Origin of the sequence: Paenibacillus sp. BT-177 (assembly GCF_025846815.2) — a bacterium.
Taxonomy (GTDB): Bacteria; Bacillota; Bacilli; order Paenibacillales; family Paenibacillaceae; genus Paenibacillus; species Paenibacillus polymyxa_C.
Genome location: NZ_JAOYTP010000001.1, coordinates 631,166 through 746,508, shown reverse-complemented (window position 1 = coordinate 746,508; position 115,343 = coordinate 631,166). Strand labels below are relative to the sequence as shown.

The window sequence follows — 115,343 nt, the reverse complement described above, 5'->3', positions numbered from 1 at the left end:
GGAACAGATGATCTGGGGCGTGATATGTTTGTACGTACTTGGATGGGCGCACGGATTTCATTGATTATTGGTTTGGCTGCTGCAATGATTGACTTGATGATTGGTGTAATTTATGGTGGAATTATGGGTTACTTTGGTGGCCGCGTTGATGAAATCATGAATAAATTTTCTGAAATCTTGTATTCCATTCCTTACTTGCTTGTTACAATTCTGTTGCTGGTTGTACTGGAGCCAAGTATCACCACAATTATTATTGCGCTCTGTGTAACAGGGTGGATTAACATGTCGTGGATTGTACGTGGTGAAATGCTGCAACTTAAAAACCGAGAATTCGTACTTGCTTCCCGTTCAATGGGTGCTGGTGCAGGTCGTTTGTTGTTCCGTCACTTGTTGCCTAATGCGGTAGGACCAATCATTGTCACATTGACCTTGACGGTTCCAAGTGCTATTTTCTCCGAGGCATTCCTGAGCTTCCTTGGATTAGGGGTACAGGCTCCTCAGGCGTCGCTGGGTTCAATGATTGAATCAGCTCTGACAGGGTGGATGTATTATCCGTGGCGGATGCTTTTCCCAGCAGGTTTGATCAGTTTGATTATGCTTGCGTTCAACCTTTTTGGCGACGGCTTGCGTGATGCGCTTGATCCGAAGTTGAAGAAATAGGAGGTGAGATCATGGTGAGTAGCAACAATTTAATTGAGGTTGAAGGTCTTAAAAAGTATTTTAATGTTGGCAAAAACCGTGTGCTCAAAGCGGTGGACAACCTGAATTTCTATATTCGTGAGGGTGAAACGCTGGGTATGGTTGGCGAATCCGGTTGTGGTAAATCTACAGCGGGACGTACTATTTTGCGCTTGTATGAACCTACAGCAGGTAGCGTACGTTTTAACGGCACAGATATTTACAAATTATCACCGGGTAAAATGAAAGCAATGCGTCGTGATATGCAGATGATCTTTCAAGATCCGTATGCATCATTGAACCCGCGTTTTACTGTGTCTGATATTATTGGTGAGGCACTGGATATTCACAATATGGCAGGTAGCCGTGCAGAACGTAAAAAACGGATTGAGGAGTTACTTGATCTGGTTGGTTTGAACCCTGACCATGCAACACGCTATCCGCATGAGTTTTCTGGTGGCCAACGTCAACGGATCGGTATTGCCCGTGCATTGGCTGTTAATCCTAAGTTCATCATTTGTGATGAGCCGATTTCAGCGCTTGACGTATCCATTCAGGCTCAAGTTGTCAACCTGTTAAAAGAGCTTCAAGAACGTCTGGGCCTGACGTACCTGTTCATTGCGCATGATCTGTCGATGGTCAAGCACATTAGTGATCGGGTAGCTGTAATGTATAGAGGCAGAATGGTGGAGCTTGCTGAAAGCTCTGAATTATATGCCAATCCGATTCATCCATATACGAAAATGCTTTTGTCGGCGATTCCACTTCCTGACCCGGAAGTCGAAGCCAACAAAAAACGAATTATTATGCCTGACGATCAAGGCGGACCGATTCATAACGCGTCCGATAATAAGGCAGGGGCTTATAACCTGGAAAATGCCACGCTTATCGAAGTGTCTAAAGGACATTTTGTAGCTGAACCTTACGCTTAATCTTGTTCTATATACCAACCGCCGAGTTATTCGGCGGTTTTTTTTATAGGAAGCTTTGACGTGGACATGGGCTTTCGGTACAATCAAGCAGTAAGGTTTTGGTGGAGACAGGAGGCAGACCCATGAAAATAGTTCCGGAAACGCTTCGCGGAGGGTCGGCTTTGGCAGAAGACTACATACAGGGTACAGGACGCGCAAGCGATTTGTATGAATATGATATTCTGCACGCCGATGCTTATGCCCAACGGGCGAAGTGGCTGGATAAGACGGAGCATCTGCGATTAAACCGTAAGGATGTCGTAGCATGTCTTCGTATATACAATGAGCAACACAACTCGCATGAGGCGGTTCATGCTTCATTGGACCGTTTGGAAAGTCCAGATGCTTTAGTAGTCGTTGGCGGACAGCAAAGTGGACTATTCACAGGTCCGATGCTGGTCATTTACAAAGCTGCTACGCTTATTAAAGCAGCTAGAGAAGCTGAGGAACGGCTTGGACGTCCGGTTATTCCGATTTTCTGGATTGCTGGTGAAGATCATGACTGGGACGAGGTCAATCATACATACGTAATGGCAAAAGACCCGCAAGCAGTTAAAATCAAGCTGAATAAGCAGCCTGAACGCCGTTCTTCAGTTAGTGGCATTAAAGTCGATACGGTTGAGTGGAAACAAGCGATGGCGGATATAGAGCAAAGCTTGCCAGATTCAGAACATAAGACCGATATTATGCGCATGATTGAGCAGGGTGTGACAGAATCATATGGATTAAGTGAGGCCTTTGCCAGGCTGATGGGCCGTATGTTTGGTGCCTATGGATTGGTGCTCATGGATTCTGCAGATCCTTTACTGCGCAAGCTGGAGGCATCCGTTTTTAGACAGTTGGTTCAGCACAATGATGAGTTGGAGACAGCGTATAAGACAACCGCTACGCGGATCGTGGACTATGGTTATCATTTACAAGCGGATGTGCATGAAGGTGGTGCGAACCTTTTTTACATTCATGAAGAGGAACGCCTGCTACTTTTCAAAAAAGCTGGTTTATTCACAGATCGACGCGGTTTGGTGGCATTTACAGCGGATGAACTGCTTGAAGAAATAGATAGACACCCCGAACGTTTTAGTAACAATGTACTAACCCGTCCGCTCATGCAGGATTCACTGTTCCCGGTACTGGGATCTGTGCTGGGTCTAGGAGAAATTGCCTACTGGGCAATTACACGAGATGCTTTCGGAGTGCTCGGGATGCAGATGCCGATACTGCTGCCCCGTATGTCTTTTACATTACTGGAGCCGGGCGTCGAAAAGCATATGCTTAAGTACGAACTAACTTTTGGTCAAGTTAGAGACGGGCTTGAGGAACGGAAAAAGCAATGGATTGCCACTCAAGATCAGCTTGGAATGCAGGATCAGTTTTCCGAGGCTAAGGATGCTTTTATCCGTATGTATAAACCGCTTATACAGCAGACAGGAATGATAGAGAAAGGTTTGCTACAGCTCGGAGAAACCAACTGCGAGAAAATTCTGGGGCAGATTGACTATCTGGAGGCAAAGGTGCAGGAAGCGCTGCTTCGGCAAAATGGAACAGCACTTCGCCATTGGGATCATATCGAATGGTCGCTTTTCCCATTTGGACAGCCGCAGGAGCGCGCGTATACCATCTATCATTTTCTGAACCGTTACGGTCTCGACCTGATGGATATGATTATGAACGTACCTTTGGATTTGTCGGGGACGCATCGTGTGATTTATGTATAATGATCATAAACGAATTTAACTAATATTTAGGAGGAAATAACGTATGACTTCCCATTCTCTGCAAAATAGCATTATTCACGATCTTAAATTGGCCCCTGAAGGTCATTTGAAAATTGATTGGGTAGAAGCCCATATGCCGGTATTGAACCGTATACGTCAACAATTCGAGCAAGAACAGCCTTTTGCCGGTCTGAAGGTAACGATTTGTTTACATCTGGAGGCCAAAACGGCTTATCTGGCTAAAGTGGTACAAGCAGGTGGGGCACAGGTCACCATTACGGGTAGTAACCCTTTGTCGACACAAGATGATGTTTGCGCCGCATTAGTTGAAGATGGCGTTACGGTATTGGCTAAATACAATCCAGATCCAGAGGAATTCAAGAATTTGCAAATCAAGGCACTGGAAACTAAGCCAGATCTCATTATAGATGACGGTGGCGACCTGGTTACTCTGTTGCAATCTGAACGGCCTGATCTGATTTCAACGATTCGTGGAGGAGCAGAGGAGACCACTACAGGGATTATTCGTTTGAAGGCTTTGGAAAAAGAAGGGCAGCTTCACTTTCCGATGGTGGCTGTAAATGATGCTTACTGTAAATATTTGTTCGACAACCGCTATGGTACGGGTCAGTCAGCTTTCGATGGTATTATTCGTACGACTAATCTGGTTGTGGCAGGAAGTACAGTGGTTGTGGTGGGTTATGGATGGTGTGGCAAAGGGGTTGCAATGCGTGCAAAAGGGCTGGGAGCCAACGTTGTTGTAACTGAAGTTGATCCAATCAAGGCTGTAGAAGCCCATATGGATGGTTTTCATGTATTGCCAATGGTGGAAGCTGCCAAACTGGGTGACTTCTTCATTACAGTAACTGGAAATAAAGCTGTAATTACAGGGGAGCACTTTGATGTTATGAAGGATGGAGCTGTGCTGTGTAACGCAGGGCATTTTGATGTGGAGGTTAGTAAGCCTGAGCTTGCCAAACGCTCCGAATCCATTCGCACGGTGCGTCGCAATATCGAGGAATACCGCTTTAAAGATGGACGTAAAATGTATTTGCTCGCAGAAGGGCGCCTTGTGAATCTGGCTGCCGCTGATGGTCATCCTGCAGAAATTATGGATACCACATTTGCGCTTCAGGCACTCGGCTTGAAATATGTGAATGATCGTTACAACGAGCTGGGCAAAGCCGTGATTAATGTACCTTATGAAATTGATGAGCAAGTGGCTCGATTCAAGCTTGATAGTCTGGGAATCAAGATTGACACATTAACAGAAGACCAAAAGGTCTATCTGGACAGCTGGAACGCGTAATCTATTTTTGGTCACGGTGTCTACTGCAGAAGCGGTACATTTTTAATGCAAGTGCTTGTATAGGTTGACACAATGGATAGAGAATAAGCCCTTTATTCCGTGTTGTTTCGAAACCTGATGCATATTGTCGGGGGTTCGACTTCATGGGATAAGGGGCTTTTTGGCATCTTATGACGCAGGGCTACAATAACAGACATCGTGCCATGTATCTAGAAATTATCACTTTTTCGTCATGAAAAAGAGGTCTTTGATTTTTTAAAGCGAATCTATTATGCTTAGGTGGTGGAAAGTGGGCCAAAGTGGGAGAATGGGGTAAGGGGTGACGAAACCAATGTTTATGGGGGAGTTCCAACATAGCATTGATGATAAGGGACGGCTTACTGTCCCGGCCAAGTTTCGTGAACTTCTTGGTGCCTCGTTCGTGGTTACCCGCGGGCTGGATCAATGCCTCTTCGTGTATCCCATGGATGAGTGGGCTGTTATGGAGAAAAAACTTAAAGCACTGCCTTTGATGAAGGCTGATGCGCGGGCGTTTACCCGTTTTTTTTTCTCGGGGGCGACTGAATGCGAATTGGACAAACAGGGCAGGGTAAATTTACCGGGGAATTTGTGCGAATACGCCAAGCTTACAAAAGAGTGCGTCGTATTGGGAGTGTCCACCCGGGTAGAGATTTGGAGCAAGCACACTTGGGAGCAATATTTCAACCAATCAGAAGAAGCATTTAACGACATTGCTGAGAAATTGGTTGATTTCAACTTTGAATTGTAATTTAGGAGGTCAGCCGTTTGTTTCACCACATTACCGTACTCAAGGAAGAAGCAACACAGGCACTAAACATCAGGCAGGACGGGATTTATGTGGACTGCACGTTGGGAGGGGCAGGACACAGTTCCGTCATTGCGTCACAGCTTGGCCCTGAAGGGAGGCTCATTGCCTTTGATCAGGACGACTGGGCATTGAACAATGCACGAGAGAAGCTGTCAGCCTATGAAGGAAAGATTTCATTAGTGAAATCCAACTTCCGCCACTTGCAGGACAAGCTGGCCGAACTGGGATTGCCCGAAAAAGACGGCGTTCCGCAGGTCCAGGGTATTTTGTTCGACCTGGGTGTATCCTCGCCCCAGTTCGATGAGGGGGAGCGGGGATTCAGTTACAATCATGATGCGCCGCTTGATATGCGGATGGATCAGAGCAGTTCGCTTACGGCATACGAAATTGTTAATGAATGGCCGGAAGCGGAGATTGCGCGGATCCTGTTTCAATATGGAGAAGAGAAGTTCTCCAGGCGGATCGCAAAGATCATGGTTGAACGTAGAATGAACAAGCCTATTCACACAACGGGGGAACTTGTCGATATTATCAAAGAAGGAATTCCGGCTGCGGCACGCAGAACCGGGGGACACCCGGCTAAACGCAGTTTTCAGGCTTTACGGATTGCTGTGAATGATGAGCTGGGTGCACTGGAAGATACTTTGCATCAGGCAGTAAGATGTCTGGCTCCAGGGGGCAGAATTTCGGTTATTACGTTTCATTCCTTGGAGGATCGGATATGCAAGCATATTTTCAAGGAGTATTTGGCGAAAAGCATCTATCCATCTGATTTGCCGATTCTGGATGACAAAATGGTAGGCGATCTAAAGCTGGTGAATCGTAAGCCGATTGTGGCATCAGAACAGGAATTGGAGCTTAATCCACGATCCCGGTCAGCCAAGCTGAGAGTTGCCGAAAAATTGTAAATTTAATGGAGAAGGAGAGGCGACATGGCTTATACACGCGGTAATTTGGCTGTAAAAGAAAGAGCCCGTCAGGAACAGGTTCAGCAACAACGGTATCGTGAGACCACCAAAGTCGTTACACGCCGCAGAGAGCTGCCGATTCGAGAAAAGCTGCTGTATCTATTGACACTTGTAGCATGCATTGTCATTGCGGGGACGTTGATTGGCAGATATGCTCACATTTATCAAATTAATTATGCGATTAATACAGCCAGCAAGGACATTTCCAAATTACAGACCAATATCGCCCAATTGAAGATTCAGAAGGAACGATTGGAGAATCAGATTGTGCCGACTGCGAAGGAACAGGGATATATCGAACCAACAAGAGAGCCCATTCGTGTGGAAAAGCAGGCTGCCAAATAGTTAAGAGCATAGCATCAAGCTATGCTCTGACGTATATTTTTTTGCAGAGAGGTTTGAGCTATGGTCAAAAGAATAAAGCTTCGCACACTGCTGATAGGGGGATGTATTACCCTCTTTTTTCTTGTTCTGCTACTTAAGGTATTTTGGATTCAAGTCGTGAGTGGGGAATACTGGCATAATCAGGTTGTTACACAGATAGAAAGAGACCAGGTGATTCAGCCCAAGCGTGGAACCATAATGGACCGTAAAGGGAATGTACTAGCTACGGATGCACCGGCTTACACTGTGGTTGTCAACCCTAGCATCATTCAGGAGTATGATCTGGAGAATGAGGTTGTAGCCAAGCTGCATCAGCTACTTAAAACGCCCGAGGATGAGCTGAGAAGACATCTATCTGCAAAGGATAAAGAAGGTAACTATTTAAAAAATCGTGAGATTCGTAATGGAGGCTGGAAGGTAGACCCAGAGGTGAAAACACAGGTCGATACGTTCAAAGAGTATTTGAAGGATAAGTATGAGGTAGTTGGAGCTGTGGACACTGTTCAGGAATCCAAACGCTATTATCCGGAAAATAAGCTGGCTTCTCATATCCTTGGCTATCAACGAAAAGATGGTACTGCAGGTATGGGGTTGGAAGCTTATTACAATAAAGAGCTCTCTGGCACGGCTGGAAAGCTTCTGTATCAGCGGGATCGAAAGGGAGTTCCTCTTCAGGGATCGGAAAGTGTCTACGAGCCGGCACAAAATGGTAAAAATTTAAAGCTGACGGTTGACGATACGATTCAGTATTATATAGAGGATGCCATGCAAGAAGCTATTGCAAAATATAATCCCAAAACGATGACTGTGGTAGCGGCCGATCCTAAAACAATGGATGTTCTCGGGATGGCGACTTATCCGAATTTTAATCCCAATACATATGGGAGTACGCCTTTGGAAAATTTCCGTAATAATGCTACTCAGTCTATCTACGAACCGGGCTCCACGTTTAAGATAGTAACCTTGGCTGCTGCGGTTCAAGAAAAGGTGTTTAACCCGAATGAGACCTACCAATCTGGTATGATTCGCGTCGGAGGCTGGGATATTCGTGACGTAAGCCGTAACTGGGGAACGTTAACCTATCTGCAAGGGGTCAAGCGTTCAAGTAACGTCGGTTTCGTCCATTTGGGACTTAATAAGTTGGGTGGCGAGAGGCTGAAGAAATATATCAATAACTTTGGATTCGGTATGAAAACAGGCATCGATCTTCCAAGTGAGTCTACCGGAGCTATTACATTCCATACCCAGTACAAATCCGAAGTCGCGACGGCTGCATATGGACACGGACGTGTTCAGGTAACGCCAATTCAGCAGGTGGCAGCGATCTCGGCAATTGCTAACGGTGGGAAGTTGATGCAGCCTCATCTGGTGAAGGAAATTATAAACCCAGATACAGGCGAAGTGCAGACGATTCAACCGAAGGAAGTCCGCCAAGTGATTACTCAGGAATCTGCAGCTCAGACAAGCAGCTATCTGGAGCAGGTCGTGTCTGACCAAGAAATTGGTACGGGACGTCTTGCTTATATCGACGGGTACCGTGTTGCTGGTAAAACAGGGACGGCGACGAAAGTCGTCGGAAAAGTTTACGATCATTCGAAGGATGTAGTGTCTTTTATTGGTTTTGCACCAGTAAATGATCCGAAAATAGCTGTCTTGGTTGTTATGGATGAACCTAACAAATCGGTAGGCGGCGGTACAGCAGCAGCACCTGTGTTTAAAAAAATCGTGTCCCAATCGCTGCAATATATGGGGGTTCCAAAAACAGGAACCAAAACGAATAAATCAGGTGAATCTGCAGTAAAAACGGTGAATTTGCCAACGATACCACAATTAACAGGCCAAGTGAAGAAGGATGCGCAAAATGCATTGCTCAAACAGGGGATTGCTTACGAAACGGTAGGTAAAGGCTCCAAAATTGTTCGTCAGTATCCTGAAGCAGGCGTCAAAATGAAACCGGGACAGCGCATTTATTTGCTGACTGAGGATAGTGCTAACATGACGATTCCCGATTTTACAGGTGTCTCGTTGCGTGACACACTTCAAGTTCTGACGCTTATGAAGGTTGGTGTTCAGGTAAGCGGTGAAGGGTATGTTGTCTCTCAAAAGGCACAAATGGTAAATGGCAAGCGGGTCGTCAGTGTTACGCTTCAGCCGGCCAAAGAAACAGTGACCGGAGTGAAGCCGGAGGAAACACAGGATTCGACCACTGGAGTTGCAGCTAACGAGACAGGCAATGCAACGAAAACGGAGGCCGATACTAAAACCAAAACCGATACTACTGCGGGTACTGAAACAAATGCGGGAACTCCTAAGGGAGGGATATCTGCTGTAGCAGATGAGAAAAGTGCTGCCGCGATTAAAGGCGAAGATAACTGATAGCTTGTTCTAATGTCCGTTCTTTTGAATATTCATGAGGTAAGACATGTCATGAGTATTTGAGGAACGGAGGGGGCGCGTTTGAAAAAGTCTAACGTGACCATGCGGCGTAGGCTGGTATGGGGGCTACTGGGATTGTTCGTACTGTTTGCGGCCTTGTCGATCCGGCTCGCCTATGTTCAATTGGGTAAAGGAGGCGAGCTCTCAGCCAAGGCTGAGGATTCGTGGCGCCGCAATATTCCTTTTGCCGCCAAGCGTGGCGAAATTTTGGATCGGCAGGGTACTGCGCTGACCTATAATGTCAGTTCACCGACTGTCATGGCGATACCAGTACAGATTAAGGAGCCGGAAGAAACGGCACGCAGGCTGGCGCCCTTGCTAGATATGAGTGAGGATAAAGTGCTCAAGCTGATTACCAAACGAACAGCAAGCCAAAAACTTCAGCCCGGCGGACGAAAAATTACGATGGAGAAAGCCCAGAAAATTCGTGATTTGAAGCTGCCGGGTATCGTTGTTGCTGAAGACAACAAACGTTATTATCCTTATGGTGATCTAGCGGCTCATATTCTTGGATTTACCGGAATTGATAATCAAGGGCTGACAGGTGTAGAGAAGCAGCAAAACAGCAAGCTTCGAGGAATCGATGGAAGCATCGCGTATTTATCAGACGCAGGTGGCCGCCTGATGCCTGGTTCTTCTGAAAAGTACATTGAACCGAAGGATGGACTGAATTTACAATTAACCATTGATAAATCGGTGCAATCCATTATGGAACGGGAGCTTGACCAAGCCATGGTCAAATTTCAGGCGAAGTCCGCGCTGTCTATTGCGATGAACCCCAAGACGGGTGAAATATTAGGCATGGCTGGACGACCAAGCTATGAGCCAGCGCTTTACAAGCAATATGCGCCTGAAATTTATAATCGAAATCTGCCAATTTGGATGACATATGAACCTGGTTCTACTTTTAAAATTATTACACTGGCCGCTGCCTTGGAAGAAAAGAAGGTTAATCTTAAAAATGACCGTTTCTTTGATCCGGGATATATTGAAGTCGGTGGAGCACGCCTGCGTTGTTGGAAAAAAGGTGGGCATGGCAGCCAGACCTTTCTTCAAGTGGTAGAAAATTCATGCAATCCGGGTTTTGTAACGTTGGGACAACGTCTGGGCAAAGAAACACTGTTCAAGTACATTCGCAATTTCGGCTTCGGCAGCAAAACAGGAATTGACATGATCGGTGAGGGCAATGGCATTTTGTTCAAGCTACCTCAGGTCGGACCTGTAGAGCTGGCTACTACGGCCTTTGGTCAAGGGGTATCTGTCACTCCGATTCAGCAGGTTACGGCTGTGTCGGCAGCAATCAATGGTGGCAATCTTTATAAGCCTCACATCACAAAAGGCTGGATTCAGCCCGAAACCGGAAAGGTTCTAGAAAAAGTGGAGCCGGAACTGGTGCGTAGAGTTGTTTCAGAGGATACCTCTCGACAGGTAAGGGAAGCGCTGGAAAGTGTTGTAGCTAAAGGTACAGGTCGTCCTGCCTTTATTGAGGGTTACCGGGTTGGAGGTAAAACGGGTACAGCACAAAAGGTGATTAACGGACGTTATTCTTCCTCGGAGCATATTGTATCCTTTATTGGTTTTGCTCCGGCGGATGATCCGCAAATCGTCGTCTATACTGCTGTCGATAACCCGAAAGGGATTCAATTCGGCGGTGTGGTTGCTGCGCCAATCGTGCAAAATATTTTAAAGGATGCACTGATTGCCTTGAAAATACCACCTCGTACCAATCAAATTGCCAAAGAGTACAAGTATGGGGAAAAACCGATCGAAACGGTACCTGATCTGGTAGGTGCCACTGCAGCTGATTTATACGAAGATATGAATATGAACTTTATGCTCGTGAAATCTGGGTCAGGCAAGACGGTCATAAGTCAGGCACCGAAGCCAGGCTCTCGATTGGAACGAGGATCAACGATCCGTATATATATGGGGGATTGATAGGTTCTTTTTATACCATACTATGAATAACGAGAGAGCAATGGAGGAATGTAAGATGCAGCTTCAACAATTGGCTTCACTGCTGGCCGTCTCCCGAGTGGTGGGTGACGGTACAGTGGATTGCCGAGGAATCGGGGCGGATTCACGTCGTGTACAACCGGGAGACTTATTTCTGTGCTTACCCGGTTTTACAGTAGATGGACATGACTATGCTGGGCAGGCCGTTGCGTCCGGAGCGGCGGCTTTGGTCGTAGAGAGAGAACTGGATGTGCCTGTTCCGCAGCTTGTTGTTAAGGATGCGCGACATGCCATGGCGGTTTTGGCGGATTATATGTTTGATTCACCAAGCCGCCGTATGCGCATGATCGGCATAACCGGAACGAACGGGAAAACAACGATAACGTACCTGATTGAAAAAATTATGCAGGACGCCGGGGTGAACACCGGGCTGATTGGTACCATTCAAATGCGTTACAACGGCCAGTCTTATCCGATGTCCGGCACTACGCCTGAAGCAGTAGAACTGCAACGTTATCTCGGGAATATGGCAGAGCAAGGGGTTCAATGCTGTGTCATGGAGGTATCCTCACATGCTTTGGAGCAGGGCCGTGTCAAAGGAACAGATTTTCGTACCGCTATATTTACAAACCTGACGCAGGACCATCTAGACTATCACAACACGATGGAGGAGTACCGCGCTGCCAAGGGACTTTTGTTCTCCAGACTGGGAAATGCCTTCTCGCGTGATACATCCTATAGTAAATATGCTGTTCTGAATGCAGACGATCCAGCCTCTTCCTATTTGCAGGCTCAAACTGCGGCTCAAGTGATTACCTACGGCGTGGAAAAGGATTCGGATGTACAAGCGTCTCGTATCACTATAAGTGCCAAGGGAACCTCCTTCCATGTATCCACTTTTAAAGGAGAAACTGACATTGAGCTTCGAATGGTAGGCAAGTTTAATGTGTACAACGCACTAGCAGCCATTTCAGCTGCTTTGCTGGAAGGTATCTCACTGGTAGATATCAAGCGGAGCCTGGAATCTATCGCAGGCGTGGATGGGCGCGTAGAGCCTGTTGATGCGGGTCAACCCTTTGCTGTAATTGTTGATTATGCCCATACGCCAGACGGATTGGAAAATGTCCTTCGCACCGTAAAGGAATTTGCGACTGGTAAAGTATGGTGTGTGTTTGGTTGCGGCGGAGATCGAGATCGTACAAAACGTCCGTTGATGGGAAAAATTGCTGCACGATACAGCGATCATTCGTTTATTACTTCCGACAATCCGCGAACAGAAGACCCCATAGTGATTTTGAAAGACATCGAACAAGGGTTGATTGATGAAGGTGTACCTGCCGAACGTTATGAACTGATCGTGGATCGCAGAACTGCAATTCATAAAGCTGTTGAAATGGCAAGCCCTGACGATGTAGTATTGATTGCGGGAAAAGGTCATGAGACTTACCAGTTGATTGGAAAAACGGTGCATGAATTCGATGATCGCATCGTAGCCAAAGAAGCGATAAGGGGTTTATCCAAGTGATGAAAAGAACAATCGGTCAGATTGCATCCATGTGTGGAGGAACACTTCACGCAGAGGCGGACGCCGAACGGATGGTTGAGGGCGTTTTTACAGACTCACGCAGGCCGCAGAGTCTGGGACTGTTCGTTCCACTCGTGGGTGAACGATTTGATGGACATCATTATGTTCAGCAGATCGTAAGCGAGAGAGGGGCAACAGCATATTTATGGCAAAAGGATCATGGAGCACCTCCGACTGTCAATGCTATTGAGGTCGAGGATACATTAGAAGCCCTTCAGCATCTAGCAGCTGTATACTTGCGCGAAACTGGCGTTTCTGTCGTTGGAATCACGGGAAGCAACGGCAAGACGACGACGAAAGATATTGTAAATGCTCTACTCGGCACGACTTTTAAAGTACACAAAACGGAAGGGAATTATAACAATCATATCGGGTTGCCTTTAACAGTACTGTCCATGCCGCAGGATACAGATATCCTGATTCTGGAGATGGGCATGAGTGGAAGAGGGGAAATCCGTCTGCTGGCTAATATTGCCCAACCAGATGTAGCTGTCATAACTAACATTGGCGAATCGCATTTACTTCAGCTTGGTTCTCGCACTGAAATTGCTCGTGCAAAGCTGGAAATCGCAAGTGGGATTAAACCCGGTGGATTGCTTATCTATAATGGGGATGAACCACTACTTCCACAAGTGTTGGCGGAGCCTGAAACGGTCAAGCCTGAAGGATTAAAATTATTCACGTTCGGGTTAGCTGCGGACAATGATGATTATCCGACTGAAATCACTTCGGATGGAGAAGGTAGCTTATTCATAACAGCCCAATCCGGCCAAGAGGCTTTCCGGCTTCCCTTGCTCGGACAGCACAATGTTGTAAACGGATTGGCAGCGCTGGCGGTAGCACGTCATTTCAATGTGGATGCAGACCATATACGTGAAGGGTTGTCGTCTTTAAAGCTGACGGGCATGCGCATTGAGGTCGTGAAGTGTTCGGATGGACTTACCGTGCTAAATGACGCTTACAATGCCAGTCCTGCTTCAATGAAGGCTGCAATTCAGACGTTGTCTGCATATAAAACGGGTGGACGTAAAATTGCCGTGCTTGGTGACATGCTGGAGCTGGGCGCTGAGGAAAAGCAATTTCATGAAGAAATTGGGCGTTTTGCTGCAAAGCATAACATAGAGGCACTGTTTACCTATGGTGCATTAGGCGCTTCGATTGCGCAGGGTGCGCAAGGGACAATGCCAACTGCTAACGTACATGCTTATACAGATAAGCAAAAGCTGATCCAGCATTTGCGATCTTATCTCCATGCCGATGATATTGTGCTGGTTAAGGCATCCAGAGGGATGCGATTAGAAGAAATTGTGGATGCGCTGAAAAACGGTCCGCTACAGAACTGATGTTGACGAGAGGGAGACTCCCATGGATATTCAATTATTACTGCTGACGATCGTCGTATCGTTTATACTGGCGGTCATTGCCGCTCCACTGCTCATTCCGCTGCTGCGGCGAATGAAATTCGGCCAGCAGGTCCGGGATGACGGGCCACAAAGCCATCTTAAAAAGATAGGTACGCCTACAATGGGCGGTATCGTAATCTTGCTGGCTTTTACGCTGACCTTTCTAAAGTTTTCAGCTATTAAAAATACGGACTTTTACGTTCTGCTGGTTGCTACGCTCGGTTTTGGGCTGATCGGCTTTTTGGACGACTATATTAAAATTGTATTCAAACGCTCGCTCGGTCTGACTGCGCGTCAAAAGCTGTTCGGGCAGTTATTGTTTGGCGCGATTATGTGCTGGCTTCTGATTAGCAATGATCACAGCACGGCAATTGGCATCCCGGGCACCTCATGGTCATTTGATTGGGGCGGTTGGTTCTATTATCCGTTCATTATTATCATGATGCTGGCGATCAGCAACGCTGTCAATTTTACAGATGGGCTGGACGGGCTGCTGTCTGGTACAAGTGCGATTGCATTTGCTGCTTATGCCATTGTGGCGATTCAAGCAACCTCGCTTCCAGCTGCAGTTTGCGCAGCGGCCATGATTGGCGCTGTACTTGGTTTTCTCGTATATAATGCTCATCCTGCCAAGGTATTTATGGGTGACACAGGCTCGCTGGGCATCGGCGGAGCCATTGGTGCCATTGCCATCGTTACAAAAAGCGAAATTTTGTTCCTCATCATCGGTGGTGTATTCGTGATTGAAATGCTGTCCGTGGTCTTGCAGGTAGCTTCCTTTAAAACCCGTGGCAAGCGTATTTTCAAAATGAGCCCGATTCATCATCATTTCGAGCTGTCCGGCTGGTCCGAATGGCGCGTAGTTATTACATTCTGGGCTGTAGGACTGCTGTTGGCAGGACTTGGACTTTATCTCAACAAGGGGTTGTAGACAAATGAATCATCCAGACGCATACCGAGATCAGGAAGTTGTCATTATCGGTCTGGCCAAAAGCGGCGTACAAGTTGCCAAGGTGCTACATCAGGCCGGGGCCAAGCTCACAGTCAATGATAAAAAAGATAGGGAACAATGTCCCGAAGCTTCTGAATTAGAGGCTTTGGGAATTTCCGTTTTATGCGGGGGTCACCCGGAAGGGCTGATTCATCCTGGAGTGAAGCTGGTTGTCAAAAATCCAGGAATTCCTTACACGGCCCCTCCCGTACAGAAAGCTGTCGAGCTCGGCATTGAGGTCGTGACCGAGGTTGAGGTCGCCTACCATCTATGCAAAGCTCCGATTATCGGAATTACTGGCTCCAACGGCAAGACGACCACGACCACTTGGGTGGGCAAGTTGTTGGAGGCATCCGGCATGAATCCGATCGTGGCTGGTAATATCGGTACGCCATTATGCGAGGCGGCTGTGGACGCCAAGTCGGACGAGTGGATGGTTGTGGAGCTGAGCAGCTTTCAGTTAAAAGGAACAAAGGATTTCAAGCCCGCAGTAGCCTGCTTGCTCAATGTAGCTGAGACCCATTTGGATTACCACGGAGGCATGGAGGACTACGTTGCATCGAAGGCACGTCTATTTGCCAATCAAACAGCGTCGGATACCGCGGTGGTGAACTGGGATGATCCCGTCTGCCGGGAGCTTGTGCCCTATATTCAAGCGAAGCTGCTTCCTTTCTCAATGACGGAACGTTTGCAGGAAGGGGTGTTTGCTGACCCGCCATACATACCGGATGTGACGGATGATATTGAAAGAAACATCGTATACCGTGATGGAAATGGGGTACTGCATCCCATTATAGGCGTGACCGATATTGGGCTTCCGGGTCGTTTTAACGTAGAAAATGCTCTAGCTGCTTGTGCAATCGCCATTGCCGCAGGAGCAGAACCAGCAAAATTAGCGAAACCATTAAGCGCTTTTCGCGGTGTAGAACATCGGCTTGAATATGTTTTAGAACACGGTGGAGTAGCTTATTACAACAATTCCAAAGCAACCAATTCGAAAGCGACAATGATGGCCTTATCTTCCTTTAAGCAACCCATCGTACTCATTGCCGGAGGATTGGATCGTGGCTCTGATTATGCGGAGCTTGTACCGTCCTTGCAGGAAGGTGTGAAAGCCGTTGTGCTCTTGGGGGAGACACGGCATAAGCTGGCAGATCGGGCTCGTCAGGCTGGAATAGAGCATGTCAAGGTCGTCGATAATGGGGAGGATGCCGCCGCTACGCTCGTGGAGGCTGTAAACAAGGCAGCTGAATTTGCTGAGACGGGAGATGTGGTATTACTCTCACCCGCTTGTGCAAGTTGGGATATGTTCCAATCCTATGAAGAGCGTGGACGTATTTTTAAAGAGGCGGCGCATAAATTGTAAGTAGGGGGGTTGGATAAGCCCCTACTTTTATGCAAGGGGTGGCCTCCTGATGAAACAATCTCGTCCGGCGCCAGATATATGGCTTTTCGTCTGTATTGTAAGCTTGTTAGCCATCGGCATGGTTATGGTATACAGCGCGGGCGCCGTCCTCGCTTTTCACGAGTACGGGGACTCCTACTATTTTGTTAAACGACAATTGCTGTTTGCGGGGCTCGGCCTTGTAGCCATGTACTTTACTGCCCGAACGGACTATCGGATTTGGCAGAAATATGCCAAGGTCGTATTGTTGATCTGTCTGGCTCTACTGGTTGCCGTTTTAATCCCTGGCATTGGTGTAGTAAGAGGCGGAGCACGAAGCTGGCTCGGTATTAGCTCTTTTGGCATTCAGCCTTCCGAGTTTATGAAGCTGGGTATGATTCTTTTTCTCTCTCAATGGCTCAGTCGTCCTGACTATGATATTAGCTCTTTTACGCGCGGGCTGTTGCCTCCGCTTGGGCTCATGGGACTGGCCTTTGGGCTCATCATGCTCCAGCCTGATTTGGGCACAGGCACGGTAATGATGGGAGCATCCATGCTGATCGTATTTACGGCAGGCGCGCGTATGAAGCATCTTGGTCTACTGGCCTTGTCGGGGGCAGCGGGGTTTGCTGCACTGATTGCAGCTGCCCCTTATCGACTCCAGCGTATTACCGCATTTCTGGACCCTTGGTCTGATCCACTTGGCGCGGGTTATCAAATTATTCAATCGCTATATGCTATTGGTCCTGGCGGATTGGCAGGCTTGGGGCTCGGCATGAGTCGGCAAAAATATAGCTACGTTCCTGAGCCACAGACGGACTTTATCTTTTCCATACTGGCGGAGGAGCTTGGTTTTATCGGTGGAATGACGGTGCTGGGGCTTTTTTTGGTCCTTGTTTGGAGAGGGATGCGTGTGGCTATTACCATCCCGGACACCTATGGCAGTTTGCTTGCGGTAGGTATTGTCGGAATGGTGGCGGTACAGGTCGTTATTAATATTGGTGTTGTTATCGGTCTAATGCCGGTGACAGGAATAACACTGCCCTTAATCAGCTATGGAGGTTCTTCATTGACCTTAATGCTAACTGCTCTGGGCATTTTATTAAATTTATCACGTTATGCGAGGTGAACGTTTATGCGCGTCGTGTTGAGCGGCGGCGGTACTGGAGGGCATATTTATCCAGCGCTGGCCGTAGCCAGACAGTGCGAAGAAATAGATCCGGACGCTGAATTTTTATACATTGGCGGTCAACGAGGACTCGAAAGTAAATTAGTTCCTCAGGAAAAAATTCCATTTGAGGCTATTGATATCACAGGATTTCGTCGCAGCTTGTCTGTAGAAAATATAAAAACAATCATGCGCTTTTTCAAAGGAGTTCGCAGGTCCAAAGCATTATTAAAGAAATTTAAGCCAGATATCGTTATTGGCACCGGGGGATATGTATGCGGCCCTGTCGTTTATGCAGCTTCCAAGTTGGGAATACCCAGCATTATTCATGAACAAAATGCGATTCCTGGGTTGACCAATGCATTTCTGAGTCGCTATGTGGATACAGTGGCTGTTAGCTTTGAAGGCTCGGAAGGAGCTTTTCCTAAAGCTAAAAATGTACTTTACACTGGGAACCCGCGTGCTACAACAGTTCGTTTGGCTAACCGGGATCGAGGATTTGCTACGATAGGGGTTCCGATGAACAGCTCGGTGGTCCTGGTGGTTGGCGGCAGCAGAGGGGCGAAGGCCATTAATGATGCCATGATTGCAATGGTTCCGCAACTTTCGCAACTGAAAGACGTCCATTTTGTATATGTGACCGGCGAATCTTACTATGAGCAAACGCTGGACAGCATACGAAATCAGATCGGCTCATTGCCCAATCATCTACACGTGCTTCCCTATATTCACAATATGCCTGAGGTACTGGCTTGTACCTCTTTGATTGTTAATCGCGCAGGTGCGTCCTTCTTGGCAGAGATTACATCGCTCGGCATTCCGTCCATTCTGATTCCATCACCCAATGTGACGAATAACCACCAGGAGGCTAATGCTCGTACACTTGAAAAGGCAGGGGCTTCTGTCATGATCACAGAAAAGGAATTGAGTGGCCCGGCTCTGTTTCAATCTATAGCGGAAATTATGAAGGATGAGGCAAGGCGGAGCCGGATGGCGGAGTTGGCATCTGCGCTTGGTAAGCCTGACTCAGCAGATATTTTAGTAAAAGAAATGGAGCGTCTTGCCCATAAAAGGTAGTACGCAGCGCAGATTTGGGCGGTTGTCACACACCGGACGGTATTTACATAGGATACCCTATAGATTGTGACCATCACCCAGGCTGCCGGTTGTTAGGTGAGAGCCTTATAACGATGCGGGGCAAGCAACAAGGAGGTTTCAGTACAATGCAGCAATGGATGCCATTATTAGCGGAGCATGATATCGGAAAAGTGCTGGAGCATGAACCGCTGTCCAAGTATACGACCTGGAAGATCGGAGGCCCTGCGGATGCTCTTGTGATCCCGGATACCAAAGAGCAATTGGCAAAGATTTTGAAGCTGGCTAGCGAGCACGGAATTCCCTGGATGCAGTTGGGGCGGGGCTCCAACATGCTCGTCTCTGACAAAGGGATTCGGGGACTGGTGATCAAGCTGGGACCAGGATTTGATTATGTTCGTTTTGAGGATGAACAGATCGTTGCTGGTGGAGGCGTTTCACTGGTCAAACTATGTGTTATGGCTAGCAAGCAGGGTCTGTCAGGCCTTGAGTTTGCTGGTGGTATTCCAGGATCGGTCGGTGGGGCTGTCTACATGAACGCCGGTGCCCACGGGTCTGATGTGTCACAAATATTCCAGTCCGCTGAGATTGTGCTGGATACAGGGGAATTGGCTGTGTACAATGCCGAGGATATGCATTTTAGCTATCGTCACTCCGTGCTGCATGAGCAACGTGGAATGGTGACAGAGGCAGTGTTCCAGATGAAGCGGGGGGACCGAGAGGAAATCTCAGCAGCGCTTGCGGCTTTTAAAGACCGCCGTAGGCTGACCCAGCCGCTACAGTTAGCTTGTGCAGGAAGCGTGTTCCGTAATCCACCAGGAGACTATGCTGCCCGGCTTATTGAAAGCGCAGGTCTTAAAGGTTTGAAGGCGGGAGGCGCTGAGGTATCTGTACAGCATGCTAATTTCATTGTAAATACCGGTCAAGCGACAGCAGAGGACGTGCTTACCCTAATGAAGCATATTCAAAGTACAATATCATCTCAAACCGGCATCAAGCTAGTTCCGGAGGTTTTCGTAGTGGGTGAGCGGTAAACTCGGAGGTGATACATTGGACAAATTGGTGATTGAGGGAGGCCGTCCCCTGTCAGGCACCATACGTATCCATGGGGCGAAAAATGCGGCACTACCTATTCTTGCAGCAAGCTTGCTTGCACAAGGTAAGGTGGAAATTCGGAATGTCCCCCATCTTTTAGACATTAAGGTCATGCTGCATATCCTAGAAAGACTTGGTTGCACATGCCGACATGAAGAGGAAACGGTATATGTGGATACATCGTCCGTCCGAACGTTCCAAATTCCTGAGGATTTGATGAAGCAAATGCGGTCATCTATCTTTCTAATGGGGCCGCTGCTCGCCAGATACGGAGAAGTTTCCATTTACCAGCCCGGAGGCTGCGCCATAGGCGAGCGCAAAATAGATCTTCACCTGGAGGGCTTAAAAGCCCTTGGCGCAGAGATCGAGGAGAAAGACGAGCAAATTACGTTTCGAGCCCACAAGCTGATCGGCTCGGACATCCACATGGATTTTCCGAGCGTAGGGGCAACAGAAAATATTATGATGGCTGCCGCGCTGGCCGAAGGACGAACAACGATTACCAATGCAGCGAGGGAACCAGAGATTCAGGATCTTCAAAACTTTCTGAATGCCATGGGAGCCCATATTATTGGTGCAGGAACAGACACAATTACAATTACGGGGGTCAGTCAACTCAATCCTTGTACGTATGAGGTCATTCCTGACCGCATAGTAGCTGGAACGGTTATGATTGCAGCGGCAGCTACACGAGGTAGTGTGTCATTGACACACTGCAATCCTTCCCACTTGTCTGCTCTGATTCACGTCCTTAGGCGGGCTGGTGTTCAAATCGGCATCTTGAATGATATAATGACCGTAAGTTGTATGAGCCGTCCCAAAGCAGTGGAGAGGATCGTTACCTCACCTTATCCGTCATTTCCGACGGATTTGCAATCTCAGGTCATGGTGTTGCTTTCTTTGGCGGACGGCTTCAGTGTCATGAAAGAGACTGTCTTTGAAAGCCGATTTAAGCATGTAGATGAACTGAATGTAATGGGTGCTGATATTACGGTCGATGCGAATGCTGCTTTTATAAGAGGGGTTTCTCGTTTGTACGGGGCTACAGTAGAGGCTACCGATCTGCGGGCAGGGGCTGCACTGGTTATAGCCGGTCTAGCCGCTCAAGGACGTACCATTGTCGAGCAGGTTCACCACATTGACAGAGGGTATGACCGGATCGAACGTCTTTTCCAGGGATTGGGTGCCCGAATGAGCCGTCAGTCTCCGGTGCCCGAGCAACTGGATTTCGTAAATTAATGCCTGTAATGTCCCTCCGTTAACGGGGGGACAAAAGGCTTTTGTGGAGAGAAGCTATGCCAAATGCTCAAATACCTGTTCTTAAAAAGAACAGAACGAAAAAAAGAACAAGCCGGAAGATTGCTATTCTTCTCATTTTGTTGTTTATTGTACTGCTCGCTGTTCTCTTTTTCCGTTCTTCGTTGAGTCAGGTTTCTGAAATTCGTTTTGATGGTAATGTATTTTCGACCCGGGAGCAACTTCTCAATCGAAGTGGTCTCGCTGTCGGAGATCAATATTTCGGAGTCAGTTCATCCGACGTCTCTGAGAAGCTGCGGGAAATTCAGTCAATTCAGCAAGTCACAGTGGACAAGCAGTTTCCGGGTATCATTACGATTCACATTAAAGAGTTTGCTACGGTAGCTTACGAGTTGCAAAGCGACGGTAGCCTGCGTGCTATTCTAGCAAATGGGACAAGCGTGGGCGTAGGAAGCAGTGGAATAGCGGTTGAAAAGCCTATTTTGACTAAATGGAAATCAGATGATCCCTACAAAGCGAAGCTGTGTGATGCTTTATCACGCATTCCGGGAGAATGGACAGCTGATATTTCGGAAATCATTCCCGCACCGATTCCTTCTTTTCCAGACCGTATAAAAATGTACACGCGTTCCCAATTTGAGGTTATTACAACCGTTTCATTGTTGAACTCTAAAATCAGCTATTTGAACCAGGTGCTAGAAACAGAAGATCCTGGTGTGATCACAATGCTGGAGGCGGATTCCTACGTTCCATTCAAACCCGATACGAGCGAAGAGGGCCAAGAAAAAGATACTACTCAGTGATGTGAAAAAATGCTAGAATTGATTTTATGGGTAATAGACTTGCCTCCTTCTTTTTTCTTCAAATTTTTATGTGACTGCAACCATAAATTGGCTTCTAAAAAATTTGTAGAAAAAAGAGGGAAAGCATGGAGTATGTTGAATATGTACAGAGTGTGTTTAAAGAACGAAATTCATTTTGGAGTCAGGAGGTGCCACAGACTTGAGCAACAATGACATCATTGTTAGTTTGGACATCGGTACATCCAAAGTTCGGGCTATTATTGGGGAAATGAATAATGGAACCTTTAATATTATTGGAGTTGGATCTGCCGACTCGGAAGGGATTCGCAAAGGTGCAATTGTAGACATTGATCAAACCGTGCAATCAATCCGTAACGCCGTGGATCACGCAGAACGCATGGTTGGTATTCAAATAACAGAAGTGTATGTGGGGATTTCAGGCAACCATATTGGTCTGCAAAATAGTCATGGCGTAGTAGCCGTGTCCAACGAGGACCGTGAAATCGGCGAGGAGGACATTGAACGTGTACTGAAGGCAGCAGAAGTAATTGCCGTACCACCGGAGAGAGAAATTATTGACGTGGTAGCCAAGCAGTATGTCGTAGATGGCCTTGAAGGAATTCAGGACCCTCGTGGTATGATCGGTGTTCGTCTCGAAGTAGAGGCTACGATTGTTACTGGAGGCAAGACCCCAATACATAATCTGTTGCGCTGCGTTGAGAAAGCCGGCCTGAGGATTAAAGATCTCGTCTTGTTGCCTCTTGGAGCTGGACAGTTGTCTCTTTCGAAGGATGAAAAGGTGATGGGTTCCGTGCTGGTGGATATTGGTGCAGGTTCTACGAATGTGGCCATTTTCCAGGAAGGAACGATTGTTGCTACATCAACACTCCCCATCGGCGGAGAATTTGTAACCAATGATATTGCCTACGGACTGAGAACCCTTACCGATCAAGCTGAAAAAGTAAAACTCAAATACGGCTGCGCTTGGTATGATGATGCAGCAGCCGATGTCGTCTTTAAAGTGACCCGTATCGGCAGTAATGTAGATAAGGAGTTCAACCAACAGGATTTGGCTGCTATTATTGAGCCGAGAGTACAGGAAATTTTTCAACTCATTCAGGCGGAAGTTAAGCGCTTGGGTTACACAGAGCTTCCGGGGGGTTATATACTTACCGGAGGCACCGTCTCCATGCCTGGTGTACTTCAGGTGGCACAAAGCGAACTGGCCGCTTCCGTAAGGATCGCTGTACCTGATTTTATCGGTGTAAGGGATCCGGGATATACGAGCGGAGTTGGTATCTTGCATAATGCTATCCGTTACTATCGCGGGAGATCGACTAGTGTTAGCAACAGTGGCGGTAGTACCAAGAAGCCGACTAGCCGAACCAAGAGCAGCAGTCCCGTTGCGGAAGGCGAGCAAAAGCAGGGGTTGATTGAACGCTTAAAAAATATGTTCAGTGAATTTATATAACGTTCATTGCTAATTATGCCAATCATGGACGGGCCATCCATGCACATTGAGGGGGAGATGGAATAGTATGTTGGAATTTGATTTTGAAATGGAGAGCTTGGCTCAAATTAAAGTGATCGGCGTCGGAGGCGGCGGCAGCAATGCAGTTAACCGAATGATCGAAAATGGAGTTCAGGGTGTAGAGTTCATTACAGTCAATACAGATGCCCAGGCGCTTCACTTGGCGAAGTCTGAGCACAAGCTTCAAATTGGCGATAAGCTCACTCGCGGTCTGGGTGCCGGGGCTAACCCTGATGTGGGTAAAAAAGCGGCTGAAGAGTCGCGTGAGCTTATTATGAATACGCTCAAAGGCGCGGATATGGTATTCGTAACTGCGGGAATGGGTGGCGGTACAGGAACCGGAGCGGCCCCTGTCATTGCTGAAATTGCTAAGGAATGCGGTGCGCTGACTGTAGGCGTGGTAACCCGACCATTCACATTTGAAGGGCGTAAACGCTCCAATCAAGCTGAACTTGGCATTGAGGGATTGAAAGAAAAAGTAGACACCTTGATTGTAATCCCGAATGATCGCTTGCTTGAAATTGTGGACAAGAAAACTCCAATGCTGGAAGCATTCCGTGAAGCGGATAATGTTCTACGTCAGGCCGTACAAGGTATTTCGGATTTGATCGCTGTACCGGGTCTGATCAACCTTGACTTCGCTGACGTAAAAACGATCATGACGGAGCGTGGCTCCGCGTTGATGGGGATTGGCGAAGCTACAGGTGAAAATCGTGCGGCTGAAGCAGCGCGTAAGGCTATCATGAGTCCGTTGCTGGAGACATCCATAGAAGGTGCGCGTGGTGTCATTATGAACATCACTGGCGGCACCAATTTGTCTCTATACGAGGTCAATGAGGCGGCTGAAATTGTAACATCAGCTTCCGATCCGGAAGTGAACATGATTTTCGGTGCTATCATTGATGAAGACTTGAAAGAAGAGATTAAGGTTACCGTGATCGCCACTGGTTTTGAAGGTAAGCCGAGCCAGCCAGCACCGGGACGTAGACCGGCAGCTAACCCAGCGGCTTCCGAAGCAACGGAAAAGTCCTCTCCTAACTTGCGTCCATTCGGTAACACTCAAAGCAGTGACCAATTGGATATTCCGACATTCTTACGTAACCGTTCACGCAATAATAATAACGATAACTAGTTTGAATTTAGAAAGCCCGCATTCTCCTTGGAGATGCGGGCTTCTTTCTGTTTTCTCCCGCATTCCACACGGCCAGTGCTTCTCCTCTTTCCGACAAAATTAGTCGGACACCGTCCCCACCGTTAGACAGACTTTGAACCGTATGACTACTATACTTAAGCCTATCCTGCAAAATGCTGGGCGGGTGAATCCTTGGTTGTTTATATCGATTTGATTTTCTTGGCCAATTTGTTCATTGATGCTGTGTTGCTAATCGTCACCGCCTGGATGAGAAAGATCCGACCCGTGTGGTGGCGATTGATGACTTCAGCTGGAATTGGCGCAATGTACGTGGTCATGATGTTTGTGCCGGAGCTGTCATTTTTGTTTACGTTTCTAATCAAGCTGGTCTTATCGGTCATTATGCTGCTAGTGGCCTTTGGCTTTGGCAGCATGCAAAAGTATCTTCGTACAATGGGTGCCTTTTACATGATCAATTTTGTAGCAGCAGGTGGCATTTTGGGGATGCATTATTTTCTCCAGAATACGGGAGAATTGTTTAATGGTATCTGGTATACCGCTTCAGGTGGAATGTCTTTTGAATTAAAAATCGCATTCTGGTTTATTTTATGCGCATTTGGCGGAGTGATGCTCTTCTTTCGTATTGTGCAGTCCTCAAAGCAGCGTACAGAAAGGATGAGTGGCTTTTTGGGGCAAGTACAGGTGTGGATTGGGCAGGATCATATTGAGTGTACAGGCTTGTTGGATACAGGTAACCAACTGCATGATCCATTGACCCGAACCCCAGTAATGGTGATGGAGGCGGCTTTGTGGGAATCGTATTTACCCGCCTCTTGGCTCCAAAAATGTTCTGAGGGTAATGCTGATCAACTAGTGATGGATCTGGGGGAGGAACCGTTCAGCTGGCAGGATCGTGTTCGTCTCGTTCCCTATCGTGGAATTAACAAAAGTCATTCCTTTATGCTCGCACTCAAACCAGATCGAGTAGAGGTGGTGATGAATGGGGTTCATTTTGTACATCATCGAGTGCTGATTGGCTTAGACGGGGGGAAGTTGTCGGCAGAGGGCAAATATCGTGCCATCATCCACCCAGATGTGACGGCACACGAAGAGGGGGAGGCTGATACAAACCTAAAACGAAAAGCATATGCTAGAGACCATTTTACAGAATCAGGATAATGAAGAAGAGCGTAGGACAAGGTTTAAAGACGAGGAGAAACATTCAATGCTGGAATGGACGGAGCTCAGTAACACTTAACTTGTACTATTTTCAAAAGGGGGAGAATGATATGAGGGAGCAAATGAATTTAAAAATGAAATTTAGGCTAGCATGGCAACTGCAATATTATCGTATTTTATTTTTATTCGGGCTGAAAAGTGAAGAAATTTATTATATTGGCGGTAGCGAGGCGCTCCCCCCTCCATTGACAAGAGACGAGGAAGAGTATTTGCTTGGAAAGCTTTCTTCTGGAGATGCAGCAGTACGGTCGATGCTAATCGAGAGAAATTTGCGGTTAGTTGTGTATATTGCCCGTAAATTTGAGAATACGGGCATCAACATTGAGGATCTCGTATCCATCGGTGCTATCGGGCTGATCAAAGCGGTGAACACTTTTGATCCGGAGAAGAAAATCAAACTTGCCACCTATGCATCCCGATGCATTGAGAATGAGATTTTAATGTATTTGCGTCGCAATAGCAAAACGAGAACGGAGGTTTCTTTTGATGAGCCTCTGAATATCGATTGGGATGGTAATGAGTTGTTGCTTTCCGATGTGATGGGAACGGAAAATGATACCATTTATCGTAATATTGAGGAGCAAGTAGACCGTAAATTATTGCATAAGGCACTGGATAAGCTGACGGATCGAGAGCGTTTGATTATGGAACTTCGCTTCGGTTTACAAGACGGAGAAGAGAAGACACAGAAGGATGTTGCTGACCTGTTGGGTATATCGCAATCGTATATTTCGCGTCTGGAAAAACGAATTATAAAGCGCTTACGAAAGGAATTTAATAAAATGGTATAATGCTTGGAGATATCCGGAAGCGATGGAAACGGCGAATAAAAAAATGCCCTCAGGAGATAATGTACATTAATGTTGCTCCTTGGGAGGTAAGACACGATGACCCGAAACAAAGTGGAAATTTGCGGTGTGGATACTGCTAAACTGCCGGTATTAACCAATGCAGAAATGCGCGAGCTGTTCACATCACTTCAGCAAAATAATGAACGATCAGCCAGAGAAAAATTGGTCAACGGCAATCTCCGGCTCGTCCTGAGTGTAATTCAGCGTTTTAACAATCGGGGGGAGTTTGTGGACGATTTGTTCCAGGTAGGATGCATCGGCCTGATGAAGGCGATTGATAATTTTGACCTTTCGCAAAACGTAAAGTTCTCCACTTATGCGGTGCCGATGATCATCGGAGAGATCCGCCGTTATTTGCGGGATAACAATCCGATCCGTGTGTCCCGTTCGTTGCGGGATATTGCATATAAGGCGCTTCAGGTGCGGGACAGTCTGACAAATCTGAACTCGCGGGAACCAACGATTTTTGAAATATCAGAAGTGCTAAATGTGCCTAAAGAAGATGTTGTGTTCGCATTGGATGCGATTCAGGATCCAGTTTCGCTGTTCGAGCCGATATATCACGACGGGGGCGACCCAATCTATGTGATGGATCAGATCAGTGATGACAGAAATAAAGACGTCTCATGGATTGAGGAAATCGCTCTCCGGGAAGCGATGCATCGCCTGGGCCAGCGTGAAAAGATGATATTGTCTATGCGTTTTTATGAAGGAAAGACGCAAATGGAGGTTGCCGACGAAATCGGTATCTCTCAAGCCCAGGTTTCGAGATTAGAGAAGTCGGCTATACAGCAAATGCAAAAACATGTAAAGTCCTAATGAAATGAACAAAATGTTTGAATGATTCAGTGACAAAAACGATCCCGTGCGGATCGTTTTTGCGTTTGTAGGACATTTTTTGGGCTCTTCCACTCATATAGTGAAATAAAGGATGTGATGCGTGTGAATGCACCGGAAACGTCAGTAAGAGCCATGAAAATTTCCGAGTTTCAAACCAAGGATGTCATTAACATTGTAGATGGACGACGTCTGGGACAAATCAGTGATCTGGAGATTGACGTACGACAAGGGAAAATTGAAGCTATTGTGGTTCCGGGCAGCAGTCGATTCATGGGCTGGTTTGGAGGGGGAAGCGAATTGGTTATTCCGTGGCGCAACATTGTGAAAATTGGTTCGGATGTTGTGCTTGTTCGACTGGAGGGATTGCATGAGCCACCGGATGAAAGGGAGGAAAAGCTGTATATCGAACGTCAGGAGCGGAATGACCGACGGGTCTTTTGAACAGGAGGGACACGTAATTTAGTATGTTGTGAAGACACAGCGGCGGCTTTTTGGTACACTGGGCAGTAGAGGTGAGAACAAAATGGAACCGTTTATAGTGAATACCGAGGCTAAAGGGACTACGCCCATGCAAGATGGCAGACGTCCCGTGCCGGAGTTGTTATATATTCAATCTTGGGAGCGGCAGGTTCAGGGATTAACAGCGGGGTTTACAGGGCGTCATGGCGGTGTCAGTGAAGCGCCATACGATAGTCTGAACTGTGCGTTTCATGTAGGGGATGACCCCGAGAAAGTCATTCGCAACCGCCGATTAATTGCTGAGCAGCTTGGTTTTGCTGCTGAAGCGTGGACGTGCGGCGAGCAGGTCCACGGTAATCATGTTGCTGTTGTCCAGGCTGCTGATCGTGGGCGAGGCTTTATGGATCGTGCATCAGCTTTTCAGGACACAGATGGACTTTTGACGAATATACCAGGCATTTTGCTGACGTCCTTTTATGCGGACTGTGTCCCCCTATATTTTTGTGATCCCGTGCATCGTGTGATTGGGTTGGCGCATGCAGGCTGGAAGGGAACAGTGGCGAAGATTGCGTTGAAAATGGTACAGACCATGCAAATTGAATATGGATCTCAGCCGTCCGATATACTAGCAGCTATTGGTCCTTCCATTAGTCCTGAATCCTATGAGGTAGATGAACATGTGATGAGCCAAATTCGGGTTTTAGAGCATGATTGCCCGGGTAATGATAAATGGGAAGGTTCTGTTTATTTCCCTTTAACGGGCGGAAAAACCCTACTCGACTTGAAACAATGCAATCGACACATTATGATGAAAGCAGGAATATTGCCGAGCCATATCGAATGTACTACCTTGTGCACGAGTAGCCGTAGCGATTTGTTTTTTTCATATCGCAAGGAAGGCGGCGTTACAGGAAGAATGGCGAGTTGGATTGGTCTGGAAGAGAGGTGAGTCCTCCCGTGTCTTTGGAGGAACGAATTAAAGAAGTCAACGCCCGTATCGAAGCGGCATGTGCCCGTAGCGGACGTTCGCGTGATGAAGTAAATGTGATCGCTGTCACGAAATATGTTTCGGCGGCGGCAATGGCATCCGTATTGGATAACGACTTGGAGCATGTGGGCGAAAATCGCTGGCAGGATGCTGCGGATAAATGGAGCAAGTTGGGTGATCGGGGAACGTGGCATTTTATTGGTCATCTCCAAACGAATAAGGTTAAAGATGTAATTGGAAAATTTAAATTTATACATTCGCTTGATCGCTTATCGCTCGCTCAGGAATTGGATAAGAAGGCAGCCGCTTTGGGACTGCGAGTCAAAGCTTTTGTGCAAGTCAATATTTCTGGGGAAATTTCAAAATACGGCTTATCCCCCGAGGCGGTCGCCCCTTTCTTGGAACAAATTCGCGAGTTGGAACATGTGGACGTAATCGGCTTGATGACCATGGCTCCTCATGAGGAAGACCCAGAACATACTCGACCTGTGTTTCGAGGATTGCGTGAACTGCGTGATCGGTTAAATGGACAAGCCTTGACTAGAGAACCTATCGTTCACTTGTCTATGGGGATGTCCAATGATTTTGAAGTGGCGGTTGAAGAAGGAGCGACTTGGTTGCGGCTTGGTTCCGTACTGGTCGGACGAGAGGAGGATTTTCAGTGGGCGTAATGAATAAGTTCATGAACTTTCTGGGCCTTCAGGAAGAAGAGGAAGTTATAGAGCGAGAGGTTATGAATACGCCGGAAGATCAAGAAATTGAAACCCCAAGCTTTGATAAACGTAAGAACCAGAAGGGCACGAATGTTGTCAGCATCCATTCACAAAAAAATGTGAAAGTTGTTCTGTATGAGCCGCGTTCTTACGATGAAGCACAGGAAATCGCCGACCATATCCGTTCCCACCGCACCGTCGTGGTTAACTTGCAACGAATTCGCAAGGATCAGGCGCTACGCATCATTGATTTTTTGAGTGGCACTGTGTATGCACTGAGTGGCGGCATTTCGAAGGTCGGTAACAATATTTTTCTGTGCACACCGGATACGGTTGAAATTCAAGGCTCCATTACGGAGATACTGGCTGACACTGAACAAGAACTTAACAGAATGAGGTGAGCTTTTCTTGATCGAGGTAATTTACTGGCTATTTCAGATTTATTCGTACATGATCATTGCATATGTCCTGCTGTCATGGCTTCCTAATGCCAGAGAGAGTGTGATCGGTGATTTACTTGCCAGGTTTGTGGAGCCATATTTGTCTCCTTTCCGCAGGTTTATACCGCCAATCTTCGGGATGATTGATATTTCACCTATCGTAGCGCTGATTGCTCTGCGTTTCGCATCGTACGGTTTGATTTCTTTAATCGGCAATTTCGTCTAGGAGGATTTATGCGGACTGAGATTTATGAGCATTTTCACCCGGATGAACGGGATTATGTGGATCGTGCTTCCGAATGGATCAGTCATGCGGGAGCTTATCATGAGCAGAAGCTGACTGATTTTTTGGATCCGCGGCAACAGTACATATTGGAGACACTTGCTTCGAAGGAAGACAAGGTCACGATTAGGGTAGATGGCGGATACATGGCTTCGGAACGAAAGCGGGCGCTGATTGCGCCCGATTATTCGTATTTGGATGATGAGGAAATGGGAATTCAGGTCCTTTCCATCTCTTCTGATGATCATAAAATCAATACCCTTGAGCACGGCGATTATCTAGGTGCCATTTTGGGGCTTGGAATCAAGCGTGGAAAAATCGGGGACATTCACGTGCTGGACGATGGGTGTCATGTGTTGGTGGCATCAGAGATCGGAGATTTTATAACCATGCATTTGCAGCAGGTACATCGTATTCATGTTTGGACAGAACTGTTGCCAGTAGCAAGTCTCCGAACGAAGGAAGTTGCATTAGAGGCGATGGATCTGACGGTCGCTTCTTTGCGTCTGGACGGGATTGCCAGTGACGTCTACAAATTGAGTCGCAGTAAAATATTAACACCGATTCGAGCGGGACGATGTCGGGTAAACTGGAAGGTGGAGGAGAATCCATCTACTTCACTTAAGGTTGGGGACGTTATTTCCATGCAGGGATTTGGGCGTTTCAAAGTGCTTGAAACAGACGGGATGACAAAAAAGGGTAGATTCCGTGTCAAAATTGGTAAGTTTGTATAGCTGTAGGCAGGATTCATGAGCTTTCTGTCGAAAGAATTAACCTATAGCGAAGAACTGGAACGATTTTGCTCTGTACAGTATTCACAAAACGGGGTATGATGACCGATAGATGATAATGAGCGTCGTGACGCGGAAAATGAATTTTTTGTCAATCTTATAGGAGGTGGACGGCATGCCATTAACGCCATTGGATATACATAATAAGGAATTTGCCCGCCGGCTTCGCGGTTATGATGAGGATCAGGTTAATGAATTTTTGGATCAGGTGATCAAGGATTACGAGGGCGTTATTCGTGAAAATAAAGAACTGAGCACCCAGTTGCTGAACGTACAGGAGAAGCTCGATCATTTTGCGACGATTGAGGATACACTGAGTAAGACAATTATTGTCGCGCAGGAAGCAGCTGATGAAGTTCGCAACAACGCCAAGAAAGAATCTCAACTGATCGTGAAGGAAGCGGAAAAAAATGCGGATCGTATTGTGAACGAAGCATTGTCCAAATCCCGCAAAATCGCGTTGGAGGTTGAAGAACTGAAGAAACAGGCTTCAATTTACCGAGCACGGTTTCGTACATTGGTGGAAGCACAGCTTGACTTGTTAAGCCAAGATGGCTGGGAAGCACTTGAAAACCGGGAACGCGAAGTGCTGGAGCGCGAGCGTGAAATGAAAGAAATTTACTGATTTTGATTTCTGACAAGCTTTTCATTAGGTCTTGTTAGGGTTGACTTTTATCTTTAAACAGGCTATAACTGTAAATACTATACTGAATTCAACGATTATCCGTCTATTGGTTGATGGTTGTTATTCAAAGGCAACGATGTTGCTGGTTTAATATTCGATGAATTTAACATGTTTAATTCGTTGATGGGAACGAGTACGTCATGATTTGTCCCTCAGAGAGTTGGCCTTCCGGTGCAAGCCAACGTTCAGAACATGACTGAAGATCCTCCCGGAGAAGTGAGCTGAAGCGCTTAAATTTATGGCGTGTGTAAGCAATCACCGTTTGCCATGCGTTATAATGGCGCCCTGCTGAAGTTGAGTAGGGCTCAGAGAGTCGTGACAAGATCGTCTTCTTTAGACTGGTCTAATTACGGAATCAGGGTGGTAACGCGAGCACAGTCTCGTCCCTTTTACAGGGATGGGGCTTTTTTTGTTGCTTTTTTTAAGTGCGCTAGAACAATTAATGATGAGCAGAGAGGAAGTATGACGTTATGAACAGAGTGGATGTTAAAGAAAAAGCACGGTCACGTGACCTACGCATCCTGAGCAAATGGAAACAGGAGGACACGTTCCGTAAATCCATTACCAATCGTGAAGGAAAGCCTAATTTTGTGTTTTATGAGGGCCCACCAACAGCTAACGGCAAACCACACATCGGTCATGTGCTGGGTCGCGTAATTAAGGATTTCGTCGGCCGCTATCAGACCATGAAGGGATATCGTGTTGTACGTAAGGCGGGTTGGGATACGCATGGCCTGCCGGTAGAACTGGGTGTGCAAAAGCAACTGGGGATCTCTCACAAGCCTGAAATTGAAGAATACGGTGTTGAGAAATTTATTAAAAAATGTAAAGCGAGCGTGTTTGAATACGAGCAGCAGTGGCGCGATTTAACCGAAGCGATCGGATACTGGACAGACCTCGATCACCCATACATTACCTTGGACAATAACTATATCGAGAGTGTATGGAACATTTTGGCGACGATTCATGAGAAAGATCTGCTGTATCGTGGTCATCGTGTGAGTCCGTACTGCCCGGATTGTCAGACAACACTAAGTTCCCATGAAGTAGCACAGGGCTACAAAGATGTAAAGGATCTGAGTGCCACGGCCAAATTCAAGCTGCATAGCAGTGGTGAATATGTATTGGCCTGGACGACAACACCTTGGACCTTGCCGAGTCACGTGGCGCTCGCCGTCAACCCTGAGCTGGAATACGTACGTGTGAAGCAGGAAGATGGGGTATACATCGTTGCTAAAAATCTTGTTGAGACCGTAATTAAAGGTGATCATGAAGTGATTGGCACGCTATCGGGTTCAGAACTGGTAGGCCAAACCTATACCCCGCCATTTACTTATTTTCAGGTAGAGAAAGGTAACCAAATTCTGGGTGCCAAGTTCGTAACAGATTCCAGCGGTACAGGTATCGTTCATATGGCCCCGGCACATGGTGAGGATGACTATCGCGTATGTCGTGAAAATGGCGTTGGGTTTATCAACGTAGTGGATCTCCAAGGTAACTATGTAGCTGAAATCACTGATTTTGCAGGCCGTTTTGTGAAAGATTGCGATGTAGATATTGTGAAAATGCTGTCCGAAAAAGGGTTGCTGTACAGCAAGGAAAAATACGAGCATAGCTATCCGTTCTGCTGGCGCTGCGATACTCCCTTATTGTACTATGCGATGGACAGCTGGTTTATCAAAACAACTGCGATCAAGGATCAACTGATTGCCAACAACAGCGAAGTTGAATGGTACCCGGGCCATGTACGCGAAGGACGCTTCGGTAAGTTTTTGGAGGAACTGGTAGATTGGAACATCAGTCGCGATCGCTATTGGGGTACACCGCTCAATATCTGGGTTTGTGAGGAAACTGGAGAACAGTTCGCACCCCATAGTATTGCTGAATTGAGAGAACGTGCAATTGGGGATGTACCAGCGGATATCGAGCTACACAAACCTTATGTAGATGATATCAAGGTTCGTAGCCAATGCGGTAAATACGAAATGACTCGCACACCGGAAGTCATCGATGTATGGTTCGATAGCGGCTCTATGCCGTTTGCGCAGCATCACTATCCTTTTGAGAATAATGAAACGTTTGAGCAGCAATTTCCGGCAGATATGATCTGTGAAGGGATTGACCAGACTCGTGGCTGGTTCTATAGCTTGCTTGCGGTTTCGACGATGTTGACTGGCAAAGCTCCTTACAAAGCTGTCATGGCAACAGGCCATGTACTGGATGAGCAGGGGCAGAAAATGTCCAAATCGAAGGGTAATGTTATTGATCCGTGGGAAGTGATTGATGAGTACGGAACAGATGCTTTCCGCTGGGCATTACTGTCCGATAGTGCACCATGGAATAGCAAACGTTTTTCCAAAGGCATTGTAGGCGAGGCTAAATCGAAACTGGTAGATACGCTTGTCAATACACACGCATTTCTGACTCTGTATGCGGATATTGACGGATTTGATCCGGCACAGTATCCATTCAAGCCATCGGCACACAAGTTGGATCGCTGGATTTTATCCCGTCTAAGCAGCCTAATCTTGGTTGTGGATAAAGCATTGTCTGTAAATGACTTCCTGAACTCATCCAAAGCGATTGAGTCGTTTGTGGATGAGCTGAGTAACTGGTATATCCGTCGTTCACGTGATCGTTTCTGGGGTAACGGGCTTACAGAAGATAAGCTGGATGCGTATCGAACATTGACTGAGGTGTTGTTAACGACGGCGAAGCTGCTGGCACCGTTCACACCGCTGCTTGCTGAGGATATTTACCTCAACCTGAGCAATGGGGAAAGTGTTCATTTGGATGACTATCCGTCTGCCAATGAATCCTTAATTGATCTGGAACTGGAACGAGATATGGAAACAGCACGTCGCGTCGTTGAATTAGCACGTAATGTCCGTAACGAAACGGGTTTGAAAACACGTCAACCGTTGTCTGAATTGATTCTGTCTATGGATCAGGATTTTGACCTGAGCGGCTATGAAGAAATCATCAAAGACGAGATCAATGTAAAGCATATTCATGTTGAGACGGATGATAGCGGATTTGTTGATTTTACATTGAAGCTGAATTTGAAAGTAGCAGGCAAGAAATACGGCAAAAATGTCGGATTCCTACAAAACCTTTTCAAAGGAATGTCTGCTGAGGATACTCGTTCTGTTGTAGAAAAAGGAGTGCTGAACGTGGCTTCTCCAGAAGGCGAAGAGTTGCAAGTTACAGCCGAAGAATTGCTGGTGGAGAAAAAAGCAAAAGAAGGCTTCGCTTCTGCTTCTGGCTATGGCTTAACGGTAGCGCTGAACACAGATATTACACCGGAGCTTGAGCAAGAGGGCTGGGTACGTGAAGTGGTTCGCGCGGTACAAGACTACCGCAAAAAGCTGGATCTGCCGATTGAAAAGTATGTAGCATTGACGTTGGATGTAGACAGCGACTTGCGTCAGGCGATCGAAAGCTTCGACTCTGTGTTGCGTGAGAACGTATTGGTAACCACGGTGACATTTGGTCAAGCTGAACCAGCGGAACATGTAGAAGTGAACGGCAAAACCATCGGCGTTCATATTGGGGAATAATTACAAGCCCCCTGTCCCATAATACAATAACAGGCAGCATATAAAAACGAGCCTAAGCATCGGAAACGGGTTTCCTCCGTTACGTGCTTCGGCTCGTTTGCTGCTTTCGGGGCAGCTATGGGAAAAGGGGGATTGTGCATATGACAGCACGGTCAAGGCGCAGACAGGGAAGGAGTCTCCGAGGGGTGAACGGAGAAGGGGCCGCCATAGCCTCAGAAAAGGGAATAGCAGGTGAACAGGCAGAGAAACTAAGTCGTGTGGAAAAGCTGGTGCAAGCTGTGTCAGAGCAGATGGAACGAACACGTATTGCAGATTACGCTTTGCTGCTGAATAAACCTTGGCGATTGCTTTGGCTAAACCTAATATCAGGTGTTTCCCGAGGGATCGGCATTGCGCTAGGGTTTACTTTTTTTGCTGCTACTATTATTTATGTGCTTCAAGTGCTCGGAGCGTTGAATTTGCCGATTATCGGTGATTATATCGCTGATATTGTACGGATCGTACAGCGACAATTAGAGCTTACTACCTACTAGGCGTTTTACTTTAAAGCCTACGATTCATCCTCGTGCAAATCTGGCTCCAGCAGACCTTCACCCTCGCCATCTTCTATATAACGCTGATAAATAGAACTACGGACAATGGATACATTTCTGCCATAAATGTCAGTAGCGACAAAGCTTTCATATGGCTCTACGAAGCCCATATTATCATCGCCGGCTTCGATTTCCATATCATCATAGCGATGGATTTCTCCACTTTCCGCCATGGCCGGAGTGTTAGAGGTCCCCCAATTTTCAACGATCTGCCAAGCATCTTCACCGTCAAAGCCGTTTTGTTCTTCACGCTCATCCAGGCTTGTTCTACCGAACGCGGGAGCGAGAAATTCTTCCTCCACCGGACGGTTGTTGGATACTTCTGTTTCAGGACTGTATTCTTTGCAATAAATGGTATAGGGAACAGCCAGCAGGCGTTCATAGGGAATGGGCTTACCGCTGGCGGCGCAAATGCCATAGGTCCCCTTGTCCATAGCCATCAAGGCTGATTTGATACGTTCCAATTGAAACTCGTCATGCTCCAGCAAGGAAATATCTTTAGCTCGCTCATAGGTTTCGGTAGCCAGATCGCCTGGATGGTTATCAATGGGAGAAAGCTCACCGGTTTGATCACGTTGAGAATCGCCGAGTCCATAATGGTCGTTGCTTTGCAACCGATGCTCAATTTCCTTTTTGCGTTCCAGCAGTTCATTACGCAAGCCTTGTAATTGTTGCTCCGTCAATGGGGACATGGAATCCTCTCCTTGTTCTAGATTTACGTGCATGCGTTGTGTCAGGTATGCTCCTTGTAGTGTGCACCGGGAAGACCTCTTTTACATAGGAAATTCTAATCAAATGTGATCGAGTTCATTCCATTCAAGGACTGTGCTCGAAAGCCTGCAGGACTCGTGGACGATCTGAGAAGGCTTATGCTACAATAAATGGGTTCGACAACGGATATAAGCGGATCGGAGTGACGAAGGACTGTGATTTATTTTGGTATTGCGCTAATTATTTTTTTGATTGATCAGGGAGTCAAATATTTGGTGGCTACGCGGATGGAATTGTACGAGCAAATACCAGTCATCGGCAATTTCTTTTTAATTACCTCCCATCGTAATCGCGGAGCCGCTTTTGGGATTTTGGAAGGGCAACGCTGGCTTTTTATCGTGATCACAATTGTAGTAGTGATCGGTATCGTATGGTACCTAAGAAAAACAGTCAGAGCTGGGCAAAAACTACTTCCTGTTGCGCTAAGTTTGGTGCTTGGGGGAGCGGTTGGTAATTTTTTGGATCGGGCTATTTCTGGAGAAGTGGTTGATTTTGCACAGTTCAATTTTGGAAGCTACACATTCCCGATTTTTAATGTGGCAGATTCGGCAATTGTCATCGGTGTTGCACTGATTATTTTGGATACATTGTTGGAATCGCGTCGCGAAAAAGGGAATGGCAATGATAGCGTTGAAGGGAAGTCATAGCATGAACGAAGTGAATGAAAACGGCGAAGCCATAGGTCTGTCTTATGAGGACGAACTGGAGGGTGAATCTCTGGAATGGACGGCGGATTCAGGGAATGTCAAAACACGTATAGACAAATACATCGCCGAAGAAATGAAGGAAGTATCTCGTTCTCAAATTCAGCTGTGGATCGGGAATGGTCGCGTACTGGTGAACGGTACGGCGGTCAAAGCGAACTACAAGCTGGCTGAAGGAGATCATATTGTATTATTGGTACCTGAGCCAGAAAGTGTAGATATTATGCCGGAAAATATTCCGCTAGATGTCGTATACGAGGATTCGGACGTGATTGTCATTAACAAGCAACGTGGTCTAGTGGTGCATCCTGCACCAGGACATTCCTCGGGAACACTGGTCAACGCACTGATGTACCACTGCCATGATCTTTCCGGTATTAACGGGGAATTACGTCCCGGTATTGTTCACCGTATTGATAAGGATACATCAGGACTGCTGATGGCGGCTAAAAATGATCAGGCCCACGCATCACTTGCAGCACAGCTTAAGGATCATAGCGTGACTCGGAAATATATTGCATTGGTCCACGGTCATTTGAGCCACGATCAGGGAACCGTAGATGCTCCGATCGGTCGTGATTCAGGTGATCGTAAAATGTTCACGGTGACGGAACGCAACAGCAAGCATGCAGTTACCCATTTTCTCGTTATTGAACGGTTGGGGGATTATACCTTGCTTGAACTTCAATTGGAGACAGGACGCACACACCAAATTCGTGTTCACATGAAATTCATTGGGCATCCATTGGTTGGCGATCCTATGTATGGACGCAGTAAAGGGGTTCGTATGGAGGGCCAAGCCCTGCATGCAGCGGTATTGGGATTTAAGCATCCAACCACGGGAGAATACTTGGAATTTAGCAGACCGATCCCTCCTGATATGGAGGACGTATTAACGTCCTTGCGTAGTCGCTAAAACAACGATGAACTGCTTTTCTATTCAAAAACTTGAATAAATCATTAATTTAGACCGCCTAAATGGCGGTTTTTTTATTGTGAGACAAGGAATGGGTAAAAACAACTATGGATAATTATACAGATATGATGTATATTTATTAAAGTGCTTCCGGTGGTTCCGGTTGAACGGGTGTTGACACGAGATTTTCAATCTGTCATACTTCTTGTAGTTGCGATGAACTTTGTCCAAGAGATGGTTAGCCATCTCACACTATAAGAAGCAGGACAAAGGAAATCCTGAATAGCACCTTTAAATCAGTCCCGTGAGGCTGGCAAGGTAACGTGAATGGATCACTGATCAGTGCATCCGCTGCGGCGGTATGTATTCAGTGTGTCCGACAGATCGGAGAACAGTGGAAGACTGTTCATACGAGACTCCTTGCCAAACTTGGGCAAGGAGTCTTTTTTGTATCCGACACGGGACCAGGTCTGAAGGGAATATCACCTGAGGAGGCTGGAAGCATGAGTAATGAAACACATGTACTGATGGATGAAATTGCGATTCGTCGGGCATTGACACGGATTGCACATGAAATTTTGGAGAAAAACAAGGGTATCGACGATTGCGTGCTAGTAGGTATTCGAACACGCGGAGTTCATCTGGCGCAGCGCTTGGCTGAAAAAATTGCTGAGATTGAAGGCGCACCGATTCCATGGGGAGAGCTGGATGTTACAGCCTACCGGGATGACCGGAGCAGCGTTGCCGAGGCTAAAGGAAATGGAAAAGAGCTTTTGATGAATCCTGCTGACGTATCGGTTCATGATAAGAAAGTCATTCTCTTTGACGATGTGCTGTACACAGGCCGCACCATTCGAGCGGCGATGGATGCATTGATGGACTGCGGACGACCGCAAATGATCCAGCTGGCTGTGCTAGCAGATCGCGGACACCGTGAGCTTCCGATTCGTCCGGATTACATCGGCAAGAACATCCCGACCTCCAAATCTGAGGAAATCGTAGTTGCACTTCAGGAGACGGACGGTAAGGACGAAGTGACGATCATTCAGAACCGGGGGGAATAGGTATGATCACAACAGCCAGTCAACTTAGAGAACGTAGCCTGCTCGGATTAAAAGAACTTAGCCGAAATGAAATTGAGTCGATTCTGGATCGTGCTCATTATTGGGAATCACAGCCGCAAAAGCTGATTCCAGTCCTACAGTCACGCTTCGCGGCCAACATGTTTTTTGAAAATAGTACACGCACACGCTTTTCTTTTGAAATGGCGGAGAAGCGGCTCGGCGCTCAGGTTTTGAACTTTTCCGCTGCGGCTTCCAGTGTGGAAAAAGGGGAGTCCATTTACGATACTGTACGTACGCTCGAATCCATGGGCATTGATGCTGGAGTCATCCGGTTAAAGCCAGCCGGAGTGCTGCAAGAGCTTGCTGAGAAGGTTAGTGTTCCGCTGGTTAATGCGGGAGATGGTAACAATGAGCATCCAACGCAGGCTTTGCTGGACCTCTACACCATGCGCAAAACTTTCGGTGAGCTTAAAGGCTTGAGAGTATCCATCATAGGAGACATTTTGCACAGCCGTGTAGCTCGCTCGAATCTGTGGGCCTTGCAAAAATTCGGAGCCAAGGTTAGCTTCTGTGCACCGGACAATATGCAGGCACCTGAGCTTGCAACGTACGCGCCTTATGTGCCGATGCAAGAAGCTTTGCAGGCAGACGTGGTCATGATGCTGCGAGTCCAGCTTGAACGGCATGCTGAAGGGATGTTGCGCTCAGCGGATGAGTACCGAGAGCAGTACGGTCTGACAGAAGAAAGAGCAGCGAGCCTTAAGTCCGGAACAATTATCATGCACCCGGCTCCAGTGAATCGGAATGTGGAGATCGATAGTGCAGTTGTGGAAAGCGAGCAATCGCGAATTTTTCCGCAAATGGCCAACGGGGTTCCAATCCGCATGGCGGTTATGGAACGGGCAATGAAGCTGTAGCAGCTGTCAGCAGGATCGTAGGAAAAAGCTGCAAAAAACCTGAGCGGAGGAATATTTCAGATGAAACAATTAATTATGAATGCAAGCGTATTGAACGAGCAGGGCGAGACGGAATTAAAATCCATTCTAATCGCTGACGGAAAAATTTTGGCTATCGCAAATGCGGAAGCCGGAGTTAGCCTCATTATGGAAGAAGGGGCATCTGGACAAGAGCTCGAAGTCGAAAAAATCGACGCCCAGGGAAAGCTGGTCATCCCCGGTCTAATCGACATGCATGTGCATCTGAGAGAACCTGGCTTTGAATATAAAGAAACAATTGAAACAGGCAGCCGCGCTGCGGTGAAAGGTGGATTTACCACGATTGCCTGCATGCCAAACACACGTCCAGTGACAGACAATGTAGACACGGTTCAGCTAGTGCTGAAAAAGGGTCAGGAAGCTGGGCTGGCCAAGGTACTTCCTTACGCAGCCATCACGAAAAACGAACTGGGACGTGAGCTGACAGATTTTGAAGCGCTCAAAGCAGCAGGTGCCATCGGATTTACTGATGACGGAGTCGGAGTGCAGAGTGCACAAATGATGAAGGATGCCATGTCACGAGCTAAAGCGCTGGATATGCCAGTCATTGCACACTGTGAAGATAACACACTTGTTGTAGGAGCAGCGGTGACGGACGGTGAATTTGCCAAGCGTCACGGACTCAAAGGTATCCCCAATGAATCCGAGGCGATTCATGTTGGACGTGATATTCTGCTATCCGAGGCAACCGGGGCACATTATCATGTATGCCATGTCAGCACAGAGCAATCGGTGCGATTGATTCGCCATGCCAAATCTTTTGGCATCAAGGTTACTGCAGAGGTATGCCCGCATCACTTGGTATTGTCCGATGAGGACATTCCTGGGCTGGATGCCAACTGGAAAATGAATCCTCCACTACGCTCCCCGCGTGATGTACAGGCATGCATCGAGGGGCTGGAGGACGGAACGATTGATATCATCGTAACGGACCATGCAGCACACAGCGAGGAAGAGAAGGCAAAAGGGATGGAGCTGGCGCCATTTGGAATCGTTGGATTTGAAACAGCCTTTCCGCTGCTGTACACCAAATTCGTAGCTACCGGGCAATGGACGCTGGACTTTCTGGTGCGCCGTATGACGGCTGACCCAGCGCGTGTCTTCCGCCTTGATACGGGACGTCTGGAAGAGGGAGCACCCGCTGACCTGACCATGATTGATCTGGAGCAGGAGCAGGCAGTTGATCCACAAACGTTTGCCAGCAAAGGACGCAACACTCCTTTTACAGGCTGGAAGCTCAAAGGCTGGCCGGTGAAAACTTGGGTAGACGGCAAACTGGTATGGTCTGCTGACGAAGGCAAAATAATACACAACTAATTAAAAAAATAGAACCTTATAGCAGGAAACAAAATAGAGGAGTGAGACGGGATGCAGGCAAGATTGTTACTTCAGGACGGCACGCTGTTTACAGGCACATCATTTGGTGCGGAAGGTGAAAAAACAGGCGAAGTCGTTTTCAACACAGGGATTACAGGCTATCAAGAGGTGCTGACGGATCCCTCTTATTGCGGACAAATCGTAACCATGACTTACCCGCTAATTGGAAATTACGGAATTACTCGTGATGATTTTGAATCAGTACGGCCTTATGTACACGGCTTTGCTGTTCGACATTACGAGCCGGCGCCAAGTAACTGGCGTGCTCAATACAGCGTGGGCGATTTGCTGAAGGAATATGGCATCATTGGTATTAGCGACATCGACACCCGCATGCTCACCCGGATTATTCGCCATCACGGCACAATGAAGGGCATTTTGACGACTGGTTCCCAGCCGTTGGAAGAACTAAAAGAAATGATGTCCGACATGACCATAGAAGAACTGCGTAATCAGGTTCCTTTGACTTCTACTCCTCATCCGTACAGCAGCCCTGGCAACGGAGAACGGATTGTATTGATTGACTATGGTGCTAAAAGCGGCATCCTGCGCGAACTGAATAAACGAGACTGTGATGTGGTTGTCGTTCCACATGATACGACGGCCGAGGAAATTCGCCGCTTGGATCCGGACGGTATTCAGCTGTCCAACGGTCCTGGAGATCCAAAAGACGTACCGCATGCTGTACGTACGGTGGCTGAATTGCTAGGGGAATACCCGATTTTCGGAATTTGCTTGGGACACCAGTTGTTCGCCTTGGCTTCGGGAGCAGATACGGAAAAGCTGAAATTCGGACATCGCGGTGGTAACCACCCGGTGAAAGAACTGGAGAGCGGACGCTGCTTCATCACATCACAAAATCATGGCTACACAGTGAATGAGGAATCGATCCAAGGAACAGAACTTGAAGTGACGCATATTAACAACAACGATAAAACGATTGAGGGTCTTAAACATACTAAGTATCCCGCGTTTTCGGTGCAATACCATCCAGAGGCTGCGCCTGGTCCTTACGATAATGGCTACCTGTTTGACCGCTTCCTGGAAATGATCCGTGAACACAAAAGAAATCAACCAAAGCAACCGCGTCAGGCTGCTATCGCCGCCGCAGTGAGAGGAGAGCGCTAATATGCCGAAAAATACAGAACTTAAAAAAATACTCGTGATCGGTTCCGGTCCTATCGTCATTGGTCAGGCAGCAGAATTCGATTACGCTGGTACACAAGCTTGTCAAGCGCTCAAAGAAGAAGGCGTCGAGGTAGTACTGATCAACAGTAACCCGGCAACCATCATGACAGACACCAATATGGCAGATAAAGTATACATCGAGCCGATTACACTTGATTTTGTAACACAGATTATCCGCCAGGAACGTCCAGATGGTCTGCTTCCTACACTGGGAGGACAGACAGGTCTGAATATGGCAGTGGAACTGGCTCGCGCTGGGGTGTTGGAACGCGAAAATGTTAAGCTGCTGGGAACTCAACTGAATTCAATTGAAAAAGCCGAAGATCGGGACTTGTTCCGCGACCTGATGCGTGAGTTGGAACAGCCAGTACCGGAGAGCGTAATTGTAACGACTTTGGAAGAATCGCTGGAATTTGCTAACGAAATCGGTTATCCCATTATCGTTCGCCCGGCTTATACGCTGGGAGGTACAGGCGGTGGGATTTGCGCCACAGAAGAAGAATTACGTGAAACAGTCAGCTCTGGCTTGCGCTACAGTCCAATCGGGCAATGCTTAGTGGAAAAAAGTATCGCAGGTATGAAGGAAGTCGAGTATGAAGTTATGCGTGACGGCAATGACAACTGCATCGTTGTCTGTAATATGGAGAACTTCGATCCGGTCGGCGTGCACACTGGCGACAGTATCGTCGTAGCGCCAAGTCAAACGCTGTCAGATCGCGAGTATCAGATGCTGCGCTCTGCTTCTCTGAAAATTATTCGCGCCCTCAATATCGAAGGCGGCTGTAATGTACAGTTTGCGCTGGATCCGCACAGCTATCAATACTACGTGATTGAGGTCAACCCACGGGTGAGTCGTTCCTCGGCACTGGCTTCCAAGGCGACAGGATATCCGATTGCCAAAATGGCGGCCAAAATTGCACTAGGCTACACACTGGATGAAATTGTAAATCCAGTAACGGGACAAACGTATGCTTGCTTTGAGCCGACATTGGATTACATCGTGAGTAAAATACCACGCTGGCCATTTGACAAGTTCATTTCTGCCAACCGCAAGCTTGGCACACAAATGAAAGCAACTGGTGAAGTCATGGCCATCGGACGTACATTTGAAGAATCTATCCATAAAGCGGTCCGTTCTCTGGAAATTGGGGTACATCGCCTGCATCTAAAGGGCGCCGATCAACTATCTGATGAGGTACTCAAAGAGCGTCTGGCTAAAGCAGATGATGAGCGCTTGTTCCTGGTAGCCGAGGCATTCCGTCGTGGCTGGAAACAACAAGACATTCAGGATGTAACCAAAATTGATTGGTGGTTCCTCGATAAGGTAGAAGGAATTGTTAAGTTCGAATCCATTATCGCTGGAGAGTCTGAGCTGTCCTCGGAAACACTTTATCAGGCCAAACGAAAAGGTTTTACCGACCGCTCCATTGCCGAGATTCGCAGTATGGGTCAACAGAAGAGTATGACAACCGAGCTTGAGGTTCGTGAATTCCGTCTAAATCAAAACCTGCGTCCTGTCTACAAAATGGTAGATACGTGCGCAGCCGAGTTTGAAGCCACAACTCCGTACTACTACTCCTCTTATGAGGTGGAAAACGAAGTGATTCCATCCAACAAAGAGAAAGTTATCGTACTCGGCTCAGGACCTATTCGGATCGGTCAAGGGATTGAATTTGACTACTCCACCGTGCACGCGGTATGGGCTATCCAAAAAGCAGGTTACGAAGCGGTAATTATCAATAACAATCCGGAGACCGTCTCTACAGACTTCAACACGTCGGACCGTCTCTACTTTGAGCCACTTTTCTTCGAAGATGTAATGAATGTCATTGAGCAGGAAAAACCGATTGGTGTCATCGTCCAGTTCGGCGGTCAAACGGCGATTAACCTTGCAGCTCCACTTAGTGCGGCAGGCGTTAATATTCTGGGTACGAGTCTGGAAAGTATCGATGAAGCAGAAGACCGGAAAAAGTTCGAACAGCTGCTGTCTCGCCTTGCTATCGCCCAGCCTAAAGGCAACACGGTCACGTCGGTAGATGAAGCGGTAGGAACTGCCCAAGCATTGGGGTATCCGGTTCTGGTACGTCCATCCTACGTCCTGGGCGGGCGTGCTATGGAAATTGTGTACTCAGATACGGAATTGCTGCGGTACATGGAAGAAGCGGTTAAAATCAATCCGGAACATCCTGTGCTCATCGACCGTTATATGTTAGGCAAAGAAGTTGAGGTTGACGCCATCTGTGACGGTGAAACGGTCCTGGTACCAGGGATTATGGAACATGTGGAACGGGCAGGGGTTCACTCAGGTGACTCGATCGCAGTATATCCGCCACAACACTTGTCTGACGAGCTGAAGAAAAAAGTCGTGGACATTACGATCAGCATCGCCAAGGAATTGAAAACGATTGGTCTGGTAAACATTCAGTTCGTCATTCATCAAGATGAAGTCTATGTCATCGAGGTTAACCCTCGTTCCTCACGGACGGTTCCTTTCTTGAGTAAAGTAACGAATATTCCGATGGCAAATCTGGCGACACAGGCTATTTTGGGCGGTAAGCTCAAAGATGCAGGCTATACAGATGGACTATGGCCTGAAAGTAATTATGTCTCGGTTAAGGTTCCTGTATTCTCCTTTGCCAAGTTGCGTCGTGTAGAGCCGACACTGGGGCCTGAAATGAAATCTACAGGTGAAGTTATGGGACGCGATATCCAGTACGCCAAAGCATTATACAAAGGACTCGTAGGTGCAGGTATGAAAATTCCATCTACTGGGGCGATCATCATCACAGTGGCGGATAAGGATAAAGAAGAAGCTGTCGAGCTGATGCAGGGCTTTTACAGATTAGGCTACAAAATTATTGCTACAGGTGGAACGGCAGCAGCCTTGGAACAGGCCAACATTCCAGTGAACACTGTTAACAAGCTAAGTGAGGGCAATCCGAATATTCTGGATATGATCCGCACAGGTGAAGCCAACTTCGTCTTCAACACGCTGACCAAAGGAAAAACACCAGAGCGTGACGGATTCCGCATCCGCCGTGAAGCAGTTGAGAACGGTATTGTCTGCATGACCTCGCTGGATACAGTGCGCGCTCTGTTAAAAATGCTGGAGACGATTAACTTCACATCCGAATCGATGCCAGTTCTGAGCAACTAACAAGTTATGAATAGATGAGAAAAATAAGTGGTAATGGGAAGGACATTCATCAGCTTTTGCTGACGGATGTCCTTTATCACGGGCAAATATGCCCGAATTGATGTGAGAAGGGGCGGTAGAACGGTGAACGAAGCATTTCAGCAGATGGCAGGACGGCTGATGGTTGCGCTAGATTACCCGGATGCACAACAGGCAGAGCAGTTAATTCGGCAGCTGGAGGGAATTCCTTGTTATATAAAAGTGGGTATGCAGCTGTTTTATAGCGCAGGACCAGCTTTTGTAGAACAATTAAAATCAAGAGGATACTCCGTATTTCTGGATTTGAAAATGCATGATATCCCTAACACGGTACGGGGAGGGGCAGAGAGCATTACCCGTCTAGGGGTGGATATGTTTAACGTACACGCCGCTGGAGGCCGCAGTATGATGTCGGCAGCCAGAGCCGGGGCCGAAGCAGCGATTTCCGCAGACAGCTCACTTGCCATGCCGTTAATTATTGCAGTCACACAGCTGACCAGTACGGATCAGACGACCATGAATACGGAGTTAGGCATTCCTGGCACAGTACAGGATGCTGTTGTTCGTTATGCACAATTGACGCGTGAGGCTGGATTGGACGGTGTGGTCGCATCTCCATTAGAAGTGCCTGCGATTCGTGCGGTATGCGGATCTGACTTTAAAACCATAACCCCTGGCATACGCCCCGCTGGCAGCGCTACAGGTGATCAGTCGCGTGTCCTAACACCTGGACAAGCCATTGCCCAGGGCAGCAGCTACATTGTTGTTGGACGGCCGATCACGGCAGCATCAGACCCACGCACCGCAGCGAAACATATTATTGAGGAGATGATACAAGTATGACTACATTAAATAATATACCAGAGCAAATTGCATCCCATCTGTTACGCATTCAGGCAGTGGCGCTGCGTCCACAGCAGCCTTTTACATGGACATCAGGCATTAAATCCCCTATCTACTGTGACAATCGCCTGACCATGTCCTACCCGGAGGTGCGTGAACTAATCGCAGACTCTTTTGCGGCTATCATCCGAGAACAATACCCTGAAACCGAGGTTATTGCCGGCACAGCCACAGCAGGGATTCCTCATGCCGCCTGGGTGGCGCAAAAGCTAAATCTGCCGATGGCTTATGTCAGAGATAAAGCCAAAGGACACGGGAAAGAGAATCAAATCGAAGGCCGCATCAGCGCTGGACAAAAGGTTATGGTTATCGAAGACCTCATCTCTACCGGGGGAAGTTCCATTAAAGCAGCACAGGCAGTAGAGCAAGCAGGCGCTCAGCCGTTAGCTGTACTGGCTATTTTCAGCTACCAGCTGGACAAAGCCACTCAAGCCTTTGAAGAAGCAGGAGTGAAGCTGCAGACCTTGTCCAATTACACCGCCTTGATGGAGGTTGCCTTGCGTGAAGGAACCATTCAGGAGGAAGAGATGGAACTGCTACGTTCCTGGCGTCAGGACCCGGCTTCCTTCGGCAAATAAGGCTGAGTAATAGAGACAACGGAGCTAATAAGTAGTGCGTCACAGACTCATTGCGATCCAGTCCAGACTGTTAGAAATCAAGCGTGTAAATCGAATTCGATCCGGTTACACTAACTCCTACTATCATGTGAAAAGAGGGAGTTCGGATGTATTGGGTTTACTACGGCAGACTGTACACGACTAAATTTCAGGCAGGATGTTTGGCAAAAAGGCTGGAGCATGACGGATGGATGTACGGCTACAATGATCCCCGCGCAGTGGAGGTGTACCGCTCGCGCAAAGGTCGTTATGGTGTCCGATTTATTCCATAGGTTTACAAAAATAATTTTTAAAAAGAAAATTTCTAAAAACTATTGACGAAACACAAGAAAATGTTGTATATTAATTAACGTTGCTGTTACGAATATGTAACGTGAATATACATGTTTTTTTGAGGGCCCTTAGCTCAGTTGGTTAGAGCGGTCGGCTCATAACCGATTGGTCGGGGGTTCGAGTCCCTCAGGGCCCATTTCCTCAAAAACCCTTGCTAAGCAAGGGTTTTTTTGTTGTTTACATTCGCTGCTTTCTTCATCGAATTTATTTTGAAGAGGCACATCGTTTATCCTAGTTAAAGGAAATACAAGGAGTGAGGTAATGAAAACATTGGATGGTCTCTAGCTTCCCATAAGGAGATTAGAGGCAAATTGAGTAGAAGTGTGAAAAGGTCACCTGTTAAGAAGGATCAAGCTACACGTTGGGTAAAGCGACAAGCAAGTAAGGCAGTACGCAGATATACTCAAGGAGTATCATCAGGAAGTTGGTACAAAAAAATTTATTGTTCTTGGAATATTTGCGATTATAGAATCCTTGAAACGTACCAGCAAGCCATGCATGATTGGGAAATCAATCATACTTTATGGAACAAACAAATGAGTTATCAAGAGACTGCTAAAGAGTGGGCCAAATATCATAAGTGGAAATAAAAAAAGATCACTGGTCATGGGAAGCACCAGTGATCTTTTTAAAGTTCAAAGAACGGGACATTGAGTAGCAATGAGAAGGGGGGGCCTCAGCCCGTCCGTTTTTCCTAGTTTACCTTAACGGTATACACCATTCTCAATTTACCATTACCGGCGTAAATCTCAACTCTTGCATTCGTTGCAGTGGTGGTGGTTACCACGCCGGAAGCAGAAACGGTGACATTTCCGCTCGCCACTTTATAAGTATCCCCAGGGTAATTTGACAACGCATAGGAATAATTACGTGGCAACGTAGCCGTTCTGTAGTATACTCCGTTTACTTGTACAACAGGTGTAATTTCTGGAGAAGGGCCTACTGCTGCGGACGCACTAGGGACAATAATACTCCCAATGAGTCCCAAAGACATAGCTGTTGATAATAATATTTTCTTAGTATTCATAAAAAAGTCCTCCTTATGTATGATATGGGCTCCTAAAATATACCATGTAAAATTGTCGATTTCACTTCATTCGACAAATGTTGTCAAAATAATACAATAAAAGTAATCCTAAAGTCCTATAAGATACAAAATAGTTAAAATATAACGATTAAAGAAATTAATTTTAGCTTACTCTATTATTGAACTATTCTCTAGAGCTGGGCCATCTTTGCATAACACAAAATAAAAACGGATATCGGAGTAATTCGCCCGAGATCCGTTTTTCTATCTGTATGTTTAACACTTGATATCAGTTGACAAGTTGGTGTGCAACCGTCTCACTGATATTTAGATTTCTATCGATCATACATTGCTTTAATGCAGATAGCTCCGTACTTTGACAAATCGCTTCTGCTACAAGTTGGGCAATTTTCCTTGCTCCTTCGTCAGAAAAATGGGTATTATCTGCTACCCCGGCTGGGTAATTAGGGTGCATTTTTTCAGGCAAATGCATAAATAGAAGTTGGGACTCTTTTTCACCCATGGAACGATAAAGCTGCTGTGATGCTTCGAAAATATCGAGCAACGGTGTTTGGGTTTCCTCGGCTACTTTTCGCATGGCATCGGGATAAGCTCCTACGGCCAGCGGATCAGGTTCACCGTCCGCGGTAAAACGGCGGCGGCTTACAGAGGTCAATAGCACAGGAATCCCGCCACGCTCCCGAGCGGACTGAATGAATTGAATTAAGTTTAAACGGTACTCTCCCTCAGGATCGGTGTAGCGCGTGGGGTCTTCTTTTTTCTCATCGTTATGTCCAAATTGGATAAACAGATAATCGCCAGCTTGAATATCTTTTTCAATATTAGCGAATCGCCCTTCTGCTATAAAGGATTTGGTGCTTCGTCCATTGACGGCACGATTGTCCACATGAACAGTAGAGTTCAAATGAGCTTGCAAATGTTCGCCCCAGCCTGTCATCGGTTTTTCGGTTGCTCCCTTTTGGGCTGCAGTAGAGTCTCCTGCGATAAACAGTCGAGTTGTCATCCGCTGTCTTGTCTGCGCATATCCATGTTTTTCAAGCCATTTTTTCGCCAGGTCGAGCCATTGTCGGCATTCACGGTTGTCCTCACACAGTCCCAATCCGTGTCGTCCTTCCTCAAATACATGCAGTTCAAACGGAATACGTTCTCTGGATAATGAGAAAGCGAACAACAGGCTATTTTCTACCGGTACAGCGCCATCATTGGCCGTTGTCCACATAAAAGTTGGGGGTGTCTGTGCAGTCACTTGCCGATCGGATGAAAAGGCTTGAAGCTGCTCCGAGTTCGGCTGTTCGCCTAAAAAGTGCGTACGGCTTCCCAAATGCGTATAAGGCTCATGGAATGATATTACAGGGTATCCCAACATCAGAAGATTTGGTTTTTCCGCTCCAATCGTGGACACAATGGAGGCCAGGTGACCGCCTGCTGAAAAACCTATGAGACCCACTTGATCAGGGATCACTTGCCAGTCATGCGATGTTTGGCGAATCCATTGCAACGCATGTTCTACATCTTCCAGCAAGGAGGTAACCTCGAAATCGCCGACCTGATACTCCAGCACACCCGCGTGAATACCTAAATCATTTAACCATCGGGCGATCGGCTCTCCTTCATGTGAGGCCAAATGCTCGTAGCCACCGCCAGGTAACACCAATATAAAAGGACGAGCTTCACGGACCGCTACAGGATAGAGGGAGAGAAAGGAAGTGTCTAACGGAAATTCTTCTTTTACAATCTGTTCTTTAGAACTAACGACATGTAACATAAGAGACCTCCAAATTTCTTTTTATCTGCCGCAAACCAAACTAAATCAACTTAAATTGGAATGATACGGATGTAAAAAATAATGCACACGTGAAAAAAATGATTTAAACCTTGTTATGAAAGCGCTATAATTTGGTGTGATACCAAGAACCAAAGGGGGAGCGCAATGAAAAAAGGAAGAATGTTCTACACTATTTTTATTACGATTCTGGTTTTGGGAATAGGATTGGTGGCCAGCTTCGGCAGCTACATCTATTTTACAACAATTAGCTCCGTTGTGGAGAGAGTTTCCAATACCAAGCAAAGCTACATGGCGCAGATTAGAAATAGCCTGGAGCAGAAAATTCAAACGATTGAATACGCTTTTAATACGTATAGCACGACCAGTTCCTTTAATGAAGTTGTCAAAAATCCCATTACAGAAAAAGATTTTGTAGCGTATCGGAATGTGAATACCCAGCTCAATTATATTGCTACGATGGGATTAGAAGGAACCGAGTATTCACTGATCAGCCTAAATCAGAATTGGAGAATCTCCAATGGAAGCCTGTCTTATTTGACGAAAACGGAACGAGAACAGCTGATTAGCACCTATATAGACCACCAGGATAAGGGACTATTCTGGATTAAAACAGATAAAGGAATCCGTTTTGTGAATACCTTGCCTGTGTTTTCCAAAAAGAAGCAGGCCATTGCGCTGTCTGATATTTCGTCGCAGACGTTAAGTCGTACCATTCAAACAGAGGATCATATGCCTGTGATTATTTTGAATAACAAAGGCGACTTAATGTACGAAACGGAGCCTGCTACTCCCTTATTGTCTACTCAGCAGCTTCAGCACATTTCAGAAGTAACTGCTAAATCAGACAACACAGGCATGCTAACGTTGGAGAAAACGGAGCATCAGCCAGCACGGCAAATCATTTATGCTAAATCTGCTTACAACAATTGGACTTACTTAACGGTATTAGATAAAAAAGAGATTGCAAACGCGTTTCAAACGACCAAATTTGGGATTATCATGATGGGCCTTGTATTAACGCTTTTAATAGTGGTGGTGGCCTACATCATTGCCATTTACTTTACCAAGCCATTTCAGCAAATAAAACGCAGCTTGCCGAAAAATCCTAATTTCGCATTCAAAAATGAACCTTCTAAAAATGAAATTGAGTGGATTATTAATTCCATCGACAACATTGTAACTGAGAAGGAAAGCTTAGAAAGTCTCATTCAGTCCGAAATGCCACAGTTGGAAACGCAATTGATTCTCAACCTGTTTCGCAAACGTATTTCCGCAGAGGAATTGGCACGAAAAATGCCACGTCTGGGCTATCCGCAGATCGAGAATCAAATGTATATTACCTTGTTAGTTCAACTGGATAATCTGGGAGATCGAGAACCTTCGGATAAAGATATTTTACTGCTGGCTATTAACAAAATCGTAGAAGAAACGATTCCAGAGCAGCAGCGTATGCTTCCGATCATTTTGAACGATAACACCCAGGCTACCATTTTAATTTTGGCAGGTAAGAGTGCACAGGAAATGAGAAAGCAAGTGCTGGATCGAGCGACCCTTTTGATTCAGCATGTAAAAGAGTATTTGAATGTATCCATCAGCATCGGTATTAGCACAGCGTATGATAACTTGTTAGAAAGCAAAGAAGCTTGTGAGATGAGCAAGCAAGCATTACATCACCGTTTAAATCTAGGTAAAGAGTCGATTATTTTTTATGAGGATATTTCCATGGTCATTTCAGGTCCGGTGCTGCTTCATTATCCTGCGGAATTGGAATCGAAACTGTTTGATGCCATTCGCATAGGGGATGAAGAGCAGGTATATCATACCGTGCACTCTTTATTGGCAGAAATGATGACGAAGAACAATCATTCCATGAACTTTGAAGTGCTATTGGTACGATTTGTGAATAACCTCATCCAATTAGAGCAGCTATTAGGGATTGAAGTGCTGCTGACGCAAGACAATCATGCCTTGTATCACCGTTTGCTGGATATCCGTAACCCGGAGGAGATAGAACGCATGCTGTTAGAACAGGTTATTTTCCCCATGGTAAAAAGCATGAAGGAGAAGACCAACCAGCAATTCCGCTGTCTCTCAGAGAAAATTGCCGCGATTATCCGTGCTGAATATGACCAGGAATTATCATTAGAACTCATTGGAGATCGACTGCATTACAATCCGAATTATTTAAGCAGCATTTTCAAAAAAGAATACGGAACGACGTTTAGTGAATATTTGATGGGCTATCGCCTGCAAATGAGCAAAAAGTGGCTCGTTGAGACAGATATGACAATTAAAGAAATCGCCGAGCGATTGCAATATCATAATTCGCAGAACTTTATTCGCTCTTTTCGAAAAAAGGAACAGGTTACACCAGGGGCTTATCGAAAGATGAAGCAAGCCAATTAACCTTTAACCGCCCCCAGCAAAGCTCCTTTGACAAAGTGCTTTTGCACAAATGGATACACGATTAACATTGGAACGGTCGCTATGACAATGACCGCCATCTTAATCGTCTGCGCAGGCGGGATGACATCTACCGCGGTTCCTTCTGCCTGCATACCACTGGAGACGATAACAATTTGGCGAAGCAGGACTTGAATTGGCCATTTGGCAGAATCATTGATATAGAGAATGGCGTGCATATACGTATTCCAGTAGGCAACAGCATAGAACAAAGAAATAGTTGCAATAGAAGGCAGGGCTAATGGCAACATAATTTTAAAGAAGATTCCAAAATCGTTGCACCCGTCCATCTTAGCCGATTCCTCCAAATCATCCGGCAATGCCTGAAAAAAGTTACGCATGATAATCAGGTTAAATGCATTAATGGCTACGGGCAAAATCAAGGACCAATACGAATTGATCAGCCCCATGCTTTTGACAACGAGGAATGTCGGAATCATCCCCCCGCTAAACAACATAGAGAACACGACAATGAAGTTAATCGTATTACGGCCAAGCAGATATTTCCGGGATAATCCATAAGCCATAAAAGCGGTAAAAATCATACTTACAACTGTACCCACGATCGTTACTCCGACCGAAACCCCAAGTCCTCTAAAAATCGTTGGAGTGGATAGGATATAGCGATAAGCATCCAGAGAAAAAGTAACAGGGAATAAAATAAACTTCTTGGCCACTACTTCCTCAGTTGAGGCAAATGAGCTGGCGATGATATTCAAAAAAGGCAAGAGACAAGTGAGGGCAATGAGAATCAAAAGTGTACTGTTTACAATGTTGAAAATACGACTGCCCAGTGATTCTTTTTTTCGTAATTTTGGTTTGAGTAATGGTTGTTCCAATGTGGTTGACCTCCTTGTAATCGTTTACATTCAAACCTTATCAAGAGGAAAGAATTCCGTATATAATCAAATCTTGAGGTGTTCTCTAAGCGTGGAATAAAGAGGATGATCATTAAGTTGTGTAGTAATCATTAGCTAAGGTGAAGAGGCTATAAAGTAGGCTGTCGGCCTACTTTTGTAAACGCTATCATTTGATGATTATATGCGGAATGCCGAAAATAACGTACTCTTGAAAGCGTATACAGGAACGTTTGAAGGAGGTCGAACTAATGAAAGTTTCAAGTGTCCCCGCACCAAACATGAAGATGAAAATGAAGAAGAACAAAAGAACGACGGAAAGCCTTTTACGAATGCAGAAACACAAGCTGCTCTATCTGATGGTTTTACCCGGATTGGTGTACTTCATTATCTTCAAGTACTTCCCTATGGGGGGATTGGTAATTGCATTTCAGGATTATCAAGCATTTCAGGGAATCACAGGCAGTCCATGGGTAGGAATGAAGCATTTTATTCGTTTGTTTACTGAGCCTACGTTTTTTATGCTGCTTCGCAATACGCTGATTTTATTTGCACTGAATATTGTAATCTTTTTTCCGTTGCCCATCATATTGGCGCTCATGCTGAATGAGGTTAGGAAGATGTTTTTCAAAAACATTATTCAAACCATTATCTACATTCCGCACTTTATGTCATGGGTTATCATTGTTTCGATTTCTTATGTATTCCTGACAGTGGACGGCGGTGTACTGAATGAAATGATTGCCGCGCTGGGCGGTGAGAAGATCAGCTTCTTAACATCTCCGCAGTGGCTGCGAACGGTATATATCGGGCAAGTGATTTGGAAGGAACTCGGCTGGTCTACCATCATTTATTTATCTGCAATTACAGTGGTGGATACGCAATTGTATGAGGCAGCAGAAATGGACGGCGCTGGACGTTTGCGAAAGACATGGCACGTGACGTTGCCAGCGATCCGCCCGGTTATTATTACATTGTTAATTTTGAAAATTGGTAGCACGCTGGATTTGGGCTTTGAGCATATGTATCTGCTATTGAATTCATTAAACCGCGAGGTTGCCGAAATCTTTGACACCTATATTTATACTGCGGGTTTAAAGAATGGACAATTAAGTTTCAGTACGACAGTAGGACTTTTTAAAGGTGTAGTAGGTTTAATTCTGATTATGCTCTCCAATCGACTCGCTAAGAAATTTGGTGAAGACGGCGTTTACTAATGACGACGGGAAGGATGCAAAATGGTACGGTTTGTAGAAAACATGAACAAATGGTGCATGCGCCTGCTACGCCTGGTCTACCTTAACTTGCTGTGGACCATTGCGACGATCCTGGGCTTGGGTTTTATAGGTGTTGGGCCTGCAACCGTTGCTATGCTTAGCATTTTAAGGCAGTGGATTCGGGGCAATGAGGAAGTCACCATTTTCTCGACGTTTGTACGTTACTTTAAAGAAAGCTTTAAAGAAGCAGCCATCATTGGCGGGCTTTACAGCCTTGTGGGTTACGTGCTCTACGTGGATATCGTCAACGTCTCATCCTGGTATATTCGTGTGGTGACGCTGATGGGTGCCTTTTTGTATCTTATCTCTTTGGCATACATTTTTCCGTTGCTGGCTCACTATGATTGGAAAGGAATCAAGCTGAAGATCAAGATGTCGATCGTGATTGGTTTTTCGTATTTACAATATACACTTGTTCTTTTTGTAGCCATTGTCGTGCTTTATGCATTGATTCTAGGCTTGTACCCAGGAATTCTAACTTTTGCCGGAGCGAGCATTATCGGTTATCTCGTGATGTGGATGACGCATCAGGTATTCAGCAAAATAGAGCGAGAGGTTCTGGTGAAAGAGGAAGATATGGCATGAATATACAAACCAAAAAGGAGCAAACACGATGAAAAAAGGAATCAAGATGAAAAAGGGAGTGTCAGGTCTTCTTGCCGCACTTATGGTCATGAGTGTTTTTCTAGCTGCTTGTGGTGACAAGGGAACTGAAGATCAAGGCAGTCAAACCTACGATCCTAACTCCAAACTGGAATTTACCTGGCTAAACGTATTGCATACAGCCTCTCCGCCTACAGAAACGATTAAAAGTAAAATCGAAGAATACACCAATTCCAAAATTACGTTCAACTGGGTACCGGATGCTTCCAAGGAAGAGAGAATTACCACCGCACTGGCTTCTGGTGAATTGGCAGACATGGTGACTTTGACGATGATGACAAATTCTTCAGTGCGTAGTTCATTGAAATCAGGACTATTCTGGGATGTAGGCAAATACTTGGATGATTATGAGAATTTGAAAAAGATCCCGCCTGAAGTGCGCGAAGCCGCTTCCATTGAAGGGGTGCTATATGGTGTTCCGTTCCAGAAGAATCTGGCTCGGGCGGGTCTGGTCATTCGTCAGGATTGGCTCGATCGCTTAGGACTGAAGGTGCCGACCACACTGGATGAGTTGTATGAAGTTGCGAGAGCGTTTACAGAAGATGATCCGGATGGCAATGGAAAAAATGATACGACTGGGTTTGTTGACAGATCGGATCTGCGCTACAGCAGTTTCAAAACGTTAAGTTCCTATTTTGGTACACCTAATGGCTGGAAAGTAGATGAAAACGGAAAGTTTACGCCGGAATTTGATACTCCTCAATATTTGGAGACCTTAAAGTATTCCAATAAATTATACAAAAACGGGTATCTCTCCAAAGACTTTGCTGTAACCGCTAAAACGGACCAGCAACAACAATTTGCACAAGGTAAAGCAGGTATTTATACAGGCATGATCGATATTTCTAACCTCAGAACCTTGTCTCAAGGCTTACAAAAAGGGCTGAAGCTGGTACCTGTCAACAAGATTTCAAATGGAGATGGACAATACCACGTATGGTCTGAGGGAAGCGGGGTAGGAGGCTTGCTGGCATTTCCGAAATCTGAAGTAAAGACAGAAGCTGAGTTGAAGAGACTGCTGCAATTTGTAGATGACTTAATTGACAAAGATGTATACATGTATATGACCGGTGGTCTTGAAGGTACTCATTATAAAATTGAAAAGGATGGTTCCTTCAAAATTACGAATACAGATTTGTGGCAAGCAGACGTTCAGCCGTTTTCAAGCTCCAGACCAAGTGAAGTGACTTATAACTTAAAGGATGCCAATCCAGAAAAGGAACTGGCTAATGAATTAGTGCGAGAAAATAATAAATTTGCTGTTCTAGACCCGACAGTGCCACTGGATTCAGCCACCGCTAATGAACAAGGGACAGAGCTGGAGAAAATCATTACCGACGCCTCCTTCAAATTTATTATGGGTGAAATTGATGAAGCCGGATTTAAGGCAGCTGTAGAAAATTGGAAAAAATCAGGCGGAGCACGAATTACCACTGAGTATGAAGAAGCGTATAAGAAATCGAAAAAATAAAGATATAGGTTGAATATTAGTGTACATGAATTGTCACTACGCAGGCGGATGGTGCTTATCATTGCTGACACTTGTCCAGCACCATTCCGCCTACCCGTTTTCCAGCCCAGTCTATAAATCATTTTCGTATTCACAAAAAATAAAGACAGGAGAGAACGAAATGCAATTGTACAACATTGTAGATTATGGAGCAGTTCAGGATGGTACGAAGATGGCAACAGAGGCGATTGCGGCTGCTATTGAAGCGGCAAGTAATGCTGGTGGAGGCACCGTTTTTGTTCCGGCTGGAACGTACCTAACGGGCGCTATTTTTCTGAAAAGCAACATTGAGCTGCATGTAAGCCCTGGCGCTATTCTTTCCTTCAGTACGGAACTGGCTGATTACCCTGTAGTAGAATCCAGATGGGAGGGCGTTCAGCGGGAAGTACATGCATCGTGTATTTATGGAGAGAACCTTGAGAATATTTCGATTACAGGCAGCGGAACGCTGGATGGAAATGGTCAGCCGTGGTGGGAAAAGCATCGGAATCATCCAGAGGAGTTACAGTATCCGAGACCCAAATTAATCAGCTTTGACCGTTGTCAGCGGGTTACCATTAAAGATGTTATGTTAAAAAATTCCCCCAGTTGGACTGTAAACCCCATTGCTTGCTATAACGTTACGATTGATAATTTGTCCATTCTTAACCCGGCGGACTCTCCCAATACGGATGGTATTAATCCCGAATCCTGTTCCAATGTTCGTATTAGCAACTGCAATATAGATGTAGGCGATGATTGTATTGCGATCAAAGCAGGAACCGAAGATACGCAAGAACGGATTCCTTGTGAAAATATTACAATTACCAACTGTACAATGGTACATGGTCATGGTGCTGTCGTGCTGGGAAGCGAAATGAGCGGAGATATTCGTAATGTTACGATTAGCAATTGCGTGTTCAAGCAAACGGATCGGGGTATACGTCTGAAATCAAGACGGGGACGCGGTGGAATCATCGAGGATATTCGCATCAGCAACATTGTGATGGAGGAGGTCATTTGTCCATTTATTCTAAACCTGTATTATTTCTGCGGACCTCGGGGCAAAGACAAATATGTTTGGGATAAAAATCCCTATCCGATTACTGATGAAACTCCGTGCTTTAGAAGAATCCATTTTTCTGATATTACGGCAAGACAGGTTCATGCGGCGGCTGGCTTCTTGTACGGACTTGCAGAACAATATATTTCTGAAATTACATTTTCCAATATTGATATTTCCATGGCTGAAAATGCGATTCCCGGTCGTCCGGCCATGATGTCAGGGATTGAGGATATGAATAACCGTGGTTTTTATCTAGGTAACGTGAGGGATATTCGTTTCCAACAGGTTACGATTGAGAATCATGAAGGTCCGGCCTTTTATATTGAAAATGGGGAAGATGTTGAAATCAATCGTTGCCATTCGAAGAATACAGCTCAGCCTGAAAAGCTGATAGAACAAGTAACGATACAACCTTCTGAGCAAAATGTGATGAAATAGGAGGGAATGAAAGGAGCATAAAACATGGATAAGTTGCAAGCATTGTTGGGGGATCTTCCGGCAGATCGCCCTATAACGGCAACTCTGCTGAATCAAGAAGAGCGGGAGGGATATCGACTGGAGTGTCTCCTGCTGGACTTGAACGGGATTGAGTCTGTGCCCGCTTATGTAGCTACACCCTTACAAGGGGACGGTCCGTTCCCATTGGTCGTATTTAACCATTCGCACGGGGGCAACTATACGAATGGACGAAAGGAGTTACTCCATAGCAGTCCTTACCTACAGCAGCCCTCGTTTGCTACAGTTCTGACAGACATGGGATATTGCGTGTGTTGTATCGACATGTGGTGCTTCAATGAACGTGGGGGCAAAACCGAGAGCGAGCTGGTAAAAGAAATGCTCTGGCAGGGCCAGGTGCTGTGGGGCATGATGCTGTATGATAACCGTCGTTTGGTAGATTATATGTGCCAGCGTGAGGACATTGATGCTTCCCGCATCGCAACGATCGGCATGTCGATGGGTGGACTTATGGCATGGTGGATGGCTGCTTTAGATGAACGAATACAGGTCACGGTTGATATCTGCGGACAGGTAGATGCCCATACGCTGATCGCCAAAAGGGGATTGGATCATCATGGGTTCTATTCCTATGTTCCCGGCTTGTTGAAGCATTTCACCACGTTGGATATTCAAAAGCGGATCGTACCTCGCCCACGGATGAGTATAACAGGTCAAAATGATCGAATGTGTCCTATAGAAGGAGTCGAGCATTTGGCAAACGGGTTGTTGGAAGCTTATCAGAAAGCAGGTCACCCTGAGCATTGGCAGCCTGTGATTGCGAGCGGTGGTCATATGGAGACATTGGAAATGCGAACGGCTTGGCAGTCATTTTTAGCTGAACACTTGTAAATCAAATGAAAGGATTGGGGTAACCATGCTAGTCGGAAAAGAATCCTTTTGTGATTTCCACACCATTCAGGAGGCGATTAATGTATTGGAGCAATCGCCTTCCAACGAAATGGAAACGCTAACTATTTTATCGGGTACCTATGAGGAAGAGGTGCGGATTTACCGTTCAAATCTACATATCATAGGCATCGGACAGGTAGAAATTCGAATGAATCGGTACGCCAGGGAGCGGAATGAAGCAGGTGAGGAAATAGGAACCTTTGCAACACCCACTTTATTTGTAGGCGGCAGCCATTTGATCTTGGAAAATCTCATCATTTCCAACACGGCCGGACAGGGAGAACACATTGGGCAGGCCGTTGCGGTATACGCTCATTGTGATCAAACCATCTTTAGAAACTGCACCTTTAAAGGGTACCAGGACACGTTATTTACAGGCCCTCTGCCTCCTGCACCCAAAGAACGATTAAAGTTTGGTGGAATTCCTTTGAAAGAACATCACGCATACTATCGCCAGCTCTATCAGCATTGTTACATCGAGGGTACGATAGACTTCATTTTTGGCGGGGCTACCGCTTACTTTGAAGATTGCGAGATTCGTAGTTTGCGTCATCATAAGAACCATACAAGCTACGTTACAGCCGCCTCTACACCGCAAGGACAAACGTACGGCTATGTATTTGATCATTGCTATTTAACCGCAGAGCCTGATATTACCCCTGTTTTTTTGGGTCGTCCATGGCGGGAATATGCCAAAACCGTATTTGTCAATTGTAAAATGGGCGACCATATCGATCCGCGTGGCTGGGACAATTGGGACACTGTAGCGAACGAGAAAACCGTATGCTATCAGGAATATGGCGGATCTGATGAAATAGCTTCATTACGTCAGCAGCGTGTTCCGTGGGCGGATTGTTTTGAAGCGAGGACAGAAGCATGGAGCAAGGAACAGGTTTTTGAGGGAGTCGCATTTTGGAAAGCAAGGAGAAGTGATGTCTCATGATGATCCAAAACCCTATATTAAAAGGCTTTAATCCCGATCCGTGTATTACGCGAGTCGAGGATACTTACTATATTGTAGTGTCATCGTTTGAGTGGCTGCCTGGAGTACGGGTGTACCAGTCCAAAGATTTGGCTCATTGGGAGCACTGCACGGATATTTTGACTGACCAGGTTGACTTGAGGGGGAACCCAAAAAATTGCAGCATTTGGGCACCGCAATTGAGCTACGCGGATAACCTATTTTATCTACTCTATACGGATGTGAAAAGCACCAAGCGTCCGTTCAAGGACGTTCATAATTTTGTGATAACAGCGCCTACGATTCACGGGCCGTGGTCGGAACCCGTTTATCTGAATAGTAGTGGATTTGATCCGTCTTTATTTCATGATGAGGATGGACGCAAATGGCTATTGAACGCCTTATGGGATTACCGCATGTTGGAAAGCAATAAGTCTTCAGGTATCGTCATGCAGGAGTATGACAGCAGTCAACAGTGGCTTGTTGGCGAGCCTGTTAAAATTTTTGATTGCACTCCATTGAAGAAGACAGAAGCGCCCCACATCTACAGGCAGAACGGTTATTACTATCTTATTACAGCGGAAGGTGGAACAGGTACGGGGCATGCAGTTACCGTAGCACGCTCCAAGCAAATATCCGGCCCGTATGAAGTGGACCCGCATAATCCGATGCTTACATCTCGTGATCAGCTGAATTTCCCGTTACAATGCGCAGGACATGGCAGTCTTGTGCAAACACCTGACGGAGAATGGTATATGGCCCATTTATGCACACGTCCAGTGGAGGGGAAATACGCCATTTTAGGGCGCGAGACAGCGTTGCAACAAGTCTATTGGAATGATGAAGGCTGGCTGCGATTAACCGCCGGGGGCCATACACCTCAATTGGAGGTGCCTGCGCCTCAAGGGACAGTTTCGATTAAGCAAGAGCAGCAGGAGTATATTTTCGAAGACTTTTTCGAGGGCCCCACAATTGATGAATCGTGGAACACATTGCGTATCCTGGCGGACGATAGCTGGTGTTCATTAAGTCAGCGCCCAGGCTACCTTCGAATTCATGCTGGAGAATCCATACAAAGTCTATTCAAGCACCACGTGCTTGCCATTCGGCAAACGGATCATCATTTTCGGGTAGAAACAGCACTGGAGTATCAGCCAACAAGCTATTTGCAAATGGCGGGACTTTTGCTGTATCTCAATGAAGAGGACTATTTGTATGCGTATGTCAGCTATGAAGAGGGAGTGGGAAAAGTGCTGCGCATGATGCGCTGTGAAGCTAATTCATTTACGTTAGTTCCGCAAGTGGTTGCACTTCAGAATGATCTTCCTGTACATTTGGCTGTAGAGGTCCATGCCTCCCATGCACAATTTTATTATGGAGTCGGAGATGAGCCTTCCTGGAAGCGACTTTTTGAAATACAGGATATCAGCTTTTTGTCGGGAGGATTTACAGGGAATTTTGTAGGTATTGCTGCTCATGATATGCAACAATTCCAAGGGAGCTACGCTGACTTTTCCCATTTCTTATACTATGGTAAGGACCATCTCTCCTCATAAAAAATATAATACTGACTATATTGCAAGCACCTTAATCGGTGCTTTTTTCTTTTACAGGTTACCTTTTTACATTATAATCTCGCAAAATCTCCAAAAAAGCAGTGGTTGCTTTCGTCTCAAATACCGCAGAAGGGGTCAGAAAGGAGAATTTCCGAATGAACGGGAGATTGAGAATATCCAATACTTCTAATGTTCCCAAAGCAAGTTCCTTTTGAATTACCCATTGGGACAGCAAAGAAATCCCCAGGCCTGCTTCTACAGACTCTTTGATGATCTGTGTACTGCCAAAATTCATCATATGAGAAGGATAAAATCGAAGCCGTGCAAACATCTTTTCAGCCGCCTCCCGGGTTCCAGAGCCTTCTTCCCGCAGAATCCAGATGTCATCATGCAGCTCATTTATATCCACTTGAGATGTACCGGCCAAACGATGATTTTGCGGAACGACAATAACCATTTCATCATCGGCGAAGGATTCAATGTGTAAATGGTCATGCTGAAATTCTCCTTCGATAATGCCCACATCCAGTTGATTATGAATTACGAGCTTTTCAATTTCCAATGTATTGCCGATGGTAATAGAGGGCTGAATGAGCGGGTACTGGATTCTCATTTGCGCAATTACATGTGGTAGTACATATTCACCATACGTGTAGCTTGCACCAATAGACAGGGTACCCTTTGCCGTATGCATTAGTTCGTCCACCAAGTACTGCATACGTGTATGGAGTCGGATAATCTCCTGGGCATGATGATACACAATTTCACCTGCTTTAGTTAAGCGCACATATTTATTACTTCGCTCCAGGAGCCGGGTTCCTACACTGCGTTCCAGTGTTTGAATATATTGACTTACCGCAGGCTGGGTCATATGTAGTGCCTCAGCAGCTCGTGTGAAGTTTTGTTTCTCCGCAACCCTAACAAAGACGATTAAAGATTGATCCAAAGTCTATTCCTCCAAATTTATCATGCATATTTACTTATCATCATTATTATAATGATTTATTTTCCTTATGACAAAATACATATTAAGCTGTATGCATGTAGAATTGGAGGGAATCAGCATGAAGAGTCATATTCAACACGTCAAATTTTTATTGAACAGGGGTCGATTATTTCGGTTTTTATTTGGCATTGTGCTAACGATGATCTTTGCACTGGCAGGATACGTCCTGAACGAAGTGCCGGGCTTTCATTATGTAGGTCCATTGGCATGTGCAATGTTTCTCGCTATACTATACCGACAGTTGTGGGGGTACCCTGAAGCAGTACGCTCAGGGATTGAATTTTCAGCCAAGAAAATACTGCGTGGGGCTATTGTGTTATATGGGCTGAAGCTAAATATGGATGTTGTTATTCATCATGGGCTGGGTTTGCTTTTACGGGATGTAGGCACTGTGGTATTTGCCATTTTTTTTACGGTTTGGCTGGCAAAACGATTCAAGGCAGATGCTTCGCTTTCGCTTCTTCTTGGGATTGGAACAGGAGTTTGCGGTGCAGCAGCAATTGCAGCTGTTTCTCCCTTGTTAAAGTCCGACGATGAGGACACAGCCATAGGAGTTGGACTTATTGCCTTGGTTGGAACGGTATTTGCTATTTTGTTTACAGTGCTTCGACCTTGGCTTCCTCTGACGGATTTGCAATATGGAATCTGGTCGGGCATCAGTTTACATGAAATTGCACATGTGGCCTTAGCGGCAGCACCTGCTGGGCAGGATGCTCTTGCCATGGGTTTATTAGCCAAATTGGGGCGTGTCTTCTTACTCATACCGCTTAGCTTTATTTTAATGTATTGGATGAAACGAACCGGAAAGATTCGTACAGGTACTAAAGTAGAGTTCCCCTGGTTCCTCATGGGCTTTATTGCGGCAAGTATTTTGGGAAGTTATGTTTTTGGAAAATATATTGTAGTTTCACCTAGTCTAATGAACGAACTTTCTCAGCTTACTACCTTTATGTTAACGATGGCTATGGTAGGCATGGGGCTAAATGTGAGCTTTAAGACTTTGCGAGAGAAAGCAATGCTGCCCTTACTGGTACTATCTGTTACTTCGATCATTCTTGTAGGACTAACGTTTGTAACTGTATAAATTGGAAGTATGTGCTTGTAGTGAGATTGCAGCAAATGAGATTAGTAAAACTGGAAAGAGCTCTGCTTGCGTGTAGCTGGCAGAGCTTTTTAGTGCTTTCGTATTACAAGACTGAAATATATAATGAATGAATCGTAACTTTTTACATAGGAGTCGCGTCTATCAAAATGGAGGCTTTAGAGGGGCATAGAATGTAAAATTTACATAGTGAAAAATTAGAGATTGGTAGGGTACATATGAAGAAAATTTGTTTGTTTGCTTTTTTGTTTCTGTTTCTACTAGCATTTCCAAGAGAAAGTCACGCTGCGTCTTCAAATTCACATATTCAGCTGGATGGTAAAGATATAAGTGTCAGCAAGGGGGTGCAGATCCAGGAAGTAAAGGGCAATGTGCTGGTTCCACTCCGTCTTATTGTAGAAGAATTGGGTTATAGTGTGAATTGGGAATCCAAGACAGGGACTATAACTATACATAAAGAAAATCTTAACCTGAGCCTTCAGGTCAACAATCCCATTGCCTCAGTCAATGATCAACCGATGGGGTTGGCTGTAGCTCCTTTGCTTAACGGGGGGACGACTTATGTTCCGCTTCGCTTTGTATCTGAACAGACAGGAGTGGAAGTGGTCTGGAACAACGAACTTAAAACCGTATTCTTGACGACTCCGCCTGCTTCAAGCGGAAATAGCGTGACCACCCGTGATCACTCTGCTACTCAAGTTGCAAGCGATGCTATAGAGAGTGAGCGTACGGCTGTAAACCAAATTAGCTTCAACAATCACCAATTGACGATAACGGTGGATGGAAAAGTAAGCCCCAAAGTCACCAAGTTAACTCAACCAGATCGTATTGTTGTAGATATACCTGATTCGAAGTTTGGTGAGGAATTTCCAGCCTCACAATCATTTAACAATGGTGGACAAGGAAGCTTTCCAGTCACAGAAGATCTAGATGTTTCCAAGGTAAGATACTCCATGTTTAGTACAAACCCAGCCTCGGTACGTATTGTGGTTGATCTTGATCACAGCACACCCTTTCATCTTATTAATGCAGATGATGGTAAAGTGATCGTAGCGTTGGATCAGGCAACGGAGGAGTCAGCATCTACCGATACTGTTATATCTACTATACCTGTTGAGCCTACGATTTCTTCTGACGGACACGCGCAGGGGATTGACGTCTCGCACCATAATGGCAATATTGATTGGCAGCAAGTGGCGGCGGCAGGCAAGACATTTGCTTTTATTAAAGCTACAGAGGGCACCAAGTATCAAGATAATCAATTTTTAGCAAATGTTCAGGGGGCCAGAGATGCTAACATCCTGGTTGGCGCTTACCACTTTTTGAACGCAACTACCGTGGATGGAGCTCGCCAGGAAGCAGCTAATTTTGCTAGGGCTATAGATTCAGCAGGAGGAAGGCTAGATCTGCCCCCTGTGATGGATTATGAAAATAATCCCAAAGGTCTTACTTCCGCACAGATCAGTGAAGTGGCTCATGCATTTTTGGATGAAATGGAGAAGCTTACCGGGCGTGAGCCGATCGTATACACGGGAAACGTCTTTGCTTCCAAGTTTGATCCTACGTTTTCTATGTATAAATTGTGGGTAGCGCGATACAGCACTACGCAAAAGCCGACCGCAGTTCCAGCTTGGAATAGCTGGTGGGCTTGGCAGTACAGTAGTACAGGCAGTGTTCCAGGTATTAGCGGCCAAGTCGATCTAGATGAGTACAATGGAACGATAGATGAACTTCGTGCTTCATTGGCAGGCTCGCTTGATTAGCAGGTTCATGTCATGATTAATCCTCGCGAATCCGAATTAGGATCTGCGAGGATTTTTAATGTCTGATTTGTTTAGTTGGGCATGATCCATACGATTTCGCTGATTCGAACAAAGAATTTTTTACCGTATACATCCAAGATGACATGGTCAGGCTTACTATCTACTACACATCCATCAATTCTGCCACGTGTTGTTTCAAGTACAACGTACTTGCCGATCATCGATTTTAATGTCTCTACGACATACGGATCTACGGGGTGTACCACGACATGGTGGGAGGTAGGATGGTGAGGAAAAGGTTGGTTAACGTTATAATTAAACATTTGATTTGAATTCAATTGCTTCACTCCTTCAGGATTAGTTGTGATATCCTATGCTCCTGCCTAGAAAAGGTGTAGGCTAAAGCCCATCAGCGAGAATATTCATAACATTGCCAAAAAGCCCGGTCCATAGGAAAGCTCAATACATAAGCTATGTTGTACCTTGAATTGAAGGAGGCAATGATCCATGAGTGAATGTGAAAGAGGTTGCGGTGGCGGTTCAGTAGGGGGCTACCCAGGCGTTTGGACATCGACAGGAGCTATTCTGGTGCTGTTCATTCTGCTCGTTATCATTACAAAGTCTTTGTGGGTCTAAATTGAATTGAGTTAGCTTAACCCCCCATTGGGATATAACCGATGGGGGGTTAAGTGTTTTAGAGAATGGATCGTATGATAAAACACCCCAAATAACAGCGTACAGGCCCTACACAAACTGTGCCGGGCTGGGCAGCTGTCACATGAGGTGCTTTGGCATCTATAGACAGGAACGGGCAATGGATTGAGGACTAAATTAAAGCAATCGCCAACAGGGTGAACAGGCTTAAAGTTAAGATTTGATTACCGTACCCGTAAGGATAAAAGGCAGACGTTTGTACACGTCCATTCCGTTCAGTTTTTAAGTACACATTATTACGATCCACATCTGTAATGGTTCCTTCGTACTGTTTTCCATCAATGGTGAGAATACGCACCCTTTTATTCATACAGTTCAAACAGTTGTAGTAAGCGTCCATTCAATCACCCCCTCTTATACACATTGGCATTTTATGAGAGAGAAAGCCTTATGGTAACGGCGAACATACAGGGAAGGGGGATTCCGTCGTACTTAAGGTCTGACTAGGGTTAATCTTACTCTTGATAGGGATTAAAGGAAAAGCCAGGATATCCATGGGTATAGGTGTAGCCTCTTTGGGGGGCGACCTGACGATGTGATGAAGTATCGGTTAGCCTTACGTGAATCCCTGGTTTTCGAGGTGGCTGCTGTTTGCAGTCATTGGAAGGACCGATGATGATAGGTTTTTTTATAGGGGCGAGCGCTTCCTGGACCTTTTTCTCATCCAGACAGTAAGTATGAGCCATAATGTTACTTGGCGTGAGCCGCAAAACATCGGAGCCCAAAATGAATTCAGGGACTGGAGCGTTAAAAATCGCCAACAAGTGAGTGTTGTCCACCGTGGCGACTAGATAATGCCACCATCCCTGAGGGACGTTAGCCACCTGTCCAGGTGTAATCGGAAAATGTCGTAACTCGCGGGTAAAAGGATTAATCAGTGACACGGTCACTGCTCCAGAGATACAGTATATTAGTTCTGTGGCATTTTGATGGTAGTGAGGCTCTACAACATTAGCAGTGCTGAGACGGATATCCAGTAGCGATACATTTGCTAATGTATTCAGCTGCTGGATCGACAGCTCGTTGATTGAGTTCTGAGCATCTTTCTGAAACAAAATATTGTCGCTTAAATCATAGGTGAACTGTACAGTGGGAGAGGTGTAATCCATATATGAATTCACGTTTTCTTTCCTGCCTTTCTGTTACTCGAAATGAATGATCGTACGCTACTCTATGCATTCGCCCATATATATGTGCACAAAAATGTGGTTTAAAAAAGCAGATGTCAGGTTCAGGTCCTGGGTAGATTGAATCGAAAAATAGCGAAAAAAGTCACGTATTCAAGTGTAGTCAAAATGTGATCTATTGCTTCTCATACACGTCATCCCTTGCTGGATAGTGTTTTATTGATTTGGGTATTCTTAGGACCAGAGCCGGATGATACGTAAATGCGGCTTGTGGTATACTGCAACGGACGTGTGAACGCATCAATGTCCGATTCCATATATATCCTCGCGTCATTTCCGCAGCTAGTCATAAGTTATGGCACAAGAAGCATCATCGGATAAACGTCCCTGAGTTGTACAGGCCGGAATGGTTGCACCGGACAGAACATGAAAGAGGAGGTTGTCTGGAATATGAAAAAATTATCTATTTTAATCCTGTCCTGCGCATGCATGTTAGGTACTGTATTATCAGTCGCACCAGGACAAGCACAGGCACAATCGTCAGCTTTAAAGAAAGGGATTCAAAGCGAACGAGTGCTGGAGCTTCAACAGCAGCTTCATTCACTCGGTTACTTCAAAGCTGGTTTTACGGGATACTATGGCTCTTTGACCAGCAAAGCGGTGGCTCGTTTTCAGAGGGATCACGGTCTGGCGCCTGACGGTATTGCCGGAGCGGCAACACAGGCCAAGCTCGATTCGTTCGGAAAGGTCCGCGTAACCGCATTGGATCAACTGGCACGGATCATTTATTCCGAGGCGCGCGGAGAATCGTTTGAAGGACAAGTAGCTGTCGGCGCTGTCGTATTAAACCGTGTACAGTCCGGCGAGTTTCCAAGCTCGATTCCGGACGTTATTTTACAGCCGGGTCAATTCACCGCTGTACAGGATGGTCAATACCGCTTGAAACCCAACAAGACTGCGTACCGAGCAGCCAGACAGGCACTTAATGGTGCTGACCCGACCAATGGGTCTTTGTTTTATTACAACCCAGCCATTGCCACAGCCAAATGGAGTAAAAGCCGTCCGGCTGTCATTTCGCTTGGTCGTCATACATTTACGAATTAATTCCATATGAGAATTTGTGATTTTTTCCATCCGTCAGTAGCTTCTTCTAGAAGCGATGACGGTTTTTTGTGTATTCACAAACTTGTAATATGTTAGGGATGATGTATCTCGTTTCATATTAAAAATTCTACCTATTATTCCGATACTCTTAATAGACAAAAAATGAAATCAAAGGAGTCTTTCTAAAATGAGTCAACATCCTTATACCATCGAAGTGGATCAAGTCATTAAAACGGTACATATGGCAGTGAATGGAGTTTTTAGCCAAGAGGAGTATGACAGCTTTGTAAAGGATTATATAGCCAAAACTTCATCTATTCAGGCATCGAACTTTACACTCAGGGTAGATTGCACCCAAATGGCACTTTTGGGACCAGGTGAAGTAGAGAAACTGAAGGGTTCTTTTGCACGTTATAAAGAAACTGGATTTGCCAAAATAATTTTTGTCATCAGCCTCCAGCAAACGATTATTAAAATGCAGCTTGGTCGCGTAGCACGTGAAGCAGGATTAAACAACGTAGATATTGTAGTACAATAATGCGCTGACGTATGTGTAAGGGGGAAACCTGATGAGCCATATCAGAATAAAAGCACTGGGAGTGCACCATCCGTCCCATTCGTTGGATAACGAATATTATGTTCGCCATTTTGACGAGCGGGGAAAAGATATTCGACGCTTCATGGAGCATATGGGTAGAAAACAGCGTTATATCATTGATGATCCGAACGAAAACGGTCTAACCATGGGAATAGCAGCTGCGCAAAAAGCTCTGGAGCAAGCCGGTATGACAGGTCGTGATGTGGATATGATCGTGTTCTCCAGTCAAGTTCCTGAGTCGCTGTTTCCGATGAATGCCTTGTTTGTACACCAGGCGATTGGGGCCAGACATGATGTGGCAGTGATGGATTCCAATGCAAATTGCGCAGGGATGACAGTAGCTGTCGATCAAGCCAGTCGGTCGATGTTGTCTAATCCCGATGTGCGGACAGCGCTTATTATTGGCTCAGATTATAATTCGCTCATTTCCGATCCCGCGGATGAGATTACGTATGCGAACTATGGCGATGCTGCATGTGCAGCTATTTTGGAGCGTACAGAAGAGGACACTGGATTTATAGATTCCCTGTATTATACGGACCCCATCAATATAGATAAAATATTGTACCCGGCTCAGGGGTTAGCGGCGACACTCCAAAGGAACGCACCCGGCAAATTTATTCAGTGGCTTCCGTTCGACGCCAATATGGCCTTGCCTCCAACCTTTGAGCTGCTTGAACGCATTATAAAAAAGAATGGGCTGACGCCTCAGGATGTACGGGCGTATTGTCTGTCGCAGTTTTCATTGGCCAATGTGTTGAAGATCCAGGATCATTTGGAGCTAGAGGATGACCAAATGATTTATGTGGGTGATCGTTATGGTTATACAGGTACCAGCAGCCCGTTCATTGCTCTATATGAAGGTATCGAATCGGGTCGTATCCGGCGCGGCGATTATGTGCTATTTTGGACGATTGGAGCTGGATATCAACTGGTTGCTATGTTGTTTAAATATTAGGAATACGAAGACCTTGCAGCTGCAAGGTCTTTTTGTATATCCCACCATGATATTTGTAATGATTTGGTTGTGTTAGGTGTGATTATTTTGTAAAATTTAAACAATGAATTCATTAGGGAGAGCTTATATTGCGGACGTTGGATAACATGACAAAGATGACGAAAACATCGTACACAATTCATAATAGGAGCTGAAGAGTCATTAAAATCGAAAATTTATTTTACGGGGAACGAATAAAACTGGCCGCAGTTAGGGAAGAAGATGCTGAACTGATGTTCAAATGGGGTGAGGATGCGAAGTATTTGCGCAATGTAGATACGGATTTGGCACTCCCCTACACGTTGAAACAGATGGAATCAGAAGGATCTCCTAGCTCTAACGAGGTCTATTTTCGCTTAAGAACATTGGCAGACGATGTCCTGATCGGATTTGTTGCTATTCATGGGATTGAGTGGAATAATCGCTGCGGGCAGCTGGCAGTAGGTATAGGTAATACAGACTACCGTGGCAAGGGTTTTGGAGCGGAAGCTATACGTCTCATTCTTCGTTATGCGTTTTATGAGCTGAATTTAAATCGGGTCGGCTTGGATGTGATTGAGTACAATACACAAGCGATCCGTACCTATGAGAAGGCAGGGTTCCAGCTTGAGGGGAGAGTTCGTTCCGCTGTTCTCCGTGATGGCAACAGCTATGATCGCATCATGATGGGCATTCTGTACTCTGAATGGAGCTCGTCTCTTTAAATGTAATAGATACACAATTTGTTCATAATATATTCCATAATAAGCCTTTTAATAATGTGAAAAGAGGTTTATAGTTAAGGGGTCACATGCCCAAATCATTATTAATTTGAGTATGAGTCAAAGCTGAGGAGGAATTTACATGGCAAACGTTGTAAGGTCCGTTACTTCACCCAAGAAATTTATTTCTGGACAAAATCTGCTCTCGTCGTTAAATGACTACATTAAGGATTATGGCGATAAGGCCTATGTTATTTGCGATGAGTTTATCCTTGAAAGAGCCCAAAAGGAGGCAGGTGCTTCGATTGAAGCAGCTGGTAACCAGGTGGTCTTCGAGAAATTCCAATATGAATGTACAAAAGAAGAGATTGATCGTAACCGTGAATTAGTACGCAAACATGGTTCGAACATCATTATAGGGATTGGCGGGGGAAAAACGCTGGATACCGCCAAGGCAACAGCCTATTATGAAAAGCTGCCTGTCGTTATTTTTCCAACCATTGCTTCTACAGATGCTCCTTGTACCGCGCTTGCGGTTATTTACAAGAAGGATGGCTCCTTTGATGAATATTTGTTCCTGCCTACGAATCCAGATGTAGTACTTGCAGATACAGGTATTTTGGCAGCGGCGCCTGCACGTTTCTTTGCAGCTGGTATTGGTGATGCACTGGCAACTTATTTTGAAGCTCGTGCCTGCTATCAGGCCAATGGGGACAATCTGGTGCTGAACAAGCCTTCCACTACAGGTCTGGGACTTGCTCGCCTTTGTTATGATACATTGCTGGAAAATGCCGTGAAGGCAAAACGTGCAGTGGATCGTAAAGTATATACTCGTGCAGTTGAGGATACGATTGAAGCGACCATTTATCTGAGTGGTGTCGGAGCAGAATCGGGCGGATTGGCAGCAGCACATGCTATTCATAATGGCATGACGGCTGTTCCTTCTCTTCACAAAGCACAACATGGTGAGAAAGTTACATTCGGCTTGTTAACTCAGCTGGTGCTGGAAAACGCACCAAAAGAAGAGCTAGAGACCGTGATTAAGCTGGTTAAGGATGTAGGTCTTCCTTTAACGCTTCGTGATCTGGGTGTAGAGGAATTTGTTGAGGCTGAATGGCGTCAGGTGGCTGAAGATGCTTGTGCAGCAAATGATACAATGGTCAACATGCCGTTCCCAGTTAGTCCTGATGATGTGTATAACGCAATCATCGCAGCAAATGCGATTGCAGAATCCTATCAAGAATAGTTTCTTTCTAGCTAGAAAAATGGATTTACAAAGACGGGTCTGTCATATCACTGACAGACCCGTTTCGTTTACGTGCACGATCTTGTGAAAGAAAAGAAGGGTATCAGGGACTTATATCCTATCTTGTTCTGACCGATATAGATGTAACAGGGAAAATAGGTTGGTCACACAGCAGGAGGAGATTTGATGTTGGTACATGGTAAAACGCGTAGGGGCAACTTGTACATCCATATGTCCAGCGGTTTTCACAAGATCGGGGATTTTCGGGAAGAATATTCCGTAACACCAGGTGATCGGCTGATGTCTAGATTAACCAAGCGGATCTACACCATTGTATCTGTACATCTTGGTGAAGAGGCATATGCCGATCTTGATCTTGAAGAGGTAATTAGAAATAGTTAGGGAGTTTCATTTGGATTGGGTATAAAAAAGCTTGCACTTCGCTCTAGGAGCAAAGTGCAAGCTTTTTTCTTTCAGCGGAGGGACTCATGGAGAAGATCGCGTGTGATAATATTATTTTGGTTCATAAAATGTCTGATGGCTGCCTGCGAATTGGTTGCCGACAGTTCCTTTCCCCATGTCATGGCATAGGCCCAGGCTGGCTGATTCTGTAGCACCTTCGCACTCGGCAGAATATCACTTTCTCCGATTCCCATAGGCTTGCCCTGCGCAAGCTTTAGCAATTCAGTGTAGTAGGAGGACCTGTAATCATTATTATAGATATCGGCTGCAAGCACATCTACCCGGTTAATGCCTGGAAAGGACAGACTATAGGGAGTGCTATAAGCGTTCGGGGCATTGGGACTCCAGACCCACAACAGGTTATCTAAATGATGGACATGTACGAACCGATCATACATTAGATCCCACAGCTTAGCGTAATTTTGTTTGTTCCCCCACCAAAACCAGTTACCATTCATTTCATGATAGGGTCTCCATAAAACTGGCACATCCGCATCCCGTAAGGTCTTAAGGGACAGAGCCGCCTCGTCCAAATCAGCGATGAGTTGCTTATATTGTGGGGTACCCGGCGTGACGTAACGATTAAATTCAGCTTCAGTAATTTTTGCTTGTACGTTTTTCCACGTTTTTGGTTTGCCCGGTAACGCCTGATGAAAGGTGATAGCTACGATTCCGCCGTCCTGACTCCATTGAATAGCGCTATTCACAACACGCTGACGTTGCTCTCGTAAGGCAGTACGGGATTGATTAGCCAACCCTCCAAACTCATAGCCGTGAAGTCCCGCGTATTGTCCGCTGATTTGTTGCAGCTTGTTATTTTGTTCATCCGGTGCCTCTAAGTAATCGTGCTGTCCGGAAATTAGCATATCATCCGGCACATTAGTTAGGTAGGCAAGTAATTGCCTGGCTTTGGCAGAGGCATGAGCATTAATTGGCGGGGCGGCATCAGCAACAATGAACGATTGTTGAGAGCCGCTAAAGAGTAAAACAAGCATTAGCAGTAGCACCCTCTGTAACCAAAAGCGTGTTGAGTGAGATTTCATGGCGCTCCTCCTTTGATGCTGGTAATGGGGTTAGTTAGTATTTTTCTTTTTGTTTTCTAAGCTGTATGTAGGCACTAATCATGATCACTACTAGACTAATCATGGTCCACCCATTGAGTTCCTGCAAGTGTATCCAGTTGTCCCACACAAGGAAGCCTGATATAAAGACAAGCAAACCTACTGTAAGGTACATTTTGGTTTGTGCTGGACGCTTGGTACGTTTAGAAACCCAATGTATGATGCCTAGAATAAGGGCTGCCTGAAATAAAAATATACCCATTATCATTAAACTAGCTATAAAAATAGGGGACATCCGTTTCCTCCTCCTAGATCTACAAACAGAATATGCAGGTTTTAAGCGGATGTGGATTCTTGGATGTAAGTTTCATTATAAATGGAGTAACCAGTTGCGCCCTGATACGATCCTGAACAAGTTGACTAAATTATACCATAACTACCGTCCTGCAATGAAAGGCGTCTAAATACCCACTCTTCCTTAATTCGTCATCATACTTTATATTCAGTGATATATCGACATTTTGGTTTGTACACTACATACATATGAAGCTTCATTCGGCAGTTGCATTGAATTATAGGCATAATTGCAACGCGAAATCGACGGAAAAGTTTGGTATGATTAAAGTGGATTGCAAAGGAGGCCTTCATATGAATGAAGAACACAGACCATTTTCTAGTCCGGTAGATGCTGAGGGAACCAAAGCAAACTTTGATGCCAATCAGCGGAAGCTTCACTCCGAGGGAGCTTCAAGCCTTTGGCGTCAGGTCAGTAATCTGCTTATTCTGGTTGGCATAATTGCATTAATTATTATTATAGGTCGATTACTATAATGAGATGACTGAAAAGTAAGAAAGATTAGGACGTGATACGTTGTTAAAGGCAGCTTTACTTTTTATTTTGGCAGGCATCGCTGAAATCGGAGGTGGATATCTGATCTGGCGATGGCTGCGAGAAGGCAAGACATGGTATGTCGGACTTTGCGGCGGAGTGATTTTAGCTGTCTATGGAGTCATTGCTACCTTTCAGGTTTTCTCCTCCTTTGGGCGTGTATATGCAGCATACGGAGGTGTCTTTATTGTTCTTTCCATTGCATGGGGCTGGTGGATTGATAAAAAGACACCTGACTTGTACGATTTCATTGGTGGATTGATTTGTTTGGTAGGTATAGCTGTAATTCTGTTGCCGCGCTCAGGGTGATAGGACAAAAACCCCTTTTTTATTTTCAAAAACATGACTATAGGTCTACAAAAATAAGCTTCATATTCCGAAATAGAACTTAAGGAGGGGGTTCTATGAACTGGAATCAAATGAAGCTTAGATTGAAATTTGGCAGTGCTATGCCGAATAGTGAAGGTAATTTCTCTTTTGGTCTCTTGTGTGGACTCTTCATCAGCATTGTATTGTGGATCTCGATTATTGGCTGGATCATGCTTATCTTCAAGTGATACTTAATAACCTGTGACCTATAATTCATGCTTTATTTGGTAAAGTCATTACGTAGCTTATCTATTCCACGGTCCACGGCTTCATCAATCATATCAGTAGCTGCAGGTGAATCGGCATCAGGGTCAGGAATCCGATCAAATCCTGGTTCACGCTTATCCAGAGAATGTTTATATTCGATTTGATCGTCAGTAAGACTCTTTTTTTCGGAGTTATGTTTTTTCATAGCACATTACACGCTCCTTCTTAGGCATGATTCAGTTCTACACTTTACATAAACGCTTATGCTCCATATTAAACGCTTATAAAATAAACCGGGAAGGATAAATCCCGCCCGGTACTTTCCAAACAACTAGCGATGCTCAATCAAATCAATCGCTCCCAGAACAACATGAGCCAGTCCGAAACCGAGAATGCCTGTAGCTGCAAGTTTGTACTTACTGCTCAGCAACACAGCGCCTGAAGCCGATACTACCGTCCCAAGAACAGTTGGAATCATACCTTCACGCATTCGTAACACCCCTTCTGGTGGTTTGGAAAGACATTTATTAGTGTAGTTCAAATGTGCACAAGTTATACAAAAAGAGATTTTTTATTATTTTTTTAAAAAAACACTTTACAATTTGATAAAATTGTCGTATTATAAGTTGGTGCCCGGTTGAACGACATTTACATATCGAGAACACTTCTTAATAAGTAAGCTTCTCAGATACTTGTAAGACAAGAACAAGTAAGTGTAAAAATAGCGTTCCTAAATACTTGCCGGGGTGGCGGAATTGGCAGACGCACAGGACTTAAAATCCTGCGGTAGGTGACTACCGTACCGGTTCGATCCCGGTCCTCGGCATCACAACGTTTTACATCGGTCACATCAGCGTTAAATGGACGAAAATAACGCGAGGTCCTGTGTAGCTGTAACGGAGCAATCCGCAGGTACACAGGACCAACGAAACGCCTCACCGTTAATATGCGGAGGAGGCGTTTTTGTTTTGGCAAGATTACGAAGTATAAAACCCACGGCGGGCAACCGGACAGACTGGCGTCAGCTTCTCACGGAGTTTCTGGCGTATAAAAAGCTAGAGGACGGAGTTGGCGAATATACGCTACACGACTACGATCGGACCGTTAAGCTGCTATTCAAGCGGTTTCCCAATGCGTGGGACACGGAGCAAGCGCTAAGGGACGCGGTAATGGAGCATCTAGCGGAGGACATCGCGCCGCCAACGTTTAACAATCGACTCGTTTACTTACGCACATTCTTTAACTACTGTATGAGAGAGGGCGAGCTATCCACGAATCCGCTCGCAAGTGTAAAGAAACGCAAGACAGAAAACCGAGCCGTTGCGGTCGAGGTAGACGTGCTTAATGCGTTGTTGGCCGCGCCTAACCAAAACACATTTGTCGGTCTACGCGACTATACGCTCATCCTTTTAACGCTGGATACAGGCATCCGTCCATCGGAGGGTACGAAGCTAATACCGCAGGATTTTAACGCATCTTTGCGGGAAATTTACGTACCGGCAAAGGTGGCGAAGGGTCGCGTTGCCCGGACGCTTCCTATATCGGAGACTACAACGAAGGCACTGCGGAAATTGATATCAGTGCGTGCGCCTGAATGGGGCGATGACGTTCCGATATTCTGCTCGTATGAGGGACGGCCGCTTAACCGCCATACGTGGGGCGACCGAATGGAGATATACTGCAAAAAGATCGGAACGCATATTCGACCGTATGATTTGCGGCATGTATTCGCGTTGGAGTTCTTGCGTAACGGGGCGAATGCTTTCGCGGCACAGCGGGCCCTCGGTCACGCTACTATGGAAATGACACGGCGCTACGTGGCGCTTGTAAACGATGATTTGAAAACGGAACACGCGAAGGCGAGTCCGGTGGATCGGCTGTTTAAGAGTACGAAGGCGAAACGGAATACAAAAATATAAAACGTATGAGTAACGCTCATCTCTTCGGAGGTGGCGTTATTTATACTAAAAATTATAGCGAGAGCTAGCAATATGGTGTATACTCAAGGGAGGTATGTAAAACACAAAAAGACCTACCTAAAAGGAGGTTTAGTAAATGCACGCAAGTTTATACGAAGTTTTAAATCTTATGATTCTAATTGCAATTTATGCTAAATTATCTGCAACTAAAAAGTAAACACAAGGGTCGCTATGTTTCTGTAGCGATCTTTTGTTTTATTATACACTAAGCGTTGACTATAGGCAATATTTAATTATTTTTGTATATTAAATTCACCTCACGAGGTATTTGTATTCATATTGTTGAATGTAGGTACGAAATCAGTGTTATATAAACATAATTAGTATTCGCATCCGTCGTCGGCCTCGCGTACCAAATCCTCGAAAAGTACGGAGTTGCACCAGACTTCGGCATGTGGCAAATCGGAGTCAACATCGTTTCGTACGCGTTGATCGGGACAGGCGTGTACTCAACGTTCAAGACGGAGCAGAAGAGACAACGAAGTAAGGCGGGTATGTGCGGACTCATTTGCGCGATATTGCGTAGGTGGGTCCGTTTTTACATAGTTCTATAGACTTGGTAAAAAAGATTCATTTAGAACATTTGTTCCGAAGGTATATCCTCCCATTTTGTCGAAATAGTGAGCAATTTGGGGGAGGTGTCTATATGGCTAAAGGAAAGAAGAATGTTCAGCAGGTTTCGTATGATCTTACAGGAAGAAATGAACTCATCCTCACGGAGAGTAAGTCTATGCGGGATGACTTAGTTTTTAAGGACGAGGTTCTGGATAAGGTAAAGTTTGTGGCCTGTCTTGAAGGTACTACTGAGGTAACGGTAGAAATGGCAGCCTCTTATTACGAGGTTCCGATTGATACCATACAATCAGTAATAAGACGGAATCGTAGCGAACTCAATGAATATGCAGAGGTTCGTGTCTTGAAAGGAAAGACATTGGGGGATTTTAAGACGCGTGTGCAAGATGAACATGCGTTTAAAGGTATAAGTTCTTTAACGCTAATCACCCGCCGCGGCCTTCTCCGTATTGGTATGCTCCTTACGGAATCGGAAGTCGCCAAATCTATCCGTAACTACCTCCTCAACGTGGAAGAAATTGCGGACGCAGATCAACGTCAATGGGCGATCGAACGCGAAATCTCTAAACGAGAACGTCGCCGACTCACGGATTCGATTCAAGCGTTTTATAACGGCAGTCTCAAGAATGATAGGGGACTTGAGTACGCAACGTTCACGAATCTCGTATATAAGGTCTTGTGGGATACGGACACAGTCGGGCTCCGCGAGATGTACGGATTGGAGAAAGGCGAGGCAACCCGCGACGCTCTGAGTACCGAGGATTTACGAAAGGTCGTAGACGTAGAGACTGCAATTAGCTCGCTCATACGTCTTAGGAAGGATTACCGAGAAATACGTGACGAATTAATCGCCGGGAAAGACAATTTCCGGTGAGATCGGCGGACTTGCCTTCGGGTGGGTCCGTTTTTCTTTTAGTGACAGCGGCCTAGTCCGATGGTATTATTTAGGTAAACGTGAGATGACGGAGGAGATTCGGTTTGAAAGATCAAGAATCCGCAGTGTCAGCGAAAGCGGCCGAAGAGGAAGTCGATAACGATCCGAGTTTTTGGGATATGTTTCCGGTAGATAAACAAGTTGCGAGATTAATTTCCGGTCTCATAATCGGCGGCGTCGTGTTGTGGTTTTTGTACGGACTATTACGCTACGGCCTCGTATTTAACATAACGATAAACTAGCTAGTTTTACCCTTCTTTCACCGTATATCAGCGTTGTTTAGCATCTTGAATACATACGTAAGCAACACGAATAGAAAGCCTAATTTCACGTTAAAAGCCTGTGTCCCTCCACGTAGAGGATTGCCGGCTTTTTCGTCGTTATAGCTTTTAGCATATCGCACAAGAGTGCGTAACACTTCTCTATCTAGTTGGGGATACCTAAATATGGTAGGATGAGGACAGAACTATAATTCGAAAGAGGCTAAAATATGAGTGATACCCAATTATTGAGAGGTAGCTTTTTAGATTTCTACGAGCCATACTTTTCAAATAGACAGACAGCACAATCTTTTATCGAATCTTGTTATGCTAGAGAAAATCCCTTACCAAGAAGAATTCTGAATTATACGGAGAGACTCGTCAGATTAGGTGAGGAAGCGGGGGAAGGCAGAGGAGGACATGGGATTCAAGTTACACATTTTGTTATATGTATAGAATCACTATTCCATCTTCTTAATCCCGATGAGAATGTTGAGAGTGTTAATCGCTTAGGAAGAATTAAATATTTCTTTGAAGAATATACATCAAAACAAGATAAGAATCTGCTCCGTAAGGGTGTTGCAAGATCTATTGCAGACTCACGAGGTCTTGATGGAAGCCTAGATATGGAGCATATTGCAAGAATCTTCTGCGAAGTACGAAATAAGTACATTCATGAAGGCGTATTCTATGAATTTTCATTTCCTACTGATGAGAAGGAAATGGATGAGGAAGGCGTAAGCTACGAAGTCTCACTATTAAATGATTTGGTACTTAAAGAATATCGTAAAGATAGCAAGGAACGGCGGCTTTATAGAATCACTATTACTTACAGGGAAATAAGGGATATTATGGTACGTTCCTGTCTATGTTTCTTAGATAAGCAGATAAAAATCCTAGATCAAACACCTTAGGGTTAATATACAAGTTAACGGATATAGACAGCGACCAATTTATAGGGACTGCTGTTTTTTTTTTGTTTAAATTTGGATTAGAGCCTTCACTTAGGTAGTCTTCCTAGGTCTCGTCATATAACCTCAACGTAAAACCACCGTGAAATAGCCTGTTTAAGCCTACGCTAAGGGGTACGTAAGGGTACAAGTGGAGGGGCTAATTTAGCGTTGATTTTACGTCATTACAAAGCGAATTGATTTCGCGTATTTCATCGCTTATTGAGTCTATACGTGCGTTAACGTTGTCGATCTTATCTATCGTTACGCGTTGCTTGCGATCCAGTTCGAGGACGAGTGCGCCAATTTCATCGTTCATTTTCACAATAATAGCCTCCTACGTAAAGAAGACCGCGAGATTAACGGTCTTCTTTTTTTGGTTCGGTACTTTCTTTGGCACTCGTTATGTATTTAATCAAGTCCCCCGGTTGACAGTCTAATACGGAGCAAACCCGATCAAGAGTCTCAATAGTTATAGACTTTACGTCAACGCCCTCGTTTGTTACCCATTGGCTTATGGTATTTGGACGGATACCTGAGCTTTTAGACAATGCATACATACTCATTTCTCTTTTTTTGAGCATCTCTTCAAGTGTAAAACGAATCATCCGCGACCCTCCTTGTAATTAATTTTATTTTATCATAAAAGGGGCTTGACTCTAATAACTCGTTGGGTTATTATCGTATCAGGTTATTAACGTATTGAGTTAATAAAAAGTTCCAGCTTTATCCCAAGAAACATCGTGCTGTTCCGAAGCATCAACGCAATTCATCCTATAATCCCGCTTGGAGGCGAATCACATGTCAATAACGTTAGGTTTCATCCGTAATCGTCGCGACAGTCTCGTAATCATCACGGTCGGAAGCGGCCGCACTCGCCAAGAACTCCGCATTACATCGGAATTATTCTTCACTATTATACCGCAAGCTAATCCGTATCTCTACGGTGACATTGTTGAGGCTACTCCGGCACAGCTCGTTGAACTCGGTTTTGAGTTGGACGCAGAAATGAAACGGGAAGTCTTCCGTGTTGTTCGTCCGCTAGTTACTCCGGCTCAAATCCGCTACGTACTTGATCCGATCACAGGGAACTACATAGTTCGGTACGTCGGCACACGTCAGGAGCTCGTAATACAGGCGCGGGCGTTCTGGCGGATAACCGGAGTCAATCAACGGTCGCCGCTCGGTAGTCTAACGCTATCAATGGACGTTATGAAGGAACTCGGATTCATCGTCGGGAAGGGAGGCGTGCAGATTGAACGCAGTAAGCAATTTATCAACTACGCGTAACATCGTATTATCACGTAAAGCTCGTAAACGTATCGTCGCTGTACTTAGATTCGTCTATGCAGTCGTATTGATTGCGCGTGAGGTGTTGGCGTAATGTCTTACTTGGAAATATTCACGGATTATCGGCTTGGTTCCGAAACGTCGGGCGAGGCGCTAATGATCGCGTTTCGGTTCTATGTTCTGGCGGTCGGCAACGTATTAGAAAGTCCGCACTTCACTGATGCGGAGCGGATTGAAACGTTAAAAGAATTAGATACAGCATTTAACAACGTATTTCCGAACGGAGGCATTTGAGTATGGATGAATCAACCGTATTAGAACGGGCGGCGCTTGCTTACGGACCTTACGATTTGCCGCATATGTATGAAGTCGTAGAGGGCGTTTTATACGCGGATCACTACTTTTTCCACCTTGAAAACGGTATTTTATGGCTTCGTCACGTCCGCAAAGTCGACCATCCAGAACACACGCACTTATTTATCGACGGAGACTCCGGCGGCCTTCAACTCGGGAAGAACGTTCAGCGCGACTTGTTCGAAGTAGTTACGGAAGTCCTCGATCATATCCGCGCCATGAACGGCTTAACGTTTCTAGTCGACGAACTCCTCTGGTTGGATGATCGAGGTGATATCGAATTAAATCTCGTTAAGAAAAAAGGATGACGCATTCTCCGATGAACCTAAACGCCATAACGGGGAGGAGACGCGCGTGTATTATCAGGCTGCCTTTGCGCCAACATTGGCGGCTAAATGTCTGTACTTTCCGACGCCAATCGGAGGGATCGCTATGCGGATGAAACTAACGATGTCCCGAGTAATATTCCCACGTGGGAACAACGTTCGAACGTTCGAACAATGTCTTGCTGACAAGACACACCTTTGGCCGTCCGTAGACTGCGCGCCAACGCATGTACTGCGGTTCGGCCAGCTTCGATAATTCCTACGTCCGGATACGGCAATATCCGTCAGGCAGGCGTAGTTCACATAAATCCGGAAGTGTAGCGGCAACTGCAATTCCATCCTCGGACGATCGGCCGGTAAATCCGGTTCAGGCACTGGTCGTCTGCTTGTTATATCGAGTAATACGAACGTGAGTTCCATTTGGTCGCAAAAAAGATCGTTTGTTCACGAATTAGACACAATTGGAGTGTGCGGGGATATTCGCGTGTCCCATTTTCGCGATTTCGTGTCCTATTTATATATAGGGGGAAATTTTTTACGGCCCTGTGCGGAGTCAAAATTCGCTGTAGATAATACAGTATCTGATGTGCGAAACGGGCATCGACAGGCGTGTTATCTGTGACGGACGAAAATAAATTTCCGCAAAAGTGTGCTAGCCGCATTTCTCATCCGTTGAAGTAGATGAAAGGCGGATGTGCGAAAACGAGAAAAGCGTCGTCAATATGCGGAGAAAATAATGCGACGATGTGCGAAACGCGTGTGACCGGCAGCAAGTTAGTGTAAGGCGGAAAACACTGCGTAAATGTGTGCATAACGACGCCGCGCATTCGGTTAAGTAGGTAGACCGCGAGAAACCGCATCTCATATAAACCAAACTAAAAGGAGCGATTTTATTATGACAAACGCATTGTTGACACGGGAACAGTACGTAGCTAAGAAAGCCGGAGAGTGGGCGGAGAAGGGGGCGCGTTTTAAGGAGCGGCGAGAAACACATCGCCTTACGCTCACGAAGGTTGCGGAAGCCCTCGGCATTAGTCCAAGCACACTTCGACGGTTTGAGTTAGGTCAGCCGGTACGTTCTTCCAACATCATTGAAAAAGCATACGAGATGTACTTTGACCTCAGAGTTCACGCTTTTATGTGTGCGCAAGATAACGCGGAGTTGGTTGCGGATTATTTAGTCGATCAAGAAATCGGAGGTACTGGGAAGATTGAGATTAGGAAAAAGGAATATACGAAGGTAGCAGAAATTGACACGGGTAATCCCGATCTTAACGTGGATATAGCTATTGAATTATGCGAGAAGTCGGGAGGTAAATATTTCTTCACGTATTAATCGGTGCAACAACGCGGTGGCTCCGATGTGGGCTGCCGCTCAATAAAAATGACCTTCCATTAAGGAAGGCCACTTTTACTCTCATCAGATGAACTGACGCCTTGTGTAGGGGAGTTGGTATAGAACTCCACCGAAAAGGGCCCAGCCTGTCCTTTAACAACAGGGGTATACCCCATATGTATAGCGTATACAACGCAGACAGCCAGAATGAGAATTAGGGACAAGATACCTATAAGTGTGTTTTTGTTTCGCATGAAACTTCTCCTCTCCTGCGACCCAAGCCCACCATATAAAACCACCCACAGGAGAAGATAGGTCATTGTATACTTCATGCGAACCCTTGCTGACAAGGGATATATGTTTTCACCCCAGTTCAGCTACTTTTCCGGATGACCAAGCCGAATGCGATCAAATGGTATCTTGTCCCTAGTTAATTGTTACCACAGAACCTAGCAGTTGTAAATAATAGATAGAAAGTCTCTATTAGATAATTCTATTAACGGGAGGGAACGTGATGACGAATAAAGACGCTTTGTTCACGCAAATTCCGCTCATTATATACCGGCTTTATCCGCAGCTTGACGGGTTCGACCTCGGAACAGCGGGTTTTTATGGCTACCTTAAGTCTATGTGTCAACATAGCTCACGTCATGCGTTGTACGGTAAGACGTGGCTCAAGCAGGAGACTATGACCACGTATACAGGGCTATCTCCGTACAAAATCCGCCAGCACACGGCCATGCTTTGTCGTTACGGTTTGCTCAACGTCACAAAGTCCGATCGCATTCCGAACAAGCTCATATACGAGCCGCTTGAACCGCTGACGTATGCGGAATTTCACGAAAAATACGGTATAGAGGAGATGACGAAATGACCGAAAGAAGTCGCAATCCGCTTCCCAACGATAAGGTATCTCTTCTTGATGATCCCCGCGGGTTTGAGGTTTACAACCGCGACCTTGTACGTAAGGTATTCCCGCGAATTATTAATGAAACGCTCGATATCGTGTACGCAGGTAGGCAACGTAAACCGGAAATTAGGGATATCGTGGCCTTCTACTTTACATTGCAATCGTATATTGATGGAAACCATCTCCGTAGCGACGGAACGCTTAACGACAGATTCGGGGCGTGCTTTATATCGTATGAGACCTTGGTGTCTACGCTTAGGATTGACCGATCACGTATCAAATTGCTTGCGGATATTCTGGAGACCAATGGAATCATTCGTACAGCCACCCGATACGAGGGTACACGGCGTTTTAAGTGGTATTTTCCGTCGTATTGTCCGCGCATCACTGATGACGGATACATCGTTGACGAGGAAGGAACGGTAATTGAGCCGGACTTGAATGTGTATAGTTCGGTAACACGTCGAAACGCCCGCCACTCCGCTTAGTACGATCAGATCACACTACGGTAAGTACGGTCAGATCGTATCACGCCTAGTACGATCAGGTCACACGGTAAAAAGAGAAAGGTGTAAAAGAGAAATACGTAAAAGAGAAACAAATAATACCGAGCCAAACCTGTTTCGGGATAGAAGACCACTATCCCTCACGCGTCGTCATTCGCTTACGCTCATTCCTAGCGAAGTATCATGCGCGCATTAGGGTAGTCACATATAGATTTTTGCGTGAAAACTTCCACTAAGGAAGAACAACAGATACGCAGACATCAAAATATTAAGTTTCCATATAGGGGGGGGCACGTTTGAACATCACCACATTTTGGGATGCACACTACCGGATAGAGGATGACGAGTTACGCGTTATGATCGCCGACATCGTCACATCCGCGCTCCTAGCGGCCGGATGGTCACGTAACAAGCTCGCAGCACAGACGTACAGGCATCCGATGACAAGGCGTAAAAACTACTTGTCGCGGTTTTCAATCCTCGAAATCTTAGCGGACTTCATTATAAAAGCGGATATGCTTGCCGAGCGTACTGCATCTCATCCGGTAAAGAATGCTGACGCGGAGTTTTACCGCGAGCAGCAGAGGAAGAAACGCGAGATATCACTAGAAGCGTTCATCGAGGGCGGCGGTCAGGTTGATTTAACGGGGCAGATATACCTTCCAAGAGAAGATGTGACAAATTTGTGAATGTTACATAATATACCTGATATTTTGAGCGCTGGTTTCCCATGTATATATGAGGAGATAAGACCGTAATTGTGCCGGGTGCTTGGCGGCATGATCGGTCTTTATTTATAACTATGTATGAACAAGACACCACCACAAAAGGAGGAATATGAAGTGCAGCTAACGCCAGAAATCATACGTACTTGCCGTATCAACTTGGGGATGTCGCAGGGAAAACTCGCGAAAGAGGCGAGTGTATCAGTACCCTTACTCGGCGCTATTGAGCGGGACGAACGTCCTTTGCTACCTCATGTTGCGCAAAGAATCCGTGCAGCCATTCCCTATACAGACGAGCAAATCGTTGAATTAGTGAGTACCGTTCGTCGGCTTAACCAGTGAGGAGGCGATAACGTGCAAACAGAGTTAAAGGCGTTTTCGGTCGAGTATGGAGCAAAAAGGCCGTTAACATTCCGGCCGCCTAATATTGACACACTGGAAAAACAGTTCTTGTTTGATGGTATGGATGAGTACGTCAGTAAACGCGTAACCAAAAAGCAACTTGAGAGCTTGAGTGATGAGAGCGTGTATCGGTTGGTTGAGAAGTTCGCAATTGAAGTGTGCAAGGCTGAGTCTCCAACGAAAAACTACGGAATCAAGAAAGCAGAGGTAAGATACGCTATTCTCTACCGACTTCAAGAAATAATGAAATCCGAATAGATTTTACGGTAATCTACCGGGCGATTTCTGTCGGCCGGCTATTTGCCGTGCCTAAAAATAACAAAAGGAGTTGGTCGGATGAAGATTTCGGTGTATCAACAGGTTTACGTTTCTGGAGACGCCACGAAAACACTCGTCATATTGGTCGCGGAGGACGGCAGCGTCATAGACCGCCATAACGTAACTTACGAAGCTTATCCGCTTATTGACGTTGCTTGGTCTAACTTTGAGCATGTGACACGCATAGTTCATCGGTGCCTTGGAGCAGACATTGTTGACTATCACTGCAATGTACTCGGCCATTATCACCTTACCAAACGAGGGAGCGGATATGGTCGCAAGCTTGTACAAAATCGGCTGACGGGAAAGCAGAGTACAAAGATATCATGGTCAAACGCGACGGAGGAAGAACAAGAGGAGGAATCAGCGTGAGCAAATTCATTAACTCAAAAACGTGGACAGGCGGCATCGGTACAGGAGAGGAGATCGCCAGCATCGGCCCGTCACTCGTTATCAGTCGGAAGGAGTCGGATAAGCCGGCGAGAGTAAAGCGTAAATCCGGTGTAGTTTCGTACTTTAGCAATCGGGGCTACGGGTTCATCTCGTCCGGTGATAACCGCGTATTCTTCCATCTATCCGACTGCGAATCGTTCGATACGGCGGAAGTACCGGTCGGCTTGCGCGTGAGTTACGTGCTAACGGAAGGTAGGGGCGGCAAGCCTGCGGCGGCGGACGTACAAGCAAACTAAACTAAAAGGGGAAATGAACAATGACAACTTACAACGATACTATCCAAAAAGTAAAAGATTTGATTTATGGAGATGGCTCCATCATAGCCTCTCATGATATCTTCACCCGTGTAAAAAAAGAGGTTAAAGAAGCGCAAGAAGACCCGACTTTATCGGGCATAGGCATCGCACAAAAGGCGCGCGGAATACGCGAAAAAGGGGCTGTCGAACTGGCAAAGATTATCCGCGCCAATAAAGCCGCTATAGATGCCGAGTTGGACGTAGCGGAAAAGAGCGTTCGCGCTGTGATTAGCGCTCCGAATCCCCAACCGTCCGCCGAGCAATTACGGGAGTTCACCGATAAGTACGGCTCTCTAAAAACGGAATTGCTCGTATTCAATAACAAACGCGCTGCCCAACAGCTCCTAGAATTTATGGAGGACATCCGCGATCCGTACATTGCCAAAATCATCGTAGACGACTTTGCAACTACCGGGGTCGAGCTGAACAAACACATAACCGACCCGTTACGATTGCGGACTTCATATGAGCAAATAAAGGCTACGGCAGAGACAGACGCGAAGACACAGGCAAGACAGAATCTTGACGAGATTGCTCGACTTAGGGCTGCGCAGCCTGTTAACTCAATGGTCCGATTAGGAGCCGCCCCTACGTTGGGCGAAGAACTCACGGACAAGGTGTTGCGGGATCACGAGTCGTTTTTACAAGTACATGGAGAGTGACCGGATAGTAGAGAGGATGGTTTAAATGGTTAAATTACCGCAGAAAGTACAGGACGCAATTAAAGCGTATCACGACGTCAAGGCACAAATAGACAGGGTGGTGGAGGCTCATTATTCCCATGCCGTCGAGCTGTCTACAGAACTCGAAAAAACCAACGAAGAACTTCGGAAAGCGGGGGATGCAACGCTAGACGATCCGACACCCAAAAATGTACATCGTGAGGCCGAGTTGCAACGTAAGGTTGCCGAACTCACCAGCGATCTGGAGGCGGCCAAAGCACGAGCGTCAAAGGCATCCGTACGATCATCCGAGGAGAGGAGCGCACTTGCGGAAGTGGCAATGCGTACCGGGCGGGCTGAGGCGCTGGACTATTTCCAACGGCATTATGACGATAAATTGAGGGCAATTGAGGATGCCAAGCATGTGTATTTGAGGGCGGTCTTAGATTTGCATACTCTGAAAAAAGATGCGTCTGATATCTACAGGAATGCCGTAGAGGCGACAGAGCCCGGTCGAGAGAAATGGGAAAACCGGCCCTGCTTTCCGGAAACGGCGTGGCACTGGCGCGGAGGCGGACGCCAGGTGTGGGGGATTTCCGATATGGAGATCACGAGGGCATACAAGTACGGCAGGATACTGCGTACAAGCGTAGCGCCCGGACGAGAAATCGAATAGCGATAGCACGGAGGTCCTTCGGGGCCTCTTTTTGTTATATCCAAAAGGGGGAGTACGAATGAGCAAGTCTAAACTACCGGACAGCGTCCTCGCAGATATGGAGCGCGTGACGCCCGTTATCCGACTGGTTGAATCGGTCTTAACGCACAAGCGCCCCGGTTCGTATGATTTCGCAGAAAGCTTTCCTGAGCAGGCAGCGGTATGGAACGAAGTGGCCGCAAAATTTGAAGCTTCAGACATGGCGCGTGTACAAGCAATGGGATTCCGTATGAAGAAGCTACTTCCCGCGATCGACGACGTAGACGAAGCTGTCCGGACTGGAAAGAACATAGTAGGACCGGCAATGGCGGTTTACAAGGCGTTGGGACTCCTGGTGCGTGCGATCGAAAGGACGGCGATTTAAATTTCATTCGATCTGATAGGACACTTACGCCTAGTCGACGATATGAGCCGTCCCATGCGCAAGGCTTTTAGCAGCATAACGAAGTTCGGTGTAGCGGCGACAGGACTCGGCGTAGCGGTAACGGGCGTCGGATTCGCGGCAGACTCCGTCAAGAAGGCGATGGATTTCGAGTCGCAAATGTCTACGATTCAGGCGTTAACGGGCGCAACGGATGAGCAGACGAAGGCTATGCAACAACTCGCACTCGAACAAGGCGCATTAACGAAATATAGCGCGCTTGAGGCCGCACAAGGGATCGAGGAGCTTCTCAAAGCGGGAATGACTACCGCGCAAGTCCAAGCGGGCGGTCTGAACGCGGCTTTGAATCTCGCAACAGCGGGCAGTCTTGGCCTAGCGGAATCTGCGGAAATCATGTCGACCGCGCTTAACTCGTTTAAGAAAGACGGCTTAACTGCGGCGCAAGCTGCGGACATTCTCGCCGGTACCGCGAACGCATCCGCGACTGACGTACACGACTTACGCTACTCGCTTGCTGCTGTTGGTTCCGTTGCAGACGGCGTAGGGATGTCGTTTAAGGATGCGAATACAGCGCTAGGCTTGTTTGCAAATAACGGGTTAAAGGGCTCCGATGCGGGTACGTCGCTGAAGACGATGTTATCGAACCTCGTGCCAATGACGGACAAGGCGTACGGCATGTTCGAAGACTTCAACCTCTTGACGGTTAATACGACGGATGCGCTCGCTTTTATGTCTAAGAAAGGCATCAAGTCAACGGGTACTTCCGTTCAAGCAGTTACGAAGGACATCGAAAAATACGTCGCAGCGCAGACGGGACTCAAGGTGGGTACGTCTAAGGCCGCGAAGGAAACGAAGAAGTTCCTGACTGCGAGTAATCTCATCCATTCCGCTTTCTACGATAATAAAGGCGAGATTAAGGACCTGGCGCAGGTAGCGGATTTGCTGAAGAACCGTTTCGGCAAGCTTACGAATGAGCAACGCCAATACTACTTGCATCAGATATTCGGGTCCGACGCGATTCGTGCTGGTAACATCCTCTTTAAAGAAGGCGCGGCTGGCGTTAAGAAGTTTCAGCAGGAAATGGCGAACGTAACGGCGCTTTCAGTAGCAACCAAGAAGATGGACAGCGCAGCGGGTGCCGTCGAGCAGTTCCAAGGCGCAATCGAAACGTTGCAGATTTCCGCGTTGCTTCCGACGATGCCGATCCTGAAGAAGCTTGCGCAAGCTGCCGCAGACTTCGTCGTTAAGTATACTCCGCAGATTACCGCAGCCGTACAGAGCGCAGTAACAACCGCTAAGACGTTCCTCAAGGATAACTTTATTAATAACCCTGAGTTTACGAAGCTTCCAGACATTAAAAGTAAAGTCGCGTTCGCCTTCGAAAAGATAGAAAAGGCGTTCTCCAATTGGTGGAATGGTGGGGGACGAGACGCTGTAGAGAAATTGACAGCACAGGTCGTTCAGTTCATGGCATCGTCTCTCGAAGCAGCCGTACCAACGTTTGTGAGTGTCGGGTTAAAACTTGGGTCTGGATTAATTGACGGGATACAGAAAGCGATCGCTAATGACCCTATCGCTAGTGCGGTGCTTAACGGCGGTGGCGGTGCGATAGTCGGAGGTTTGTTTGGTCCTGGTGGTGCGCTCGCAGGGGCGGCAATAGGAGCAGGCGGCGGTGCATCTAACGTCTACATTGGTCAGGGAGCGAAGTCTCTTGGATCGAGCGATGCTGTAAATGGATTCTTTGACTGGACGAATAAGCACTTGCCTACGTGGATGGGCGGTGTTCCAGACGACCAGTTGGCGGCACATAACGCGGAGCGGCGGAAAAAGCTTGGCAATAAGCACGCCGGCGGACTCGACACCGTACCTTATAACGGTTATCCCGCTACACTCCATCGTGATGAAGCGGTCCTCACGAAGCACGAAGCATCCGAATGGCGCGATCAACAACGCGGCAAGGGCAGCAACGGAGGTATCGTAGTCAATATGTACGGTACGACCATACGTGAAGACGCGGACATCGAAAAGATCGCGCGCGCGTTCGTTAAAGCATGGGCGAATTAAACTTACGGGCGGGCTGCGGCTCGCTCTTTTTACATACGGAAGGAGTTGCGTTACAATGACGAATAAGAAGCGTAAAAGACGCGCACGGCCACCGTTGGACGAGCGTCATAGGCTTGCAATCGAAATGCTAGCGCGCAAGGGCATACATGACACAATGGATGAAATTGCGTCACTATGCGGAGTTGATAGGCGGACACTGTACCGCTGGAGGCAGCGTGAGGATTTTAATAAAGAATACGAGAAGGTACACCGAGGGTTTATATCCGCAATACGTCGACGACATAAGAGTACGGTAGATTGGCTCGCGCTTTCATCGGATGAACTAACGGAGAGATGCCGAATGCTCGGCCTTATTTAAGCTGCGAGTCGGTTCGGATTCATACCGTATGCGAAATCGGTTGAAATGGCGTTATATCAGCGATATATAAGGCTTTAGCGGCTATTTATCGCGTCCCAAAAGTGTACTTTATAGCGAATTTTCCTACACGAAGCTCCTGACGCGTGGCCCCTTCGGAATTTTTCGGATACGAAAGCGTGCTAATAGCTGAGGGTCCAGTTGGGGCGCGGAGTCTCGCAGTTTTATAGCTACGGAAACTTTCGGGTATGGCGGATTTACGCTATACATTCCGGCTGCATACGTTATGCATAATGGCCGAAAGAACCAGCGCATTTCACTGCATACGCTACCAGCGGGTAGGTGGCCGGACATGGCGTAAAGCCGCGTAGCTGCGGGATTTATACGGAGTATACGCTGGTAATGTATATACAGTGCATAGGGTACGTTTATGCAGCGCGGCATCAACCGCATAACGGCGCGGGTTCCGAGCGCAGACATATTCGCATAATATGGATTTTGTGCACATGTCCGTGAATATCCGATGCATAAAAGGCGACTGGGTGGTACGTATGGCTGCGTGTGTCCGATCGAAATTAACGCTTATTTACGCTATCAAAAGCGAATGAATAAGCGTATTTTTGCGTGGAGATTGCGAGGGCCGTACCCCCAAGCGCCCCCCTCGCGCGGCCCGGAATCTGGTGCGAAAACAATCCGCGTATCAAAATAAACCTCCGAAAATTATAAAGCGCTCGTCTACGGTTATGATCCGTGGGCGGGCGCTTTTTCTTCGTTTAAGGGCGCTTGTATACCGGAAATATTTACCGTATAATATAATGGTAGCAACCGCACAGGAGCGGGAGCCTACGAAATCACATCACGCATAAATGAACGGTGAGGTCCTCGGGTACTTGTCGTCAATTTAACGTATATAATCGGTCTAAAACGTTGATACAGCGCGGTTTTCATACGCTTACTATTCGTATGTGACTTAAAATCCTGCGGTAGGTGACTACCGTACCGGTTCGATCCCGGTCCTCGGCATACTAGTTTTATTGCATGAAACCCTTGATACTCAAGGGTTTTTTGATTTTTTTGGGGTTGAGACCATAACACTCATATCACAGGGAGCGAGCGTCTTTTTCGCTTTTGGGGACGGATTGGGGACGAACTTTTGGATCGAAGATGTCAAGGTGCGCTATCGTTTTACGACTGAGCTTCTTGGTGACGTGAGCATAGGTATCTGAAGTCACCTGAGATGTGGAGTGGAATGTCGCGATCGATGTTGAAGCTCCTTGATGGATGTTCCCTGACCCAGCAAATACGTTGCATTTGTATGGCGGAGACCATGAAGTGATGCATTACGGAAATCGTTCCCCTCACACTAGTTTTTCCACTGCTGGGACGGCGTTTTATGGTAATAGGTTTCCCTGTACCTGAGTGAAAAATAAAGTTCCGATCCCTGCCTTTCCATATCCCATTTGCCTTTGCCTCAAACCTTAGTTTACGCATGTTTTTAACATGGACGACCAGTTCCTCCATATACCATTAAGGCATATCTACATAATCGTTAGGTGCTTTATTCTTAGTATCTGTAATGTCCGCCTGGCCATTTTTGGTGCTTGAAATGCTCTCGTCAATCCTCAATCTGCTGTTTTCAAAATCGCAATCGTCTTCGTCTAAAGCAATTAACTCACCGCGTCGGAATCCTCTCCATTATCGCTCCTAAGAAAAAGAGTTTCCATTTAGAGTCTGTATAAAGTAACTTATCAATTACCTCGACTGCCTCATCTTCTTCAAAGTAATTTTTGCGGTCTTTCCTGGCCTTTTTATCCTCTTTGCTAATTTGTGAACGTTTAACGCCTCCCAGGGGATTTTTGATCAGTACACGCCATTCTGTAGCTCGTTGGAATATGCTATTTGTTACATCGTAAGCATACTGGATTGTACGCGATGCAAGAGTAAACTTTTTATCTTTTTTATCAACACGGGCGCCAGGCTTTCTCATATCAGCGAATAATTTCACTAAAATCATGATTGTAATTTCATCAATAGGCATATGGCCAATTTTCGGCAGAACATGATTGTTGATTTTGGAGCAGTGAGATTCCAAAGTGGTTCCGTTCTTTAATTCTATTACGGCGTACTTCGGAACCCACTCATTTTCAATCATACAGCAAGGTATCAGCATAAAGGCAGAGAGCGTTGCGGTATAATCATTAATTCAAAACCACTAAAAAGGATCTACCCAGTTATTCGGATGAGCCTTTTTGTCGTTGAAGTAATTATCACACCATTCACCGAATGAATGATCGAGGTGATCAACATGAACTAACATATTTTGTTTACAAAATCATCCGAATAATTATGCTGACAACAACACATAAGGAAGCACTGTTGTGCAATCCGAAAGCATTGGCAACACCCCACTAGCTAAGCTAGTGGGGTGTTATTGCATTTCTACAATTAAATTCAATAAATAAAATGCAAAAATATGTTAGAATTTCAAGTGTAAAAAAAGAACATAATTGTATAATAATTCAAGTTGTACTATTATTGTAAATATTGGTTGGCCAACCATACTTGTTAAAAATAAAACATAGAAGTGCTAACTTGAAGAGAATAGCTAAGTATTCTTCCGTAATTTTATCCGTTATTTTATTATTTAATATTTTTGGTTTGACTGCAACTTCAGCTTCAGCTGAAGAAATCACTCATCAGTCTGAAGAAGTTACTGAAGAATATGACAGACAATTGGATAAAGTGTATGAAGAATACAAGGAAAATCAGTCTGGCATTCAATCTGAATTTAGTCAAAATCATATTACTCCGTTTGCAGCTCAACCAGCATCAATTGGTCATATAATTAAGTTTACAATACAACAACTTTTCAAAAAAAGGTAGTTCTGTTGCTGTTCAAACCACAACAAGAAATGTTATTACAAACTTAACTAAACATGCCATTGAGGAGGCTATCAAAGACGGAATTACTACTCTTATGATTGACAACCTGCTTGAAGGTAAAGCATCAGGTATGAGAGCAGTTGAAAAATATGTTGATATCCAAACAGGAGCTCGTGTTGTTTATGACCCTAATAATAGAGTAATAGCCATTTTGGATAATGGTGCGAATGATGTAATCACAATTTATAGCGATAACGGTAAGGACACTATTAATTACCGAGTAATTGTGAAAAAGCGTTGGTTTAAGTCTATGTGGAATTTTAAATAAAGAGGAGAAAACAATGGCTATTCTTAAAGACAAAAATGAAGAAGGAACATGGGTTGAATTTACATTCAAATATCTTATCCCGGGTGAACGTGAAGGGTGTCAGCTCAATTTCAAATACTTTAAAACAAATAGAAAGGTATATGATTTGGATTTTGGGTGGACCAATATCACACTTAAGAATTATATTGAAGCAACCTCGCAATTTCTCGTAGAAAGTTTGAATGGATTCTACTCCTCATTCGAGAAAGACCTTTATGAGTTAAGCTGGGAAGAACTTGACTCGGGTACTCTATATCAGCTGAATTTTTACGGTTCCCAACAAGACTTCTGCCTTTTTGCTACTAAAGAAGCAATAAGACAGTTTGGCGCCGATTTACAGACGGATTGGGATCTGGCTCCGTTGCATTAAACTTAAAATTAAGGTTCGCTGGATAAGTGGCAAGTCTTTTTCTGTCGTTAAAGGAATACTACACCAATTCAGCAAATGCCTATTTTGAGGTGAATAGCATGAACCATACATATAAAGTGTTAAAGTCGGATATAGAACTATTCGCTGCTGCATTAAGCCATTAAGAGTATACGTTGTTCAGTGAAGGTAATGGCTTGTGGGAAAGCAGTCGGATTATCATACCAGAACACAAGGAAGTGTACTTAAAACTCATGAAAGACCGTCAGCGGGGAGGCAAGCCGGAACTTGACGATCAGGAAGCCCAGTTGATCGAGCAAGCGCTTATAGAGTCCTACAACACATGTCAACCTATAACATTGGTGATTTTTAGCCCGTTCGATGACGAAGAACTCACAGGTGTAATCACGTCTATAAATACTGCTCGTAGGGAAGTAAAACTGTTTCGTGGCGAGGATAATTTTAGTTTGATCAAGTTGGAGGGTATCATTTCAGCAAGTATCTAGCAAAAATCTAAGAGGAGTAAATATTCTACTGACGTTATCCAACAAACAAGAAATGTTTTCAACCCCTTACCTGCGACAATCCAAGTCGAAGTCTTTCTAGGAGCATTTGATGCTAGTGTTTTAGCTGATTAACTAAAAAAGAAGAATCCTATATGTGTCTGGAAAATAACAAAAGAGGCAGGGGGATCCCTGCCTTCGGCGTTTTATAATTCTACGTCTGAGAAAAGCGGAGTGGACAAATAACGCTCACCTGTATCAGGTAATATGACCACGATCATCTTGCCTTTGTTTTCTGGAAGTTTCGCAATTTGTGTTGCTGCATAAACCGCAGCCCCAGAAGAAATACCAACAAGCAGCCCTTCTGTTTTGGCAAGCAGGCGAGCAGTTTCAAACGCATCTTCGTTTTTAACTTTTAAAACCTCATCTACATATTCTTCATTAAAGTTATTTGGAATAAAACCAGCACCGAGTCCTTGTAGTTGATGTGAACCTGGAGTACCGCCAGACAGCACTGGTGAATCGAACGGTTCGACGGCTATCACTTTTACAGAAGGTTTTCGTTCCTTCAATGCCTGTCCAACGCCCGAAATAGTTCCACCTGTACCTACGCCCGCGATAAAAATATCTACACCGCCGTCCGTATCATCCCAGATTTCCACAGCTGTAGTTTTGCGATGAATTTCTGGATTGGCAGGATTGCTAAACTGCTGTGGTATGAAAGAGTTTGGTGTTTCGGCAGCCAAGAGCTCAGCACGCTTGATAGCGCCTCTCATCCCCTCGGATCCCGGTGTTAACACAAGCTCAGCACCGAACGCAGTCAAAAGCTTGCGACGTTCGATACTAAACGTTTCAGGAAGTGTAATTATAAGTTTGTATCCAAGAGCCGCAGCCGCAAATGCAAGTCCGATTCCAGTATTGCCACTTGTCGGCTCGATAATAATGGAGTCTTTATTGATTAAGCCTTTCTCCTCAGCGTCTTTAATCATAGCATATCCAATGCGGTCCTTAACGCTACCAGCCGGATTGAGATATTCCAACTTTGCTACCACGTTTGCCTCAATATTTTGGATTTGGCTGTAGTTTAACAGTGCTAACAAAGGAGTATTTCCAATTAACTCTGTCAATTTTTGATGAATTTTAGTCAAAATTATCCCTCCAAACAATTAATTCATATCTACTTACTGTGACATACATATTATCACGAATTTTTATTCATAACCATGTCCTGTTAATTCATAGTGAGGAGCAGGAACGGATGGAACAGTTTAAGCCTAAGGTGCTATTCATAAAAAAATAGACCAAGTTTATTCAGAACCAAGAGAGTCATTAAGAATGTATACGGTGTATCATTTTTTAATTTCAGAATAATTATCACGGTTCATAATCAACTGGATTTTTCCCAGGATTTTGTATTTAATAGAAGGCAAAAAGAGCAGTAAGGAATTAATCCTTCTGCTCTTTTTATTGGGGACAGACTCTAGTGTTTTGTATAGATTACAGTCCAAATGAGAACATATACGGACATATAAAAGCCTTGAGAATACTGGCTTGTGGAACTGTGTGCCACTACAGTGTATTAAAAACTCATAACATAAAATCCTGCGATAGGTGATTACCGTACCGGTTCAATCCTGGTCCTCGGCATTTCATGTTTTATCTCGATCTCATCAGTGTTAATCGGATGAAAATAACGCTAGGTCCTGTGTAGCTGTAATGGAGCAATCCGTAAGTACACAGGACCAACGAAGCGCCTTACCGTTAGTATGCGGAGGAGGCGTTGTTATTTTGATAAATTACATGCTATAAAAATCCAGTTTAGTTTTGTGTTTTGTAAGGATAATTATGCCACCAAGTGATTTGTTATCTTAATCTGGATATTGATACATCATCCAAAAGAATGGTGGCAAAAGCATCCTGCGCTGTAACACGGAACACTAAATCTCTAGAGACTGTCCCCGAATTCCCTGAGATTGAGAAGGTACGGGAGACTCTCTCATATTGTGATGAAGGTAGCGAGTTTAGCTGAATTGTGTAGGTTTGCTCTCCTAGACTAATTTGAAGCCGACCGCCGAAAGGCCTGATCAAATTACGTACCCAGAAGGTCACACGGTATCTTCTTCCTCTACTCAGATCGGAAATCGTTTGTCTAAGCGAGACGCTGTGCCCCGGGTTAGCTGAGATTCTGACGGCTTGATTGCCACTGTGCGGGTTGGTTCTGGTAATAAAGATTTGACCTGTCACGTTGCTGACGTTTGCAATCCAAGGTGTCAAATCCTGATCTTCAAAGCCACCGTTTCTAACAACAGCCTGGGTAGGCAAAATTTTTTTCTTCTTCAATGTGTGAGGTTGTATAGGGGATCTATTCATCCCTCTACGGACAGTAGTTGTACTTTTTCCAGCTTTTTTAGGTTTCATTTAAGCCAACTCTCTTTCTGTAAAAAATGTATTTTGTATTAGTAGTTTATGAAAGTGTGAATAATAGTGTTCATATTAAGAGAAACCAAAAATACCGTCGTAGGGCGGTATTTTTTTGGTTACGTAATTACAGCGAAGAAAGGGTGTGATATTTACACAAAGCGACTCGTATTGCTTTTGAATCTATCAAGCTCGAACGTGAGTTGGGGATCTATAAGAACTGTTAATTAGACTGGGCCTTACGACCTTTTCAGTGCAGCTTTTTCGACTTTATAGTGCAAAATCTTGTAACAGAGAGTCAAAGCCCTTCTATTGCATAAGTTGCTATAATCGTTGGTACAGCAACTTTTTACAGAAAGACCATCGGAGACAAGAATGATCCCGAAAATCGCAGGAATGCTTGTTATTCAGGAACTCTTAGCAAAGATTGCAGCATAGGAAACGCGTAGTGATGCAGATCAATTCAGCCGCATTTGAACAGTGAATTTTACGCACAAATTTTGATTTGGCCATGGAAGGTGGGTTCAGTAAAGCTGATATGAGTCTGACATACCATATGGAACAGTTAAGAGTCCGTTTTATGAATTTTATTAACTATGTATATATTGTAATGGATAAAAAAACAGGAGACATTGCCATTGTCGATCCGTCATGGGATATATTAAAAATAGAGTCATTTCTTCGACAGTTGAATGGTAATCTAAGAGCCATTTTATTAACCCATTCACATTTAGATCATGTTAATTTGGTAAATCCGCTCCTGGAAAAGTATAGACCGCACGTATTCATGTCAATACAAGAAATCGATTATTACCATTTTAGATGTAAAAATTTACATCCTATTAAAGATGGGGACTTTATCAAACTTGGAGAAACAGAAATTATAAGTCTTCTGACCCCTGGGCATACCATGGGAAGTGTGTGCTATCTTTTATCCAATCACTTATTTACGGGGGATACCATTTTCATTGAAGGTTGTGGATTTTGTGATCCGAATGGAGGAGATCCGAAAGACTTATATCATAGCGTTCAAAAAATAAAGCGAGAGGTTGATAGCTCCATTCAAATTTATCCTGCTCATTCATATGGTAAAGCACCTGGTTTCCCACTCAGTCACCTTATGGATGAAAATATTTATTTTCAATTTACGAGTATGAAACCGTTTATTAATTTCAGAATGCGTCCCAACCAAAAAGGTCTATTCAATTTCAAATGAGTTGGTAAAAAGGGTGAGTTCTAAAGGGGGATATGGCATCCCCCCCTAAAGATAGACTGGGGTGTTGCCAAAATGGCAATTGACACTGTTTGGGCAGAGGATTATAATGGAAATATACTATTCCATTTATATGATTATATGAAAAATAAAGGAACTTGTTTGCGGTTAATCGCTGGCGGGTCACGTTAACCACTGATGAGGGACATATCGTGAGAGATTGTAGCTTATCAATCAGGATAAGTGAAAGGGCGAAGCTATGCATATACTGGCAGCGGACATTATAGGAGTTGATTTTGGCAGTATGTTTTGTTAGGAGATGAGCGGAGTGAATTGGTATGTGCTTTTTGTGCGAACGGGTAGGGAAGAAAGGGTTAAACAACTTTTTAATAAGTGGTTTGATTCTGAAGTTTACAAACCATTTATACCGATCCAAGAGAGACTTTTTAAAGTAGCAGGAACAGTCAAGAAAGAATTAGCACCTTTGTTCCCCAGTTATGTATTTATTGAGTCCAACTTACCTGACTTACAGTTCGTAACAAGTACAAATTCAATGATTTATACTTCCAGTGATATCATTCGTTTATTGAGATATTCGAAGTTAGAAGCCTCCATGCGAGATTGCGAGAGACAAGTTTTAGAGAGTTTATGCAATGATAGATATTGTATAGAATGCTCAACTGGAATTATTGAAGGAGACAATATACGTATCATAGAAGGACCACTTAAAGGAAGAAGCAGCATAGTTAAGAAGATAGACAGGCATAAAAGACAGGCGGTTATTCAGTTAGAATTTATGGGTGATATCAGACTAGTGAACGTAGCTTTAGAAATTATTAGTAAAGTTTAAATAGAACAATTGTGAGAATATTTTTCTCCATGTGGAAGCTTTCAGAGCCCTTAAGGGATTTGAAGGTTTTTTTGGTTTGGGCTTGCCTGTTCATAGGGGGATATGCATGTGGTTTTGTATACGGAACAGCTCATATTGACGCGGGAAGATACTGTGATGAAGGCGGCTGTAAGTTTTGTACATGCAGTTTGTCATGCCGGTGCTTCTCTCGATCCAGAGATTTTTCATTCAGATGAATGTAGCTACTTTGAGAGCCTGCTATTCCAGCGCCGAAAATCCAACTTTCTGCTCGGCAGGCTAAGTGCTAAACAAGCAGCATCGTTGCTGTTGAGTGAGTCGAACCTGAGCAACATAAGCGTGGAGACAGGTGTTTTCGGCCAGCCCTTGCTTCGAACTACCGGCGCCCCTGGATACCAAGTGAGCATCGCCCACTGTGATGATATTGGGACCGCTGTTGTTTTTCCAGAAGCGCATCCTATGGGGATTGATATTGAGAGAATAAGTCCTAACCGAAATAAGACCATGGAAAGCCAGTTGACGATGGAAGAAAGAGAAAGAATCGCAGCCGTTCGGGGAGTAGAGGAGTACTCTGTTTTATTGACGGTTTCTTGGACGGTAAAGGAGGCGATTTCGAAAATATTGCGCACCGGTTTTACAGCATCATTGCAAGTGCTTGAAATTAACGAGATCAGATTTAAAAGTGGATGCTTTCAGAGTACATTTTCGCACTTTCCACAATATGCTGCCCAGTCGTATCGGTTGGGTAACTACATCTTTACTATTGCAGCACCAAGGAAGACAGAATGGAATATGAACATGTCTCGATTGTATGAGCAATTTAATCCGCTTTTTCATCAAAGTTATTTGTAGATAGTCCAATTTTAGGAGGGTAAACATGCGTAAAGAAGAAGTGTTTGAACTCGTTAAAGGTTGTATTTGTGAAGTGCTCCCGGAATTAAATGATCACCAGTTCCAGTATGAGGATCGTTTGGTAGACTTGGGTGCGGATTCGGTAGATCGAGCCGATATTGTAATGAAGACCATGGAAGCATTATCTCTTAATATTCCGCGCGTTGAGTTATCTGGCGTGAAAAATATAGGAGAATTGGCAGATGCGCTCTATGCCAAATTATAAACAGTCTGAGTTAGTTATTACGGGCATTGGTGTTACTTCGGCGATTGGCCAGGGGAAGGCTGCCTTTGCTTCCGCATTATTCAAAGGGCAACATGCATTTGGAGTCATGCAACGTCCCGGCAGAGGAGGAGAAGCTTCATTTATAGGTGCGGAGCTACCAACCCTATCTTATCCGGAGTCCATATCCAAACGAATGTTACGAACCGCATCATTTTCAGGACAGGTGGCAATGGTTACCCTTCAAGAAGCCTGGGATGATGCTAAACTGGATCACGTCGACCCTAGCCGCATTGGGCTCGTGATTGGAGGATCTAATTTTCAGCAACGGGAATTATTTCAGACCTATGAGGCTTATCGGGAAAAAATGCACTTTGTACCTCCAACCTATGGGCTTTCCTTTATGGATACTGATTTATGCGGACTATGTACCGAGCAATTCGGCATTCAAGGGTTAGCGTATACTGTCGGAGGGGCTTCTGCAAGTGGACAAGTCGCCATCATTCAAGCGATTGAGGCAATTCAAGCAAATCGGGTTGATGTATGCATTGCGATGGGGGCGATGATGGATATTTCGTATTTGGAATGCCAGGCGTTGCGATCCTTGGGGGCCATGGGAAGCGACCGATACGCTAATGAACCGGCAAAGGCTTGTCGCCCCTTTGATCAGATGCGCGACGGGTTCATATATGGGGAATCTTGCGGAGTTATCGTTATTGAGCGGTCAGATTTTGCAATGAAGCGTCAGGAGAAATCCTATGCAAAGCTTACAGGCTGGGACATGGGGATGGATCGGAATCGAAATCCCAATCCCTCTTATGAAGGTGAGGTTCAGGTGATTAAAAGGGCCTTGAAGAAAGCGAAGCTGCAGCCAGAAAAGATTGATTATATTAATCCCCACGGGACAGGCTCAGTCGTTGGGGACGAGATCGAAATAAAGGCAATACAGGATTGTAATTTATCGCACGCTTACATCAATGCAACCAAATCCATTATCGGTCATGGCCTGAGCGCGGCTGGAACGGTTGAAATTATTGCTACTCTTTTACAAATGAAGGAGTCGAAACTTCATCCTACACGTAATTTGGAGAAGCCTATCGGAGTGGATTGCAACTGGGTGAAAAATGAGCCCATTCCAGCAGTTATTCATAATACTATGAACCTAAGCATGGGGTTTGGCGGAATCAATACTGCCATTTGTATGCAAAAGTGTGAGTCGGGTATTTAAGAAAGGGGGAGCGTTATGGTATTGGTAGGAATAGAGGCGATGAACGTTTTTGGGGGCTCAGCCTATCTGGATGTCATGCAATTAGCGCAGCACAGACAGTTGGACCCTGCGAGATTTGAAAATTTATTAATGAAAGAAAAGGCTGTTGCTCTGCCTTATGAAGATCCGGTTACCTTCGGAGTCAATGCGGCAAAACCGCTGGTGGACGCCCTCTCTGAAGCGGAAAAAAACCGCATCGAAATGCTTATAACCTGTACAGAATCAGGGATTGATTTTGGCAAATCAATCAGTACATATATTCACCACTATTTGGGACTGAATCGGAATTGCAGGCTATTTGAACTCAAGCAAGCCTGTTATTCGGGGACTGCCGGATTCCAAATGGCGGTGAATTTTATTTTATCCCAGGTTTCTCCAGGGGCCAAAGCGCTTGTCATTGCCAGTGATATCTCACGATTTATTGCCGCTGAAGGCGGGGATGTTTTGAGTGAGGATTGGTCTTACGCTGAACCAAGCGGAGGGGCAGGAGCTGTGGCTATGCTCATTAGTGAAAATCCTCATATATTCCAAGTTGATGCGGGTGCTAATGGATATTATGGCTATGAGGTGATGGATACTTGCCGGCCGATACCAGATAGCGAGGCCGGAGATGCGGACTTGTCTTTAATGTCCTATCTGGACTGTTGCGAGCAAGCATTTCTGGAATACCAGAAACGGGTAAAAGGGGTGGATTATAAAGATACCTTCCAGTATCTTTCCTTCCATACCCCATTCGGTGGAATGGTAAAAGGAGCGCATCGAACAATGATGCGAAGGATGACTCAGGCCAAACCGAATGAGATTGAGGCGGATTATTTACAACGTGTCAAGCCAGGATTGGAGTATTGCCAACGAGTCGGCAATATTATGGGTGCGACCTTGTACCTGTCCTTGGCAGGTACGATTGATAAGGGCACATTTGATTCTCCGAAGCGGATTGGCTGCTTTTCCTATGGATCAGGCTGCTGCTCAGAATTTTATAGCGGTGTGGTCATGCCGCAAGGCCAAGAGTATCTGCGTCGTTTTGAGATCGAGCGTAATTTGGATGATCGCTATCAATTATCCATGGATGAATATGAATCCTTGCTGAAAGGCAGCGATGCTGTACGCTTTGGAACCCGCAACACCAAACTGGATTTTCAATTGGTTTCGGGAGTGATTGATTCCGGGAAAGGGAGACAGCGGTTATATCTGGAAGAAATTTATGAATTCCACCGCAAATATCGGTGGGAATCATGAATTATCAAACGATTCAGGTTCGGTTCCAAGATTCGATTTGTTATTTACGGTTTTACCGACCGGAGGCAAATAACACGATTAATAACATCCTCATTGAGGAATGCATGCACGTGCTTGCACTGTGTGAGGAATCGGTTACGATCGTCGTTTTGGAAGGTCTGCCGGAGGTGTTCTGTCTTGGAGCGGATTTTCAAGGAATGTACGAAAACATGGCAAATAAACATGAGCATGCCCAGAATCCCGAACCTCTGTATGATCTGTGGTTAAAACTGGCGACGGGGCCCTATATCACGATTTCTCATGTGCGAGGAAAGGCAAACGCTGGCGGTATCGGATTTATTGCTGCCAGCGACATTGTGATAGCAGATCAGACAGCACAGTTTAGTCTGTCGGAATTGTTATTTGGGCTTTTCCCTGCTTGTGTTCTGCCCTTTTTAGTACGCAGAATTGGATTCCAAAAAGCGAATTATTTGACATTAATGACACAACCAGTTATGGTTCAACAGGCCCTTTCATGGGGATTGGTTGATGTGTATGATGCACAGAGCGATACGGTGCTGCGCAAGCATTTATTACGTCTTAGACGATTGTCCAAAACGGGTATTTTACGCTACAAGCGCTTTATGGACGAACTCAGCGATTTACGTCAGTGCAAACCACTGGCGTTGGCTTCCAATCAAGAGGTGTTTTCAGACGCTCAAAATCTTAAGGGCATTTTCCGCTATGTCGAAACAGGTCAATTTCCGTGGATGGACTGATGGGCGTTTGCCACAAGACGGGATGCTTAGGGGGAAGTAGATCATCATGTCACAATCTGTGGTTGAGTTACTTGAGATCGAGCGAGGGATTATTCAAGTAACAATGCAAGATAGAGTTCATAAAAATACATTTACACTTGAAATGACTCATGGACTTAGAGAAGCGTTCCGAACGATCCAGGATGACTCGACCTGCAAAGTCGTAATTCTAACAGGGTATGACAACTACTTTGCCACTGGTGGGACGCAAGAAGGACTATTGGCTATACATGAAGGAACATCGAAGTTTACTGATGAAAATATTTACTCTCTGGCATTGAACTGCAAAGTTCCAGTGATAGCTGCCATGCAGGGCCATGCGGTTGGTGGGGGCTTTGTCATGGGGCTATTTTCTGATTTCGTAATCCTGAGCAAGGAAAGTATGTACACGACTAATTTTATGAGATATGGATTCACACCGGGAATGGGTGCGACGTTCATTATTCCCCAAAAACTGGGGTTCAGCCTGGGAGAAGAATTACTGTTAAATGGGGGGAATTACCGAGGTGCAGAACTGGAGAAGCGGGGAGTGCCGTTTCCAGTTCTGCCTCGCAAAGAAGTGATGAGCTATGGGTTGGACCTTGCTAGACAGCTTGCCGAGAAACCCAGATTTTCATTAATCACGTTAAAGGATCATCTGGTTGCTCCACTCCGAGCTCAGCTTCCCAAAATCGTAGAACAAGAGCTGATTATGCATGAAAAGACTTTTCATCAAGCCGAGGTTAAAGAACGAATTATCAACCTGTTTGGAAAATAACAATTTTTTATAGATTAATTTATCGAGATTTGTTGAACGCCTTTTACGGTTGTTCATGGGAATCTGGAAACGAGTGTGAAAGGGGCACATAGCCTTTCTCATCACTCGTTTTTTCTTTGCTACTTTCGATTAGGCAACGCTTCAAACGTGAAACAGCAGCTCAAAATAGACATCGTGATAAGCATTTAGCTCATGTTGTATTTAAATTTTGTGTTTTGAGGAGTTGGTGGATGAATGACACGTAAACATGATCAAAGATCAGACCTTAATATCCCGATCGTTTCTTTTATGGAAACTTGCCGGCAATTTCCTGAAACAGAGTTGTTTACTTTTGAGAATGAAGGAGAGCATCCTCAAGTTCTTACGGGAACCACGCTTTTGCTGCAAGTACAAACTTTGGGCAACATTCTAATGAAAGAACTGGCCGCGCAGGAAAGAGCGCTTCTTGTATTTCCACAGGGTCTGGGATATATCAGCAGCATGCTGGCATGTTTTTATGCAAACATCGTAGCCATCCCTACACCCATTACAGCAGCAGAGCCAGATGAAAAAATGCTTGAGAAAATAAAGCCTATTCAAACAGATTCCGAGGCTGTATGTATCATAACAAATACTGCATTCAAAGCCTTTCTCCAAACACAACCAGAGTATAGAACGTTTCGTATCCTAAATATTGATGAGATTCTTCAGAAGAGCGCCGCCCACGTAGATATGAAGATGAGAATGCCAGCACCTGAAGATATGGCCCTTTTGCTGTACACATCAGGCTCTACATCCCTGCCTAAAGGCGTAATTCTCAGCCATAGATGTTTGATGAATCAGGTTAAGGCTAAGCAATGGAGAATTGACCAAAATAGCCGTATCGTGTCCTGGATGCCGCAATTCCATGCTTTTGGACTGCAAAACAATATTTTGGTACCGCTATTCAATGGTGCCTCAAGCATTCTTCTCCCACCAGAAAGCTTTGCTAAAAATCCGGAGCACTGGATTCAGATGATTGACAAGTATCAGGCTACCCATACGGCTGCGCCAAACTTTGCATTCGATTACTGCTGCTCCACCTTGGACATAGCTTCACTACAGGAATATTCTCTACACCATCTCCAAGCTATTATATGTGCAGGTGAGCCCATTCGGAAGGAGAGTTACGAAAACTTCATTCATAATTTCCGGGCATTAGGGCTTAAAGAAGATATATTTTGTCCTCTTCTGGGCTTGTCTGAGCTGTGTCCTGTTACCAGTGTAAAACCGGGCCAGTCGATGAGATTTCTTAATTTGGATATTCCTAGCTTGGAGCAAAGAAGAGTCCAATACACAGATGAGAAGAATCCATCAAAGACCGTTGTCAGCTGCGGGGAAATCGAAGCTCCAACAGAAATACGGATTGTTCATCCTGAAAGTCATATGCAATGCCTACCAGGGGAAATCGGCGAGATTTGGATTAAATCCGATCGGACGGCAGAGGGCTATCTAAACAGGAAGGAAGAAACGGACAGCACTTTTGAGGCGGTACTTTCCAATACACAAGAAGACGGTTTTTTCCGTACAGGAGACCTTGGTTTTATTGCAGACAATCATATCTATGTCATCGGCAGAGAGAAGGAAGTCATCATCATTCATGGTAAAAATCATCATGCTGTCGATATTGAATGGACCATCCAAAAGAATATGCCGGAGTTGACCTTGCCTATCGCTGTATTTTCCGCCGAAATCAATGGTCAGGAAAAGGTAATCGTCGTACAGGAGATTGAAGCACCTCTTCATGAGCAGGAATATAAACGACTGGTTGAAAACATGCTGAACGCTGTATCTGGGACACATCAACTTGAGATATATGATATATATTTGCTGCCAAAGGGTAGTATTCCCAAAACGGGGAGCGGGAAAATTCAAAGAAAGGTCTGCCGTAATGCCTATATCAAACAAGAGCTTAGGGCGCTTTATCAATATCGGAGTACCCTCTCAACAGCGCATTCAGATATAGGAGAAACGGATGTTACTATAAACGCTGTTTCGTTGATACAGCTGAAGATTCAGGAATATATGGTGCATTTTTTGCATGGGGAACTGAATCTGGAGTCCGAGACAATAGATTTGAATAAAAATATTCACGGCTACGGCATCGATTCCATTCTTGTCATGAAGCTCATACGCGGTATCGAAAAATCTTATCCGATCAAGGTTAATGCAAGAGAAATTCTAGAATACCCGACGATTCAACTGCTATCGGCTTATTTAGCCAAAAAGATTGAAAAAGATAAACCGGTTGTAGAGGCCAAGACCGAGACAATCCTGCACGGTTTGCAAAGGAATCCACTTTCTGAAGTTCAAAAAGGACTGTGGTTATTACATAAAATGTCTCCTGAAATCAATGCTTACAATGTACCGATATGTCTCCGATTTAATACGAAAGTGGAGATAGAGAACGTTAAACAGGCTTTCCACACCGTTTTAGAACAATATCCTATTTTAAATAGTGTGATTGAAGAAGAAAACGGGACACCTTATCAAAAGCTGAATCCTGCTCAGCCGTTCAATATGCAGGTAGAGGATATTTCAAGCTTGAAAGCGGATGAAATCATGCCCTTTATTCGGAGCAAAGCAAAGCAGCCATTCGCGCTGGAACAGGACTCTATGATGCGTGTGTATCTGATGTCCAGGTCCGAACAAGAACATTTCATACTAGTGGTCATCCATCATATTATTTTTGATGGTAGTTCTTTCGTCCTTTTTATTCAAAGTTTTTTAGATGCATATAAAGACTTGGTACGAGGAAATAGACCGATCGTTTTACCACCTGCCGCGAGCTATAACGATTTTGTGGAATGGGAACAAACGATGCTGGCCAGTGCAGAAGGGGAGAAGCATTTTTCCTATTGGAAGCAACAGTTGTCGGGTGCTTTACCGACTCTAGAGCTTCCATATAGCCGCTCAGGTTTTCTGACTCCGAGCATGGAAGGACAAACATACACCAAGCGGCTTCCAGTTGATTGGGTCAATCGGGTAAAATCTTTTGCTCGTACGCAATATATGAGCTTGTCTACCGTCTTGTTAGGTATGTATGTGATATTGCTTAACCAGTATTCGAGACAGGAAGATATCATTGTTGGAATGCCAGTTATGGTACGACCAGAGGAGCGTTTTGACCAACTAATCGGATATTTTGTCAACATGCTTCCAATACGCAGCCAAGTGTCGGAAACAGAGACATTCCTGGATTTCATAAAAAAATTGCAAATGAACGTAGTCAATGGAATGGATCATGCTCCTTATCCTTTTCCGGCTCTGGTTCGAGCATTAAATGTGCCGCGTCTGCTGGCGAGCTCGCCTGTGTTTCAAACCGTTTTTTCTTACCAAAATTACCTGCAAACTTCAAGCTTGCAGCAGCTTTGTGCGCCGTATAGCGATAGCTTTACCGTTGAGTTGGTAGAAGAAATTCACCAGGAAGGTGAATATGAGCTGGTATTGGAGCTGCTGGAGCAGGAAGAAGAGATGACATTAAATATCAAATACCGTTCCGGTTTGTTCGATGAATCAACTATTGTACAGATGGCTGAGCGTTATATCGGATTAGCGGAAGCACTAATGAGCAATCCTACAGGGGCCCTGCAGGACTATTCAGTACTATTGCAAGAGGAAAAGAACAGCATCCTTTATGACTGGAATGCAACCGAAGTGAGTTATCCGGATAAATGCTTTCCCGAATTATTCATAAAACAGGCAAGAAAAACGCCTGAGGCTATTGCAGTCGTGTATGAAGAACAATCGCTTACCTATCGGGAATTAAAAGAAAAGAGCACTTTGCTCGCCATATATTTGCAAAATCAGGGCGTGACTCCTGATACGCTGGTAGGAATTTGCATGGAACGGTCTTTAGAAATGGTCATTGGGCTGTTGGGAATCCTTCTGGCAGGAGGATCCTATGTACCACTTGATCCGGACTATCCGGAGGATCGATTGGAGTATATGCTTCAGGATTCCAATGCAGCCCTTGTCATTACGCAATCGGGATTGTTGGAAAAAGTGTCTCGGCTGGCAGGGAGTAATGTGAATTGCATTGTTCTTGATAACGATTGGGATCTTCTGACAAGTAGTATAAAGGGGAGAAAGACACTCAAACGGGAAGTGCAGCCTAGCCATTTGGCATATGTGATATATACCTCTGGAAGTACAGGAAAACCCAAAGGGGTCATGATCCCGCACAAAGCGTTAACCAACTTTCTTCTTTCCATGGCAGAAAAGCCAGGCATAACAGAGCAGGACAAACTGCTCGCAGTGACAACGTATTGCTTTGACATCGCAGGACTGGAATTATACCTGCCTTTGATTAAAGGCGCTCAATGCTATGTTTGCAGTTCTGAAAAAGTCAAGGATGCCGAAAGACTCAAGCAGGAGATACAAAAAATAAAACCGACAATAATGCAGGCTACCCCTGTGACTTGGACCATGCTCTTTCAAGCTGGCTGGAAGAACGAAGAGAACATGAAAATGCTCTGTGGCGGAGAAGCACTTTCAGAAATATTGAAATCTTATTTTGTTCATAACAACGGTGACGCATGGAATATGTTTGGTCCGACTGAGACGACGATTTGGTCTACAATTCAAACGATTACCGCCGACAAGCCGCTTTCGATCGGTAAGCCTATTGCCAACACTCAGATTTATATTTTGGATCAGCACCTTAGACCTGTGCCTATTGGACTTCCGGGTGAGCTTTTCATTTCGGGCAGTGGCTTGGCCAGAGGTTATTTGAATCAGCCGGTGCTTACGGATGAAAAGTTTATTGACAACCCATTCAAGCCCGGAACTAAGCTCTATAGAACTGGAGATTTATGCAAGTGGCTTTCTGACGGCTCTATTGAGTATTTGGGTCGGATGGATTATCAAGTGAAAATCCGCGGGTTTCGAATTGAGCTAAGTGAAGTTGAAGGTCAGATCAGAACATATCCGGGAATTGATGAATGTGTCGTGATCGCCAAGGAACAAGGAGGGGATAAGCAGCTTGTCGCCTACTATTTACGCAACAACTCTCAGTTCGGGGAATCCTCACTTGATCCGAAAGAAGTACGAAATTATTTAAAAGCATTCTTGCCTTATTATATGATTCCAGCATTCTTTATCGAACTGGACAAGCTGCCATTGACCCCGAATGGCAAAATAGATCGGAAGGAATTAATGGGTCGTAGGGTCGAGCTGGCGACAGCAACAAGAAAAATCCATTTGCCGCAATCGGATGTTGAACAACAAGTTTTAACAATATGGAAAAAGCTTCTGGATATCGATCATCTAAGTACGGATGATGCTTTTTTCGACGTGGGCGGAAATTCTTTTTCAGCCGCAGAGATGATTAGAAGGATCAAGGACAAGCTGGAATGTGATATTTCGGTGACAGCATTGTTCAAGTATCCAACGGTTAGGGAACTTAGTGCCTATATTACGAAAGTAAAAGGCGAGGCACCAGCTTCTGCAACAGAACAAACAGATACCGCTAAAAATACCATTTCACAGGGATTAGACTCGGAGGAAGATGAACATAAACCCTCCTACCCTGATTATTATGAGGATAGTATCGCAATTATAGGAATTTCGTCCCATTTCCCGGGTGCAAAAAACCACATTGAGTTTTGGAGCAATTTGAGGGCAGGGGTGGAAAGTGTCCGGTACTTTTCCCAAGAAGAGCTCGCCCAGTTAGGGCTGGAGAGAGAGATTGTCGAGCATCCACACTATGTGCCCGGACATTGCACGATTGAGGGGAAAGAGTATTTCGACCCTGAGTTTTTTAATTTATCCCAGAAAAATGCAGAATTTATGGACCCTCAGATGAAATTACTGCTACAGCATGCATGGAAGGCTGTCGAAGATGCTGGTTATGTCTCCAAGGAAATTCCTGAGACCAGTGTGTATATGTCGGCGAGCAGCAGCTTTTATCAAGCCTTTATTCCTAATTTGGCATCGCAATCACCTAATGTCCTGAGGAATGCGGATGAATATGTAACCTGGATTTTGGCACAAGGCGGGACCATTCCTACTATGATCTCTCATAAATTGGGATTTAAAGGTCCCAGCTTATTTGTGCATTCCAACTGTTCTTCTTCGTTAGTCGGACTTCGTCTAGCTTCGCAAAGCCTGTTGTCTGGTGAAGCAAAATACGCCTTGGTTGGAGCGTCAACAATCTTTCCTTTCAACAGCTTAGGTTATGTGTATCAGCCTGGCTTGAACTTTTCTAGTGATGGCCATATTAGAGCTTTTGACGATTCGGCAGACGGAATGATTGGCGGAGAAGGGGTTGGAGTTGTTCTACTGAAAAAAACGCTGGATGCCATTAGAGACGGTGACCATATTTATACGATTTTACGAGGGGTTAGCGTGAACAACGATGGGACTGACAAACTAGGGTTTTATGCTCCAAGTGTTAAGGGTCAATCTGAAGTTATTCAGAAGACGATCGAATCAACCGGAATTCATCCCGAAACGATCAGTTATATTGAGACACATGGAACCGGAACCAAATTGGGCGATCCGGTTGAATTTGCTGCCTTGAATGATACATTCAGGCAGTATACAGCCAAAAAACAGTTTTGTGGTATTGGATCGGTCAAAACCAATATCGGACATTTGGACACTGCAGCAGGTTTGGCGGGGTGTATTAAAGTCGCTTTAAGCTTATACCATAATGAGATTCCTCCTACGCTTAATTATGATACACCCAATACCGATATCCATTTGTCTGAATCGCCTTTTTATGTTGTTGATAAACTGCGGAAATGGGAACAAGCGTCGGCTCCCCATCGAGCGGCGCTGAGCTCTTTTGGCATAGGCGGAACGAATGCTCATGCTATTTTCGAACAATTTGTAGCTAATGATGAACCCGAACGTTCTAAATCCAGTTTGGTGAACGATGCTGCTGAGTATCTTATTCCTTTGTCTGCCAAAAATGATCAGCGCCTTAAGGCATATGCTGGGGACCTCTCGGCTTTCTTGACAGCTTCTCAAGAAATCAATTTGTCGGATGTATCTTTTACGCTTCAAACAGGACGAATGACAATGAAATGTCGGGTAGCGTTTATCGTCAAGAATACGAGCGAGCTGGTGCAAAAATTGGATTCGTTCGCGAATGGACAAGAACATATCGAGAATTGCTGGAGGGGAGAAAATAACCAGCAAGATTCAATGCAATGGTTTGAACAGGAAGAAGTGTTCAAGGAATTAGTGAGCAAATGGATCTCAAATCGTGAAATGAACAAGCTGGCAGAGCTATGGGCCAAAGGCTTCCATATCGATTGGAAATTGCTGTATTACGATATGCGACCGAAAAGAATCAGTCTGCCTACGTATCCTTTTGCTCAACAACGCTGCTGGGCTCCTGAGGTTGAGGCTGGAGCAGCAAGGGTCAGAGCAGTGGCGGAAGCACCTGCGACTGCAGCCAGCCAAACTCTGATGTTTGAGCCAGTCTGGAAGGAGCAGGACGTACCTCCAGAGGTCGAAGCCCCTGCCTACGACCGCCGTATCATCTTACTGTGTGAGCCGGACGAGGCTTTACCTGAACGGCTTGAAGCGCGAGTGAACGGAGCGGCACAGGTCTTGGCCTTCTCATCTGGGAAGAGCCGGGTGGATGAGCGGTTTCAGGCCTATGCAGTTCAGGCCTTTGAGAGCATCCAAAGCCTACTCAAAGACAAGCCTGCAGGAAGGGTGCTGGTTCAGCTTGTCGTGACGGCGGCTGGAGAAGGGCGGCTCTTTTCAGGACTTGCGGGTCTGCTGAAGACCGCCCGACTGGAAAATCCGAAACTCATCGGGCAATTGATCGAAGTGGAACAGGGAGAACTTGCGGAAAACCTGCTGGCGAAGCTGGAAGAAAACAGTCGCAGTCCGGTGGATGGATGGATTCGCTATGAAGGCAGTCAACGCAAAACCGCTTGCTGGAACAGGTTCGAGTCGTCTCGGTCAGATGTGGAGCTGCCATGGAGAGATGGGGGCGTGTATCTCATCACCGGCGGCTCTGGCGGCCTGGGGCTGCTTGTTGCCGAAGAACTGGTTCGACACACCCAAGCAGCGACCTTGATCCTGACAGGGCGGTCGACACTGGACGGAAACAGACAAACCCGGCTGAAGGAACTGGGGTCCTCAGGAGCCACAGTAGTGTACAAGCAGGGGGATATCACTGACAGGAACACGGTTACCAGCTTGCTGGAAAGCATTCAGGAAGAATTCGGGCGTGTTCATGGGATTATCCACTGCGCTGGGTTCATTCACGATAACTTCATTCTCAAGAAAAGCAGGGAAGAATTTATCGAGGTGCTGGGGCCGAAGGTCCAAGGGCTGGTCCATCTGGATGAGGCAAGCAGCGGCCAGGATCTGGACTTCTTCGTGCTCTTTTCCTCCATCTCGGGCAGTCTGGGAAATCCGGGACAGGCCGATTATGCCACCGCCAACGCCTTTATGGATGCGTACGCAGCATATCGGAATACCCTGGTGGAAGCCCAGCAACGGCGGGGCCGGACGCTATCCATCCGCTGGCCGCTGTGGAAAGAGGGCGGGATGAGGATTGACGCGGACACGGAAAAGCTCATGAGACAAAATATGGGCCTCACGCCTCTACAGACCGAGTCGGGCATTCAGGCGTTGTACCAATGCCTGACCTCAAGCAAGGATCAGGTGATGGTCTTGGAAGGAGAGCCTGAGAAAATCGAGGCCTATCTGGCGAAAGCCGTCTCGCAGACCGATGTTCGAGCGGTAGAGGCAGCTGGATTGAAGCTGGATGCGGGTTTACTGTACGATAAAACCTTGTATCATCTCAAGGCAGTATTGGGAGAGGTGACCCGGCTGAGCGTCGGTAGCATTGAAGCCCAAGAACCGCTAGAGCGTTATGGGATTGATTCGATTATGATTACCCAGCTCAATGCCAAGCTGGCAGAGTCTTTTGGCGAGCTGTCCAAGACGCTATTTTATGAGTACCAGACCCTGCGTGCCCTGGCAGAACATTTAGTGGCGGAATATGCACCGGAGTGCATGCAATGGGTTGGAATGAGCACGGACAAGGAACGGGTAGAGGAAACGGCTGCGACAGCCCGGTACGCTGAAGAAGAAAGCACGCAAATTGCGGAGCAGACGATAGCGGAGGAGGCGGCAGCGAAGTCCAGCCGAAGCTACGTGGAGCCGATTCGAAGCTACGCGGAACTTGGCGCAGAGGAAACACGAGAACCGATCGCCATCATTGGCATGGCAGGAAAGTATCCAGGTTCGAGGGACATGAACGAATATTGGGAAAATCTCAAGGCAGGAAAGGATTGTGTCAGCGAAATCCCGCAGGAACGCTGGAAACTGGAAGGATTCTTCCAGCCTGACAAACAGGAAGCGGTAGCTGATGGCAAAAGCTACAGCAAGTGGGGCGGCTTTATCGAAGGCTTTGCGGAATTCGACCCATTGTTTTTCAATATTGCACCGCGAGAAGCCCTCAGCATGGATCCTCAGGAAAGGCTATTTATTGAAGCTTGCTGGGAAGCGATGGAGGACGCAGGCTATACCAGAGAACAGCTTGCGGTACGACATAACAGCCGTGTAGGTGTGTTTGCGGGAATTACCAAAACGGGCTACGAGCTTTATGGGCCGGAATTATGGAAGATGGGGGCCAAAATATTCCCCCAAATATCCTTTAGCTCGGTAGCCAAC

The 115,343-nt window shown here is 45.6% G+C and carries 115 protein-coding genes, 2 tRNA genes, 1 pseudogene and 1 other annotated feature (2 of these 119 running past the window's edge); of the genes and pseudogenes, 100 read left to right on the top strand and 18 right to left on the bottom strand.

Translation table 11 applies throughout. From position 1 onward, the window contains the following. From OIU26_RS03445 to OIU26_RS03290, 32 genes are all read left to right on the top strand, one after another. Positions 1 to 660 carry the 3' portion of an ABC transporter permease gene (locus OIU26_RS03445; protein ID WP_016821553.1) on the top strand. It extends 291 nt beyond the left edge of the window, so the window shows 660 of its 951 coding nt (coding positions 292-951); the start codon falls outside the window, past its left edge; it ends in the stop codon at positions 658 to 660. Between the two features lie 11 nt (positions 661 to 671). Beyond that, positions 672 to 1,610, top strand: a complete 939-nt coding sequence (locus OIU26_RS03440) for an ABC transporter ATP-binding protein (RefSeq protein ID WP_016821552.1) — start codon at positions 672 to 674, stop codon at positions 1,608 to 1,610. A 122-nt stretch (positions 1,611 to 1,732) separates the two neighbouring features. After that, complete coding sequence (gene bshC / locus OIU26_RS03435) at positions 1,733 to 3,364, top strand: bacillithiol biosynthesis cysteine-adding enzyme BshC (RefSeq protein WP_264215941.1); 1,632 nt, start codon at positions 1,733 to 1,735, stop codon at positions 3,362 to 3,364. Positions 3,365 to 3,407: 43 nt separating this feature from the next. Beyond that, complete coding sequence (locus OIU26_RS03430) at positions 3,408 to 4,673, top strand: adenosylhomocysteinase (RefSeq protein WP_016821550.1); 1,266 nt, start codon at positions 3,408 to 3,410, stop codon at positions 4,671 to 4,673. Positions 4,674 to 5,004: 331 nt separating this feature from the next. After that, the gene (gene mraZ / locus OIU26_RS03425; protein WP_025677696.1) at positions 5,005 to 5,442 is read left to right on the top strand and encodes a division/cell wall cluster transcriptional repressor MraZ; all 438 of its coding nucleotides are present in this window, start codon (positions 5,005 to 5,007) and stop codon (positions 5,440 to 5,442) included. A gap of 17 nt (positions 5,443 to 5,459) precedes the next feature. Next, positions 5,460 to 6,410, top strand: a complete 951-nt coding sequence (gene rsmH / locus OIU26_RS03420; protein ID WP_013372098.1) for a 16S rRNA (cytosine(1402)-N(4))-methyltransferase RsmH — start codon at positions 5,460 to 5,462, stop codon at positions 6,408 to 6,410. A 24-nt stretch (positions 6,411 to 6,434) separates the two neighbouring features. Then, positions 6,435 to 6,815 (top strand): hypothetical protein, encoded by a 381-nt coding sequence (locus OIU26_RS03415; RefSeq protein ID WP_013372097.1) that lies wholly within the window; start codon positions 6,435 to 6,437, stop codon positions 6,813 to 6,815. Between the two features lie 60 nt (positions 6,816 to 6,875). Then, positions 6,876 to 9,230 (top strand): penicillin-binding transpeptidase domain-containing protein, encoded by a 2,355-nt coding sequence (locus OIU26_RS03410; protein WP_090738741.1) that lies wholly within the window; start codon positions 6,876 to 6,878, stop codon positions 9,228 to 9,230. Positions 9,231 to 9,311: 81 nt separating this feature from the next. Then, complete coding sequence (locus OIU26_RS03405; protein WP_058711727.1) at positions 9,312 to 11,228, top strand: stage V sporulation protein D; 1,917 nt, start codon at positions 9,312 to 9,314, stop codon at positions 11,226 to 11,228. A 55-nt stretch (positions 11,229 to 11,283) separates the two neighbouring features. Next, positions 11,284 to 12,771: a UDP-N-acetylmuramoyl-L-alanyl-D-glutamate--2,6-diaminopimelate ligase gene (locus tag OIU26_RS03400; protein ID WP_090738742.1), complete on the top strand. Its 1,488-nt coding sequence runs from the start codon at positions 11,284 to 11,286 to the stop codon at positions 12,769 to 12,771. Then, positions 12,771 to 14,174 carry a UDP-N-acetylmuramoyl-tripeptide--D-alanyl-D-alanine ligase gene (locus OIU26_RS03395; protein ID WP_064962135.1) on the top strand — a complete coding sequence of 468 codons (1,404 nt, stop codon included), beginning with the start codon at positions 12,771 to 12,773 and terminating at the stop codon, positions 14,172 to 14,174. The genes OIU26_RS03400 and OIU26_RS03395 overlap by 1 nt, the downstream gene beginning before the upstream one ends. 22 nt (positions 14,175 to 14,196) lie before the next feature. After that, complete coding sequence (gene mraY, locus OIU26_RS03390) at positions 14,197 to 15,165, top strand: phospho-N-acetylmuramoyl-pentapeptide-transferase (protein ID WP_013372092.1); 969 nt, start codon at positions 14,197 to 14,199, stop codon at positions 15,163 to 15,165. A 4-nt stretch (positions 15,166 to 15,169) separates the two neighbouring features. Further along, a complete protein-coding gene (murD, locus tag OIU26_RS03385) occupies positions 15,170 to 16,591 on the top strand; it encodes a UDP-N-acetylmuramoyl-L-alanine--D-glutamate ligase (RefSeq protein ID WP_264215940.1) in 1,422 nt (473 codons plus the stop codon). 49 nt (positions 16,592 to 16,640) lie between these two features. Beyond that, the gene (spoVE, locus tag OIU26_RS03380) at positions 16,641 to 17,738 is read left to right on the top strand and encodes a stage V sporulation protein E (protein ID WP_013372090.1); all 1,098 of its coding nucleotides are present in this window, start codon (positions 16,641 to 16,643) and stop codon (positions 17,736 to 17,738) included. 6 nt (positions 17,739 to 17,744) lie between these two features. Then, positions 17,745 to 18,854 (top strand): undecaprenyldiphospho-muramoylpentapeptide beta-N-acetylglucosaminyltransferase, encoded by a 1,110-nt coding sequence (murG, locus tag OIU26_RS03375; RefSeq protein ID WP_025677710.1) that lies wholly within the window; start codon positions 17,745 to 17,747, stop codon positions 18,852 to 18,854. 146 nt (positions 18,855 to 19,000) lie between these two features. Beyond that, complete coding sequence (gene murB / locus OIU26_RS03370) at positions 19,001 to 19,906, top strand: UDP-N-acetylmuramate dehydrogenase (protein WP_013372088.1); 906 nt, start codon at positions 19,001 to 19,003, stop codon at positions 19,904 to 19,906. Then, positions 19,896 to 21,206: a UDP-N-acetylglucosamine 1-carboxyvinyltransferase gene (murA, locus tag OIU26_RS03365; RefSeq protein WP_264215939.1), complete on the top strand. Its 1,311-nt coding sequence runs from the start codon at positions 19,896 to 19,898 to the stop codon at positions 21,204 to 21,206. Before murB ends, murA begins: the two co-directional genes overlap by 11 nt. A gap of 56 nt (positions 21,207 to 21,262) precedes the next feature. Further along, positions 21,263 to 22,027 carry a cell division protein FtsQ/DivIB gene (locus OIU26_RS03360; RefSeq protein ID WP_013372086.1) on the top strand — a complete coding sequence of 255 codons (765 nt, stop codon included), beginning with the start codon at positions 21,263 to 21,265 and terminating at the stop codon, positions 22,025 to 22,027. Between the two features lie 199 nt (positions 22,028 to 22,226). Continuing rightward, a complete protein-coding gene (gene ftsA, locus OIU26_RS03355) occupies positions 22,227 to 23,498 on the top strand; it encodes a cell division protein FtsA (RefSeq protein ID WP_040103330.1) in 1,272 nt (423 codons plus the stop codon). Positions 23,499 to 23,565: 67 nt separating this feature from the next. Further along, the gene (gene ftsZ, locus OIU26_RS03350; protein ID WP_013372084.1) at positions 23,566 to 24,690 is read left to right on the top strand and encodes a cell division protein FtsZ; all 1,125 of its coding nucleotides are present in this window, start codon (positions 23,566 to 23,568) and stop codon (positions 24,688 to 24,690) included. Positions 24,691 to 24,882: 192 nt separating this feature from the next. Then, the gene (spoIIGA, locus tag OIU26_RS03345) at positions 24,883 to 25,869 is read left to right on the top strand and encodes a sigma-E processing peptidase SpoIIGA (RefSeq protein ID WP_264215938.1); all 987 of its coding nucleotides are present in this window, start codon (positions 24,883 to 24,885) and stop codon (positions 25,867 to 25,869) included. 110 nt (positions 25,870 to 25,979) lie between these two features. Continuing rightward, positions 25,980 to 26,720, top strand: a complete 741-nt coding sequence (gene sigE, locus OIU26_RS03340; RefSeq protein ID WP_013372081.1) for an RNA polymerase sporulation sigma factor SigE — start codon at positions 25,980 to 25,982, stop codon at positions 26,718 to 26,720. Between the two features lie 96 nt (positions 26,721 to 26,816). Next, positions 26,817 to 27,599, top strand: coding sequence for an RNA polymerase sporulation sigma factor SigG (gene sigG / locus OIU26_RS03335; RefSeq protein WP_013372080.1), 783 nt, complete (start codon positions 26,817 to 26,819; stop codon positions 27,597 to 27,599). A 117-nt stretch (positions 27,600 to 27,716) separates the two neighbouring features. Further along, on the top strand, positions 27,717 to 28,061 hold the full coding sequence (locus tag OIU26_RS03330) for a YlmC/YmxH family sporulation protein (RefSeq protein ID WP_016324551.1): 345 nt from the start codon (positions 27,717 to 27,719) through the stop codon (positions 28,059 to 28,061). An 82-nt stretch (positions 28,062 to 28,143) separates the two neighbouring features. After that, positions 28,144 to 29,028, top strand: a complete 885-nt coding sequence (gene pgeF / locus OIU26_RS03325) for a peptidoglycan editing factor PgeF (RefSeq protein WP_264215937.1) — start codon at positions 28,144 to 28,146, stop codon at positions 29,026 to 29,028. A gap of 8 nt (positions 29,029 to 29,036) precedes the next feature. Next, on the top strand, positions 29,037 to 29,738 hold the full coding sequence (locus OIU26_RS03320; RefSeq protein WP_058829867.1) for a YggS family pyridoxal phosphate-dependent enzyme: 702 nt from the start codon (positions 29,037 to 29,039) through the stop codon (positions 29,736 to 29,738). Next, positions 29,729 to 30,181 (top strand): cell division protein SepF, encoded by a 453-nt coding sequence (locus OIU26_RS03315; protein WP_013372076.1) that lies wholly within the window; start codon positions 29,729 to 29,731, stop codon positions 30,179 to 30,181. Before OIU26_RS03320 ends, OIU26_RS03315 begins: the two co-directional genes overlap by 10 nt. A gap of 7 nt (positions 30,182 to 30,188) precedes the next feature. Further along, a complete protein-coding gene (locus OIU26_RS03310) occupies positions 30,189 to 30,446 on the top strand; it encodes a YggT family protein (RefSeq protein WP_013372075.1) in 258 nt (85 codons plus the stop codon). Positions 30,447 to 30,454: 8 nt separating this feature from the next. Further along, complete coding sequence (locus tag OIU26_RS03305; RefSeq protein WP_264215936.1) at positions 30,455 to 31,237, top strand: YlmH/Sll1252 family protein; 783 nt, start codon at positions 30,455 to 30,457, stop codon at positions 31,235 to 31,237. Positions 31,238 to 31,409: 172 nt separating this feature from the next. Beyond that, entirely contained in the window at positions 31,410 to 31,919 is a 510-nt protein-coding gene (locus OIU26_RS03300) for a DivIVA domain-containing protein (RefSeq protein ID WP_013311075.1), read from the top strand. Positions 31,920 to 32,090: 171 nt separating this feature from the next. Beyond that, positions 32,091 to 32,370 (top strand) — a binding site (T-box leader). Positions 32,371 to 32,449: 79 nt separating this feature from the next. After that, a complete protein-coding gene (gene ileS / locus OIU26_RS03295; RefSeq protein WP_264215935.1) occupies positions 32,450 to 35,539 on the top strand; it encodes an isoleucine--tRNA ligase in 3,090 nt (1,029 codons plus the stop codon). Between the two features lie 140 nt (positions 35,540 to 35,679). Further along, positions 35,680 to 36,072: a DUF5665 domain-containing protein gene (locus OIU26_RS03290; protein ID WP_264215934.1), complete on the top strand. Its 393-nt coding sequence runs from the start codon at positions 35,680 to 35,682 to the stop codon at positions 36,070 to 36,072. A 17-nt stretch (positions 36,073 to 36,089) separates the two neighbouring features. Here the strand turns inward: OIU26_RS03290 and OIU26_RS03285 are convergent, their stop codons facing one another. Beyond that, positions 36,090 to 36,824 (bottom strand): TraR/DksA C4-type zinc finger protein, encoded by a 735-nt coding sequence (locus tag OIU26_RS03285; RefSeq protein ID WP_013372071.1) that lies wholly within the window; start codon positions 36,822 to 36,824, stop codon positions 36,090 to 36,092. Positions 36,825 to 37,058: 234 nt separating this feature from the next. Between OIU26_RS03285 and lspA the strand changes: the two genes are divergently transcribed. The 12 genes from lspA to OIU26_RS03225 all read left to right on the top strand — a co-directional run bounded on the left by lspA (position 37,059) and on the right by OIU26_RS03225 (position 48,765). Beyond that, positions 37,059 to 37,550, top strand: coding sequence for a signal peptidase II (gene lspA / locus OIU26_RS03280; RefSeq protein ID WP_013372070.1), 492 nt, complete (start codon positions 37,059 to 37,061; stop codon positions 37,548 to 37,550). Position 37,551: 1 nt separating this feature from the next. Next, positions 37,552 to 38,523 carry an RluA family pseudouridine synthase gene (locus tag OIU26_RS03275; protein WP_264215933.1) on the top strand — a complete coding sequence of 324 codons (972 nt, stop codon included), beginning with the start codon at positions 37,552 to 37,554 and terminating at the stop codon, positions 38,521 to 38,523. A 503-nt stretch (positions 38,524 to 39,026) separates the two neighbouring features. Further along, positions 39,027 to 39,587, top strand: coding sequence for a bifunctional pyr operon transcriptional regulator/uracil phosphoribosyltransferase PyrR (pyrR, locus tag OIU26_RS03270; RefSeq protein WP_013372067.1), 561 nt, complete (start codon positions 39,027 to 39,029; stop codon positions 39,585 to 39,587). A 2-nt stretch (positions 39,588 to 39,589) separates the two neighbouring features. Next, a complete protein-coding gene (locus OIU26_RS03265; protein WP_058711738.1) occupies positions 39,590 to 40,504 on the top strand; it encodes an aspartate carbamoyltransferase catalytic subunit in 915 nt (304 codons plus the stop codon). Between the two features lie 60 nt (positions 40,505 to 40,564). Next, positions 40,565 to 41,899: a dihydroorotase gene (locus tag OIU26_RS03260; RefSeq protein WP_264215932.1), complete on the top strand. Its 1,335-nt coding sequence runs from the start codon at positions 40,565 to 40,567 to the stop codon at positions 41,897 to 41,899. Between the two features lie 51 nt (positions 41,900 to 41,950). After that, positions 41,951 to 43,087, top strand: coding sequence for a glutamine-hydrolyzing carbamoyl-phosphate synthase small subunit (carA, locus tag OIU26_RS03255; protein WP_013372064.1), 1,137 nt, complete (start codon positions 41,951 to 41,953; stop codon positions 43,085 to 43,087). Position 43,088: 1 nt separating this feature from the next. Then, complete coding sequence (gene carB / locus OIU26_RS03250; protein ID WP_044785327.1) at positions 43,089 to 46,304, top strand: carbamoyl-phosphate synthase large subunit; 3,216 nt, start codon at positions 43,089 to 43,091, stop codon at positions 46,302 to 46,304. A 66-nt stretch (positions 46,305 to 46,370) separates the two neighbouring features. Continuing rightward, on the top strand, positions 46,371 to 47,165 hold the full coding sequence (pyrF, locus tag OIU26_RS03245; protein ID WP_436449014.1) for an orotidine-5'-phosphate decarboxylase: 795 nt from the start codon (positions 46,371 to 46,373) through the stop codon (positions 47,163 to 47,165). After that, complete coding sequence (gene pyrE, locus OIU26_RS03240) at positions 47,162 to 47,803, top strand: orotate phosphoribosyltransferase (protein WP_064796071.1); 642 nt, start codon at positions 47,162 to 47,164, stop codon at positions 47,801 to 47,803. The genes pyrF and pyrE overlap by 4 nt, the downstream gene beginning before the upstream one ends. Positions 47,804 to 47,949: 146 nt before the next feature. Beyond that, entirely contained in the window at positions 47,950 to 48,114 is a 165-nt protein-coding gene (locus OIU26_RS03235) for a hypothetical protein (RefSeq protein ID WP_010345444.1), read from the top strand. A 123-nt stretch (positions 48,115 to 48,237) separates the two neighbouring features. Further along, a tRNA-Ile gene (locus tag OIU26_RS03230) sits at positions 48,238 to 48,311 on the top strand. 175 nt (positions 48,312 to 48,486) lie between these two features. Continuing rightward, a complete protein-coding gene (locus OIU26_RS03225; RefSeq protein ID WP_264215931.1) occupies positions 48,487 to 48,765 on the top strand; it encodes a hypothetical protein in 279 nt (92 codons plus the stop codon). Positions 48,766 to 48,869: 104 nt separating this feature from the next. On the opposite strand, the gene OIU26_RS03220 is transcribed toward OIU26_RS03225, so the two are convergent. Together OIU26_RS03220 and OIU26_RS03215 are read right to left on the bottom strand one after the other, a co-directional pair. Further along, complete coding sequence (locus OIU26_RS03220) at positions 48,870 to 49,202, bottom strand: hypothetical protein (protein ID WP_242211126.1); 333 nt, start codon at positions 49,200 to 49,202, stop codon at positions 48,870 to 48,872. Positions 49,203 to 49,491: 289 nt separating this feature from the next. Continuing rightward, positions 49,492 to 50,988, bottom strand: coding sequence for a GDSL-type esterase/lipase family protein (locus OIU26_RS03215; RefSeq protein WP_264215930.1), 1,497 nt, complete (start codon positions 50,986 to 50,988; stop codon positions 49,492 to 49,494). Positions 50,989 to 51,153: 165 nt separating this feature from the next. Between OIU26_RS03215 and OIU26_RS03210 the strand changes: the two genes are divergently transcribed. Beyond that, a complete protein-coding gene (locus OIU26_RS03210; protein WP_264215929.1) occupies positions 51,154 to 53,415 on the top strand; it encodes a helix-turn-helix transcriptional regulator in 2,262 nt (753 codons plus the stop codon). Here the strand turns inward: OIU26_RS03210 and OIU26_RS03205 are convergent. Next, complete coding sequence (locus OIU26_RS03205) at positions 53,412 to 54,311, bottom strand: carbohydrate ABC transporter permease (RefSeq protein WP_013371981.1); 900 nt, start codon at positions 54,309 to 54,311, stop codon at positions 53,412 to 53,414. The genes OIU26_RS03210 and OIU26_RS03205 overlap by 4 nt on opposite strands. Positions 54,312 to 54,580: 269 nt before the next feature. On the opposite strand from OIU26_RS03205, the gene OIU26_RS03200 reads away from it, so the two are divergent. From OIU26_RS03200 to OIU26_RS03170, 7 genes are all read left to right on the top strand, one after another. Then, positions 54,581 to 55,546, top strand: coding sequence for an ABC transporter permease (locus OIU26_RS03200; protein ID WP_013371980.1), 966 nt, complete (start codon positions 54,581 to 54,583; stop codon positions 55,544 to 55,546). A gap of 21 nt (positions 55,547 to 55,567) precedes the next feature. Continuing rightward, positions 55,568 to 56,191, top strand: a complete 624-nt coding sequence (locus OIU26_RS03195) for a YesL family protein (RefSeq protein WP_436449013.1) — start codon at positions 55,568 to 55,570, stop codon at positions 56,189 to 56,191. A 28-nt stretch (positions 56,192 to 56,219) separates the two neighbouring features. Continuing rightward, positions 56,220 to 57,740, top strand: coding sequence for an extracellular solute-binding protein (locus OIU26_RS03190; protein ID WP_264215927.1), 1,521 nt, complete (start codon positions 56,220 to 56,222; stop codon positions 57,738 to 57,740). A gap of 160 nt (positions 57,741 to 57,900) precedes the next feature. Next, complete coding sequence (locus OIU26_RS03185) at positions 57,901 to 59,262, top strand: glycoside hydrolase family 28 protein (protein WP_264215926.1); 1,362 nt, start codon at positions 57,901 to 57,903, stop codon at positions 59,260 to 59,262. Positions 59,263 to 59,286: 24 nt separating this feature from the next. After that, the gene (locus OIU26_RS03180) at positions 59,287 to 60,171 is read left to right on the top strand and encodes a prolyl oligopeptidase family serine peptidase (RefSeq protein ID WP_264215925.1); all 885 of its coding nucleotides are present in this window, start codon (positions 59,287 to 59,289) and stop codon (positions 60,169 to 60,171) included. 25 nt (positions 60,172 to 60,196) lie between these two features. Then, on the top strand, positions 60,197 to 61,174 hold the full coding sequence (locus OIU26_RS03175) for a pectinesterase family protein (protein ID WP_129549606.1): 978 nt from the start codon (positions 60,197 to 60,199) through the stop codon (positions 61,172 to 61,174). Then, on the top strand, positions 61,171 to 62,748 hold the full coding sequence (locus OIU26_RS03170) for a glycoside hydrolase family 43 protein (RefSeq protein WP_264215924.1): 1,578 nt from the start codon (positions 61,171 to 61,173) through the stop codon (positions 62,746 to 62,748). Before OIU26_RS03175 ends, OIU26_RS03170 begins: the two co-directional genes overlap by 4 nt. Positions 62,749 to 62,806: 58 nt before the next feature. Here the strand turns inward: OIU26_RS03170 and OIU26_RS03165 are convergent, their stop codons facing one another. Then, positions 62,807 to 63,694, bottom strand: coding sequence for a LysR family transcriptional regulator (locus tag OIU26_RS03165; RefSeq protein ID WP_264215923.1), 888 nt, complete (start codon positions 63,692 to 63,694; stop codon positions 62,807 to 62,809). Between the two features lie 118 nt (positions 63,695 to 63,812). Here OIU26_RS03165 and OIU26_RS03160 point away from each other — a divergent pair, with 118 nt between their 5' ends. Both OIU26_RS03160 and OIU26_RS03155 read left to right on the top strand, forming a co-directional pair. Next, positions 63,813 to 64,838 carry a YeiH family protein gene (locus OIU26_RS03160; RefSeq protein WP_090738757.1) on the top strand — a complete coding sequence of 342 codons (1,026 nt, stop codon included), beginning with the start codon at positions 63,813 to 63,815 and terminating at the stop codon, positions 64,836 to 64,838. A gap of 236 nt (positions 64,839 to 65,074) precedes the next feature. After that, positions 65,075 to 66,619, top strand: coding sequence for a GH25 family lysozyme (locus OIU26_RS03155; RefSeq protein WP_264215922.1), 1,545 nt, complete (start codon positions 65,075 to 65,077; stop codon positions 66,617 to 66,619). Between the two features lie 71 nt (positions 66,620 to 66,690). Here the strand turns inward: OIU26_RS03155 and OIU26_RS03150 are convergent, their stop codons facing one another. Continuing rightward, positions 66,691 to 66,957, bottom strand: a complete 267-nt coding sequence (locus tag OIU26_RS03150) for a DUF2642 domain-containing protein (RefSeq protein WP_016821507.1) — start codon at positions 66,955 to 66,957, stop codon at positions 66,691 to 66,693. A gap of 169 nt (positions 66,958 to 67,126) precedes the next feature. Here OIU26_RS03150 and OIU26_RS03145 point away from each other — a divergent pair, with 169 nt between their 5' ends. After that, positions 67,127 to 67,255: a hypothetical protein gene (locus OIU26_RS03145; protein ID WP_013371969.1), complete on the top strand. Its 129-nt coding sequence runs from the start codon at positions 67,127 to 67,129 to the stop codon at positions 67,253 to 67,255. A gap of 190 nt (positions 67,256 to 67,445) precedes the next feature. Here OIU26_RS03145 and OIU26_RS03140 read toward each other — a convergent pair whose 3' ends face one another. Beyond that, on the bottom strand, positions 67,446 to 67,673 hold the full coding sequence (locus tag OIU26_RS03140) for a hypothetical protein (protein ID WP_013371968.1): 228 nt from the start codon (positions 67,671 to 67,673) through the stop codon (positions 67,446 to 67,448). A 115-nt stretch (positions 67,674 to 67,788) separates the two neighbouring features. Beyond that, a complete protein-coding gene (locus OIU26_RS03135; RefSeq protein ID WP_090738759.1) occupies positions 67,789 to 68,454 on the bottom strand; it encodes a cupin domain-containing protein in 666 nt (221 codons plus the stop codon). A 456-nt stretch (positions 68,455 to 68,910) separates the two neighbouring features. Here OIU26_RS03135 and OIU26_RS03130 point away from each other — a divergent pair, with 456 nt between their 5' ends. From OIU26_RS03130 to OIU26_RS03105, 6 genes are all read left to right on the top strand, one after another. Next, a complete protein-coding gene (locus OIU26_RS03130; RefSeq protein ID WP_090738760.1) occupies positions 68,911 to 69,564 on the top strand; it encodes a cell wall hydrolase in 654 nt (217 codons plus the stop codon). Positions 69,565 to 69,751: 187 nt separating this feature from the next. After that, a complete protein-coding gene (locus tag OIU26_RS03125; RefSeq protein WP_013371964.1) occupies positions 69,752 to 70,102 on the top strand; it encodes a hypothetical protein in 351 nt (116 codons plus the stop codon). Positions 70,103 to 70,133: 31 nt separating this feature from the next. Further along, positions 70,134 to 71,120 carry a ketoacyl-ACP synthase III gene (locus OIU26_RS03120; RefSeq protein ID WP_264215921.1) on the top strand — a complete coding sequence of 329 codons (987 nt, stop codon included), beginning with the start codon at positions 70,134 to 70,136 and terminating at the stop codon, positions 71,118 to 71,120. Between the two features lie 200 nt (positions 71,121 to 71,320). Next, on the top strand, positions 71,321 to 71,863 hold the full coding sequence (locus OIU26_RS03115) for a GNAT family N-acetyltransferase (RefSeq protein ID WP_040103355.1): 543 nt from the start codon (positions 71,321 to 71,323) through the stop codon (positions 71,861 to 71,863). A 139-nt stretch (positions 71,864 to 72,002) separates the two neighbouring features. After that, positions 72,003 to 73,106, top strand: a complete 1,104-nt coding sequence (locus tag OIU26_RS03110) for a glycerol dehydrogenase (protein WP_013371961.1) — start codon at positions 72,003 to 72,005, stop codon at positions 73,104 to 73,106. A gap of 186 nt (positions 73,107 to 73,292) precedes the next feature. After that, entirely contained in the window at positions 73,293 to 73,508 is a 216-nt protein-coding gene (locus OIU26_RS03105) for a hypothetical protein (RefSeq protein ID WP_102998789.1), read from the top strand. Between the two features lie 71 nt (positions 73,509 to 73,579). On the opposite strand, the gene OIU26_RS03100 is transcribed toward OIU26_RS03105, so the two are convergent. Beyond that, entirely contained in the window at positions 73,580 to 74,611 is a 1,032-nt protein-coding gene (locus tag OIU26_RS03100) for a glycoside hydrolase family 26 protein (protein WP_264215920.1), read from the bottom strand. Positions 74,612 to 74,645: 34 nt separating this feature from the next. Then, a complete protein-coding gene (locus OIU26_RS03095; RefSeq protein ID WP_264215919.1) occupies positions 74,646 to 74,891 on the bottom strand; it encodes a hypothetical protein in 246 nt (81 codons plus the stop codon). 386 nt (positions 74,892 to 75,277) lie between these two features. Between OIU26_RS03095 and OIU26_RS03090 the strand changes: the two genes are divergently transcribed. The 3 genes from OIU26_RS03090 (at position 75,278) to OIU26_RS03080 (ending at position 76,075) form a co-directional block, all read left to right on the top strand. After that, a complete protein-coding gene (locus OIU26_RS03090; RefSeq protein WP_264215918.1) occupies positions 75,278 to 75,460 on the top strand; it encodes a hypothetical protein in 183 nt (60 codons plus the stop codon). Between the two features lie 40 nt (positions 75,461 to 75,500). Then, on the top strand, positions 75,501 to 75,827 hold the full coding sequence (locus OIU26_RS03085; RefSeq protein ID WP_264215917.1) for a YnfA family protein: 327 nt from the start codon (positions 75,501 to 75,503) through the stop codon (positions 75,825 to 75,827). A 95-nt stretch (positions 75,828 to 75,922) separates the two neighbouring features. Further along, positions 75,923 to 76,075, top strand: a complete 153-nt coding sequence (locus OIU26_RS03080) for a hypothetical protein (RefSeq protein ID WP_264215916.1) — start codon at positions 75,923 to 75,925, stop codon at positions 76,073 to 76,075. A 32-nt stretch (positions 76,076 to 76,107) separates the two neighbouring features. Here the strand turns inward: OIU26_RS03080 and OIU26_RS03075 are convergent, their stop codons facing one another. After that, complete coding sequence (locus OIU26_RS03075; RefSeq protein ID WP_264215915.1) at positions 76,108 to 76,299, bottom strand: hypothetical protein; 192 nt, start codon at positions 76,297 to 76,299, stop codon at positions 76,108 to 76,110. A 126-nt stretch (positions 76,300 to 76,425) separates the two neighbouring features. Continuing rightward, entirely contained in the window at positions 76,426 to 76,584 is a 159-nt protein-coding gene (locus tag OIU26_RS03070; protein WP_013371953.1) for a hypothetical protein, read from the bottom strand. Positions 76,585 to 76,834: 250 nt separating this feature from the next. Between OIU26_RS03070 and OIU26_RS03065 the strand changes: the two genes are divergently transcribed. From OIU26_RS03065 to OIU26_RS03045, 5 genes are all read left to right on the top strand, one after another. Continuing rightward, positions 76,835 to 76,920, top strand: a tRNA-Leu gene (locus tag OIU26_RS03065). Positions 76,921 to 77,062: 142 nt separating this feature from the next. Then, entirely contained in the window at positions 77,063 to 78,013 is a 951-nt protein-coding gene (locus OIU26_RS03060; protein ID WP_264215914.1) for a tyrosine-type recombinase/integrase, read from the top strand. Positions 78,014 to 78,719: 706 nt separating this feature from the next. Next, on the top strand, positions 78,720 to 79,520 hold the full coding sequence (locus OIU26_RS03055; RefSeq protein WP_264215913.1) for a hypothetical protein: 801 nt from the start codon (positions 78,720 to 78,722) through the stop codon (positions 79,518 to 79,520). 125 nt (positions 79,521 to 79,645) lie between these two features. Continuing rightward, on the top strand, positions 79,646 to 79,822 hold the full coding sequence (locus tag OIU26_RS03050; protein WP_264215912.1) for a hypothetical protein: 177 nt from the start codon (positions 79,646 to 79,648) through the stop codon (positions 79,820 to 79,822). A gap of 248 nt (positions 79,823 to 80,070) precedes the next feature. After that, entirely contained in the window at positions 80,071 to 80,754 is a 684-nt protein-coding gene (locus OIU26_RS03045) for a hypothetical protein (protein ID WP_264215911.1), read from the top strand. Positions 80,755 to 80,950: 196 nt separating this feature from the next. On the opposite strand, the gene OIU26_RS03040 is transcribed toward OIU26_RS03045, so the two are convergent. Then, the gene (locus tag OIU26_RS03040; RefSeq protein ID WP_181969125.1) at positions 80,951 to 81,115 is read right to left on the bottom strand and encodes a hypothetical protein; all 165 of its coding nucleotides are present in this window, start codon (positions 81,113 to 81,115) and stop codon (positions 80,951 to 80,953) included. 34 nt (positions 81,116 to 81,149) lie between these two features. After that, positions 81,150 to 81,398: a helix-turn-helix domain-containing protein gene (locus OIU26_RS03035; RefSeq protein ID WP_264215910.1), complete on the bottom strand. Its 249-nt coding sequence runs from the start codon at positions 81,396 to 81,398 to the stop codon at positions 81,150 to 81,152. Positions 81,399 to 81,591: 193 nt separating this feature from the next. On the opposite strand from OIU26_RS03035, the gene OIU26_RS03030 reads away from it, so the two are divergent. The 4 genes from OIU26_RS03030 to OIU26_RS03015 are packed head-to-tail and all read left to right on the top strand — an operon-like array spanning position 81,592 to position 82,742. Continuing rightward, the gene (locus tag OIU26_RS03030; RefSeq protein WP_264215909.1) at positions 81,592 to 82,080 is read left to right on the top strand and encodes a hypothetical protein; all 489 of its coding nucleotides are present in this window, start codon (positions 81,592 to 81,594) and stop codon (positions 82,078 to 82,080) included. After that, the gene (locus OIU26_RS03025) at positions 82,046 to 82,174 is read left to right on the top strand and encodes a hypothetical protein (RefSeq protein WP_264215908.1); all 129 of its coding nucleotides are present in this window, start codon (positions 82,046 to 82,048) and stop codon (positions 82,172 to 82,174) included. The genes OIU26_RS03030 and OIU26_RS03025 overlap by 35 nt, the downstream gene beginning before the upstream one ends. Then, positions 82,174 to 82,374, top strand: a complete 201-nt coding sequence (locus OIU26_RS03020; RefSeq protein ID WP_264215907.1) for a hypothetical protein — start codon at positions 82,174 to 82,176, stop codon at positions 82,372 to 82,374. The genes OIU26_RS03025 and OIU26_RS03020 overlap by 1 nt, the downstream gene beginning before the upstream one ends. A gap of 2 nt (positions 82,375 to 82,376) precedes the next feature. Next, positions 82,377 to 82,742 (top strand): hypothetical protein, encoded by a 366-nt coding sequence (locus OIU26_RS03015; RefSeq protein WP_264215906.1) that lies wholly within the window; start codon positions 82,377 to 82,379, stop codon positions 82,740 to 82,742. Between the two features lie 54 nt (positions 82,743 to 82,796). On the opposite strand, the gene OIU26_RS03010 is transcribed toward OIU26_RS03015, so the two are convergent. Continuing rightward, on the bottom strand, positions 82,797 to 83,180 hold the full coding sequence (locus OIU26_RS03010) for a hypothetical protein (protein WP_264215905.1): 384 nt from the start codon (positions 83,178 to 83,180) through the stop codon (positions 82,797 to 82,799). Positions 83,181 to 83,655: 475 nt separating this feature from the next. Here OIU26_RS03010 and OIU26_RS03005 point away from each other — a divergent pair, with 475 nt between their 5' ends. The 14 genes and pseudogenes from OIU26_RS03005 (at position 83,656) to OIU26_RS02940 (ending at position 91,887) form a co-directional block, all read left to right on the top strand. Then, entirely contained in the window at positions 83,656 to 84,096 is a 441-nt protein-coding gene (locus OIU26_RS03005; protein WP_264215904.1) for a helix-turn-helix domain-containing protein, read from the top strand. Between the two features lie 514 nt (positions 84,097 to 84,610). Continuing rightward, positions 84,611 to 84,970 carry a hypothetical protein gene (locus OIU26_RS03000; RefSeq protein WP_264215903.1) on the top strand — a complete coding sequence of 120 codons (360 nt, stop codon included), beginning with the start codon at positions 84,611 to 84,613 and terminating at the stop codon, positions 84,968 to 84,970. Then, entirely contained in the window at positions 84,967 to 85,494 is a 528-nt protein-coding gene (locus OIU26_RS02995; protein WP_264215902.1) for a hypothetical protein, read from the top strand. Before OIU26_RS03000 ends, OIU26_RS02995 begins: the two co-directional genes overlap by 4 nt. 314 nt (positions 85,495 to 85,808) lie before the next feature. Then, a complete protein-coding gene (locus tag OIU26_RS02990; protein ID WP_264215901.1) occupies positions 85,809 to 86,201 on the top strand; it encodes a hypothetical protein in 393 nt (130 codons plus the stop codon). A gap of 117 nt (positions 86,202 to 86,318) precedes the next feature. Further along, positions 86,319 to 86,579 (top strand): helix-turn-helix domain-containing protein, encoded by a 261-nt coding sequence (locus OIU26_RS02985; protein WP_152379991.1) that lies wholly within the window; start codon positions 86,319 to 86,321, stop codon positions 86,577 to 86,579. 12 nt (positions 86,580 to 86,591) lie between these two features. Further along, positions 86,592 to 86,897, top strand: a complete 306-nt coding sequence (locus OIU26_RS02980) for a hypothetical protein (protein WP_264215900.1) — start codon at positions 86,592 to 86,594, stop codon at positions 86,895 to 86,897. Between the two features lie 78 nt (positions 86,898 to 86,975). After that, the gene (locus OIU26_RS02975; protein ID WP_264215899.1) at positions 86,976 to 87,329 is read left to right on the top strand and encodes a hypothetical protein; all 354 of its coding nucleotides are present in this window, start codon (positions 86,976 to 86,978) and stop codon (positions 87,327 to 87,329) included. Next, complete coding sequence (locus tag OIU26_RS02970) at positions 87,284 to 87,646, top strand: cold shock domain-containing protein (protein ID WP_264215898.1); 363 nt, start codon at positions 87,284 to 87,286, stop codon at positions 87,644 to 87,646. The genes OIU26_RS02975 and OIU26_RS02970 overlap by 46 nt, the downstream gene beginning before the upstream one ends. A gap of 20 nt (positions 87,647 to 87,666) precedes the next feature. Beyond that, on the top strand, positions 87,667 to 88,368 hold the full coding sequence (locus tag OIU26_RS02965) for a hypothetical protein (RefSeq protein ID WP_264215897.1): 702 nt from the start codon (positions 87,667 to 87,669) through the stop codon (positions 88,366 to 88,368). Between the two features lie 25 nt (positions 88,369 to 88,393). After that, complete coding sequence (locus OIU26_RS02960) at positions 88,394 to 89,044, top strand: hypothetical protein (RefSeq protein WP_264215896.1); 651 nt, start codon at positions 88,394 to 88,396, stop codon at positions 89,042 to 89,044. A gap of 58 nt (positions 89,045 to 89,102) precedes the next feature. After that, a complete protein-coding gene (locus OIU26_RS02955) occupies positions 89,103 to 89,447 on the top strand; it encodes a hypothetical protein (protein ID WP_264215895.1) in 345 nt (114 codons plus the stop codon). A 42-nt stretch (positions 89,448 to 89,489) separates the two neighbouring features. Continuing rightward, positions 89,490 to 90,128: pseudogene (locus tag OIU26_RS02950) on the top strand (phage tail tape measure protein); the annotation flags it as partial. 159 nt (positions 90,129 to 90,287) lie between these two features. Continuing rightward, positions 90,288 to 91,529 (top strand): phage tail tape measure protein, encoded by a 1,242-nt coding sequence (locus tag OIU26_RS02945; protein ID WP_436449026.1) that lies wholly within the window; start codon positions 90,288 to 90,290, stop codon positions 91,527 to 91,529. 55 nt (positions 91,530 to 91,584) lie between these two features. Continuing rightward, positions 91,585 to 91,887: a phBC6A51 family helix-turn-helix protein gene (locus OIU26_RS02940; RefSeq protein ID WP_264215894.1), complete on the top strand. Its 303-nt coding sequence runs from the start codon at positions 91,585 to 91,587 to the stop codon at positions 91,885 to 91,887. Between the two features lie 1,669 nt (positions 91,888 to 93,556). Here OIU26_RS02940 and OIU26_RS02935 read toward each other — a convergent pair. Then, positions 93,557 to 94,036: a hypothetical protein gene (locus OIU26_RS02935; RefSeq protein ID WP_264215893.1), complete on the bottom strand. Its 480-nt coding sequence runs from the start codon at positions 94,034 to 94,036 to the stop codon at positions 93,557 to 93,559. A gap of 440 nt (positions 94,037 to 94,476) precedes the next feature. On the opposite strand from OIU26_RS02935, the gene OIU26_RS02930 reads away from it, so the two are divergent. From OIU26_RS02930 to OIU26_RS02915, 4 genes are all read left to right on the top strand, one after another. Continuing rightward, a complete protein-coding gene (locus OIU26_RS02930; protein ID WP_264215892.1) occupies positions 94,477 to 94,767 on the top strand; it encodes a hypothetical protein in 291 nt (96 codons plus the stop codon). 94 nt (positions 94,768 to 94,861) lie between these two features. Beyond that, entirely contained in the window at positions 94,862 to 95,095 is a 234-nt protein-coding gene (locus OIU26_RS02925; RefSeq protein ID WP_264215891.1) for a hypothetical protein, read from the top strand. A gap of 13 nt (positions 95,096 to 95,108) precedes the next feature. Then, complete coding sequence (locus tag OIU26_RS02920) at positions 95,109 to 95,504, top strand: hypothetical protein (protein WP_264215890.1); 396 nt, start codon at positions 95,109 to 95,111, stop codon at positions 95,502 to 95,504. 173 nt (positions 95,505 to 95,677) lie between these two features. Beyond that, on the top strand, positions 95,678 to 96,007 hold the full coding sequence (locus OIU26_RS02915) for a YolD-like family protein (RefSeq protein ID WP_264215889.1): 330 nt from the start codon (positions 95,678 to 95,680) through the stop codon (positions 96,005 to 96,007). 203 nt (positions 96,008 to 96,210) lie between these two features. Here the strand turns inward: OIU26_RS02915 and cysK are convergent, their stop codons facing one another. Together cysK and OIU26_RS02905 are read right to left on the bottom strand one after the other, a co-directional pair. After that, positions 96,211 to 97,152, bottom strand: coding sequence for a cysteine synthase A (cysK, locus tag OIU26_RS02910; protein WP_264215888.1), 942 nt, complete (start codon positions 97,150 to 97,152; stop codon positions 96,211 to 96,213). 715 nt (positions 97,153 to 97,867) lie between these two features. Next, entirely contained in the window at positions 97,868 to 98,422 is a 555-nt protein-coding gene (locus tag OIU26_RS02905; RefSeq protein ID WP_129549596.1) for a carbohydrate binding domain-containing protein, read from the bottom strand. A 556-nt stretch (positions 98,423 to 98,978) separates the two neighbouring features. Here OIU26_RS02905 and OIU26_RS02900 point away from each other — a divergent pair. From OIU26_RS02900 to OIU26_RS02860, 9 genes are all read left to right on the top strand, one after another. Continuing rightward, entirely contained in the window at positions 98,979 to 99,638 is a 660-nt protein-coding gene (locus tag OIU26_RS02900) for an MBL fold metallo-hydrolase (protein ID WP_264215887.1), read from the top strand. 325 nt (positions 99,639 to 99,963) lie between these two features. Next, complete coding sequence (gene loaP / locus OIU26_RS02895) at positions 99,964 to 100,485, top strand: antiterminator LoaP (protein ID WP_013371942.1); 522 nt, start codon at positions 99,964 to 99,966, stop codon at positions 100,483 to 100,485. A gap of 108 nt (positions 100,486 to 100,593) precedes the next feature. Then, on the top strand, positions 100,594 to 101,355 hold the full coding sequence (locus tag OIU26_RS02890) for a 4'-phosphopantetheinyl transferase superfamily protein (protein WP_264215886.1): 762 nt from the start codon (positions 100,594 to 100,596) through the stop codon (positions 101,353 to 101,355). 25 nt (positions 101,356 to 101,380) lie between these two features. Further along, the gene (locus OIU26_RS02885) at positions 101,381 to 101,620 is read left to right on the top strand and encodes an acyl carrier protein (RefSeq protein ID WP_264215885.1); all 240 of its coding nucleotides are present in this window, start codon (positions 101,381 to 101,383) and stop codon (positions 101,618 to 101,620) included. After that, positions 101,598 to 102,845 (top strand): beta-ketoacyl synthase N-terminal-like domain-containing protein, encoded by a 1,248-nt coding sequence (locus tag OIU26_RS02880; protein WP_264215884.1) that lies wholly within the window; start codon positions 101,598 to 101,600, stop codon positions 102,843 to 102,845. Before OIU26_RS02885 ends, OIU26_RS02880 begins: the two co-directional genes overlap by 23 nt. A 15-nt stretch (positions 102,846 to 102,860) precedes the next feature. Continuing rightward, positions 102,861 to 104,123 (top strand): hydroxymethylglutaryl-CoA synthase family protein, encoded by a 1,263-nt coding sequence (locus tag OIU26_RS02875; RefSeq protein WP_165079621.1) that lies wholly within the window; start codon positions 102,861 to 102,863, stop codon positions 104,121 to 104,123. Further along, positions 104,120 to 104,881, top strand: a complete 762-nt coding sequence (locus OIU26_RS02870; RefSeq protein WP_165079622.1) for an enoyl-CoA hydratase/isomerase — start codon at positions 104,120 to 104,122, stop codon at positions 104,879 to 104,881. Before OIU26_RS02875 ends, OIU26_RS02870 begins: the two co-directional genes overlap by 4 nt. Before the next feature lie 46 nt (positions 104,882 to 104,927). Beyond that, a complete protein-coding gene (locus OIU26_RS02865) occupies positions 104,928 to 105,677 on the top strand; it encodes a polyketide synthase (RefSeq protein ID WP_090738772.1) in 750 nt (249 codons plus the stop codon). A gap of 234 nt (positions 105,678 to 105,911) precedes the next feature. Further along, positions 105,912 to 115,343 carry the 5' portion of a non-ribosomal peptide synthetase gene (locus OIU26_RS02860; RefSeq protein ID WP_264215883.1) on the top strand. The gene runs 1,701 nt beyond the window's last position, so only the first 9,432 of its 11,133 coding nucleotides appear in the window; it begins with the start codon at positions 105,912 to 105,914; its stop codon lies beyond the right edge, outside the window.

What these genes read in the sequence shown, in the direction of transcription:
- OIU26_RS03105 (WP_102998789.1), top strand. Translation starts at nt 73,293, where the DNA reads ATGTTGGTACATGGTAAAACGCGTAGGGGCAACTTGTACATCCATATG.
- OIU26_RS03160 (WP_090738757.1), top strand. Translation starts at nt 63,813, where the DNA reads ATGAAGAGTCATATTCAACACGTCAAATTTTTATTGAACAGGGGTCGA.
- OIU26_RS03430 (WP_016821550.1), top strand. Translation starts at nt 3,408, where the DNA reads ATGACTTCCCATTCTCTGCAAAATAGCATTATTCACGATCTTAAATTG.
- OIU26_RS03125 (WP_013371964.1), top strand. Translation starts at nt 69,752, where the DNA reads ATGAGTCAACATCCTTATACCATCGAAGTGGATCAAGTCATTAAAACG.
- bshC (WP_264215941.1), top strand. Translation starts at nt 1,733, where the DNA reads ATGAAAATAGTTCCGGAAACGCTTCGCGGAGGGTCGGCTTTGGCAGAA.
- OIU26_RS03095 (WP_264215919.1), bottom strand. Translation starts at nt 74,891, where the DNA reads ATGGGTATATTTTTATTTCAGGCAGCCCTTATTCTAGGCATCATACAT.
- OIU26_RS03195 (WP_436449013.1), top strand. Translation starts at nt 55,568, where the DNA reads ATGGTACGGTTTGTAGAAAACATGAACAAATGGTGCATGCGCCTGCTA.
- murB (WP_013372088.1), top strand. Translation starts at nt 19,001, where the DNA reads ATGCAGCAATGGATGCCATTATTAGCGGAGCATGATATCGGAAAAGTG.
- murD (WP_264215940.1), top strand. Translation starts at nt 15,170, where the DNA reads ATGAATCATCCAGACGCATACCGAGATCAGGAAGTTGTCATTATCGGT.
- OIU26_RS03180 (WP_264215925.1), top strand. Translation starts at nt 59,287, where the DNA reads ATGGATAAGTTGCAAGCATTGTTGGGGGATCTTCCGGCAGATCGCCCT.
- OIU26_RS03190 (WP_264215927.1), top strand. Translation starts at nt 56,220, where the DNA reads ATGAAAAAAGGAATCAAGATGAAAAAGGGAGTGTCAGGTCTTCTTGCC.
- OIU26_RS03330 (WP_016324551.1), top strand. Translation starts at nt 27,717, where the DNA reads ATGCGTGTGAATGCACCGGAAACGTCAGTAAGAGCCATGAAAATTTCC.
- OIU26_RS03170 (WP_264215924.1), top strand. Translation starts at nt 61,171, where the DNA reads ATGATGATCCAAAACCCTATATTAAAAGGCTTTAATCCCGATCCGTGT.
- OIU26_RS03030 (WP_264215909.1), top strand. Translation starts at nt 81,592, where the DNA reads ATGTCAATAACGTTAGGTTTCATCCGTAATCGTCGCGACAGTCTCGTA.
- OIU26_RS02875 (WP_165079621.1), top strand. Translation starts at nt 102,861, where the DNA reads ATGGTATTGGTAGGAATAGAGGCGATGAACGTTTTTGGGGGCTCAGCC.
- mraZ (WP_025677696.1), top strand. Translation starts at nt 5,005, where the DNA reads ATGTTTATGGGGGAGTTCCAACATAGCATTGATGATAAGGGACGGCTT.
- OIU26_RS02955 (WP_264215895.1), top strand. Translation starts at nt 89,103, where the DNA reads ATGAGCAAGTCTAAACTACCGGACAGCGTCCTCGCAGATATGGAGCGC.
- OIU26_RS02985 (WP_152379991.1), top strand. Translation starts at nt 86,319, where the DNA reads ATGAACAAGACACCACCACAAAAGGAGGAATATGAAGTGCAGCTAACG.
- OIU26_RS03300 (WP_013311075.1), top strand. Translation starts at nt 31,410, where the DNA reads ATGCCATTAACGCCATTGGATATACATAATAAGGAATTTGCCCGCCGG.
- OIU26_RS03070 (WP_013371953.1), bottom strand. Translation starts at nt 76,584, where the DNA reads ATGCGTGAAGGTATGATTCCAACTGTTCTTGGGACGGTAGTATCGGCT.
- OIU26_RS03410 (WP_090738741.1), top strand. Translation starts at nt 6,876, where the DNA reads ATGGTCAAAAGAATAAAGCTTCGCACACTGCTGATAGGGGGATGTATT.
- OIU26_RS03275 (WP_264215933.1), top strand. Translation starts at nt 37,552, where the DNA reads ATGAACGAAGTGAATGAAAACGGCGAAGCCATAGGTCTGTCTTATGAG.
- OIU26_RS02975 (WP_264215899.1), top strand. Translation starts at nt 86,976, where the DNA reads ATGAAGATTTCGGTGTATCAACAGGTTTACGTTTCTGGAGACGCCACG.
- OIU26_RS02995 (WP_264215902.1), top strand. Translation starts at nt 84,967, where the DNA reads ATGACCGAAAGAAGTCGCAATCCGCTTCCCAACGATAAGGTATCTCTT.
- OIU26_RS03055 (WP_264215913.1), top strand. Translation starts at nt 78,720, where the DNA reads ATGGCTAAAGGAAAGAAGAATGTTCAGCAGGTTTCGTATGATCTTACA.
- spoVE (WP_013372090.1), top strand. Translation starts at nt 16,641, where the DNA reads ATGAAACAATCTCGTCCGGCGCCAGATATATGGCTTTTCGTCTGTATT.
- OIU26_RS02905 (WP_129549596.1), bottom strand. Translation starts at nt 98,422, where the DNA reads ATGAAACCTAAAAAAGCTGGAAAAAGTACAACTACTGTCCGTAGAGGG.
- OIU26_RS03210 (WP_264215929.1), top strand. Translation starts at nt 51,154, where the DNA reads ATGAAAAAAGGAAGAATGTTCTACACTATTTTTATTACGATTCTGGTT.
- sigG (WP_013372080.1), top strand. Translation starts at nt 26,817, where the DNA reads ATGACCCGAAACAAAGTGGAAATTTGCGGTGTGGATACTGCTAAACTG.
- OIU26_RS03015 (WP_264215906.1), top strand. Translation starts at nt 82,377, where the DNA reads ATGGATGAATCAACCGTATTAGAACGGGCGGCGCTTGCTTACGGACCT.
- OIU26_RS03130 (WP_090738760.1), top strand. Translation starts at nt 68,911, where the DNA reads ATGAAAAAATTATCTATTTTAATCCTGTCCTGCGCATGCATGTTAGGT.
- OIU26_RS03090 (WP_264215918.1), top strand. Translation starts at nt 75,278, where the DNA reads ATGAATGAAGAACACAGACCATTTTCTAGTCCGGTAGATGCTGAGGGA.
- OIU26_RS02965 (WP_264215897.1), top strand. Translation starts at nt 87,667, where the DNA reads ATGACAACTTACAACGATACTATCCAAAAAGTAAAAGATTTGATTTAT.
- OIU26_RS02885 (WP_264215885.1), top strand. Translation starts at nt 101,381, where the DNA reads ATGCGTAAAGAAGAAGTGTTTGAACTCGTTAAAGGTTGTATTTGTGAA.
- ileS (WP_264215935.1), top strand. Translation starts at nt 32,450, where the DNA reads ATGAACAGAGTGGATGTTAAAGAAAAAGCACGGTCACGTGACCTACGC.
- OIU26_RS03080 (WP_264215916.1), top strand. Translation starts at nt 75,923, where the DNA reads ATGAACTGGAATCAAATGAAGCTTAGATTGAAATTTGGCAGTGCTATG.
- OIU26_RS03145 (WP_013371969.1), top strand. Translation starts at nt 67,127, where the DNA reads ATGAGTGAATGTGAAAGAGGTTGCGGTGGCGGTTCAGTAGGGGGCTAC.
- OIU26_RS03175 (WP_129549606.1), top strand. Translation starts at nt 60,197, where the DNA reads ATGCTAGTCGGAAAAGAATCCTTTTGTGATTTCCACACCATTCAGGAG.
- OIU26_RS02960 (WP_264215896.1), top strand. Translation starts at nt 88,394, where the DNA reads ATGGTTAAATTACCGCAGAAAGTACAGGACGCAATTAAAGCGTATCAC.
- OIU26_RS03005 (WP_264215904.1), top strand. Translation starts at nt 83,656, where the DNA reads ATGACAAACGCATTGTTGACACGGGAACAGTACGTAGCTAAGAAAGCC.
- OIU26_RS02900 (WP_264215887.1), top strand. Translation starts at nt 98,979, where the DNA reads ATGGAACAGTTAAGAGTCCGTTTTATGAATTTTATTAACTATGTATAT.
- OIU26_RS03200 (WP_013371980.1), top strand. Translation starts at nt 54,581, where the DNA reads ATGAAAGTTTCAAGTGTCCCCGCACCAAACATGAAGATGAAAATGAAG.
- OIU26_RS03265 (WP_058711738.1), top strand. Translation starts at nt 39,590, where the DNA reads ATGATCACAACAGCCAGTCAACTTAGAGAACGTAGCCTGCTCGGATTA.
- OIU26_RS03045 (WP_264215911.1), top strand. Translation starts at nt 80,071, where the DNA reads ATGAGTGATACCCAATTATTGAGAGGTAGCTTTTTAGATTTCTACGAG.
- OIU26_RS02925 (WP_264215891.1), top strand. Translation starts at nt 94,862, where the DNA reads ATGATTGACAACCTGCTTGAAGGTAAAGCATCAGGTATGAGAGCAGTT.
- OIU26_RS03415 (WP_013372097.1), top strand. Translation starts at nt 6,435, where the DNA reads ATGGCTTATACACGCGGTAATTTGGCTGTAAAAGAAAGAGCCCGTCAG.
- OIU26_RS02865 (WP_090738772.1), top strand. Translation starts at nt 104,928, where the DNA reads ATGTCACAATCTGTGGTTGAGTTACTTGAGATCGAGCGAGGGATTATT.
- OIU26_RS02880 (WP_264215884.1), top strand. Translation starts at nt 101,598, where the DNA reads ATGCGCTCTATGCCAAATTATAAACAGTCTGAGTTAGTTATTACGGGC.
- OIU26_RS03440 (WP_016821552.1), top strand. Translation starts at nt 672, where the DNA reads ATGGTGAGTAGCAACAATTTAATTGAGGTTGAAGGTCTTAAAAAGTAT.
- OIU26_RS03220 (WP_242211126.1), bottom strand. Translation starts at nt 49,202, where the DNA reads ATGAATACTAAGAAAATATTATTATCAACAGCTATGTCTTTGGGACTC.
- ftsZ (WP_013372084.1), top strand. Translation starts at nt 23,566, where the DNA reads ATGTTGGAATTTGATTTTGAAATGGAGAGCTTGGCTCAAATTAAAGTG.
- OIU26_RS03185 (WP_264215926.1), top strand. Translation starts at nt 57,901, where the DNA reads ATGCAATTGTACAACATTGTAGATTATGGAGCAGTTCAGGATGGTACG.
- OIU26_RS03010 (WP_264215905.1), bottom strand. Translation starts at nt 83,180, where the DNA reads ATGGAACTCACGTTCGTATTACTCGATATAACAAGCAGACGACCAGTG.
- carB (WP_044785327.1), top strand. Translation starts at nt 43,089, where the DNA reads ATGCCGAAAAATACAGAACTTAAAAAAATACTCGTGATCGGTTCCGGT.
- murG (WP_025677710.1), top strand. Translation starts at nt 17,745, where the DNA reads ATGCGCGTCGTGTTGAGCGGCGGCGGTACTGGAGGGCATATTTATCCA.
- OIU26_RS02920 (WP_264215890.1), top strand. Translation starts at nt 95,109, where the DNA reads ATGGCTATTCTTAAAGACAAAAATGAAGAAGGAACATGGGTTGAATTT.
- OIU26_RS03260 (WP_264215932.1), top strand. Translation starts at nt 40,565, where the DNA reads ATGAAACAATTAATTATGAATGCAAGCGTATTGAACGAGCAGGGCGAG.
- pgeF (WP_264215937.1), top strand. Translation starts at nt 28,144, where the DNA reads ATGGAACCGTTTATAGTGAATACCGAGGCTAAAGGGACTACGCCCATG.
- OIU26_RS02870 (WP_165079622.1), top strand. Translation starts at nt 104,120, where the DNA reads ATGAATTATCAAACGATTCAGGTTCGGTTCCAAGATTCGATTTGTTAT.
- sigE (WP_013372081.1), top strand. Translation starts at nt 25,980, where the DNA reads ATGAGGGAGCAAATGAATTTAAAAATGAAATTTAGGCTAGCATGGCAA.
- OIU26_RS03395 (WP_064962135.1), top strand. Translation starts at nt 12,771, where the DNA reads ATGAAAAGAACAATCGGTCAGATTGCATCCATGTGTGGAGGAACACTT.
- OIU26_RS03075 (WP_264215915.1), bottom strand. Translation starts at nt 76,299, where the DNA reads ATGAAAAAACATAACTCCGAAAAAAAGAGTCTTACTGACGATCAAATC.
- OIU26_RS03290 (WP_264215934.1), top strand. Translation starts at nt 35,680, where the DNA reads ATGACAGCACGGTCAAGGCGCAGACAGGGAAGGAGTCTCCGAGGGGTG.
- OIU26_RS02940 (WP_264215894.1), top strand. Translation starts at nt 91,585, where the DNA reads ATGACGAATAAGAAGCGTAAAAGACGCGCACGGCCACCGTTGGACGAG.
- OIU26_RS03400 (WP_090738742.1), top strand. Translation starts at nt 11,284, where the DNA reads ATGCAGCTTCAACAATTGGCTTCACTGCTGGCCGTCTCCCGAGTGGTG.
- OIU26_RS03140 (WP_013371968.1), bottom strand. Translation starts at nt 67,673, where the DNA reads ATGGACGCTTACTACAACTGTTTGAACTGTATGAATAAAAGGGTGCGT.
- OIU26_RS03035 (WP_264215910.1), bottom strand. Translation starts at nt 81,398, where the DNA reads ATGATTCGTTTTACACTTGAAGAGATGCTCAAAAAAAGAGAAATGAGT.
- OIU26_RS03215 (WP_264215930.1), bottom strand. Translation starts at nt 50,988, where the DNA reads ATGTTACATGTCGTTAGTTCTAAAGAACAGATTGTAAAAGAAGAATTT.
- OIU26_RS03020 (WP_264215907.1), top strand. Translation starts at nt 82,174, where the DNA reads ATGTCTTACTTGGAAATATTCACGGATTATCGGCTTGGTTCCGAAACG.
- OIU26_RS03285 (WP_013372071.1), bottom strand. Translation starts at nt 36,824, where the DNA reads ATGTCCCCATTGACGGAGCAACAATTACAAGGCTTGCGTAATGAACTG.
- mraY (WP_013372092.1), top strand. Translation starts at nt 14,197, where the DNA reads ATGGATATTCAATTATTACTGCTGACGATCGTCGTATCGTTTATACTG.
- pyrR (WP_013372067.1), top strand. Translation starts at nt 39,027, where the DNA reads ATGAGTAATGAAACACATGTACTGATGGATGAAATTGCGATTCGTCGG.
- OIU26_RS03000 (WP_264215903.1), top strand. Translation starts at nt 84,611, where the DNA reads ATGACGAATAAAGACGCTTTGTTCACGCAAATTCCGCTCATTATATAC.
- OIU26_RS02935 (WP_264215893.1), bottom strand. Translation starts at nt 94,036, where the DNA reads ATGATTGAAAATGAGTGGGTTCCGAAGTACGCCGTAATAGAATTAAAG.
- OIU26_RS02970 (WP_264215898.1), top strand. Translation starts at nt 87,284, where the DNA reads ATGGTCAAACGCGACGGAGGAAGAACAAGAGGAGGAATCAGCGTGAGC.
- OIU26_RS03100 (WP_264215920.1), bottom strand. Translation starts at nt 74,611, where the DNA reads ATGAAATCTCACTCAACACGCTTTTGGTTACAGAGGGTGCTACTGCTA.
- carA (WP_013372064.1), top strand. Translation starts at nt 41,951, where the DNA reads ATGCAGGCAAGATTGTTACTTCAGGACGGCACGCTGTTTACAGGCACA.
- OIU26_RS03360 (WP_013372086.1), top strand. Translation starts at nt 21,263, where the DNA reads ATGCCAAATGCTCAAATACCTGTTCTTAAAAAGAACAGAACGAAAAAA.
- OIU26_RS03110 (WP_013371961.1), top strand. Translation starts at nt 72,003, where the DNA reads ATGGCAAACGTTGTAAGGTCCGTTACTTCACCCAAGAAATTTATTTCT.
- pyrF (WP_436449014.1), top strand. Translation starts at nt 46,371, where the DNA reads ATGTCCTTTATCACGGGCAAATATGCCCGAATTGATGTGAGAAGGGGC.
- OIU26_RS03305 (WP_264215936.1), top strand. Translation starts at nt 30,455, where the DNA reads ATGCGGACTGAGATTTATGAGCATTTTCACCCGGATGAACGGGATTAT.
- OIU26_RS03155 (WP_264215922.1), top strand. Translation starts at nt 65,075, where the DNA reads ATGAAGAAAATTTGTTTGTTTGCTTTTTTGTTTCTGTTTCTACTAGCA.
- OIU26_RS03235 (WP_010345444.1), top strand. Translation starts at nt 47,950, where the DNA reads ATGTATTGGGTTTACTACGGCAGACTGTACACGACTAAATTTCAGGCA.
- OIU26_RS03120 (WP_264215921.1), top strand. Translation starts at nt 70,134, where the DNA reads ATGAGCCATATCAGAATAAAAGCACTGGGAGTGCACCATCCGTCCCAT.
- pyrE (WP_064796071.1), top strand. Translation starts at nt 47,162, where the DNA reads ATGACTACATTAAATAATATACCAGAGCAAATTGCATCCCATCTGTTA.